Consider the following 113,363-nt stretch of genomic DNA (forward strand, 5'->3'; position numbering starts at 1 on the left):
GTCGTACTCGTTCCAGGGGCCGTACTCCCGGACGGCGTCGGGGAACCGAAGAGGGGTCTGCTGGTCGGTGACCGCCCGGACCGCGAGCCAGGGGTGGATCTGCCGGAGGCCGAGCAGGGTGTCGATGGCGTACAGGTCGTGGTCGCTGCGGGCGCCGTAGAACACCTCGACCGGCCGCCGCACCCCGTGCTCGACGACATCCTCGACCAGGGCCTTGATGGGCGCGATGCCGGTGCCGCCGCCCAGGCAGAGCAGTCCGCTGTCGGTCGTGTGGTCGACGGTCATCGAGCCGACCGGGGCGCCGAGCCGTACGACGTCTCCGGGCCGGGCGCGGTGCACCAGCGCGTTGGAGACCCAGCCGGCCGGTACGGCCTTCACATGAAACGTCAGCAGTCCGTCCGAACGGGGCGCCGAGGCGAAGGAGTAGTGCCGCCATACTCGCGGCCACCAGGGTGTTTCCACGCTCGTGTACTGGCCGGCCAGGAAGGGGTAGGGCTGGTCGGGGCGGACGGTGAGGACCGCGACGTCGGCGGTCCTGAGCTCGTGCGAGACCACCTCGGCGTGCCACCAGGCCGGGGCCCGCAGCTCGTCCATCGCGGCCGCGTCGATCATGGCCTGGGACATCTTCGTGTACGCCCGTACCCAGGCGGCCTCGGTCTCGGGGGTCCAGACGGCGGCGGCGTACGCGCTCAGCGCGCCGAGGAGGCATTCCCCCAGGGCCGGATAGTGCTCCGCGCGCGTCCCGTACTTACGGTGGCCCCGGCCCAGGTTCCGCAGGTAGTCGGTGAGGACTTCGGTGTCGTCCACGTGCTCGGCCACCTTGAGCAGGGACTTCAGCAGGCGTTCCCGCTGGACGTCCATCGCGGCCGGGAACAGCTCACGGAGCTCGGGGTGGCGGACGAAGAGCAGAGCGTAGAAGTAGGACGTGACCTGGTCGGCGATCGGGGCTATCTCGGCCATCGTGCGACGGATGAGCAGGGCGTCCGGGGAACCCTGCCCGGCCGTCGGTCCCGACCGCTGCACCGGCACCCGCTCGACGTCCGTCGACGGCCAGGCGAGCGCGTCCGCGGCCGGCGCGGCCGGCATGTCCGATGCCGGCCCGGCAAGTGGCACGGCGGCTCGCCCGTCCGGTGCCTCGGCGGAGCGTCTGGGAAGGCCGTGCCCGGTGCTGCCGTCGGCGGCCAACGCTCGGGCATCGTCCGGCGGTGGAGCCGAGGGCACCTTGCGCGGCGTGAACCAGCCGTCCCCGTCCGACGTGCCGTTCTCCCCCGGCGTGGTGGTCGGAGCGTCCATGGTGTGCCCTCGCCTCGAACGTCTTGCGGTCGGTCTGCGCACCTCCCCTGGGAAGATGCATGTTCCCCCGGCGGGCGGCCAGCCGTAGCACCCGCCCCGACCCTACCGGCCGTCGTCCCGCATACAAATCCCCCCCGCCGCCCACGCGCACCAGGCAGGACGGCAGAGCCGCCCGGTCCGACAACTACCGCTCGGCGGCCACCAGTTCATAGGCGTCCCACAGATCCCGCCCCGTGTAGCGGTGCGTCGCGAGGCCGGCCAGGCGGGCGTCCGCGTTGACCGCCACGGAGACCGGCACGGCGGCGAACAGGTCCCAGTCCGAGGACGAGTCGCCGTATGCCACGCAGTCCGCCCGCGCCACCCCGAACTCCGCACAGAGCCGGTCGGCGACAGTGACCTTGGCCGCTGCGCTGAGCACCCCGGCCGGGTCGACCGGCTCGGTGAACGGCACGGCCGGGAAACGCGATCCATGAGCCGCGTGAGCGCCCCAGTCGAGCAGGCGCTCCACGAAGAAGGACGGCGAGAGGGACACCACCGCGCAGTACTCGCCCGCGTTTCGGATCTCCTCCCAGACTTCACGGATCCGGGCCAGCCAGGGCGCCGCCCGGAACGCGACATCGACGTGCGCGTCGGTCAGATCACCCCACAGCTCGTACACCCGCGCCGCATACTCCGGCGGACCGATCCGCCCCTCGGCGATCGCCCGGTCCAGCGCCACTGTCTCCACCTCCCGCCCCAGCTGGCGGGAAATCTCCACCGGGGCGGTCGTGCCGTGCAGCAACGTGCCGTCAAGATCGAAGAGATGCAGTCTCGCCATGGCCCGAGGCTAACGGGCTGCCGATGTTTCACGTGAAACACTCTCAGGCCGCCCGCCGGCGCCACGCGGGCCCATGCATGGCCAAAAGCACGTACGTCTCCGTCGAAACGGGTGGACGCCAGGGGTGCCCGTCGGACAGCCTGACCTGCGTGCCGACTCCTTCCCTCGCCGCTCTACCCATCCGCCGTCTGACGCTTCGCGATCTCACCGCCTGCGCCGACTTGTCCGAAGACCGGGGGTGGCCACGCGAGGAACACAAGTGGGGCTTTCTCCTCACGGCCGGAAACGGCTTCGGCATCGACGACCCGCAGGGTGGTCTCGTCGCCGCGTGCGTCGTCACGCAGTACGGGTCGTGGGGGCTTCCGGATCTCGGCGCCATCGGCATGGTCCTGGTCGCCGAACGGCATGCCCGCCAGGGCGTCGGGCGCCGCTTGATGCGCCATGTCGTGTCGACCATGGGAGCCACTCCGCTGACCCTGCACGCCACGGAGAACGGCCGCCCCCTGTACGAGGAACTGGGTTTCAAGGTGACGGGCCGGGCCGAGATGCTCAGCGGCCACTTCACTCGCGGTGGACCGGAGTCCGGGGTCCTCACCCGCGCTGCCACCGCGGAGGACCTTCCCTCGATCCTGCGGCTCGACGAGGAGGTGTTCGGCAGCGACCGCACCCCTCTCCTCGTGCGGCTGCCCGCCTTCGCCGACCAGCTCCGGGTGGCCGAGGAGGACGGCACACTCACCGGTTACACAGCCGCGTGGCCGAACATGGACACGCATGTCGTCGGCCCGCTGATCGCCCGCGACACCGAGACCGCCAAAGCCCTCATCTCCTCACTGGCGGACCGTACCGACCGTCCGCTGCGCACCGACATCGACGTACGCCACGAGGAGTTGCTGGCCTGGGCGAAGACGCGCGGGCTGGCCTCCGTGGCGTTCAACTCCGTGATGACGTACGGCATCCCGGACCTCCCGGGTGACTGGACCCGGCGGTTCGCCCCGCTGACGGTCGCGGCGGGTTGAGACGCGTACGCCGGACGGACCTGAGGTTCGGTTGTGGAGTACGCCGACATACGACGGACGCCGGCCCCGCCGGTGATGTGGCGGGGCCGGCGTCCGTCCGTCGGGGGGGTGCGTGCGGGCCGTGATCAGGCGAGGGTCCGCGCAGCCTCCGTGGCGAAGCCGTGGTCCTGCTCCGGGGTACCGCCGCCGACACCGATGGCACCGATCAGCCGGCCGTCCCGGTGCACGGGCACGCCGCCCGCGATGAACAGCAGGGGCCGGTCGAGAGCGGTGGGCAGGGTGTGGAAGAGGCCGCCCGGCTGGACGGCGTCGACCAGGTCGGCGGTGGGCGCGTTCAGTTGAAGCGCGGTGTAGGCCTTGCGAGTGCTGGTCTCACCGGAGATCAGCACCGCCCGGTCGTCCCGGCGGAAGGCGAGCAGGTGCCCGCCCGCGTCCAGGACGGTCACGCTGACGGTGACTCCGGCCGCCTCGGCCGCACGACGGGCCGTGGCAACGAGCAGCTCGGCGTCCTCGATGGACAGCGGGGCGACGGAGGTGGTGCTCATGGGTGTTCTCCTTGGGTGGTGCCGAGACCTCGGGACGTGCTGAGGTCCTGGACGTGGCTGGGGTTCTTGGTGGTCATGGGTCCGGCCGCCAGTGAGGCCCGGCGGGCGGGGCCGCGGTCCGGGGTGCTCAGTGATGGACGGGCGTCTGCTGCCCGACTGGCGTTCCGGTGGCGATCACGGTGCTCCGCGGTCCGCCGCGGCGCTCCAGGGCCGACGAGAGGACGGCGAGGACCAGGGCGGCCGCGGCGAGGGTGGCACCGACCCAGTTCGGGGCCGCGTAGCCGAAGCCGGCCGCGATCACGATGCCGCCGAGCCAGGCGGACAGGGCGTTGCCCAGATTGAAGGCGCCGATGTTCACGGCCGACGCGAGGGTCGGGGCACCATGGGCCTGGTCGAGGACGCGCTTCTGGAGCGGCGGGACGGTCGCGAAGCCGAGGGCTCCGATCAGGGCGATGGTCACGGCCGCCGCGATCTTGTTGTGCGCAGTGAGCGTGAAGAGCGCCAGGACGACGGCCAGGGCGCCGAGGGAGACGTACAGCATCGGCATCAGGGCGCGGTCGGCGAACTTGCCGCCGATGAGGTTGCCCCCGACCATGCCGAGGCCGAACAGGACCAGCAGCCAGGTGACCGAGCCGTCGGCGAAGCCCGCGATGTGGGTCATCATCGGCGCGATGTAGGTGATGGCCGCGAAGACACCGCCGAAACCGAGGACCGTCATCGCCATGGCGAGGAGGACCTGGGCGTTCTTGAAGGCGGCCAGTTCGTGCCTCAGGTGCACACCCTCCGGCTTCGGCAGCTCGGGCACCAGCTTCGCGATGCCCGCGAGGCCGACGACACCGAGAGCGGCGACGACGCCGAAGGTGACGCGCCAGCCGACGTGCTGGCCGATGAGGGTGCCGAGCGGGACGCCGACGACATTGGCGACGGTCAGGCCGGTGAACATCATGGCGATGGCTCCGGCCTTCTTGTGGGGCGCCACCAGCTCGGCCGCGACGACGGAGCCGATACCGAAGAAGGCGCCGTGGGCGAGCGAGGCGATCACCCGTCCGATCACCATGACGGCGAAGACGGGGGCCACCGCGGAGACCAGGTTCCCGACGATGAAGAGGCCCATCAGCAACATCAGCATCCGCTTGCGGGGGACCTTGGTGCCGAGCACGGTCATCAGCGGAGCGCCGATGACCACGCCCAGCGCGTAGCCGGTCACGAGCAGGCCTGCCGTGGGGATGGAGACCCCGAAGTCACCTGCGACCTCAGGCAGCAGTCCCATGATCACGAACTCGGTCGTTCCGATTCCGAAGGCCCCGATCGCGAGGGCCAGAAGCGCGAGAGGCATGAGGGGTGAACCTTCCCATACGGTTGCAGGAGCGCTTTGCGTGCGTCCACAATAGTTGCAGACGCTGGCTAATGGCAATCGCGCACTATTGCGAGGCTGCTCTATCCTTGATACAGCCGCTCCGGGACGGAGGAAAACGCCAATGACAGCGACGGACCCCGCGCTCACCGCCCTCGCCCAGGGCTGGTGCGCCCTCTCTGCCCTGCACGGCAGGATCGAGGCGCACATCGAGCGCGCCCTCCAGGCACAGCACGATCTGAGCGTGCGCGAGTACTCCCTGCTGGACGTACTCAGCCGACAGCACGACGGCGAGGGCGGCCATCTCCAGATGAAGCAGGTCGCCGACGCGGTCGTCCTCAGTCAGAGCGCCACCACCCGTCTGGTGACCCGCCTGGAGGACCGCGGGCTCCTGGAGCGCTACCTGTGCCCCACCGACCGGCGTGGCATCTACACCAACGTCACCGAGGCGGGCCTGCGTCTGCTGGAGGAGGCCCGGCCCACCAACGACGCCGCCCTGCGCGAGGCCCTGGACGATGCCTCCAAGAACCCCGAACTGACCCCGCTGGTCCGAGTCGTGGAGTCCCTGAACGTGCCCGCATAGGGTGCGGACATGGGAGATCTTGAGATACGCCACGCGACCGCCGACGACCTTCCGGCGATCGTCGCGATGCTCGCCGACGACCCGCTGGGTGCCCAGCGCGAATCACCGGACGACCTGACCCCTTATCTGGCCGCGCTGGAACGCCTCACGGCCGATCCGAACCAGCACCTGGTCGTCGCCGTGCGTGAGGACCGCGTGATCGGCACGCTCCAGCTCACGATCATCCCCGGGCTCTCCCACAAGGGGTCGACCCGCGCGCTCATCGAAGCCGTCCGCATCCACGTCGACGACCGGGGCAGCGGGCTGGGCACGGTTTTGATCCAGTGGGCGATCGACACCTCCCGGCAGTTCGGGTGCGCGATGGTGCAGCTGACGTCCGACAAGAGCCGCACCGACGCCCACCGCTTCTACGCGCGGCTGGGCTTCAGCGCCTCACACGAAGGCTTCAAGCTGAAGCTCTGACGGCTGAGGACGACCAGACGGGCCCGGGGGTGTGTTTCACGTGAAACACACCCCCGGCCGTTCGTTCACCTAGCCGATGCCCCGCCAGCCATCAGGGTCCACTCCGCCCGGCACTGGCGCCTCCGTGTCATACGGCTGCCGCGTGAAGACGAACGATCCGAGGTCCAGGTGGCTGACGGATCCATCCGGGCGTCGCACGGGCCGCAACAGCTCTCCGGCGAAATAGCCCTCCAGGCCCGTCCAGGTGCCGTCACCGTTGGACCGAAAGCGGGCTCGCCGCCCGTTGCCGGTCAGCGGGCCCAGGGCGAGCCGGTCGTCGGCGGTCACCCGCAGGCCGTAGGCGTAGGTCCCCCAGTACCACTGCCCCGCAAGGTCCAGCAGCGCCGGATCGACCTCGCGCAGCGGCCGCCAGGGCTCGGGGATCCGCGGTTCCGCCTCGGCGACGATACGGACGAGATCGGCGCCCACCGCTCCCAGCAGCGGCCCACTGGTGCAGTTTGCCAGCACCACCGCTGCCACATCGTCCTCCACGCCGATGGTGAGGTTCGCCAAGAAGCCCGGGAGCGAGCCCGAGTGGCCGACGAGGAGCCGACCGTCTCGGGACTGGAGCTGCATCCCGAGGCCGTAGGTGACCCCGTCCAGCACGTCCGACACCTCGGCGGGTGCCGCGGGGGTCCGCATCTCGCGGACCGACTCCGCGCTCAGGACCCGATCGTCTCCTACGGCCAGAAACGCGGCGAACCGTGCGAGGTCCCCCGTGGTCGACCACAGCTGCCCGGCCGGCGCCATCCGGCCCAGGTCCTCCAGTGGTTCGGGCAGCAGCGCGTCCGCCCACGGATGTACCGCCCATCCACCCGCGTGCGGAGGCTGCGGCTGCGCGGACGTGCGGTGCAGGCCGAGCGGCTCAAGGATCTCGCCGCGCAGCACCTCCTCCCACGGAGCACCGCGCAACTCCTCCACCAGTGCACCGAGCAGGGTGTAGCCGGGGTTGGAGTAGTGGTGCCGACGGCCCACAGGGTGCAGCAGCGGGCGCTCGCCCAGCACATCGCTCAGCTCGGGGCGCAGCGAGCCGGGGGTCCGCTCCCACCAGGGCGCGGGTGACTCGGCAGCCAACCCAGCACTGTGAGCGAGCAGTTCGGCGATCGTCGCCTCACCCACCCCGGTACCCGGCAGATGCTTCTCCAGCGGGTCACCGAGATCGAGCAGGCCCTCGTCGCGCAGTCGCATCACCAGGACTGCGGTGAAGGTCTTAGTGATGGACCCGATCCGGTACTGCACGGTCTCGTCCGGGGCATGTCCGTCCACCGAGGTCCGCGCCCCGTGCCACACGGTCCGCCCACCCCGTACGAGGGCCGCGACCAGCGACGGCGCCCGCCCTTCCGCCTGTGCGACGGCGATCCGGTGCAGCAGAGCTCGCCGGGTGGCAGGGAGCAGGTCTTCCTGAGCTGTCGTCATGGGGCCAGTCCATCTGGTCCGGTGGCCGGCGTCGAATCCATTTCCCCGGTCACCACGCACACGGTCGCATACCCGGCCGACGGCCTCACGGTGATCGGGCACCTCGCGCTCCCGCCGGGGTCGGCCACCGGTCGCCAGTCCTGACCGGGCCCGAGGGGCCCGACCGGAACGACTTCCAGCGCCGCCGGACCGACGCCCTCGCCGAACTGGGGTACGTGGTGCCGGACTTCGACCTCCGCGGCGGGCGCTGGTCACCGACCCACAGAAGATGCTGGCGCGCGTGACTCCCTTGCGCGCCGACCCCGACCGGATCGCCGCTGTCGGCTACGGCACCGGGGGCGCAATCGTGCTGGAACTCGGACGCGACGGGGTCAACCTGCACGCGATCGGGACGGTCGACGCACTGACCACAGGCCGCCGAGAAGCAGGCCGCGGGCGTCGAGCGGCGCCTCGTGGTCTACGGCGGAGCCCAGCACGCCTTTCACCACCCGCACCACGCACAGCGAGCCTGGCACGACATCGTCGACCTGCTCGCCGAGTGCTTGCCCCCTGACGGAGCGAGCCGGGCCACGATGCTGTGCACCGCAGGATCGAGGTCGGCGAACTGCGGCCGTGCGCGCTCACGACGCGCTCCCGTCCGGAGATGGGCCGACCCCGGGTTGGTTGACCCCTGCGCACATCAGGGTCAGGTCTGGGCCATGTCCACGAAGCGGGAGTAGTGACCCTGGAAAGCGACCGTGATCGTGGCCGTCGGGCCGTTTCGGTGCTTGGCCACGATCAGGTCGGCCTCGCCCGCGCGCGGGGACTCCTTCTCGTAGGCGTCCTCGCGGTGGAGCAGGATGACCATGTCGGCGTCCTGCTCGATGGAGCCGGACTCACGCAGGTCGGAGACCATCGGCTTCTTGTCGGTGCGCTGCTCGGGACCACGGTTCAGCTGTGACAGCGCGATGACCGGGATCTCCAGCTCCTTGGCGAGCAGCTTGAGGTTACGGGACATGTCCGAGACCTCCTGCTGACGGCTCTCGGCGCGCTTGGAGCCGCCGGACTGCATCAGCTGGAGGTAGTCGATGACGACCAGTCTGATGTCGTTGCGCTGTTTGAGACGGCGGCACTTGGCGCGGATCTCCATCATCGACAGATTCGGCGAGTCGTCGATGAACAGCGGCGCGGCCGAGACGTCCGGCATACGGCGGGCGAGCCGGGTCCAGTCCTCGTCGGTCATCGTGCCCGAGCGCATGTGGTGCAGCGCGACCCGGGCCTCGGCGGACAGCAGACGCATCGCGATCTCGTTGCGGCCCATTTCGAGGGAGAAGATGACGCTCGGCAGATTGTGCTTGATCGAGGCGGCCCGCGCGAAGTCCAGCGCGAGCGTCGACTTACCCATGGCGGGGCGAGCCGCGATGACGATCATCTGGCCCGGGTGCAGGCCGTTCGTCAGCGAGTCGAAGTCGGTGAACCCGGTCGGCACACCGGTCATCTCGCCACTGCGCGAGCCGATCGCCTCGATCTCGTCGAGGGCACCCTCCATGATGTCGCCGAGCGGCAGGTAGTCCTCACTGGTGCGCTGCTCGGTGACGGCGTAGATCTCGGCCTGGGCGCGGTTGACGATCTCGTCGACGTCGTCGTCGGCCGCGTATCCCATTTGCGTGATACGGGTGCCGGCCTCGACCAGGCGGCGCAGGACCGCGCGCTCGTGGACGATCTCCGCGTAGTACTCGGCGTTCGCCGCCGTCGGTACCGTCTGGACGAGCGTGTGCAGATACGACGCCCCACCGACCTTGTTGATCTCGCCACGCTTGGTGAGCTCGGCGGCGATGGTGATCGGGTCGGCCGGCTCGCCCTTGGCATAGATGTCGAGGATCGCCTGGTAGATCGTCTCGTGCGCGGGCTTGTAGAAGTCATGGCCCTTGAGGATCTCGACGACGTCGGCGATGGCGTCCTTGGACAGCAGCATGCCGCCCAGCACCGACTGCTCGGCGTCCAGATCCTGCGGCGGCACCCGCTCGAAGGATGAACCGCCGCCGTCCCAGTCGTTGTTCTCCCGGCCCCGGTCGTGTTGTTCGCCACGACCCCGGCCTCCGTCGCCGCGTCGACGCGAGGCGGGCAGACGATCACTGGGGCCGCTGTCGGCCCATGGATCGTCCAAGGGCTCGGAAATGCTCACCGAGCCACCTCCTCCCGTCCGCAGGGCGGACCTCGCCGTGTCCTCTTTTGTACGGCACGACACTGACAAATGAGAGGCCCAACTCCGGTTCTGACGCGTCGGGTTTGTGACGATTCCAGGACCGCGGGAAAGACGCTTCCCCCGGCCGAGAGAAGGAGCGGGCGCCGGACCACGGTAGGCCCCTCGGCACCGTCAGCCAATCTGGTTATCCACAGGTCATGTGGACGACAGCCCCGATGCTGTGGAGAACTCCCGGAAACCTGTGCACGACCCGGTGGACAGCTCTGTGAAAAAGCCCTCTAGCCCCTCCAACAGGGGGCTGTGACCTGCGCATTTAGCATCCACTGGCTGTGCAGAAGAAAAACTTTCCCAGTCGGACCAAGTTCGCTTCGAACACCGCGCGAAAGGACACGCCTCACCAGGATGAGTAAGGGTCATAAACGGGTTGCATCTCTTACCTGTGGACGATTAGATTGGTGCTCATGACACAGGCTCCCGCGATACCCCGGGCCACCCGCCGCCGGCACGACCGAGAGATCGTCGCGCTGGCAGTCCCGGCCTTCGGCGCACTCGTCGCCGAGCCTCTGTTCGTCATGGCGGACAGCGCGATCGTCGGCCACCTCGGCACCGCCCAGCTCGCCGGTCTCGGCGTCGCCTCCGCCCTCCTCACCACCGCCGTGAGCGTCTTCGTCTTCCTCGCCTATGCCACCACGGCCGCCGTGTCCCGGCGCGTCGGATCGGGCGATCTGCCGGCGGCCATCCGGCAAGGCATGGACGGCATCTGGCTGGCACTGCTGCTCGGCATCGGCGTCATCGCCGTCGTCCTTCCTCTGGCACCCGGCATCGTGGACCTCTTCGGCGCTTCCGCGACAGCGGCCCCGTACGCCACGACGTATCTGCGTATCTCCGCTCTGGGTATCCCGGCCATGCTCATCGTCCTCGCCGCCACGGGTGTGCTCCGCGGACTCCAGGACACCAGGACACCGCTCTACGTCGCCGTCGGCGGCTTCGTCGTCAACGGCGCCCTCAACGCGGGGCTCGTGTACGGCGCCGGACTCGGCATCGCCGGTTCGGCCTGGGGAACCGTCATCGCCCAGTGCGGAATGGCGGCCGTCTACCTGACCGTCGTCGTACGCGGGGCCCGTCGGCACGGCGCCTCCCTCCGCCCGGACACCGCCGGCATCCGGGCCTCGGCCCAGGCCGGCCTTCCCCTCCTGGTCCGCACGCTCTCCCTGCGAGCGATCCTCATGATCGCCACGGCCGTCGCTGCGCGTCTGGGCGACGCCGACATCGCCGCGCACCAGATCGTTCTGTCCTTGTGGAGCCTGCTCGCCTTCGCTCTCGACGCGATAGCGATCGCGGGGCAGGCGATCATCGGCCGCTATCTCGGCGCGGACGATGCTCAGGGCGCGCGAGAGGCCTGCCGCCGCATGGTGCAGTGGGGCATCGCGACCGGTGTCGTGCTCGGTGCTCTCGTGGTGGCCGCCCGTCCACTCTTCCTCCCGCTGTTCACCGGCGACTCCGTGGTGAAGGGCGCGGCGCTGCCCGCCCTGTTGTTGGTGGCGCTCTCGCAGCCAATCTGCGGGATCGTGTTCGTCCTGGACGGTGTCCTGATGGGTGCCGGTGACGGGCCGTATCTGGCCGGGGCCATGGTCGTCACCCTCACCGTGTTCGCTCCGGTGGCCCTGCTGGTCCCGGTGTTCGGCGGCGGTCTCACCGCGCTGTGGACGGCGATGACGCTGATGATGACGATCCGCCTGCTGACCCTGTGGCTGCGCTCCCGTTCGGGCCGCTGGATCGTGACGGGCGCGACCCGCTGACCTGGGGCCGCCGATCTCGGAGCGGCCTCGGTTTCACGTGAAACATGGCCCGGTTACCATTCCGGGCAACGGAAAGGGGCCGCACCCCCGCAAGGGTGCGGCCCCTTTCACCGGCTCGAACGAGCGCGGCGATCACTCGGCGATCAGGCCGAGACGACCTCGATGTTGACCTTGGCGGCAACCTCGGGGTGCAGACGCACGGACGTCTCGTGGGCGCCCAGGGTCTTGATCGGAGAGGTCAGCTCGATACGACGCTTGTCGACCTCGGGGCCACCGGACGCCTTGATCGCGGAAGCGATGTCGGCCGGGGTGACGGAACCGAAGAGACGACCGGAGTCGCCGGAGCGGACGGCCAGGCGGACCTTGACGCCCTCGAGCTGGCCCTTGACCTGGTTGGCCTGCTCGATGGTCTGGATCTCGTGGATCTTGCGGGCGCGGCGGATCTGCTCAACGTCCTTCTCGCCACCCTTGGTCCAGCGGATCGCGAAGTTCCGCGGGATCAGGTAGTTGCGAGCGTAACCGTCCTTGACGTCAACGACGTCGCCGGCAGCACCGAGGCCAGAGACCTCATGGGTGAGGATGATCTTCATGTGTCGGTCACCCTTCCCTTAGCGCGCGGTGGACGTGTAGGGCAGCAGCGCCATCTCACGGCTGTTCTTCACGGCCGTGGCGACGTCACGCTGGTGCTGGGTGCAGTTGCCGGTCACGCGGCGGGCACGGATCTTGCCGCGGTCGGAAATGAACTTCCGCAGCATGTTCGTGTCCTTGTAGTCCACGTACGTGACCTTGTCCTTGCAGAAAGCGCAGACCTTCTTCTTCGGCTTGCGCACAGGCGGCTTCGCCATGGTGTTTCTCCTGTGTGATCAAGAAGTGTGGATACGAGCCCTTAGAAGGGGGGCTCGTCCGAGTAGCCGCCACCGCCGCCGGAGCCGGAGCCGGAGCCACCGCCCCAGCCGCCGCCACCCTGCTGGTTGCCACCAGCGGGAGCGCCGGACGCCCACGGGTCGTCGGCCGGAGCGCCGCCGCCCTGCTGACCGCCACCGGAGCCACCGCCCCAGCCGCCGCCCTGCTGGCCGCCACCGCCGCCGTAACCACCCTGGCCACCGCGCCCGCCACCGCCGGAGGTCTTGGTGACCTTGGCCGTCGCGTTGCGCAGGCTGGGGCCGACTTCCTCGACGTCCAGCTCGTAGACCGTGCGCTTGACGCCGTCCCGGTCCTCGTAGGACCGCTGCTTCAGCCGGCCCTGCACGAGCACGCGCATGCCTCGCTGGAGCGACTCGGCGACGTTCTCCGCCGCCTGACGCCAGACCGAGCAAGTCAGGAAGAGGCTCTCGCCGTCCTTCCACTCGTTCGTCTGGCGGTCGAAGGTGCGGGGAGTGGACGCGACGCGGAACTTCGCGACCGCCGCACCGGACGGGGTGAAGCGCAGCTCGGGGTCGTCGACAAGATTGCCGATGACCGTGATGACGGTCTCGCCTGCCATGGGGGAACCTCTCGGCGGGTTTGCTGCTCTGGCTGCTTGCTTGCTACTCGGATCCCGAGATCAGCTGAGCGGGAGGGCTCAGTGGGTCTCGGGGCGGAGGACCTTGGTCCGGAGGACCGACTCGTTCAGGTTCATCTGGCGGTCGAGCTCCTTGACGACCGCAGGCTCGGCCTGAAGGTCGATGACCGAGTAGATGCCCTCGGGCTTCTTCTTGATCTCGTACGAGAGACGACGACGGCCCCAGGTGTCGACCTTCTCCACCTTGCCGTTGCCCTCACGGACGACGGAGAGGAAGTTCTCGATCAGGGGGGCGACAGCGCGCTCCTCCAGATCGGGGTCGAGGATGACCATCACCTCGTAGTGACGCATGTGGAACCCACCTCCTTTGGACTCAGCGGCCACGGTCGTTCCGTGGCAGGAGGGTTGTGATGCGTACGCAACGGTATCCGCGACCACTGACAATCGGGGGCGCTGAGGCTCCCGCGGTCTTACCTGAGCAGGCAGTGGGCAGACACCGGTGCAGACGGTACAGACTACCCGCACACCCGCTTCCGGTTGAAATCCGGGCGTGGAGGCGGTCACTCTGTACACGTCGGGTGTGTACGGCGCTACTATGCGCCGCCTTCCGCAGGAGGTGCCCATGGCACAGGTAATGCATCCCAACGTCGCCGGTTCCCTCTTCGCCACGGACGGCAAGGCCCGTCCGCTCCAGGACACACTGGCGGCGATCACGCTCGCCCTGGGTCTGCTGTCCTTCATCACGTCCTTCTTCCACGGCCTCCATCTGCTGACGTCATGGGCGGGTCTCGTGGGCCTGCTCGTCGGCATCTACGGACAGTGGATCTCCGTGACCACGCGTGAGCGCTTCGCCCTGATCCTGGGGCTCGGCGCCTCCGGGATCGGTTTCCTGATCGGCATGGCACACGGCGGTCTCTTCGGCGGACTCATCGGCGGCTGAGGCGGCCCGCCGGGATTTAGGGCCGTACGCCCAGTCGGGGCGCTCGCACGGCGCAGTAGGCTTCGGCGCGAGAGCCGGAGCCCCTGTACCCATGGGGACACACCAGCCCGAGGAGCGCCCCGAATGAGCCTGACCCTGAGGACCATCAGCCGCGAGCAGCATCTGGCCTACATCCAGAGCCTGCCGGCGGCGAGCCACATGCAGGTCCCGGCCTGGGCCGACGTCAAGGCGGAGTGGCGCTCGGAGAACCTCGGCTGGTTCGACGAGCGCACGGGCGAAATGGTCGGCGCGGGCCTGGTCCTCTACCGGCAGCTGCCCAAGATCAAGCGCTACCTGGCCTACCTGCCCGAGGGCCCGGTCATCAACTGGTTCGCGCCGAACCTGGACGACTGGATCCAGCCGATGCTGGCGCACCTGAAGCAGCAGGGCGCGTTCTCCGTGAAGATGGGCCCACCGGTGATCATCCGTCGCTGGCACGCGGAGACCATCAAGAAGGGCATCCAGGACCAGGACGTCAAGCGGCTGCGCGACATGGAGGCCGACTTCATCGAGCCGCGCGCCTTCGAGGTGGCCGACAAGCTGCGCCGTATGGGCTGGCAGCAGGGCGAGGACGGCGGCGCCGGCTTCGGTGACGTCCAGCCCCGCTACGTCTTCCAGGTGCCGCTGGCGAATCGTTCCCTGGAAGAGGTCCACAAGAACTTCAACCAGTTGTGGCGCCGCAACATCAAGAAGGCCGAGAAGGCCGGTGTCGAGGTGGTCCAGGGCGGCTACCAGGACCTGGCCGAGTGGCAGCGGCTGTACGAGATCACGGCCGTGCGCGACCACTTCCGGCCGCGCCCGCTGTCGTACTTCCAGCGCATGTGGTCGGCCCTCAACACCGAGGACCCGAACCGGATGCGGCTGTACTTCGCCCGGCACAACGGCGTGAACCTCTCCGCCGCGACGATGCTGATCGTCGGCGGCCACGTCTGGTACTCCTACGGCGCCTCCGACAACATCGGCCGTGAGGTCCGGCCCTCGAACGCGATGCAGTGGACGATGCTGCGCGACGCCTACGCCCTCGGTGCCACCGTCTACGACCTGCGCGGCATCTCGGACTCGCTCGACGAGACGGACCACCTGTTCGGCCTGATCCAGTTCAAGGTCGGCACGGGCGGGCAGGCCGCCGAGTACCTCGGCGAGTGGGACTTCCCGCTGAACAAGCTGCTCCACAAGGCGCTCGACATCTACATGTCGCGCCGTTGAGCCGCGGCCGTCTGATTCCATAGCCTTCACAGCTCAGACACCTCTGATCCACCGCAGCCACGAGAAAGGTCCCGGGTCCGGCCATGGCGCTCACGCTCTACGTCGACACCGCGCGCTGGCGGGCGCACCACAAGCACGTGCAGGAGCAGTTCCCGGGACTCGTCCCGGTCTGCAAGGGCAACGGCTACGGCTTCGGGCACGAGCGGCTGTCCGAGGAGGCCACACGGCTGGGCTCCGACCTGCTCGCGGTCGGCACGACCTACGAGGCCGCACGCATCAAGGACTTCTTCGGCGGGGACCTGCTGGTGCTGACGCCGTACCGGCGCGGCGAGGAGCCGGTGCCGCTGCCCGACCGGGTGGTGCGCTCGGTGTCGTCGATCGACGGCGTGTACGGCCTCGTGGGCGCCCGTGTCGTCATCGAGGTGATGTCCTCGATGAAGCGGCACGGCATCAGCGAGCAGGACCTGCCGCAGCTGCACCAGGCCATAGAGAACGTCCGGCTGGAGGGCTTCGCCATCCATCTGCCGCTGGACCGCACCGACGGCTCGGACGCCGTCGAGGAGGTCATCGGCTGGATGGACCGGCTGCGCGCGGCCCGGCTGCCGTTGCACACGATGTTCGTCAGCCACCTCAAGGCCGACGAACTCGTCCGGCTCCAGCAGCAGTTCCCGCAGACCCGGTTCCGCGCCCGCATCGGCACGCGGCTGTGGCTGGGGGACCACGAGGCCACCGAGTACCGCGGTGCCGTCCTGGACGTGACGCGCGTGGCCAAGGGCGACCGGTTCGGCTACCGCCAGCAGAAGGCGGCCTCGGACGGCTTCCTGGTGGTCGTGGCGGGCGGTACGTCGCACGGGGTGGGTCTGGAGGCCCCGAAGGCACTGCACGGCGTCATGCCGCGTGCCAAGGGCGTCGCGCGGGCCGGCCTCGCCACCGTCAACCGGAACCTTTCTCCATTCGTCTGGGGCGGCAAGCAGCGCTGGTTCGCCGAGCCGCCGCACATGCAGGTGTCGATCCTGTTCGTGCCCTCGGACGCCCCGGAGCCGAAGGTCGGGGACGAGCTGGTGGCCCATCTGCGGCACACCACGACCCAGTTCGACCGCATCATGGACCGCTGAGCCGGCACCCAGGACACCGAGTCCCTTTCAGGACAGCGAGAAGGCCGTACCCGGAGCACCCGGGTACGGCCTTCTGCGTCAGCCCCTGAAGGGTTGTTCGCTCAGAGCGAACGGTTCTCGGGGGAGGGCGGCACCGGCCTGCCCCAGTCCACCTGAGGCCCCTCGAAGTGAGCGGCGTGACGCGGCTCGTAGGCCGCCGCTCCAAGCACGAAGACGTCTTCCGCTCCGTCGAGCACCCCGCCCGAGGGGTCGTCGTCGCCGGACCGGCGCACCACGTCCCGCTCCGGCATGAGGATGTCCCGTACGACGACGGCGCACAGGTACAGCGTGCCCGCCAGGTGCAGCACGATCGCCCAGTGGTAACCCAGCGTCGGCAGCCCCTTGTGGGCGTCTCCGCTGGTCGTGTACGCGAGGTACATCCAGATGCCCAGGAAGTACGCCATCTCGCACGCCTGCCAGATCAGGAAGTCGCGCCACTTGGGCCGGGCGAGAGCCGCCAACGGCACCAGCCACAGGACGTACTGCGGGGAGTAGACCTTGTTGGTGACGATGAACACCGCGACCACCAGGAAGGCCAGTTGCGCGAAGCGCGGCCGGCGCGGGGCGGTGAACGTCAGCACGGCGATACCGAGGCAGCACAGCACCACCAGCACGGTGGCGGCGGCGTTCACGAAACCCGTCGAGGGCGGGTTGCTGGAGTTCTGCGCCCAGATCAGCCAGAAGGAACCGAAGTCGACGCCCCGTTCCTGGCTGAACGTGTAGAACTTCGACCAGCCTTCGAATGCGAACAGCATCACCGGCAGGTTCACCACGAACCAGGCGAGCACCGTACTGATCGTGGCCTGGACGAACTCCCGCCACTTGCCGGCCCGCCAGCACAGCACGAACAGGGGACCGAGCAGGAACACCGGATAGAGCTTGGCGGCCGTGGCGAGGCCCAGGAGGACACCGAAGGCGACGGGCCGGCTGCGGGACCACATCAGCATCGCGGCGGCCGTGAGCGCCACCGCCAGCAGGTCCCAGTTGACCGTGGCGGTCAGCAGGACGGCGGGCGCCAGGGCGACCAGGAGGCCATCCCAGGGGCGCCGACGGTGGGTGCGGGCCACGCAGACGGCGATGACGACCGCGCACACCAGCAGCATCCCGGCGTTGACGAACCAGTACCACTGCTCCTGGTACTGGATGGTGCCGCTGTGCGGGGTGAGCCAGGAGGCCACCTCCATGAACACGCCGGTCAGCACCGGGTACTCGAGATAGCCCATGCCGCCGGACATGTCGTCCGGGAGCTTGTCGAAGTACGGCACGAGATGGTCGGCGAACCCGCGCCCCTGGTAGAGGTGCGGGATGTCCGAATAGCAGGCCTTCGTGTACTGGCTGCTCGCGCCGAAGAACCAGGCACTGTGATAGCAGGGGGCCTTCTGGACCAGGCCGAGGGCGAACATGCCGATCGCCACGAGCGCGATGACTCGTACGGGCGTCCACCAGGACGTGCCGAGCAGGGCTCGCCGTCCGAGGGGACCTCCGATCAGCTCGCTGCCGGCCGCGGCGACCTCGTCCTCCCTGGTCGGCGGCGCCGGTTCTGCCGTGGCGGGCCGCACGGGCTCGGGCTCGTGCACGCCCGCAGGCGTCATCTCTGCACTGGGCATGGGGCACATCCTGCCGTACGTGCCCAGGAAAAAGCGGAGGGCCGCCGCACCTCGTGGGTGCGGCGGCCCATGTTTCACGTGAAACACCCGCAGCGGACGAAATGGTCGCCAACCGGTCCGGGTCGGCGGCTAGCCATTGGCGCCAGCGAAGATGCCTCCGCTGCCATTGCCTCGCGTGTTGCCGTTGCCGGTCGTATCGGTGGGCGTGGGTGACGGAGAGGTTCCTCCGGTGGTGCCACCCGTGTCTGTACCGCCGGTGCCGTTGCCATTGCCGTTACAGGGGTTGCCCCAGTTCCACTGGCAGGTGTCGCTCGCCGACGGGGACGGGGAGGTGTTCGTCGCGCTCGGCGTCGGGCTCGGCGACTGGGACGCGCTCGGGCTCGGTGTGATGGTCGGGGTCGGCGTCGGAGTCGGAGCGCCCGCCTCGTCCTGGACCTTGCCGATCTCGGTGGCGGCCGGGAAGCCGTTGTCGTTGGCGTTCTTCAGCGCGCCCTTCATGTACTCGGTCCACACCGAGGTCGGGATGTCACCACCGTGGATCGACTCGACCCCGGCCGTGCCGTTCATGGACAGCAGCTCATGGTCCTTCGGGTTCTCACGGAACATCGCCACCGAGGTGGACAGCTGCTGGGTGTAGCCGACGAACCAGGCCGACTTGTTGCTGTCGGTGGTACCGGTCTTGCCTGCCGCCGTCCGGCCCAGGGCCTTGGCGTTCACACCCGTACCGTTCTGGATCACGTTCTGGAGGACGTCCGTGACGTTGTTCGCCACGTTCTCGGGAATCGCCGTGCTGACCTTCGGCTTGGTGAAGCCCGGCAGCTCCTGGCCGTCCTTCTTCACGGCGGTCACCGAGTACGGGTCAGTGTGCTGACCCGACGCGGCGAACGTCGCGTACGCGTCGGCCATGCGGATCGCGCTCGGGGTCGAGGTACCGATGGAGAAGGACGGGTTGAGCGTCGAGAAGCTGTCCCTCAGGATGCCGGACGCCTGCGCGACGTCCCGGACATGCGTCAGCCCCACATCCATACCGAGTTGGACGAACGGTGTGTTGACGGACTGCTCCATCGCCTTGCGCAGCGAGATGTAGCCCCACTTGTAGTCACTCTCGTTGCGCTGGTAGAAGACCGAGTTGTCCTTCGTCAGCACCGGGCTGCCGTCGTTGTTCAGCACCTTGAGATGGTCGTTGCCGTTGTACTTGCTCAGCGGCGAGAGACCCTCCCCACCGGTCCGGTACGTGCCGTACTCCATCGCCGCGGCGAGCACGAACGGCTTCCACGTCGATCCGACCGGGACGCCGGAGGTGTCGGCGTTGTTCGTGAAGTGGCCGTTCTCGTAACCGTCACCGCCGTACAGAGCGACGATCGCGCCGTCCTTGGGCTTCACCGACGCCGCACCGAACTGGACGTACTTGTCCAGATCACGCTTCTTCGGGTCGATGCGGTCCTTCTGGACCTTCTTCACGGCCGCTGCCAGCTGGTTGACCTTGTCCTTCTCGAAGGTCGTCTGGATCTGGTAGCCGCCCTGGTCGAACTGCGTCTCGGTGATGTCGGAGTGCGCGAGGACGTACTTCTTCGCCGTGTCCACCAGGTAGCTGATCTGGCCGGTCATGCCCTTGGTCGCCTTGCGGCCGTCGGGCACGGGGTACTGCTTGGTGGCCTGCTGGAACTGCACGTCGGTGAGGTGGTGGTCATTGTGCATCTGCTCGAGGATCCACCCCCAGCGGTCCTTCGAGCGCTGCGTGTTCGCCTGCTGGGTCGCCGACGGGTCGAGGTCCGCGTTGCCGGCCGGGTCGAAGTACGTCGGGCCCTTCAGCAGCGCAGCGAGCACCGCGCACTCGCTCGGCGTGAGATCCTTCGCGTCCTTGCCGTAGTAAGTCTGCGCCGCCGCCTGGATGCCGTAGGCGCCGCGGCCGAAGTACGAGGTGTTCAGGTAGCCCTGAAGGATCTGCGACTTGGAGAGCTTCGTCCCCACCTTGATAGAGATGAACATCTCCTTGAACTTGCGGGTGAGGGTCTGCTGCTGGCTCAGGTAGGTGTTCTTCACGAACTGCTGGGTGATCGTTGAGCCGCCCTGGGTCTGGCCGCCCCGCGCCATGTTGACCACGGCGCGCAGGAGTCCCTGGGGGTCGACACCCGAGTCCTGGTAGAAGCTCTTGTTCTCGGCCGAGATCACGGCCCACTGCATCGCTTCGGGAATCTGGGCGATGTTCACGTTCTGCCGGTTGACGCCGGTGCCCGTGGCCACCATCTGCGTGCCGTCGGCCCAGTAGTAGACGTTGTTCTGGGACTTGGCCGCCGCGTTCTCGTCGGGCACGGAGACCATCGCGTACCCGACGCCGACCAGCGCGACCAGGCTGCCGACGAAGCCGATGAACATCCCGGTGACAAGTTTCCAGGAGGGCATCCAGCGGCGCCATCCGTACTTGCCGGACCGGGGGTAGTCGATGAACCTCTTCCTGCCGGGCGCGGTCGACGCGCGGCCTCTGCCGCGCCCGGGACCGCTGGGACCGCCCGGGCCGCCTCCCCGGCCGCCCGGACCTGTGTTGTCGGCGCCTCTGCGGCGGCTGCCTCTCTGCGCCGCGCGGCGGGCTTCGGCCCGGCCGCCGTAGGAACGCTCCTCGCCACCCGGGCCGCTGTCCGACCCATAGGAACTGGACTCATAGGAGTCGGCAGGAGACCCGGTGGCGCCACGCGGTGCCGCACGGCGGCCGGAGGACGAGCCGGACTGACCACGTCGGGCCGCGGCACGTCCGCCTCCCTGCGGCTGCGGCGGTTTGCGACGGTGCTCGCTCATCGAACGATTACTCCTCGGGCAGGCGCACCCGTGCGCGCCTGGAACGGCGGCTGGTTTCCGGTCCCCCCGGAGTACGGATGTGGTCGGTCCTGCATTCACCCGTACCGCACCGGGGACGACGACGCTCCCCAGACGTCGCTTGGTTCCCGGCGATGTGCATGCCGCACAGACTACGCACCGCCAAAACCCGCTGAGCCCTGAAGTTCACCCCAAAACAGGCAACCTGCACCGTATGAATCGGTGATGTGATCCCGTTCACCGTCGCCCCTCTTGTCGCCTGCCGACGGCCGTTCTATCGTCATGATGTATCGAGTCGATACATCAGCACGAGATAAAGAAGCTGAGAGGCACTGCGAGACCCGCGGGAGAGAGCTGCGGGACCGAGAGGAGGCGACGATGAGCCGACGTTCCGGCATCCTCGAGTTCGCCGTGCTCGGTCTGCTGCGCGAGTCCCCGATGCACGGCTACGAGCTGCGCAAACGCCTCAACACGTCCCTGGGGGTGTTCCGTGCGTTCAGCTACGGGACCCTGTATCCCTGCCTCAAGACGCTGGTCGCGAGCGGCTGGTTGATCGAGGAACCGGGCAACACCCATGAGGACGCCCTCGCCGCTCCGCTCGCCGGACGCCGCGCCAAGATCGTCTACCGGCTGACGGCGGAGGGGAAGGAGCACTTCGAGGAGCTGCTCTCGCAGACCGGCCCCGACGCCTACGAGGACGAGCACTTCGCCGCACGGTTCGCCTTCTTCGGGCAGACGTCGCGCGATGTGCGGATGCGCGTACTGGAGGGGCGGCGCAGCCGCCTGGAGGAGCGCCTGGAGAAGATGCGCGCCTCCCTGGCGCGCACGCGGGAGCGCCTCGACGACTACACACTTGAGCTCCAGCGCCACGGGATGGAGTCCGTGGAGCGCGAAGTGCGCTGGCTGAACGAGCTCATCGAGAGCGAGCGGGCGGGGCGGGACCTGAAGGGTTCCACGTCCCGGGGGGCCGCTCCGCAGGACACCACCACTGGATCGACGGGCGGCCTGCCCCGTGCCGGGGACACCCCCCGGACGGATACGCCCGGCGACACCGCCACGTGAGTCCCAGTCAGGGCCTCACTCGTACACACAGGGAGCAACCGGAATGGGTTCGGTTCGCGTAGCCGTCGTCGGCGTGGGCAACTGCGCCGCGTCGCTGGTGCAGGGAGTCGAGTACTACAAGGACGCCGACGCGGCGTCCAAGGCCCCCGGCCTGATGCACGTGCAGTTCGGTGACTACCACGTGCGTGACATCGAGTTCGTCGCCGCGTTCGACGTCGATGCCAAGAAGGTCGGCCTCGACCTCGCGGACGCGATCGGCGCCTCCGAGAACAACACCATCAAGATCTGCGACGTGCCCACGTCCGGTGTCACCGTCCAGCGCGGCCACACCCTCGACGGCCTCGGCAAGTACTACCGCCAGACCATCGAGGAGTCCGAGGCCGAGCCGGTCGACGTCGTCCAGGTCCTGAAGGACGAGCAGGTCGACGTCCTGGTCTGCTACCTGCCCGTGGGCTCCGAGGACGCGGCGAAGTTCTACGCCCAGTGCGCCATCGACGCCAAGGTCGCCTTCGTCAACGCCCTCCCGGTCTTCATCGCCGGCACCAAGGAGTGGGCGGACAAGTTCACCGAGGCCGGTGTGCCGATCGTCGGTGACGACATCAAGTCCCAGGTCGGCGCCACCATCACGCACCGCGTCATGGCGAAGCTGTTCGAGGACCGCGGTGTCATCCTGGACCGCACCATGCAGCTGAACGTCGGCGGCAACATGGACTTCAAGAACATGCTCGAGCGCGAGCGCCTGGAGTCCAAGAAGATCTCCAAGACGCAGGCCGTCACCTCCCAGATCCCCGACCGGGACCTCGGCGAGAAGAACGTCCACATCGGCCCGTCCGACTACGTGGCCTGGCTGGACGACCGCAAGTGGGCCTACGTCCGTCTCGAGGGCCGCGCCTTCGGTGACGTCCCGCTGAACCTGGAGTACAAGCTCGAGGTCTGGGACTCCCCGAACTCCGCGGGTGTCATCATCGACGCCCTGCGCGCCGCAAAGATCGCCAAGGACCGCGGCATCGGCGGTCCGATCCTGTCGGCGTCCTCGTACTTCATGAAGTCCCCGCCGGTCCAGTACTTCGACGACGAGGCCCGCGAGAACGTCGAGAAGTTCATCCGCGGCGAGGTCGAGCGCTAAAAGCGCCGGCGCGACCGCTCGCACGCAAACGCTCCTGCCAGGGCTGTGAAGGTCCCCGGGTTTCCCGACCCGGGGACCTTCCGCATATGTGAGGCTGGGCGGCATGCCCGTCGTGCGTGACCTGCGCGTCCTGCTGCGTCTTCGGTACTTCCGACGCCTGCTGTACGTCCGCCTGCTCTCCCAGGGCGCCGACGGCGTCTACCAGGTGGCGCTCGCCGCGTACGTCGTCTTCTCGCCGGAGAAACAGACCTCGGCCACGGCGATCGCCTCGGCGATGGCCGTGCTGCTGCTCCCCTATTCCCTGGTCGGCCCGTTCGCGGGTGTCCTGCTGGACCGCTGGCGACGCCGACAGGTCTTCGTGTACGGCAATCTGCTGCGCGCCCTGCTGGCAGCGGTCACCGCCGTGCTGATGCTCGGCCATGTCCCGAACTGGCTCTTCTACGTCTCCGCGCTGTGCGTCACGGCCGTCAACCGCTTCGTCCTCGCCGGGCTGTCCGCGTCCCTGCCCCGCGTGGTGGACGCCGAGCGCCTGGTGCTGGCCAACTCCCTGTCCCCGACGGCCGGCACGCTCGCCGCGACGGCAGGCGCCGGCCTGGCCTTCGCCGTACGGCTCGTGGCGGCGGACTCCGACGCCGCGGTGGTCCTGTTGGGCGCACTCCTCTATCTCTGTGCGGGCCTGACCTCCCTGAGCCTGCCCCGGGCGCTTCTCGGGCCCGACCGGCATCCGGCGCGGCCACGGCTGCGCAGCGCGCTGGCCGACACGGCACGGGATCTGGTGGCGGCCGTCCGGCACCTCGCCGCGCCCCGGCGCAGAGAAGCCGCCTGGGCACTGGCCGCGATGACGCTGATGCGCTTCTGCTACGGCGCCCTGCTGGTCCTGCTGCTCATGCTCTGCCGGTACGCCCTCTCCAGCAGCCCCGAGGAGGGGCTCCGGCTGCTCGGGCTGGTGCTCGCGGCCTCAGGGGCGGGATTCTTCGCGGCGGCCGCGGTCACCCCCGTGGCGGCGGGACGGCTCGGCCCCGCTCGCTGGATCGTGGCGTGCTCCGCCGCGGCCGCGGTCCTGGTACCCGCTCTCGGCCTCCCCTTCGCCATCGAGCCGCTCCTGGTCGCCGCCTTCGTGCTGGGCCTCATCACCCAGGGCGCGAAAATCGCGACCGACACGGTCGTGCAGTCCTCGGTGGACGACGGCTTCCGCGGGCGCGTGTTCTCCGTGTACGACGTGCTGTTCAACGTGGCATTCGTCGGGGCGGCCGGAGTGGCCGCCCTGATGCTGCCCCCGGACGGCCGCTCGGCGACGCTGGTCGTCACCGTCTCTCTCCTCTACGGAGCGGTTGCTGTCGCTATGGGCCGCTTTGAACGCCGGTGAGTGTCACATCAGAGCCACAGAGTTCCCCCGGGCTACAGGAGTGTCAGTGCGGCCCGGTAGCTTACGTGCGTCTTACGCGCCACTTATGTGCGCTGCTCACCCATCTCTTTCTTCATAGGGGGACCCACACGTGACGACTCCGCCCCAGGGCCAGAACCCATTCGCGCAGGGCCAGCAGGTGTACGGTCAGCCTCAGGCGCCGTACCCCCCGCAGGGCGGCCAGCCTCAGGCTCCCTACCCTCCGCAGGGTGGCTACCCGCAGCAGCCGGGCCAGCCCGGGTTCCCCCAGCAGGGCATGGCGCCGTACGCACCGGTGCCTCCTCAGCGGCCGAAGCGCGGCGTCCGGCAGTACATCCGCATCATCGGCGCCGTCGTCGGCCTCATCGTCATCGTCGGCGGCTGGTACTTCAACAAGGCCGACGACACTCAGAAGCTGGCCGTCGGTGACTGCCTGACGAACAAGGGAAGCGACAAGGACCCGCAGATCCAGAAGCTGGGCTGCAGCGACCCGAAGGCGGACTACAAGGTGCTCAAGAAGGACGGCAGCACCAGTCTGGCCATGCTCGCCTGCCAGTCGGTCCAGGGAACGACCGCTGCCATCGAGTGGAAGGAAGGCAGCGACTCCTTCGTTCTCTGCCTGGGGAGCAACAAGTAACACTCGAATGTGCGGTGGGGCGGTGTTTCACGTGAAACACCGCCCCACACCGTTCCCCGAAGGCCGTGCGGGGTCATGTTTCACGTGAAACATGACCCCGCTCTGCTCCCTCAGCTCTGCTCGGTCCACCACTCCTTGAGCGCCGCCACCGCCGCGTCGTGCTCCATCGGGCCGTTGTCCAGGCGCAACTCCAGCAGGTACTTGTACGCCTTGCCGATGGCCGGGCCGGGGCCGACGCCCAGGATCTCCATGATCTGGTTGCCGTCCAGGTCGGGGCGGATCGCGTCCAGCTCCTCCTGCTTCTGGAGCTGGGCAATGCGCTCCTCCAGACCGTCGTAGGCCCGGGACAGGGTGGCCGCCTTCCGCTTGTTGCGGGTGGTGCAGTCCGAGCGGGTCAGCTTGTGCAGACGGTCCAGCAGCGGCCCCGCGTCACGGACATAGCGGCGGACCGCGGAGTCCGTCCATTCACCGGTGCCGTAGCCGTGGAAGCGCAGGTGCAGTTCGACCAGCCGCGAGACGTCCTTCACCAGCTCATTGGAGTACTTCAGCGCGGTCATGCGCTTCTTGGTCATCTTGGCGCCGACGACCTCGTGGTGATGGAACGAGACCCGGCCGTCCTTCTCGAAGCGACGGGTGCGCGGCTTGCCGATGTCGTGCAACAGCGCGGCGAGCCGGAGCGTGAGATCGGGGCCCTCCTGCTCCAGCGCGATCGCCTGTTCCAGGACGATCAGCGTGTGCTCGTAGACGTCCTTGTGCCGGTGGTGCTCGTCCCGCTCCAGGCGCAGCGCCGGCAGCTCGGGCAGCACATGGTCGGCCAGCCCGGTCTCGACGAGCAGGGCCAGGCCCTCGCGGGGGTGCGTGGAGAGGATCAGCTTGTTCAGCTCGTCCCGGACCCGCTCGGCCGAGACGATCTCGATACGCCTGGCCATGTCCGTCATCGCGGCGACGACCTCGGGGGCGACGGTGAAGTCCAGCTGGGCCGCGAACCGGGCGGCCCGCATCATCCGCAGCGGATCGTCCGAGAACGACTCCTCGGGCGTGCCCGGTGTCCGCAGCACCCGCGCGGCCAGGTCCTCCAGGCCGCCATGCGGGTCGATGAACTCCTTCTGCGGCAGCGCCACGGCCATCGCGTTGACCGTGAAGTCCCGGCGAACGAGGTCCTCCTCGATGGAGTCGCCGTACGACACCTCGGGCTTGCGCGAGGTACGGTCGTACGCCTCCGACCGGTAGGTGGTCACCTCGATCTGGTAGCCGTCCTTCTGCGCACCGACCGTGCCGAAGGCGATGCCCACCTCCCAGACGGCGTCCGCCCAGGGCCGGACGATCTTCAGTACGTCCTCGGGGCGGGCGTCGGTGGTGAAGTCCAGGTCGTTGCCGAGCCGGCCGAGCAGCGCGTCGCGCACCGATCCGCCGACCAGGGCGAGGGAGAACCCCGCCTCCTGGAATCGGCGGGCGAGATCGTCGGCGACGGGGGCCACCCGCAGCAGTTCGGCGACCGCGCGCTGCTGCGCCTGGCTCAGGGCGGAGGGAGTGTCTTCGTTGGGGTTCGGCACAACAGAAGAGGGTACGTGCCCCGGCGACCAGGGTGTCCTCGATTTCATCCAGGGGCGGCCCGGTGAAGATCACGGGACCGCCCGGTGAAAGCGGGCCCGAACAGCTTCCGGCATACCCGTGTAAGAGCCGCTCTTGCGGCGTTGGGAAGCTCTCCACTCGATACTGGATATAGAGGACAGGTCGCCGGAGTTCTTCGATCTTGTGACGGGCACCGCGGCACTTCCGCTCTCCGCGCCTCGTTACCATGCGTGGACGCACATTCCGACGACCACTGACGACGAGGGACGGGCGAGCGTGGCCGAGGCGGCTGACTTCCAGGCAACCAGTGCCTCCCCTGCCCGCCGCTGGGTGCGGCGCGCCGGAGCGCTGCTCGCCGGAGCGCCACTGCTGGCCGGTCTGCTCCAGTTGCCCGCTGCTGTGCCCGCCCAGGCCGCTTCCTCGGGCACGGTGTCCGTCGCCCTGGACACGCTCACCCCGAGCGCCCCCACCGACGGCGACACGCTGACCGTGTCCGGCACGGTCATCAACAACGGCAAGCAGCCCGTCACCAGCGCCCACGTAGGCCTGCGGGTGGGCCCCATGGTGACCACCCGCTCGGAGATCGACAGCATCGCCCAGCACTCCGACGACCCGCAGAGTGCCGCCGGGTCCGAGGTCGGCGGGAAGTACGTGGAGAAGTTCGCCAAGCTGGACCCGGGCGTCGCCGAGCACTTCAGCATCTCCGTTCCGGTGGACAAGCTCGACCTCGGCGCGGACGGTGTCTACGAATTCGGCGTCTCCCTGTCCGGCCAGACCTCCGCCCAGGCCTGGGACCAGGTGCTCGGCGTCCAGCAGACGTTCCTGCCGTGGCAGCCGTCCGACGCCGGCACCAAGACGAAGACGACGTTCCTGTGGCCGCTGATCTCCACGGTCCACATGACGGCCAAGACGGGCGCCGGCGAGCTGCAGACGCCGGTGTTCCTCAACGCCGACCTGGCCAAGGAGCTGGCTCCGGGCGGCCGGCTGGCCCAGATGGTGGATCTCGGCAAGGACCTCGACGTCACCTGGGTGATCGACCCGGACCTGCTGGCCTCCGTGGACGCGATGGCGACCGGCAACTACCGGCTCCCCGGTGACAACGGCACGACCACACCCGGCCCGAAGGCGCACCAGGCGGTCGCCAAGCAGTGGCTGGCGGACCTCCAGAACGCGGTGGCGGGCAAGGAGGTCGTCGCGCTGCCGTTCGGCGACCCGGACCTGGCGTCCCTCGCGCACAACGGCACCGGCGTCACCGGCTCGCTCAGCCACCTCAAGGACGCCACCGACGTCGCCGCCGTCACCGTCAAAACCGTGCTACATGTCACACCGACCACGGACTTCGCCTGGCCGGTGGAGGGTGCCGTGGACCCGTCGATCATGAAGGTCGCGACGTCCGCGGGAGCCGACCGGGTGATCGCCCGCAGCGACAGCCTCCAGGAGACCGCTGGGCTGTCGTACACGCCCTCCGCCGCCCGCCCGGTCGGCGGAGGCACCACGGCGGTGGTCTCCGACGCCCGGCTGTCCACGGCCTTCGAGGGCGACCTGACCAAGGCCGACACCTCGACGCTGGCCGTGCAGCAGTTCCTGGCCCAGAGCCTTGAGGTGAACGCCCAGACCGACGAGCAGCGCAGCATCGTCGTCGCCCCGCAGCGGATGCCCACGGCGAGCCAGGCCCAGTCGATGGCGGCAGCACTGAAGGCGCTCGACGGTGCGAACTGGTCACAGTCCCAGGACCTCACCTCGGCGGCCAAGGACAAGCCGGACCCGAACGCCACCACGCAGATCCCCTCGACGCAGTACTACCCGTCCTCGCTGCGCAAGCAGGAACTGCCCGTGTCGGCGTTCCAGCAGATCGCGCGCACCCAGGACAAGCTCGACAACTTTCAGGTGATCCTCACCGACCGCTCTCGCGTCGTCACGCCGTTCGGGCGGGCCATAAACCGTGAGATGTCCACGTCGTGGCGCGGCAGGAGTGGGGACGCAGGCAGCTTCCGCGACGGTGTGGAGGGGTGGCTCGACGATCTGGCCGCCCAGGTCAAGCTGATCGACAAGTCGGAGACCAAGCTCTCCGGCCGCAGCGCCACGATCCCGGTGACCGTCCAGAACAATCTCGTCCAGCCCGTCGGCCACCTGATCCTGCGCCTCACCTCGTCCAACCCGACGCGTCTGAAGATCGGCGGGAAGGCCTACTCCGAGCAGCCGGTGGAGATCTCCGGCGGGCACAGCCAGTCCGTGAAGTTCGCCACCGCGGCCAACGCCAACGGCCGGGTCACGGTCGTCGCCCAGCTGTACACCGAGGACGGCCAGGAGTACGGCGACGCCGTCAGCTTCGACGTGAAGGTCACCGAGGTGACGCCCACCGTGATGCTGGTCATCGGCGGCGGTGTGCTGCTCCTCGTCCTCGCGGGATTCCGGATGTACACCCAGCGCAAGCGCGCGGCCGCCCGGCAGGCCGACGAGGACGGTCCGGACGCGGCAGGGGAGGCCGGTGACAAGCCCGGGAACCCCGACGCACCCTCGGATCGTCTCCCGCAGGAACCCGGTGATTCCGGCCTCAGCACAGGGGCAGACGACCCGGAGCAGCCGAGTGACCCTGCGCCGGACACCGCTGCGGAAAACGCCGACCCGTCCGGGACGGGTGAGAGAGTGGACCGTTGAGCGATGTCGTGGCCGGTGGGCCCGGGACGATGAGGTGGGGTAAGCATGAACGCGCCGTACGACGGTGATCGCGGCCAGGGCGCGGCCGGCTCGGGCTACCCCGAGACGCCGCCGGAGCCCGGCCAGGTACCGCCGCAGCACGCGGCGGACATGTACCTCCAGGACGCCTACGACCAGGACCCCTACCGGGCGCAGGACCTGGCCGCCCAGGACCCGGTCGCCGAGGCGCTCTACGACCGCGCCGCGCACCCGCCGCCCCCGCCGGGCAGCTACGGTCAGCAGCAGATGTACGCCTCGCCCGACCAGTCGCCGCACGCCCCCGACCCCCGGGTGTGGGCGCAGACCCCGGCGCCGGAGCCGGAGGGCGCGGGCCCGTACCTGCCCTACGGCGACAACCCGCGCACGACCCGGTTCGTGGGAGTGGACGACCTGGTCACGCACTCCGGCGAGCAGCACCACGAGCCGGACGCCTTCGCGCATCTCTTCAAGGACCAGCAGCAGGGCGGCGGCCACGTGCCCGCCGATCCCTCGCCCTACCCCGGGCCGGCCGCGGCGCAGGGCGCCGGGTACGGCCAGGCCGGCCAGTACCCGCAGGGATACGGGCAGAGCCCGCAGCAGGGCGACCCGTACGCCGCAACCGCCTACCCGGCCGTGCCCGGCAACCCCGCGCAGCCCCCGGTACCCACCCCTGCCGCGGCACCGGCGCCTGCCGGGCCGCACGGCGGCGGGGAGCCGGAGGCCTCCGCCTCCACCATGGCCCTGACCGCCGTCCCCGACTCCGAGGCGCCCGCCGCGTCCGCGAAGAAGGGCGGCAAGGCGGCCAACCTGATGAAGTCCAGTGCCGTGATGGCGGCGGGCACGATGGTCTCCCGCCTGACCGGCTTCGTCCGCTCCGCGCTGATCGTCTCGGCGCTCGGCCTCGGCTTCCTCGGCGACTCCTTCCAGGTCGCCTACCAGCTGCCGACGATGATCTACATCCTCACCGTCGGCGGCGGCCTCAACTCCGTCTTCGTGCCGCAGCTGGTGCGGGCGATGAAGGAGGACGAGGACGGCGGCGAGGCGTTCGCCAACCGGCTGCTGACGCTGGTGATGGTGGCGCTGGCCGCGCTGACCGGTCTCGCGATGTTCGCGGCGCCTCTGCTGGTGCGCATGCTGTCCAACCCGGTCGCCACCAACCCTGCGGCCAACGACGTCGCGGTCACCTTCACCCGCTACTTCCTGCCCTCGATCTTCTTCATGGGCATCCACGTGGTGATGGGGCAGATCCTCAACGCGCGCGGGAAGTTCGGCGCGATGATGTGGACCCCGGTACTGAACAACATCGTCATCATCGTGACGCTCGGCGCGTTCATCTGGGTCTACGGCAGCGCAGCCCACTCCCACATGAAGGTCACGAACATCCCGGCGGAGGGCCAGCGCCTGCTCGGCGTCGGTGTACTGCTCGGTCTGGTCGTCCAGGCGCTGGCGATGATCCCGTATCTGCGCGAGACGGGCTTCCGGATCCGGCTGCGGTTCGACTGGAAGGGCCACGGCCTCGGCAAGGCCGCCATGCTCGCCAAGTGGACGATCCTGTTCGTGCTGGCCAACCAGGCCGGCGCGATGATCGTCACGCAGTTGTCCACGGCGGCCGGCAAGGACTCCGGCATCGCCGGCACCGGCTTCGCCGCGTATGCCAACGCCCAGCTGATCTGGGGTCTGCCGCAGGCCATCATCACGGTGTCCCTGATGGCCGCCCTGCTGCCGCGCATCTCGCGCTCGGCCGCCGAGGGCGACGAGAGCGCGGTCCGTGACGACATCTCACAGGGCCTGCGCACCACCGCCGTCGCCATCGTCCCGGTCGCCTTCGGCTTCCTCGCCCTCGGCATCCCGATGTGCACGCTGATCTTCGGCTCCTCGGGCACCGGCGAGGCCACCAACATGGGCTACATGCTGATGGCCTTCGCCCTCGGCCTGATCCCGTACTCCGTGCAGTACGTCGTCCTGCGCGCCTTCTACGCCTATGAAGACACCCGCACCCCCTTCTACAACACGGTCATCGTCGCCGTCGTCAACGCGGGTGCCTCGGCGCTGTGCTTCTTCGTGCTGCCCGCCCGCTGGGCGGTCGCCGGCATGGCCGCCTCGTACGGCCTGGCCTACGCGATCGGGGTGGGCGTCGCCTGGCGGCGGCTGCGCAAGCGGCTCGGCGGCGACCTGGACGGCTCCCGGGTGCTGCGGACGTACGCGCGGCTGTGCATCGCCTCCGTACCAGCGGCCCTGCTCAGCGGGGCCGCCTGCTACGGCATCGGCCACAGCCTCGGCCAGGGCGTCGTCGGCTCCTTCGCCGCGCTGCTCGTCGGCGGTGCCATCCTGCTCGGTGTCTTCTTCGTCGCCGCCCGGCGCATGCGCATCGAGGAACTCAACTCGCTCGTGGGCATGGTCCGCGGACGTCTGGGCCGCTGAAGCGGGGGTAGGCGCACAACCATCGTCCGCCGCCGCGTGTCGTGCATAGCGGCAGACTGTGGGCACAATTGGTTTCGGCGTCGGACAGCGTGCAACGGATGGGGAGGCAGGGACGACGGTGGCGGAACGGAGCACGGCTGCCGTCGACGTGGCAGACAACAGCGGCGAGCAGCCGCTGACCGCCAAGGCGGACCAGTCCACGGCCGACGGGGTGGCCAAGAACCCGGAGCGGGACAAGGGCAGCGACAAGGCGCAGGGGAGCAGCGGAATCGACGGTCCTGGAGAGAAGACGTCGTCTCCCGAACTGCACAGCGGTCACAAGCTCGCCAGACGCTACCGACTGGAGGAGTGCGTCACCCGTCTGGACGGATTCAGCAGTTGGCGTGCGGTCGACGAGAAACTCCGCCGTGCCGTCGGCGTCCACATCCTGCCCGCGGAGCACACCCGGGCCCGTTCCGTCCTGGCTGCCGCCCGCTCCTCCGCCCTGCTGGGCGACCCGCGTTTCGTCCAGGTCCTGGACGCTGTCGAGGAGAACGACCTCGTCTACGTCGTGCACGAGTGGCTGCCCGACGCCACCGAGCTGACCGCGCTGCTCGCGGCGGCACCGCTGGAGCCGCACGACGCCTACCAGATGGTCAGTCAGATCGCCTCCGCCATGGCTGCCGCGCACCGTGAGGGTCTCGCCCATCTGCGGCTGAACCCGAACGCCGTGCTGCGTGCCTCGACCGGGCAGTGGCGTATCCGCGGCCTCGCGGTGAACGCCGCGCTGCGCGGCATCAGCTCCGACACCCCGCAGCGCACGGACACCGAGGCGATCGGCGCCCTGCTGTACGCGGCGCTGACCCAGCGCTGGCCGTACGAGAGCGACGCGTACGGCCTGTCCGGGCTGCCCAAGGGCGTCGGCCTCATCGCGCCCGACCAGGTGCGCGCCGGTGTCCACCGGGGCCTCTCGGAGCTGGCCATGCGCGCGCTCGCCAACGACGGGGCCACCGCGTCCCGGCACGAGGCCGCATGCACCACGCCGGAGGAACTGGTGAAGGCCATCGGCGAGATGCCTCGCATCCGCCCGCCGGAGCCGGCGTTCGCCGCCCCGCCGGAGTACCAGCGCACGACCTACCAGCAGGGCACGTACGGCCGCCCGGCGCCGCACGCCGGCGCCACGCAGCCGATCGCGGCTCCGCCGCCCCCGCTCCAGAGCCGCACCGGCAAGGCCCTGAAGTGGGCGGTGTCGGCACTGCTCATCGCGGCCCTCGGCCTGGGCAGCTGGCAGCTGGCGGACGCGCTGATGGACCAGGGCGGCAAGTCCGACGACACCAACAAGAGCCAGCAGACGAACGACGGCGACAAGGGCACCACGAAGACGAAGCCGACGCCGATAAAGATCCAGGGCGGCCAGGAGTTCGTCGCCAAGGGCGACCCCCAGCACCCCGGCGACGTCCCCAAGACTTACGACGGCGACAAGAACACGTACTGGAGGACCAGGACCTTCAACTCGGGTCCGGTCATCGCCCCCTACAAGCCGGGCGTCGGCATCGTCTACGACCTGGGTTCGGCCAAGCAGCTCAGCACGGCCACGATCGATCTGCGCTACGGCGGTGACCACACGACGGTCGAGCTGTACGTGGCCGACTCGCTGGCGCCGGCATCGCTGGACTCGATGACCCAGATCGGCAAGGTCACGACGACGGACAACACCGCTACGGTGAAGGTGACCAAGTCAGTGAAGACGCAGTACGTCCTCGTCTGGCTGACAGCCGTACCGAACTCGGGGTACGACCCCACTCTGTACTCCGGTGCCGGCTTCAAGCAGGCCATCGGCGAAGTGCAGTTCGCGGGCTGACGTCTCACCCGGACCGGAGGGGGCAGATGGCGGAGGGCGCCGGATACGACGGGGTGAGCGACAAGGACCTGCTCGCCCGCCACGTGGAGGGCGATCCCGAGGCGTTCGGTGAGCTCGTGCGGCGGCATCGGGACCGGCTCTGGGCGGTGGCGCTGCGGACGCTCGGGGACCGTGAGGAGGCCGCCGACGCGGTCCAGGACGCCCTGGTGTCGGCATACCGGGCCGCCCATACCTTTCGGGGGCAGTCGGCTGTCACGACGTGGCTGCACCGGATCACGGTGAACGCCTGCGTGGACCGTACCCGCAAGGCCGCCTCCCGGAAGACGTCACCGGTCGACGACACCGAGCGGCTGGAGCAGCTACTGGAGCCGCATGAGTCGGCCTCGGCACCGGCTGAACGCAACGACGTGCAACGCCAGCTGTTCGAGGCGCTTGGCACGCTTCCGCAGGAGCAGCGGGCGGCGCTCGTCCTGGTCGACATGCAGGGCTACCCCGTGGCCGAGGCCGCGCGGATTCTCGACGTGCCCACGGGGACCGTGAAGAGCCGCTGCGCCCGAGGCAGAGCGAGACTCCTGCCGTTGCTCACCCATCTACGGCCCGAAAGCGGCGGAGGCGGAAAAGAACCCGGGCAGGGACGGAACCGGGTGCAGGGGACATCCGTCCCACCGGCAACGGGGTCTGCCAACGAGAGCCCCACGGACACGGGACCGAGCGATTCAGCCGTAGTGAAGGGCGGAGGTGGGCGAGCGTGACTTCCACGACTGACACGGCCGGACACCCGGACGTCGAGGAAATCTCCGACCTCACCGAAGGCCTGCTCCCTCCGGACCGCAGCACGGACATACGACGGCACCTGGACACGTGCGAGCCGTGTGCGGATGTCCACGCCTCGCTGGAGGAGATCCGCGGACTGCTGGTGTCCGTGCCGGACGTCGACCCCATGCCGGCCGACGTGGCCGCCCGGATCGATGCCGCCCTCGCCGTCGAAGCGCTCCTCGCCTTCTCCGGCGACGGCACCGAGTCCTCCGTCAACGAGACCGGCACTTCCGGTGACGACATCGACGCGCATGTTTCACGTGAAACATCGGTCGCCATCGAGCGCCCGGCCGACCGCCCCGCTGGACGCCCCCAAGCGGCGACGGGCCCCGGACGGAAAAAGAGCGGCCGCGCCCGGCGCCGTAGGGCCCTCGTGCTGGGCACGGTCCTCACCGCCGCCGTGCTGGGAGCCGGGACCCTGGTGATCCAATCGTTCACCGGCGGCAGCTCCACCATGACGGCACACGGCACGCCGAGCCCGTCCATCAGCGTGTTCTCCGGCGCCAGCGTCCAGAACCAGGTGCACGACCTGCTCGCCGCAAAGAGGCCGGAGCAGCCGGGCTACAAGAGCCAGCACCCACGGTCCGGGGTCACGGAGAACCAGAGCACGCCGACCGGCACCGAGAGCGCCAACACCCTGCTGCAGACGGAGATCCCCATCCCTGACTGTGTGCGGCGGGCGATCCCGCGCAGTGATCAGGCCCTGGCGGCGAAGACCGGCACCTACGGTGGGAAGAGCGCCTATCTGGTCGTTCTGCCGGAGCCCGGTGACAGCACCCGTGTCACGGCCTACGTCGTCGACGCGGCCTGTATTCGCCAGCAGTCCGGCACCGCCGGGACCGTGCTTCTGAAAGACTCCTTCGCCCGGTCCTGAGTCTGCCGGTGCGGTCCATCGGTCACCCCCACCCGGTATGCGTGTGCCCCGACACACTGGGAATGCGCGCCCCGTAGGATCCGTTGGGTGGGGTGAGAGTTCTGAAAGGGGCTCCCACCGGTCGACTGAGACAGACCAGAGACGAGGAATCAAGCCGTGAGCGACGTCCGTAACGTGATCATCATCGGCTCCGGGCCCGCGGGGTACACGGCGGCGCTCTACACCGCGCGCGCATCGCTGAAGCCCCTGGTGTTCGAGGGCGCCGTCACCGCCGGTGGCGCCCTGATGAACACCACCGAGGTGGAGAACTTCCCCGGCTTCCAGGACGGGATCATGGGCCCCGAGCTCATGGACAACATGCGTGCGCAGGCCGAACGCTTCGGTGCCGAGCTGATCCCCGACGACATCGTCTCCGTCGATCTGACCGGTGAGATCAAGACCGTCACCGACACCGCGGGCACGGTCCACCAGGCGAAGGCCGTCATCGTCGCCACCGGCTCTCAGCATCGCAAGCTCGGCCTGCCGAACGAGGACGCCCTCTCCGGCCGCGGTGTCTCCTGGTGCGCCACCTGTGACGGGTTCTTCTTCAAGGACCAGGACATCGCCGTGATCGGCGGCGGCGACACCGCGATGGAGGAGGCCACCTTCCTCTCGCGCTTCGCCAAGTCCGTGACGATCGTCCACCGCCGGGACAGCCTGCGCGCCTCCAAGGCCATGCAGGAGCGCGCCTTCAACGACCCGAAGATCAAGTTCGTCTGGGACAGCGAGGTCGCCGAGGTACAGGGCGAGCAGAAGCTCTCCGGTCTGAAGCTGCGCAACGTCAAGACCGGCGAGCTGTCCGACCTGGCCGTGACGGGTCTGTTCATCGCGATCGGCCACGACCCGCGCACCGAGCTGTTCAAGGGCCAGCTGGACCTTGACGAGGAGGGCTACCTGAAGGTGGCGTCGCCCTCCACCCGCACCAATGTCACCGGTGTCTTCGCCGCCGGTGACGTGGTCGACCACACCTACCGCCAGGCGATCACCGCGGCCGGCACCGGCTGTTCCTCCGCCCTGGATGCCGAGCGCTTCCTGTCCGCCCTTGCGGACGAGGACTCGACGGAGTCCGAGACCGCCGCCGTCTGACCTTCCCCTTCCCCCGCCCCACCCCACGAACGAGTTAAGGAGCCCGCCGTGGCCGGCACCCTGAAGAACGTGACCGACGCTTCCTTCGAGCAGGACGTCCTCAAGAGCGACAAGCCCGTACTGGTGGACTTCTGGGCCGCCTGGTGCGGTCCGTGCCGCCAGATCGCCCCGTCCCTCGAGGCAATCGCCGCCGAGCACGGCGACAAGATCGAGGTCGTCAAGCTCAACATCGACGAGAACCCGGCCACGGCCGCCAAGTACGGCGTCATGTCGATCCCGACCCTGAACGTCTACCAGGGCGGCGAGGTCGCCAAGACCATCGTCGGCGCCAAGCCGAAGGCCGCGATCGTTCGCGACCTTGAGGACTTCATCGCCGAGTGATGTTTCACGTGAAACACGAATGGGCCGCCCCTCCCGAGGGGCGGCCCATTCGCTTATGTCTCGCCGCTGGCGCAGCCGACTAGAGCGGCCTGAGTGCCGGCTCCTTCTGGACCGCCCCCAGCAGCCGATCGAGCGCCATCTCCACGTCTTCCTTCCAAGAGAGCGTCGAGCGCAGCTCCAGCCGCAGCCGGGGGTGCGTCGGATGCTGCCGTACCGTCTTGAACCCCACGGCCAGCAGATGCTCCGCCGGCAGCAGACAGGCGGGCTCCTTCCAGCGGGCGTCCCCGAAAGCCTCTATCGCCCTGAAACCCCGGCGTAGCAGATCCTTGGCAACCGCCTGCACCAGCACCCGGCCCAGCCCCTGCCCCTGGTAACCGGGCAGGACGAAGGCCGTCATCAGCTGGACGGCGTCGGATGAGACCGGGCTCGTGGGAAAGGCCGTCGAGCGCGGGACATAGGCGGGAGGTGCGTAGAGCACGAACCCCACCGGCAGGTCGTCCACGTACACCACGCGGCCGCACGACCCCCAGTCCAGCAGGACGGCGGAGATCCAGGACTCCTTCTCCAGCGCGGAGGTGCCCGCCTTTACCGCCGCTTCTCCGCTGACGGGGTCCAGTTCCCAGAAGACACAGGAGCGGCAACGTGGGGGAAGGTCCTGAAGGTTGTCCAGTGTGAGCGGCACGAGCCGACGCCCCATGAAGGCTGATCCTCGCTTCCTTCGCCCGCCGCATCACGCGCGGCTGTCAGAGCGCTGCGTTCCCTGAGCAGGCCGACGACGAATCCGCCGACCACTCCGAGACTCAGACCCACGCTCACCAGTCCGGTGCGGCTCATCGATCGCATGGCCCTTGTCTCCCCACTCAGAGATGCATGTGCTGTCCGGTGGATGCGCCATACCATTTCGCATCGTATCCACGAAGCGATTCACTCGATACCGCCTCAAAGCAAAAGAGCGGGCCGTGTTCCGGTACACACCGGACACGGCCCGTTTCCCACACGACCCAGAGGACTGGACGGGGGTCAGTCGTCCTGGTCCTCCGCCGCGCTCTCCTGGAGCTCGTGCTGGAGCACCGGCCCCTCGTCCGGAGCGAGAGTGCTCAGGATCCTCTGGAGATCATCCACGGAGGCGAACTCGACCGTGATCTTGCCCTTCTTCTGACCGAGGTCCACCTTCACCCGGGTCTCGAAGCGGTCCGACAGCCGCGTCGCCAGCTCGTCCAGCGCCGGTGAGAGCCGGGAGCCGGCACGCGGACCCTTGGGACGTTGGGGCTTCTGGGGACGCGAGCCCATGAGGGTCACGATCTCCTCGACGGCACGCACCGACAGCCCCTCGGCGACGATGCGGTGCGCCAACCGGTCCTGCTCCTCAGGATCCGTCACCGACAGCAGCGCCCGGGCATGACCGGCGGAGAGCACTCCGGCGGCGACCCGCTTCTGGACCGTCGGCGAAAGCTTCAGCAGCCGCAGCGTGTTGGAGACCTGGGGGCGGGACCGCCCGATCCGGTCGGCCAGCTGGTCGTGCGTGCAGTTGAAGTCCTTGAGCAACTGGTCGTAGGCGGCTGCCTCTTCCAGCGGGTTCAGCTGCGCACGGTGCAGGTTCTCCAGCAGGGCATCGAGAAGGAGCTTCTCGTCTTCGGTGGCCCGGACGATCGCCGGGATGGCTTCCAGGCCGGCTTCACGGCAGGCCCGCCAACGGCGCTCACCCATGATCAGCTCATAGCGGGCGGGCCCCAACTGCCGTACCACGACGGGCTGGAGGAGACCGACTTCCTGGATGGAGGTGACCAGTTCCTGGAGAGCGTCCTCGTCGAAGACATCACGCGGCTGACGCGGGTTGGGCGAAATGGCGTCGATGGGGATCTCGGCGAAGTGGGCACCCATCGGGGCAGCCGGCAGCTCCGAGACCGGGGGCTCCACGACGGTCTCCTGTGCGACGGGTGGCAGCGTGGCCACCTTCGCCGCGGCCACCCCGCGGTCGGTCGTCAGTACCGGAACGGCCGTCGGAGAGGCAGAGGCTCCGCCTCCCAGCGCGGCCGGGGACGGCGTCTTCTCGGTCGGGGCAGCGGGGATCAGTGCGCCAAGACCACGACCCAACCCCCTCCGTCGTTCACTCACTGGATCCCCTCCACCATGCTCGGGTCGTTCTGAGCGCCGAGATGGGCCTGGCTCGCGTCGTAGCTGATACCGATGCCCTTCAGCGCGATTTCTCGGGCCGCCTCAAGATAGGACAGGGCGCCACTCGATCCGGGATCGTAGGTCAGCACCGTCTGTCCGTAACTCGGCGCCTCGGAGATACGGACCGAGCGGGGAATGCTCGTCCGCAGCACCTCGTCGCCGAAGTGGGTGCGCACCTCTTCCGCGACCTGGGAGGCAAGACGCGTCCGGCCGTCGTACATGGTGAGCAGGATGGTCGACACGTGCAGTGTGGGGTTGAGGTGCCCCCGCACCAGGTCGACGTTGCGGAGCAACTGGCCCAGGCCCTCCAGCGCGTAGTACTCGCACTGGATCGGGATGAGGACCTCCTGGCCCGCAACCAGTGCGTTGACCGTCAGCAGACCGAGTGAGGGCGGGCAGTCGATGAGGATGTAGTCCAGCGGCTGCTCGTAGGCCTGGATCGCCCGCTGCAGCCGGCTTTCCCGGGCCACGAGGGAGACCAACTCGATCTCCGCACCCGCGAGATCGATGGTGGCGGGAGCACAGAAGAGACCCTCGACGTCCGGGACGGGCTGGACGACTTCGGCGAGCGGCTTGCTCTCCACCAACACGTCGTAGATGGAAGGAACTTCGGCGTGGTGGTCGATCCCGAGAGCGGTGGACGCGTTGCCCTGGGGGTCAAGATCGATCACCAGGACGCGCCCGCCGTGGAGCGCCAGGGAAGCGGCAAGGTTGACGGTCGTCGTCGTCTTGCCGACGCCGCCCTTCTGGTTGGCGACCACGATGACTCGGGTCTGCTCCGGTCTGGGCAGACCTTCGCCGGCGCGGCCCAGCGCCTCCACCGCCAGTTGGGCCGCACGACCGATCGGGGTGTCGTCCATCGGAGGCGGTGTTTCACGTGAAACATCCGCCCCCATCGACTCGGTACGGGGACCGGGGACCGGATCGGTCATCGGTCCCGCGATGTTGGCGTCGGACCGCAAGGATTCACTCTCCTCGACTTCAGGCTCGCAATGAACAGAGCCTCCCATGCCTTCGGGGTCGCGAACCAGTGAGGCCTGGTGTTCTGTGGAGAAATCCACCTCTGTGGACAACTCCGCTGCCCCTCCGAGTGAGCCGAGAGGCTTGCGGTCGCGCGGTTCGGCCGCGGCGCGGCCACGACTGATGATGCCGTGCAGCAGTGAGCGACGTTTCACGTGAAACACGATGCACAGCGGCTGCGACCGGACCTCTGCGACACTCCGGCTTGCGTAGCTCGGGCAGCTTGTGTGGAGTACGTCTCGTCGTCAGGACGGACGAGACGTCACCACGGACGAGACGCGACCACAGCGACCTCGTTCGACTGTTCAGCGACGACGCCGCGCCCGGCCGGCCCGGGCCGCCTTTGCTCGCTTCGCCGCGAACCGCACACCGCCCGGGCTCTCGCCGACCTCCACCCGGACCACCGTCGACATCGGGTCCACGATGCCCTCGCCCACATGCAGGATGGACGTCTCCACTGCACCGAGCTTGCTGAGGGCCGTGGCCGACGCCTTCAGTTCCTCCTCCGCGGTGTCCCCCTTGAGGGCGAGCATCTCGCCGTAGGGACGCAGCAGCGGAATGCCCCAGGTGGCCAGCCGGTCCAGCGGGGCCACGGCCCGGGCGGTCACCACGTGGACCGGGGACAGCTTGCCCAGGACCTCCTCGGCACGGCCGCGCACGACCGTGACGTGGTCCAGGCCGAGCAGCTCGACGACCTCGGTGAGGAAGTTGGTGCGCCGGAGCAGGGGCTCCAACAGGGTGATGTTCAGATCCTCCCGGACCAGGGCCAGGGGAATGCCGGGCAGCCCTGCGCCGGAGCCGACGTCGCAGACCGTCACGCCCTCGGGAACGGCCTCCGAGAGCACCGCACAGTTGAGGATGTGCCGCTCCCACAGACGGGGCACTTCGCGCGGGCCGATCAGGCCGCGCTGCACGCCCGCCTCGGCGAGCAGCTCCGCGTAGCGGACCGCATCGGCGAAGCGATCACCAAACACTTCCCGCGCCTGTTCGGGCGCGGGGGGAAGCTCCGCTGCCTCCGTCACGGGGACCGTCCTTCCGTACAGCGCCGGTGCTTCGCACACCGGCCACCAGAACTACCAGGCTGACAAAGTTCGGCCCCGTCTGCTCAACAGACGGGGCCGGAAAACGCGGGGGACCGATCAGGCGGGCAGCACGACGACGAACCGCTGCGGTTCCTCGCCCTCGGACTCGCTGCGCAGTCCCGCGGTCTTGACCGCGTCGTGCACGACCTTGCGCTCGAACGGGGTCATCGGCTTGAGCTTGACGGGCTCGCCGGTGCTCTTCACCTCGGCGGCGGCCTTGGCCCCCAGCTCGGACAGCTCGGCGCGCTTCTTGGCGCGGTAGCCCGCGATGTCCAGCATGAGCCGACTGCGGTCACCGGTCTCCCGGTGCACGGCCAGACGCGTCAGCTCCTGAAGCGCCTCCAGCACCTCGCCGTCCCGGCCGACCAACTTCTGAAGGTCGCGGCTGCCGCTGTCGCTGATGATCGACACGGAGGCGCGATCGGCCTCGACGTCCATGTCGATGTCACCGTCGAGGTCGGCGATGTCGAGCAGACCCTCCAGGTAGTCCGCCGCGATCTCGCCCTCCTGCTCCAGGCGGGTCAGGGTGTCTGCACCCTCGGCAGCGGCGGAGGTGGTGCCTTCCGTCACGGGATGGGCTCCTTCTTACTTCTTGGACGGGGACTTGGGCCGCTGCGGGCCACCCTTGCGCTGGCCGGACTGGGCCCTGCTACGGGTGCCGCCGGGCTTGGAGGACTGCTGGGCAGCGGAGGACTTGGCGTCCTCCGGCTCGTCGGCCTTCTCCAGCGACGTGGTGGACTCGCCGGCCGGCTTCGGCCCGCCGGACTGGCGCTGAGACTTGGACTGGCGCTTGGGCTGCTGGCGCTTGCCGGCGGCCGCGGTACCGGTCGCGGTGACCGTCGCGCCGTCCTCGGTCTGCGCCGCGGCCTGGGCAGTGCTCTGCACCACGGTGCCGTCGGCCTGGGCGGCGAGGCCGGCCTTGTTCAGCCCGTTGATGAACTTGCGCTCGAACTCGTTGCGCTCGCGGCCCTTGGCGACGATCGCCTTGACGATGGTCTTCTCGCTGCGGCGGCTGACCTTGCCGTGGTGCGTGACGTGCTTGGTCAGACGCTCCAGGTAGGCGGCCTGGGCCTTGGAACCCGGCGTCGGGTTGTTGCGGATGACGTACATCTGCTGACCCATGGTCCACACGTTGGTGGTCAGCCAGTAGACGAGGACACCGACCGGGAAGTTGATGCCGAAGACGGCGAACATGACCGGGAAGACGTACATCAGCATCTTCTGCTGCTGCATGAACGGCGTCTTCACCGTCGTGTCGACGTTCTTCGTCATCAGCTGGCGCTGCGTGTAGAACTGCGAGAACGACATCAGGACGATCATGACCGCGGTCACGACCCGGACGTCGGTCAGCGTGGCGCCCAGCGCCGCGACCTTGTCCGAGCTGTCCATGAACTTCGCAGCGAGCGGGGCCCCGAAGATGTGCGCCTTACGGGCGCTGGCGAGCAGCGGCTCGTTGATGACGCCGATGGTCGAGCCCGTCGCGATGCCGTTGAGCACGTGATACAGGGCGAAGAAGAACGGGGACTGCGCCAGGATGGGAAGGCACGAGGAGAGCGGGTTGGTACCCGTCTCCTTGTACAGCTTCATCATCTCTTCGGACTGACGCTGCTTGTCGTTCTTGTAGCGCTCCTGGATCTTCTTCATCTCCGGCTGGAGCGTCTGCATCGCGCGCGTCGACTTGATCTGCTTCACGAAGAGCGGGATCAGGCAGATGCGGATCAGAATCACCAGGGACACGATGGACAGGCCCCAGGCCCACCCGCTGTCGGCACCGAAGATCGCGCCGTACATCTTGTGGAACTGGACGATGACCCAGGAAACGGGCCAGGTGATGAAACTGAAGAGGCTTGCAATCGTGTCCACTAATCATGCTCCTTGGGCATGGGACGAGGTCTCTGCGGCCGGGCTCGGAGGAAGCTCGGAAGACGGGCTCCCGGGCTCCGCTTCGGTGGCCGGTTCGGCGGCGGAGGTCCCGCCCTTGCGTGCGCGCCAAGCGTTGCGCAGCAGTTCGTGCCACCGCGGACGCTTACGCGGCGGAACATGGTCCACACCGCCCAGCGACCACGGATTGCACCGGAGGATGCGCCAGGCGGTGAGTGCCGTTCCCTTGATCGCACCGTGCCGGTCGATGGCCGTGTAGCCGTAGTGGGAGCACGACGGGTAGTACTTGCACACCGGCCCCAGCAATGGACTGATCGTCCACTGGTACAGCTTGATCAGGGCCAGTAGTGGGTACTTCATCGCGCGCCCCCTCCCAGCAACCGCTGAACTGCGGCATCGAGGTCTCGGGCCAGCTGTGCATGGTCTGCGTCGCCCGATCCGGGCAGCGCTCGTACGACTACCAGGCTACCGGGGGGAAAAAGGGCGACTCGGCCACGCATCAGATGGCGCAGTCTGCGCTTCACTTTGTTGCGCACAACCGCGCCACCCACGGCTTTGCTCACGACGAAACCCGCACGCGTCGGGGGAGCGCTCTCCCCAGGCGCGTGCGGGTCCGTGGCACCGCTACGAAGGTGGACGACGAGGGTCGGGCGTCCTGCCCGGCGTCCTCGTCGTACCGCGGTCGCGAAGTCCTCGCGCCGCCTCAGCCGGTTCTCGGTGGGCAGCACGACGTCATGACCTGATCGGGATCAGGCGGACAGGCTGGCGCGACCCTTGGCACGACGGTTCGCGAGAATCGCGCGGCCGGCACGGGTACGCATCCGCAGGCGGAAGCCGTGGGTCTTCGCGCGACGACGGTTGTTCGGCTGGAAGGTGCGCTTGCTCACTCGGGGGCTCCAGAAATCAAATCGGTGTGGCGGGTGCCGTCCTGGCTGTCACCGTGCGCCCACGAGTAGCTCGCGTCACGCCCGAGTGCACCGCTTCCCGATCACCTGGAGTGATCTGTGCCCATCGGAGGCAGGCGGCAGCAGCCATCGACAACTCGACCTGGTTACGGTACGCGGGGCTACGCCATCCGGTCAAACCGAGGGTCACGGAGAGACACTATCCACAGGCTGGGGACAACAACTTGAACCGTAGCCGCCGCGCTGACTACCGTGGCTGAACTCCCATTCGTTCTTTTGTCCCCCGCCCCGGCGGGTTTGCCCCACCGAACACCCGAAGTACACCCCGACCCGTCCCGCGTCACACGTTCGTGGGACCTGTGAGAGAGCGTGCCCTGTGGCTGACGTACCTGCCGATCTTGCCGCAGTGTGGCCGCGAGTACTCGAGCAGCTCCTCGGGGAGGGGCGCGGACAGGGTGTCGAGGTCAAGGACGAGCACTGGATCCGGCGCTGCCAGCCGCTCGCGCTGGTCGCGGACACCGCCCTGCTCGCCGTGCCGAACGAATTCGCGAAGAACGTGCTGGAGGGCCGTCTCGCGCCGATCGTCAGCGAGACGCTGAGCCGCGAGTGCGGCCGCCCCATCCGCATCGCGATCACCGTGGACGACTCAGCGGGCGAGCCGCCGGCCCCCGCGCCCGTGCAGCAGCCGCCCGGTCCGCGCTACGAGGAGCCGGAGCTGCCCTCCGGCCCGTCGTCGTACGAGGAACGGCCGTACGAGGGCTACGGCCGCCACCGCGCCGCGGACCAGCCCCCGGCCGACGGGCCGCACTCCCGAGGGGACCGTGGTGACCGCGGTGACCGCGGTGACCGCGGTGACCGCGGTGACCAGCTCCCCGTCGTCCGCCCGGCCTACCCCTCCGAGTTCCAGCGGCGCGAGCCGGGCGCCTGGCCGCGGCCCGCGCAGGACGAGTACAGCTGGCAGCAGCCGCGCCTCGGCTTTCCCGAGCGCGACCCCTACGCCTCGCCGTCGTCCCAGGACGCCTACGGCTCCGGACCGGACGGGTACGGCCCGCCGTCCCAGGACTACCGCCCGCAGGGCATGGACCGGCCGAAGTACGAGCAGCAGCGCGGCGAGTACGGCGACTACGACGCCCCGCGCGGGGACCGTGGCGACCGAGGGGACCGTGGTGACTACGAACCGTCCCGCCCGGACTACGACGCCCCGCGCTCCGAGTACGACTCGGGACGCGGCGAGTACGACTCGGGGCGCCCGGAGTACGACTCCTCCCGGGCCGAGTACGACCAGCGCGACCCCGTCCGCCGGGAGCTGCCCGAGCAGCCGGCCGGCGGCGGCCCGGCGCACCGGGGCGGCCACGGGCGCCCGGACATGCCCACGTCCGGCGGACCGGGTCCGCTGGCCGCGAAGCCGGCGCCGGCGGGCGGTCCGGCTGAGCCGACGGCGCGGCTGAACCCGAAGTACCTCTTCGACACGTTCGTCATCGGCGCCTCCAACCGGTTCGCGCACGCGGCCGCGGTGGCGGTCGCCGAGGCGCCGGCGAAGGCGTACAACCCCTTGTTCATCTACGGGGAGTCGGGGCTCGGCAAGACGCATCTGCTGCACGCGATCGGGCACTACGCGCGCAGCCTCTACCCGGGCACGCGCGTGCGGTACGTGAGCTCGGAGGAGTTCACCAACGAGTTCATCAACTCCATCCGCGACGGCAAGGGCGACAGCTTCCGCAAGCGCTACCGCGAGATGGACATCCTGCTCGTCGACGACATCCAGTTCCTCGCGGACAAGGAGTCGACGCAGGAGGAGTTCTTCCACACCTTCAACACGCTCCACAACGCGAACAAGCAGATCGTGCTGTCCAGCGACCGGCCGCCCAAGCAGCTAGTCACGCTGGAGGACCGGCTGCGGAACCGTTTCGAGTGGGGACTGATCACCGACGTCCAGCCGCCGGAGCTGGAGACGCGGATCGCGATCCTGCGCAAGAAGGCCGTGCAGGAGCAGCTGAACGCCCCGCCGGAGGTGCTGGAGTTCATCGCCTCGCGGATCTCGCGGAACATCCGTGAGCTGGAGGGCGCGCTGATCCGCGTGACGGCGTTCGCCTCGCTCAACCGGCAGCCGGTGGACCTGGGCCTGACCGAGATCGTCCTGAAGGACCTGATCCCCGGCGGCGAGGACTCGGCCCCGGAGATCACGGCGACGGCGATCATGGGGGCCACCGCGGACTACTTCGGGCTGACCGTGGAGGACCTGTGCGGCACCTCGCGCGGGCGGGCGCTGGTCACGGCCCGGCAGATCGCGATGTACCTGTGCCGTGAGCTGACGGACCTGTCGCTGCCGAAGATCGGCGCGCAGTTCGGCGGGCGGGACCACACCACCGTCATGCACGCCGACCGGAAGATCCGTGCGCTGATGGCCGAGCGGCGGTCCATCTACAACCAGGTCACCGAGCTGACCAACCGCATCAAGAACGGCTGAGAGCGGCTGCCGGCGGCTGCGCCGGGCTTGAGCCGGAGTTCGAGGGCGCCCTTCGGGATCCACATCCTGGGGGCGCCCTTCTGTGTTCCCGTCGGCTGTTGCCCGCCCGATGCGGGGCCCGGTGGCGGGGCTCGTTGCCGGGTCCCGGTGGCGGACGCGAGAGCTTTGGCGGGCTGGGGGCGTTGCCCGATTGGCACCTGGTGTTCGATTACGTGCCGGGTTACGGCCACTCTCCACAGATTCGCTGAGTTTCTTCCGTCCACACACTGGGGACGGTGGAGTTGTCCCGAACGGCATCCACAGGGAGCCTGTCTCCTGGGGATTCGCCCAGCTCAAGACCCTGTGGAATCGTGGACGAACGATCTCCACAGGCTGTGGAGGAAAAGAAGATCCACAGGCTGTGGACGAGGTTTTCCACTGACGACCCACAGGCTGGGCGCGGTTGTCCCCAGTGATCGTCGGCTTCTCCACATGGCTGTCCACTGTTCGGCAACGCGACGCACCCTGTCACCGCGTCGAGTGAAAGGCGTCACACGAAGGTGCCGGATTCGGGTGTGGGAAACGTGGGTAAACCTGGGGACGCAGCTGGGGAGAACTGCCTCCGGGCTGTGGGCGGTGTGTGCAGAACTTTCTGTTCTCCACAGAGACACCAGGTTGTCCACCGCCTCCGCCCACAGGGCCAGTGGACAAAATTTCGCCTCTGAGCTGGGCAAACGTGGTTATCCACGGTATCCACAGGCCCTACTACTACTCCCGACTAGAGAGAGCTCGGCAATCGTTTTGAAGCGGGTCCTGTGCACAACTCGCTGTCTCGAGCCCGGCTGCCTCTCGGAGCGACTTGACCCCGACGGGCACCTACTGTCAGTGCGGTGCGTCAGACTGGTCCCCGGTGTCCTGCCCTCCGCAGTGGGCGGTGACACCGAGTCGGAGGACTCAGAAGCAACAGCAGCAGGAGGCGGCTTACGGTGAAGATCCGGGTGGAACGCGACGTACTCGCGGAGGCAGTGGCGTGGGCGGCACGCAGCCTCCCGGCCCGTCCGCCGGCGCCTGTCCTCGCCGGCCTTCTCCTCAAGGCCGAGGACGGCCAGCTGAGCCTGTCGAGCTTCGACTACGAGGTCTCCGCTCGCGTGAGCGTCGAGTCCGAGGTCGAGGAGGAGGGCACGGTCCTCGTCTCCGGCCGCCTGCTCGCCGACATCTCGCGCGCGCTGCCCAACCGCCCGGTGGAGATTTCCACAGACGGTGTACGGGCGACCGTGGTCTGTGGATCCTCCCGGTTCACCCTGCACACCCTGCCGGTGGAGGAGTACCCGGCGCTGCCGCAGATGCCGAACGCCACCGGCACCGTCCCCGGTGAGGTCTTCGCGGCCGCCGCCTCCCAGGTGGCCATCGCCGCCGGCCGGGACGACACGCTGCCCGTCCTCACCGGTGTGCGCATCGAGATCGAGGGCGACACGGTCACCCTGGCCTCCACCGACCGCTACCGCTTCGCGGTCCGCGAGTTCCTGTGGAAGCCGGAGAACCCCGAGGCCTCGGCGGTCGCCCTGGTCCCGGCCAAGACGCTGCTGGACACCGCCAAGTCGCTCGGTGCCGGTGACACCGTCACGCTGGCGCTGTCCGGTTCGGGCGCGGGCGAGGGCCTGATCGGTTTCGAGGGCGCGGGGCGGCGTACGACCACGCGTCTGCTCGAAGGCGACCTGCCGAAGTACCGCACGCTGTTCCCGACCGAGTTCAACTCCGTCGCCGTGATCGAGACCGCGCCCTTCGTGGAGGCCGTCAAGCGTGTGGCGCTGGTGGCCGAGCGGAACACCCCGGTGCGGCTGAGCTTCGAGCAGGGCGTGCTGATCCTGGAGGCGGGCTCCAGCGACGACGCACAGGCTGTGGAAAGGGTCGACGCGCAGCTGGAGGGCGACGACATCTCGATCGCCTTCAACCCGACCTTCCTGCTGGACGGTCTGAGCGCGATCGACTCCCCGGTGGCCCAGCTGTCGTTCACGACGTCCACGAAGCCGGCGCTGCTCAGCGGCAAGCCGGCGCTGGACGCCGAGGCGGACGACGCGTACAAGTACCTGATCATGCCGGTGCGGCTCAGCGGCTGACCGTCATCCACAGCGCCGGGTGCCCCTGTGGGTACCCGGCGTTTGTGACCGGCGAGGACAGTGGCCGGGGTTTCCGCAGGTGAGCGCGTATGCCCACAGCTGTGCACGAGGGGCCGGGACTAGGCTCGGACCGGGTACGCAGGTGCCCCTCACGCCACACAGCAACCTAAGGAACCAACTGATGGAGCTCGGTCTCGTCGGCCTCGGCAAGATGGGCGGCAACATGCGCGAGCGGATTCGCCGCGCGGGCCACACCGTCATCGGATACGACCGCAACGCGGACCTCGCGGACGTCCACAGCCTGGAAGAGCTTGTGGGCAAGCTCAGCGGCCCGCGCGTGGTCTGGGTGATGGTGCCGGCCGGCGAGCCGACCCAGTCGACCGTCGACCAGCTCGCCGAACTGCTGGAGCCGGGCGACGTGGTCGTGGACGGCGGCAACTCCCGCTGGACCGACGACGAGAAGCACGCCGAGGAGCTGGCGGCCAAGGGCATAGGCTTCGTCGACTGCGGCGTCTCCGGCGGCGTCTGGGGCCTGGAGAACGGCTACGCGCTGATGTACGGCGGCGACGCCGAGCACGTCGCGAAGGTGCAGCCGGTCTTCGACGCGCTCAAGCCCGAGGGCGACTTCGGCTCGGTGCACGCCGGCAAGGTCGGCGCGGGCCATTTCGCGAAGATGGTCCACAACGGCATCGAGTACGCGATGATGCAGGCCTACGCCGAGGGCTGGGAGCTGCTGGAGAAGGTCGACTCCGTCACGGACGTCCGTGAGGTCTTCCGCTCCTGGCAGGAGGGCACGGTCATCCGCTCCTGGCTGCTCGACCTCGCCGTGAACGCGCTCGACGAGGACGAGCACCTTCAGGGCCTGCGCGGTTATGCACAGGACTCCGGTGAGGGACGCTGGACTGTGGAAGCCGCGATCGACAACGCGGTGCCGCTGCCCGCGATCACCGCGTCGCTGTTCGCGCGGTTCGCCTCCCGCCAGGAGGACTCGCCGCAGATGAAGATGATCGCCGCGCTGCGCAACCAGTTCGGCGGTCACGCCGTAGAGAAGAAGTAGTTCAGGGATCCAGGGATCGGGAAGGCCGGCGGAACGATCATGCACGTCACGCATCTTTCGCTGGCCGACTTCCGCTCGTACGCCCGGGCCGAGGTTCCGCTCGACCCGGGCGTCACCGCCTTCGTCGGCCCCAACGGCCAGGGCAAGACGAACCTGGTCGAGGCCGTCGGGTATCTGGCGACGCTGGGCAGCCACCGGGTCGCCTCCGACGCGCCCCTGGTCCGCATGGGGGCCGAGCGGGCCGTCGTACGGGCGCAGGTCCGCCAGGGCGAGCGGCGGCAACTGGTCGAGCTGGAGCTGAACCCCGGCAAGGCCAACCGCGCCCGCATCAACCGGTCCTCGCAGGTCAGGCCCCGCGACATCCTCGGCATCGTCCGCACGGTCCTGTTCGCGCCCGAGGACCTCGCCCTCGTCAAGGGCGACCCGGGCGAGCGGCGGCGCTTCCTCGACGAGCTGATCACCGCGCGGTCGCCGCGGATGGCGGGTGTGCGGTCCGACTACGAGCGGGTGCTCAAGCAGCGCAACACGCTGCTGAAGAGCGCCGCCCTCGCGCGGCGGCACGGCGGGCGGTCCATGGACTTGTCCACGCTGGACGTGTGGGACCAGCATCTCGCGCGCGCGGGTGCCGAGCTGCTGGCCCGGCGGCTGGACCTGATCGCCGCGCTCCAGCCGCTCGCGGACAAGGCGTACGAGCAGCTGGCCCCCGGCGGCGGGCCGCTCGCGCTGGAGTACCGGCCGTCGGCGCCCGGTGAGGCGCACACGCGCGAGGAGCTGTACGCCCAGCTGACGGCGGCGCTGGCCGACGCCCGCAAGCAGGAGATCGAGCGCGGGGTGACCCTGGTGGGGCCCCACCGCGACGACCTCGTCCTCAAGCTCGGCGAGCTGCCCGCGAAGGGGTACGCCTCGCACGGCGAGTCCTGGTCGTACGCGCTCGCCCTGCGGCTGGCCTCCTACGACCTGCTGCGCGCCGAGGGCAACGAGCCGGTGCTGGTGCTGGACGACGTCTTCGCGGAGCTGGACGCGCGCCGGCGGGAGCGGCTGGCCGAACTGGTCGCGCCGGGCGAGCAGGTGCTGGTGACGGCGGCCGTGGACGACGACGTACCGGATGTCCTGGTGGGGGCGCGGTACGTGGTGTCCGGCGGGACGGTGGAGCGCGTATGAGCACCGGGGAGCTCGGCCCGAAGGCGCCGAAGAAGAGCGCGGAGGAACCCTCCGGCGTCGACCTCGCGCGCGTGGCGTTGCGCGCGGCGAAGGAGCAGGCACGCGCGCGGGGGGACGCCGCCCGGCAGAAGAAGCAGGCCCGGCGGGGCGGCGGGCTGCGCTCCGGCGCGCGTGCCGACGGCCGGGACCCGATGGCGCTGGGTGCCGCGATCAACCGGCTGCTGACCGAGCGCGGCTGGGAGACCCCGGCGGCGGTGGGCGGGGTGATGGGCCGCTGGCCGCAGATCGTCGGCGAGGACCTGGCCAAGCACTGTGTGCCGCAGCGTTACGACGAGGACGAGCGTGTGCTGGTCGTGGCCTGTGACTCGACCGCCTGGGCGACCCAGCTGCGCCATCTCGCGCCCGCGCTGGTCGCGCGGCTCAACGAGGATCTGGGACACGGCACCGTACGGATGATCAAAGTGCTCAATCCGGGCGGTCCGGCCCGCCGCTACGGGCCGCTGAGGGCTCCGGGGAGCACCGGACCCGGCGATACGTACGGGTGACGTACCTCACGTCTTGAGGTCCCGCGGCGGGGCGGTCGCACCCCTGCCGCGCCCCGTGTCGTGCCTCCACGCGCGCGTGTCCCACGCCTACTGACCCCCCGGTAGCCAAGGGTTGACGGCCCGAAGCGCTGAGTGCCGCTGTGAGCCGCTTGGAGCCCCCATCCGTATATCGGGACCCGGCCGAGGATGGTTCAGGGCGGCACATGGGGACTCAGGTACCGGCAAACCCCCATCGATGTCAGCGCTACCGGTAGACTGGAAGCCAATCCCGCCCCAATGTGGGGACCGCCCGGGAAAAGCTGAGCAACGCTGATCAAGGCTTACCAACGCAACATGCCGCAGCCGCTCCGGCAACCCGCCGACGAGCTTGGCTCGTGCTGTGCCAGAAAGGGCGCTTCGTGGCCGATTCCGGCAACCCCAACGAGAACATCCCGTCCACCGACGCCGGCGTGCACGGCGAGGCCACCGAGGCCCCTGTGAGCGGCGAGGCCACCGACTCCGGCGCGGCCTCCGCCTCCTACGACGCCAGCGCCATCACCGTGCTCGAAGGGCTGGACGCGGTCCGCAAGCGACCCGGTATGTACATCGGCTCGACCGGCGAGCGCGGTCTGCACCACCTGGTGTACGAGGTCGTCGACAACTCCGTCGACGAGGCGCTGGCGGGCTACGCGGACACCATCGACGTCACGATCCTGCCCGACGGCGGCGTGCGCGTCGTCGACAACGGCCGTGGCATCCCGGTCGGCATCGTGGCCTCCGAGGGCAAGCCGGCCGTCGAGGTCGTGCTGACCGTGCTGCACGCGGGCGGCAAGTTCGGCGGCGGCGGCTACGCGGTCTCCGGCGGTCTGCACGGCGTCGGTGTCTCCGTCGTGAACGCCCTGTCGACCAAGGTCTCCGTCGAGATCAAGACCGACGGGCACCGCTGGACGCAGGACTACAAGCTCGGCGTCCCGACGGCCCCCCTCGACCGGCACGAGGCCACGGACGAGACCGGCACCTCGGTCACCTTCTGGGCCGACCCGGACATCTTCGAGACCACGGAGTACTCCTTCGAGACGCTGTCCCGGCGCTTCCAGGAGATGGCCTTCCTCAACAAGGGCCTGACGCTCCGGCTCACCGACGAGCGCGAGTCGGCGAAGGCCACGTCCGGCGCGGACGAGGCGGGCGCGGACGAGAAGGCCGAGGTCAAGGCGGTCACGTACCACTACGAAGGCGGCATCGTCGACTTCGTGAAGTACCTCAACTCCCGCAAGGGAGAGGCGGTGCACAACACCGTCATCGACCTGGAGGCCGAGGACAAGGACAAGAGCCTGTCCCTCGAGGTCGCGATGCAGTGGAACAGCGGCTACAGCGAGGGCGTGTACTCGTTCGCCAACATCATCCACACCCACGAGGGCGGTACGCACGAGGAGGGCTTCCGCGCGGCCCTCACCAGCCTCATCAACAAGTACGCGCGCGACAAGAAGCTGCTGCGCGAGAAGGACGACAACCTCACCGGTGACGACATCCGCGAGGGTCTGACCGCGATCATCTCGGTCAAGCTGAGCGAGCCGCAGTTCGAGGGCCAGACGAAGACCAAGCTGGGCAACACGGAGGCCAAGACCTTCGTACAGAAGGCGGTCTACGAGCACCTCAACGACTGGCTGGACCGCAACCCGGTCGAGGCCGCGGACATCGTGCGCAAGGGCATCCAGGCGGCCACCGCGCGCGTGGCGGCCCGCAAGGCCCGCGACCTGACCCGCCGCAAGGGCCTGCTGGAGTCGGCGTCCCTGCCCGGCAAGCTGTCCGACTGCCAGTCGAACGACCCCACCAAGTGCGAGATCTTCATCGTCGAGGGTGACTCCGCCGGCGGCTCGGCCAAGTCCGGCCGCAACCCGCAGTACCAGGCGATCCTCCCGATCCGCGGCAAGATCCTCAACGTGGAGAAGGCCAGGATCGACAAGATCCTGCAGAACCAGGAGATCCAGGCGCTGATCTCGGCCTTCGGCACGGGTGTGCACGAGGACTTCGACATCGAGAAGCTCCGCTATCACAAGATCATCCTGATGGCGGACGCCGACGTCGACGGCCAGCACATCAACACCCTGCTGCTGACCTTCCTGTTCCGCTTCATGCGACCGCTGGTCGAGGCCGGGCACGTGTTCCTCTCCCGCCCTCCCCTCTACAAGATCAAGTGGGGCCGGGACGAGGTCGAGTACGCCTACTCGGACCGCGAGCGCGACGCGCTGCTGGAGATGGGCCGCCAGCGCGGAAAGCGCGTCAAGGAGGACTCGATCCAGCGCTTCAAGGGTCTCGGCGAGATGAACGCCGAGGAGCTGCGCGTGACCACCATGGACCAGGAGCACCGGGTCCTCGGCCAGGTCACCCTCGACGACGCCGCCCAGGCCGACGACCTGTTCTCGGTCCTGATGGGCGAGGACGTCGAGGCCCGGCGCCAGTTCATCCAGCGCAACGCCAAGGACGTCCGCTTCCTCGACATCTGAGTCGGTCTCAGCTGACCGCACCAGGAAGGATCTTCACCAGCAATGGCCGACGAGAACACCCCGCAGACTCCCGAGACCGAGGCCGGCGACGCCGTACTGCGCGTCGAGCCCGTCGGGCTCGAGACGGAGATGCAGCGCTCGTACCTGGACTACGCGATGTCCGTCATCGTGTCCCGCGCGCTGCCCGACGTCCGGGACGGCCTCAAGCCCGTCCACCGGCGCGTGCTGTACGCGATGTACGACGGCGGCTACCGCCCCGAGCGCGGCTTCTACAAGTGCGCGCGCGTGGTCGGCGACGTCATGGGCAACTACCACCCGCACGGCGACAGTTCGATCTACGACGCCCTGGTGCGCCTCGCCCAGCCGTGGTCGATGCGGATGCCGCTGGTGGACTCCAACGGCAACTTCGGCTCCCCGGGTAACGACCCGGCGGCCGCCATGCGCTACACCGAGTGCAAGATGGCGCCGCTGTCGATGGAGATGGTCCGCGACATCGACGAGGGGACCGTCGACTTCACGGACAACTACGACGGCCGTTCCCAGGAGCCGACCGTCCTGCCCTCCCGGTTCCCGAACCTGCTGATCAACGGCTCGGCAGGCATCGCGGTCGGCATGGCGACCAACATCCCGCCGCACAACCTGCGCGAGGTCGCGGCCGGTGCCCAGTGGTACCTGGAGAACCCGGAGGCCTCGCACGAGGAGCTGCTCGACGCCCTCATCGAGCGCATCAAGGGCCCGGACTTCCCGACCGGCGCGCTGGTGGTGGGCCGCAAGGGCATCGAGGAGGCGTACCGCACCGGGCGCGGTTCGATCACGATGCGCGCGGTGGTCGAGGTCGAGGAGATCCAGGGCCGTCAGTGCCTGGTCGTCACCGAACTGCCGTACCAGGTCAACCCGGACAACCTGGCGCAGAAGATCGCCGACCTGGTGAAGGACGGCAAGATCGGCGGCATCGCGGACGTCCGTGACGAGACCTCGTCGCGCACGGGCCAGCGGCTCGTCATCGTCCTCAAGCGGGACGCGGTCGCCAAGGTCGTCCTGAACAACCTGTACAAGCACACCGACCTCCAGACGAACTTCGGCGCGAACATGCTGGCGCTGGTCGACGGCGTCCCGCGCACCCTCTCGCTGGACGCGTTCATCCGGCACTGGGTGACGCACCAGATCGAGGTCATCGTCCGCCGCACCCGCTTCCGGCTGCGCAAGGCCGAGGAGCGCGCGCACATCCTGCGCGGTCTGCTGAAGGCGCTGGACGCGATCGACGAGGTCATCGCGCTGATCCGGCGCAGCGAGACCGTCGAGGTCGCGCGCACGGGCCTGATGGGCCTGCTGGAGATCGACGAGATCCAGGCCAACGCGATCCTGGAGATGCAGCTGCGGCGCCTCGCGGCCCTGGAGCGGCAGAAGATCGTCCAGGAGCACGACGAACTCCAGGCGAAGATCACCGAGTACAACGAGATCCTGGCCTCGCCGGTCCGCCAGCGCGGGATCGTCAGCGAGGAACTGGCCGCGATCGTCGAGAAGTACGGCGACGACCGCAAGACCATGCTGGTGCCCTACGACGGCGACATGTCCATCGAGGACCTGATCGCCGAGGAGGACATCGTCGTCACCGTCTCGCGCGGCGGCTACGTCAAGCGCACGAAGACGGACGACTACCGGGCGCAGAAGCGCGGCGGCAAGGGCGTGCGCGGCACGAAGCTGAAGGAAGACGACATCGTCGACCACTTCTTCGTCTCCACCACGCACCACTGGCTGCTGTTCTTCACCAACAAGGGCCGGGTGTACCGGGCGAAGGCGTACGAGCTGCCCGAGGCCGGCCGGGACGCGCGCGGCCAGCACGTGGCCAACCTGCTCGCCTTCCAGCCGGACGAGGCGATCGCCGAGATCCTGGCCATCCGGGACTACGAGGCGACGCCGTACCTGGTGCTCGCCACCAAGTCCGGTCTGGTCAAGAAGACGCCTCTGAAGGATTACGATTCGCCCCGCTCCGGCGGCGTGATCGCGATCAATCTGCGCGAGCGCGAGGACGGCAGCGACGACGAACTGATCGGCGCCGAGCTGGTCTCGGCCGACGACGATCTGCTTCTGATCAGCAAGAAGGCACAGTCGATCCGCTTCACCGCCACCGACGACTCGCTGCGCCCGATGGGCCGCGCCACCTCCGGTGTCAAGGGTATGAGTTTCCGCGAGGGCGATGAACTTCTGTCGATGAATGTGGTGCGACCCGGTACGTTCGTGTTCACTGCCACCGACGGCGGGTACGCGAAGCGGACCGCCGTCGACGAGTACCGCGTCCAGGGCCGCGGCGGCCTCGGCATCAAGGCCGCCAAGATCGTGGAGGACCGTGGCTCGCTCGTCGGGGCGCTGGTCGTCGAGGAGAGCGACGAGATCCTCGCGATCACGCTCTCCGGCGGTGTGATTCGTACGCGAGTCAGCGAGGTCAGGGAGACGGGCCGTGACACCATGGGCGTCCAACTGATCAACCTGGGCAAGCGCGATGCCGTGGTCGGTATCGCACGTAACGCCGAGGCCGGACGCGAGGCGGAGGAGGTCGACGGCGAGGACGTCGTCGACGAGACCGCCGAGGGTGCCGAGGCCACCGGCACGGACGAGGGTGAGGTGCCCTCGGCCGAGTAGGCACGAGGAGTGAGTCATCGTGAGCGGAGCCACGGGCGCCGGATCGGCCGGTACCTCCACGGGTACGGAATCGGACGGCGGCGGCCGTGGCTCCGTCGCGCGTGGCGGGAGCGCGAGCGACCCGCACACGACCAACCTGAAGCCGGTGAAGGACTCCGGGACTCCGGGCAGGGCTTCTTCCGGCACGTCGGCACCCCAGGGGGGAACTGTGACGGACACCCGAGGCCCGGCCCCGGTCGGCGAGCCGCAGCCCGCGTCGCCGCTCCCCCACGAGCGCACCCCGGAGCAGCCCTCGGGGCCGTACCACCCGCCGCAGGCCTACCCGGCGCAGGCGCCCGCCGGTGCGGTGCGCCGGCCGCGCACCGGAGTGCGGACGACGCCGCGCACCCGCAAGGCGCGGCTGCGGGTCGCCAAGGCCGACCCGTGGTCGGTGATGAAGGTCAGCTTCCTGCTCTCCATCGCGCTCGGCATCTGCACGATCGTCGCCTCGGCGGTGCTGTGGATGGTCATGGACGCGATGGGCGTGTTCTCGACGGTCGGCGGCACGATCTCGGAGGCGACCGGGTCGAACGAGGCGAACGGCTTCGACCTGCAGTCGTTCCTGTCCCTCCCGCACGTCCTGACGTTCACGACGATCATCGCGGTCATCGACGTGGTGCTGGCCACGGCGCTCGCGACGCTCGGCGCGTTCATCTACAACCTCTCCGCGGGCTTCGTGGGCGGCATCGAGCTGACCCTCGCCGAGGACGAGTGACCCGCCCGGCAGCACGCTTGTGACGGTCCCCCGACAACCGATTTTGGGACTGCCGTGGTCGTGCGCTAATCTTCAGGAGTCAGCGCGCGGGACACACACCGCAAAGCGCGGCGGGGCTATAGCTCAGTTGGTTAGAGCGCATCCCTGATAAGGATGAGGCCACAGGTTCAAATCCTGTTAGCCCCACCAGCATGAAGGCCCCCGGTCCAGTGGACCGGGGGCCTTCGGCGTTCCCGGGTGCGGTGGGGGCGGCCCGCGTGAGCGAAGGCGAACGAACGCGAACGAAAAAGACCCGACCGCTGGCGACGGGGGATGCACCAGCGATCGGGTTATGGCCAAGGGTAACAAGGTTGGGCGGATTACGGGGCCAAGTCGGCCGGGAATCAGGCAGGTTGGCCGATCAGCGACCGCACGGGGGGTCGTAGGAGAGGCGGGGGAGGTACTCGTGCCACTTCTGCGGGGTCAGGACGCCCCGGGTGACCGCGCAGATGTGGCTGATCGCCGCGGCGTCGTCCAGGCTCCACAGGCGGAGCGTGTCGGTGCCGCTGGAGAGCCCGAGGGCGTTGCCCCGGGCGCTGAACGACAGGAACGTGCCCGATCGGGCGTTGGGGCTCATCGACTGGCCGATGGGGGTCGCCGAGGCGGGGTGGGTGACGTTCCACAGCCGGACCGTGTTGTCGTTGCCGCCGCTGATCAGCGCATGCCCGTTCGGGCTGAACGCCAGCAGCTTGACCGCCTCGGTGTGGCCGGTGAGCGGCGCGCCCAGTTCGGTCGCCGAGGCCGGGTCGGTGACGTTCCACAGGCGGACCGTGTCGTCGTCACTGCCGCTGGCCAGAACGTGCCCGTCCGGGCTGAAGGCGATCGCGTTGACCGGACCGGAGTGCTGCGTGAGCAGGCCGAGCGCGGTGGGTCGGGCCCGGTCGGTGACGTTCCACAGGCGGACCGTGTCGTCCGCGCTGCCGGAGGCGAGGGTGCGGCCGTCGGGGCTGAAGGAGATCGCGTTGACGAAGCCGCGGTGGCCGGTCAGCGGTTCGCCGAGCGCGGTGGGGTGCGCGGGGTCGGTGATGTTCCACAGCCGGATGGTGGTGTCGTTGTAGGCGCTGGCCAGGGTGTGGCCGTCGGGGCTGAAGGAGAGCGTGAGGGGGCCCGCGAAGCGCGTCCGCAGGGCGATGGGCGGTCCGGCGGCGACGGGGTGGGACGGGTCGGTGACGTTCCACAGGTGCACGGAGTGGTCGTTGGTCAGGACGGCGAGGATGCGGCCGTCGGGGGAGAACCGCATCGCGCGATGGCCGCCGTCCTCCTGCATGAACGGTGCGCTCAGGCGCACGGGCCGGCTGGGCCGCGTCACGTTCCACAGCCGGAGCCTGCCGTCCCGCGCCGCCGTGACCAGTACCCGTCCGTCCGGCCGGAACGCGCCGGTGCGGCCGATGACGTCCGAGGTCGGCAGCGACCACAGACGCACCGTGCTGTCGCCGCTGCCGGTGGCGAGGGTCCGTCCGTCGGGGCTGAACCCCAGGGCGTACATCTCGCCGCTGCTGCCCGCGAGCGGCTCCCCGACCTGGGACGGGGACGCCGGATCGGTCACGTTCCACAGGCTGGCCGTGCTGTCCGCGCTCGCGGCGGCGAGCCGGCTGCCGTCCGGGCTGAAGGCGACCGACCAGATCGGGCCGGTGTGCCCGGTCAGCGGCGCGCCGAGCGAGGAGGGGCGGGCGGGGTCGGTGACGTTCCACAGGCGGACCGTGTCGTCCGCGCTGCCGGAGGCGAGGGTGCGGCCGTCGGGGCTGAACGCCACCGAGTGCACGAGGTCGGTGTGGCCTTCGAGGGCCGTGCCGTACTGCCGCGCGTGGCGCGGGTCGGTCACGTCCCACAGCAGGATCCTGTCGTCGTCACCGCCCGCCGCCAGGGTCTTGCCGTCGGGGCTCCAGGCCACGCCGCGCACGGCGGCGGTGTGCCCGCGCAGGACGTCGGTCTGCCGCGCGTGGCGCGGGTCGGCCACGTCCCACAGCCGTACGGTGTGGTCCTCGCTCGCGCTGGCCAGCGTGCGGCCGTCCGGGCTGAAGGCGATCAGGTAGATCGTGCCCTTGTGGCCGGTCAGCGGCGTGCCCAGCGACACCGGGTGGGCCGGGTCGGCGACGTTCCACAGCCGGATCGTGCCGTCGTCGCCGGCGCTGGCCAGGGTCTTGCCGTCGGGGCTGAAGACCGCGCTGCTCACCCAGCTGGTGTGGCCGGTCAGCGGTTTGCCCAGCGGCTTCGGGCGGTTCGGGTCGGCGACGTTCCACAGCCGGACCGTCCGGTCGTAGCTGGCCGTGGCCAGGGTGTGGCCGTCGGGGCTGTAGGTGGTGAGGTAGACGGCGCCGGTGTGGCCGGTCAGCGGGGTGGCCAGCGGGGCGTTCACGATCGAGATCAGCCTGCTGTACGTCCCCTCGTCGTCCGGGCGCAGCCGGTGCGCGACCAGGTCGAGCTGGGCGGACAGGGAGGGATCGGTGTGCTGGACCCGGTCGGCCTCGGCGAGGATCTGCTCGAAGACGGCGTCGTCCCGCTGCTGCCGGGCGATGACCGCCGACCCGCCGGCCACCAGGGCCAGCACGACCAGCGCGGCCACCGCGGCCCGGCTCAGCCACACCGAGCGCCGGCGCAGCCGGACCGAGGCGGCCAGGAACTCCACCGCGCTGCGGGTGAGGACGGTGTCACCGGCGGATCCGGCCCAGGCGCGGGCCTGCTCCAGCCGGGAGCCCCGGTAGAGCAGCGAGCTGTCCCGGCCCGAGTCCTCCCAGGACCGGCCGTCCTCCTCCAGCCGCTGGCGCAGCAGATGGTCGTTGCGGTTGTCGTCGATCCAGTGCCGCAGCCGGGGCCAGGCGTGCAGCAGCGCCTCGTGGGTGATCTCCACGGTGTCCGCGTCCAGCGTCACCAGCCGGGCCCGCACCAGGGCCTCCAGCGACTCCTCCGTCTTGCCGGGGTCGGCCGACTCCGCCGCGAGCTGGCGCCGGGTGCCGCGCCGGCGCGTGGCCTGGGTGTCCTCGCCGAGCCGGACCAGGCGCAGCAGGAGCAGCCGGGCCGCCGTACGGGCCGCGGGGTCGAGCCCGGACCAGGCGCGCTCGGCGGTCGCCGCGACCGCGCCCTGGATCCCGCCGGCCGCCCGGTAGCCGGCCAGGGTCAGCCGTCCGGCCTTGCGGCGCTGCCAGGTGGCGAGCAGGGCGTGCGAGAGCAGCGGGAGCACGCCCGCGTCATGCGCTCCGCGCGGGCCGTCGGCGCTCACCTCGCGCACGATCAGCTCGGCGAGCCCAGGCTCCAGCTCCAGGCCGACCGCCTTGGCCGGGCCGGTCACCGCGTCGCGCAGCTCGCCGCTGGTCAGCGGGCCGAGCACCATGTGCCGGTGCTGGAGGGCGTCGGCGAGCTCCGGATAGCCGAGGCACTGCTCGTAGAAGTCGGCCCGTATGCCGAGTACGACGACGACCGGGGCGGGGCCGTCCGCCCCGGCGGGCGAGGTGCAGACGGCGTGCAGCAACTGGATGAAGGTACGGCGGTCCGCCTCGTCGGGGCAGAGGGTGAAGGCCTCCTCGAACTGGTCGATGATGACGACCGGGCGGGGGCCCGGGGCCGGAGCGCTCGCGGGCTCGCCGTCGGGCAGCCCCTCGGTGGGCGCCTCTTCGTGCGTCTCCCGGCGTGCCCAGGCCGCGGCCGCCTCGCGTGCCGCCCGGGCGATCCGGGGCGTGTCGCAGCCGGGGGCGGCGGGGTTGCGCGTCGCCTCCCGCTCGGCCTCGCGCGCGGCCGCGGCGACCTGGCCCAGCTCGGGGACGCGGTCGACCAGCGCGCCCAGCGGATCGGCGCCCGGGACCAGCTGGAGCACGGTGCCCTCCCCCGGACCTCGTCCGGGGGAGCCCCCGTCCCGCTGCGCTCGTCCGGGCCGGCCCGCCACCGGGGCGCCGTCCCGCAGCGCGGGCACCAGACCGGCGTTGAGCAGCGACGACTTGCCCGCCCCCGAGGCACCCACGAGCATCACGAGGCCGCCGGTGCGCTCGGCGGCGTTCAGCTGCTCGACGAGCGCGCCCGTGCTGCGCTCCCGGCCGAAGAACCAGCGGGCGTCCTCCTGCCGGTACGGGGCCAGCCCTCGGTAGGGGCAGACGCCGCCGGTGACGGGCGGGGCCTGGGCCGGTGGCCGCTGGTCCTCCTCGGCGGGCGGTGCGGGCCGGTCGCCGACCGGGTCGGCCAGCGCGCGCTCCCACAGGCGCTGCCAGTGCGTGAGGTCGTACAGGCCGGTGGAGACCGGTGCGGGCCGCAGTCGGCGGGCCTCCGGGATCAGGATGTGGAGCACGGCCGCGAGGGCGGTGAACTGGGCCGGTACGTTCCTGGCCCGGCGCCAGTCGCTGATCCGCTGCGCGGACACGCGCACGGGCCGGCCGCGCTCGTCGACCCGCTGGAGCCGTACGACCGCCTCGGCGACGCTCTTGAGGGGAGGGTTTCCGGCCTCCTTGTACAGCAGCGCGAGGCGCTCGGCGAAAGCTGTGCGTGTCCCTGAGTCGGAACTCAAGGTCCCTCCCCTTTTCTTTCCCCCCGCATCTGGATGTCCGGACCGGAAAACTCACCCTATACGCCTGACCTGCGCGGAAGCACTGCACCGGACGCCGCAGCCTCCTCCCGGGGGACAACAGATGGCAGGATCCGGACCGGGTAGCGGAGCCGTCACACACCGTCCGGACAGGCCATCGGGCTGATATCCGGAGATACGGATCGGGTCGCCGAAGGATCTCGGCCAACTTCCACCGAGAGCGGGCGAGCGGGCTCCGCAGTAGGCAGGGAGCGGCTGTGGAGCGTCGCGTGTTCCCGCGACCAGTGCGGCAACCGGCTTCCCTTCCACGGCCCGTGGCGAGCCGACGCGCCACGGGCCGTCAGCCCCGCACCGCTCGGTACCGGTCCCCACGAGGGGAGGGACCGGTGCCGAGCGGGCGGCGGACTCATACCGGACTCACACGGTTCGCCGTTGCGCGGACATGCTCACAGATCACCCGAATCGGGCCTGTACGTGTCGCCCGGGTCGGGACCGCCGCGTGCGCGCGCTCCGGACGGGCATGGATGTCTGACGCTCCGTCAGATAACCTGCGCTCCGCCGACTGTTCCCGAAGGGGTGAGAGTCATGGAGAAACGTCCCCCGTGCCCGCCCGGTGCTCCGCGCTGGGTCGCGATGTTCCGCCCGTCCGCACAGGACTCCTGGACCGTGGGGGCCGAGTCCCCGGACCGGGGGCCCGTGCTCTACGCCGTCGCAGACATGACACGGACCGTACGGGCGCGCGGCGAGGAGGTGACGGTCGCGCTGTGGGGGCCGGAGAACGGCGCCTGGCGCCTCTTCGACGCCCCGGCCGGCCGGGCGCCCGCCGCCCCCGCCGACGGGCCCGCGCCCGGCGCCGCCGCACCGGCCGTGCTCGCGGAACGCATGACGGACCGCCGTCACCAGGTCCTGATGGCCGGCCTGGGCAAGGCGGGCCTGCACGATCTGAGCGCCGAGGACGGCGAGGCGGTCCGGGTACTGGCCGACCTGCTCGACGAGCCGACGGTGCGCCGGGTGGCCCACTGGCTCTCGGTCGCGGCCGGCCGGCCGTAGGGGGTGTCGTTCGGATCGTCCCGGCGTCGCGGGGCGCCGACTCGCTCCTCCGCCTCGCAGCTGCACGCTCCCCACACTCGGCTTCTCCCCCACGCTCGGCTTCGCTCGATCGGGAGGGGCCCCTAGGGCTTGTCGTCACCTTCCCGCCTGCCGCGCGACGCCTGGCACGCGCTCCCCAGAGGAGGCACCCCCAGCCGCGTTGTCGTCGGTCGCCGACTCCCCCGCGCTCGGCTTCGCTCGCGCGGGAGGGGCCTCACGCGTCGACTCCCTCCTCCGCCGTGCAGCCGCACGCACCGGACGCCGCGCGGCCCGCCCTTCGGGCGGACGACGGGAAGGTGACGACAGGCCCCGGCGCGGGAGGGGCCCCACGACCCCGCTCGGGTCGGCCGGGTTCAGGGCGCGGTCCGCGGGGCAGGGACGTCCTGGAAGCCAGCTGACGCCTGGAGGACGCATGAAGGTCTCCGTCGACCGCTCCCTGTGCTACGGCTCCGCCGAGTGCGCGTACCGGGCGCCGGACGTGTTCGCGTTCGAGGACGGGTACGGAGCCGTACGGCCCGGCCGCGCGGAGGTCGCGGACGCCCCCGAGGTCCGGGAGGCGGCCGAGCGGTGCCCCTCGCAGGCGATCAGGCTCCAGGAAGGGGCGTGACGGCGGGACTCACCGCGCGGGCGGATAGGTCCAGCCGAGGTCCGCGAGTGCGCGGGCCCTGGCCTCCACCACCGCCGTCCGGGCCGCGCGCTCGGCGGGGTCGACGTGGGACGCCTGGCCCGTCATCTGGCCCTCCCACTTGCGGTACAGCAGGCCGACCTGCGCCGAGAACCAGCCGCGGCCGACCGCGTTCAGCGCGAGTAGCAGACCGGTGTCCTCGGACGCCGGCAGGGCCATCCAGCCGCCCAGGGCGGTCAGCAGGTCCCGGCGGACGCAGAGGGTCGCCGGGTGGACGGGCGGTCGGAAGCCGCCCCGCTTCCAGTGGTCGAGCACGACACCGCGTTCGAGCGGGCCCTCGGCCGGATCGCCGGGAAAACCGGCCGTGGAGCCGTCGGGCAGCAGGTCGAGGACCCGGGAGGTGGTCCAGGCGACGGTGCGGTCGGCCTCCAGCACGGCCAGGTCGCGGGCGAGCGCTCCCGGGGTGAGCCGGTCGTCGGCGTCCAGCACCTTCACGTACTCGCCCTCGGCGCGTGCCAGCGCGATCGTCCGGGCCGTACCGGGCCCGCCGGGACGGCCCTGACGGAAGCTCACGCGCGCGTCGTCCGGGATGTGGGGGCGGACCTCGTCCGTCGTCCCGTCCTCCTGGACCAGCCACTCCCACTCCCAGCCGGCGGGGAGCTTCTGTGCGCTCAGGGACGCGTAGGCGTCCGGCAGGAACCGGGCGGACGGGCCGTGGACAGCGGTGACAACGGTGACGCGCCGGGTCACGGCAGCACTCACCCCTTTACCTCTTCGGGAGCGTTGCCGGTCATCCTCGCAGGCGGCGCGGATGACGACAGCGCGAGACCCCCGGCCTGCCCGGCCGGGGGTTCTTCCGTCTCGACTGACTGCTTGGGGTACGCAAGTCGCCCTTGTGTCGTCGAGACGGCTGCGGTGCTGGTGCGCCGCGTCGAGCGGCGGGAGAACGGCGGGTCAGCAGTCGAGGGACGCCGACGAGGGATGGTCGGGGGCCGCGGCCGCGTTCTCCGCTTCCGTCGTGTCGAGGGGCCGGTGCCGGCAAGCCGGGGTCTTGCCGTGGGCCTCGGCCCGGATCCGCTGCTTCATCGTGGGGGGCAGTGCCCTGCCGTAGGACCAGGCCCAGTGGCTTTGCGCCGGGATCGTCGGGACGTTCTGTTCCGCGCTGTCCTTGCTCGGGGTCTCGGTGCGGGGAGCGGCCGCCGCGGTCGTGGCGGTGGCGGTGGTGACGAGTCCGAGCGCCGTGCACAGCGCGAGGAAGGCGGTGACGAAGGCGGTCCACAGCTTCATGACCTTGTTCTGGGTCATGGCCCCTCACTTTCGGGTTGGGCGATTTGCGTACTTTCCTCATGATGTGTATGAGCGACGCGAAGTGGTGGACCTCCGCCCGTGGCGCGTCGATGTTCCGATGAACACCACCCGGATGGCGGCAAGAGGGTCGGAAACTCCCAAAGGCCGGTGAGGGCGACCGAAGAGGGAGTGAAGTAACGGACCGTGGAGGTGTGATCACCCTCCGATCGCATCGGTCTCGGACCTGGTCTATTGCGGCTCCGGGAGCGGCAGTTGAGCTCCTGCGCAGGTCACCGATCGATATCGGCCGGTGTGTATAGTCGGGCGCCAGAGGTCCCCTACGTCAAGGAAAGACGAGGTCGCGCGGTGAAGAAGCTGCTCCTGGTCGCACTGGCCGCCATCGGCGGGCTCCTCGTGTACCGCCAGATCCAGGCGGATCGCGCCGAGCAGGACCTGTGGACGGAGGCGACTGACTCCGTGCCCACGGGTTCGTGAGTGCCGAAACCAGAATCTGGACAGACCCCGGTCGCCGAAGCGGCCGGGGTTCTGCGTTTGCGGGGTCGCGCGGGGTGCGGTAGGCGTTCCGTGCACCCCGTCGTCTCGGCGCACGCCGCCCGCCGGGCGATGCGGGGCGTTTCGGACGGCCGTACGCGTTCCCCGGATGGCGTGGGGCCGCGCGGGGCAGGATGTGCCACGGTCCGGTCCGGCTCGGGGCGGGCCGTGGTCCGGTACGGCTAGCGACGACTGGGGAGGCCGGTACGTGCGGGGGCGAAGGCGGCGGACGGTGGGGCGGGCGGCGCTGCTGCCGGGGCTGAGCGTCGTGCTCGTCTCGTTCGCCCTGTTCGCGCCGCCCGGTGTGCCGGCGGCCGCCGCCGCGGGCGACGTGTCGTACGGCTTCGCGCCCGGCGCGCGTACGGTCGCGGGCGGCCAGGGCGGTGCGGACGCCGGCCGGCTGGAGCCCGGCGGGGTCTACCGCAGCTCCCTGCCGGTCGCCGGCAGGCTCTCCTACCGGATCCGGCTGACGGCCGGCGACACGGCGTACGTCCCCGTCACCGCCGTACCCCCGGCGGACGCCACCGTCTCCAGCACCGACGGCATCAGCGTGACGGTCCAGGACGCGGGGGGCACGCAGTGCTCCTTCGCCTCCGCCCGCTTCGGCGCCGCGCTCAGCCCGCACCCGGTCACGGCACTGGGGGAGCGCGAGACGGGCAGGTCGCTGTGCCAGGGCGGCGGCACGTACTACGTGATCGTCCAGCGCCTCGGCACCGGCGGCTCCGGTACGACGACCGGTGCACCAGCCGGTACGACGGCCGGTACGACGCCGGGGGCCGGTCCGGACCGGCCGTGGGACCTGGAGATCGCGCCCGCGACGGAACCGCGCACGGCGCGTGCCGAGGCCACCACCGCCCCGCGGACCTGGGACTCCGCCACCCCCGAGCCGCTCGCCGGCACACCGCGGGAGCGGTCCGGCGGCACGGGCTTCGCCTCCGCCCCTGCGCTCGGCCAAGGCGTCTGGCGCACCGAACTGGTGCCGGGCGAGACCCGCTTCTACAAGGTGCCGCTCGACTGGGGCCGGCAACTGCACGCCTCCGCCGAACTGGGCGCCGCCGCGGGCCAGGGCTATGTCGGCGGCGCCCTGGACCTCTCCCTCCACAACCCGGTGCGCGGCACCGTCGAGGACACCGCCCTCGGCTACACCGGCACCGCCCGGCCCGCCGTCCTCGCCCCGGTCCCGCCCGTGGAGTACGCCAACCGCTACGCCGTCCCGGCCGCGGTGACCTCCGTCCGCTTCGCCGGGGACTATTACCTGGTGCTGCACCTCAGCGAGCGGCTGACCGGCACCTTCGGGCGGGGGCCGTTCGCCGTGACCCTGCGGGTCCAGGTGTCCGGTCGGGCGCACGCGGGCCCGCAGTACGCCGGCCGGCCCGTGCCGGGGGACGTCTTCACGGTCACGGGACAGGACCGGGCGGCCGCGCTCACCGGGGCCACCGGGGCCACCGGGGCCACCGGGGGCGCGGGCGGCGGGGGCGGCGATCCCGTGCTGAAGCTGGTCGCGGCCGGTGGGATCGGCACGGGGACCCTGCTGCTCGCGGTGCTCGGCGGGTGGACGCTGGCGGCCCGCCGCACTCAGACGCGGGCCAGCGCCCAGAAACCCACCGCGTAACAGGCCAGCGCCAGCAGCAGGATCGGTACCGCCACCCTGGCCGACGGCCTGGGCCGCGGCCGGCTGCGCCGCGCCCGGCGCCCACGACGACCGTGCGCGGGGGCGGAGGCGGGGGCGAGCACCGGGGGAGCCGGGTTCCGGGTGGTGTACGACGCGGTGACCGACGGATCGATGGCGTACGGCTCCGGGTCCGGGGCCGGGTTCCCGTACGGGTAGGCGGGCGAGTACGGCTGGGGGGTGGGGGACTCGGGCCGGGCCCGCGCAGGAAGGGGCGGGGGCGGTGCTGCCGGAGTGTGCGGGGAAGTGGCGTACGGCTCGGGGGCCGGGGTGTACGGCTGGGGAGCCGGGGTCTTCGGGGTTTCCGGGATCTCAGGGGCCTCAGGGGTTTCGCGGGTCTCCTGGGGCGGCGGCAGCCGGAAGCTCCCGGTGTCCGACAGTGAGCCGGTGTCCGCGGACGGGCCGGCGGCGCCGACGCCGGTGTCGGTGTCCTGGGCCGGTTCGACGGCCACTCCGGAGGCCCTGGTGAGGGGGCCGTCGGGGCCGAACCCGGGGGGCAGCGGGCCGAGTTGGTCGAAGATCTCGATCAACTCGTCGTCGAGGTCCGGCTCCGGCAGGAGTTCGGTGGCCGAGGCGAGCGCCTTGCGGGCCCCCGTGGCGGTGCGGAAGCGCGTGGCCGGGTCAGGCTGGAGCAGGCCCGCGACGACCTGCCAGAGCGGTTCGGGTACGCCCTTGGGGGGTCCCGGCGTCCCGTGCTCGGTGAAGTACCGCACGAGCGCCTTGGCGTCCGGCTTGGCGCCTTCGAGGAGGTACAGGGCGACCAGACCCACGGCGAACAGGTCGGCCGGGAAGTCGGGATCGGCGCCGAGCAGCTGCTCGGGCGCGAGGTAACCGGGCGTGCCCACCACGAGGTTGGTCTCCGTCAGGCGGGGTTCGCCGAGCCGCATGGCGATGCCGAAGTCGGACAGCCGCAGCCGGGGCCGACCGGTGCCGGTGGCTTCGAGGAGGAGGTTGGCGGGCTTGATGTCCCGGTGGACGACGCCTTCGTCGTGGACGGCGGCGAGACCGGACAGCAACTGGTCGAGCAGGGTGCACACATAGCCCGGCGGCAGGGGGCCGTAGTCGCCGACCAGGTGGACCAGGGAGCCGCCGGCGACCAGATCCATGGTGAACAGGACCTTGTCGTCGTCGGCGGCCCAGCTGGCCGGGGCGAGGACATGGGGATGGTCGATCCGTAAGGCCTGCTCGCGCACGAAGCGCAGCAGGGAGTGGGCGTCGCGCTGCTGGAGCACCTTGGCCGCCACATAACGCCGTCGGCGGTGGTCCCATGCACGCCAGACGGCGCCCACGCCGCCGCGGCCGATCGGGTCGGCCAGCTCGTACCGGCCGGCGAAGACCTCACCCATGGCAGCCCGCCGCTCCTCCCCCTGGCTCCGCGATGTCCCCCGCCCGGTGTCCCCCACCCGGTGTTACGCCCCCACTACCCCCCTGTCGCTCCCGCTATCCCCCGCCCCGCCCGTCTCTGTGCCCGCGGCTCAGTTCTGGTGGGACTGGTAGTGGGCGACGGCGTCGGAGGTGCGGCCGGCGCCGTAGACACGGAGGAACTCGGCGAGTTCGGGGTGGGCCGGGGCGAGGCTGTCCGCGGCGTCGATGATGTCGCCGGCGGCGGCCACCGAGCGCAGCAGCGACTGGATCTCGCGGACCACCCGCTTGACCGTCGGCGCACCCGAACCGCTCGTGGTCTGGGCGGTGTTGCTGAGCACGGAGCCCCCCTGCGACTTCTTGATCTCTTCCATGCGGTCGGTCGCCTCGGCGGCGCTGACGCTGCCGTCGGCGACCTGGGCCGCCAGGTCCTGCAACATCTGCACCCGCTGGACCACAGCAGGATTGCCGATCTTGGCCCGCTGGCCGCTCATCAGCTGCGACAGCATCGGAGCGGACAGGCCGAGGACCGCCGCGAGACGGGCCTGGTTGAGGCCGAGATCGTCGATGAGCTTACGGAAGAGCGCCCCCAACGGCTCTCCGTACCAGTTCCGCTGGAGCTCCCGCGCTCTCGCGGTGGCTTCCTGCTGTGCGGCGTCCATTGCGTCTCCCCATCGCTTCCCCTGAATACCGCGGTTCGCTGTAGCGAACCACGCCGAGCATCTTACGGAGCGTGGTCATGCGCGGGGACCCCCAATCTTTTTGCGGGAACCCGGGGGTGACCCGGTACTCTGGTCTGCGGCACCCGCCGGGCAGCACTGCTCCGGCCGGTCGCTGCTTTCCGGGGCCTTAGCTCAGTTGGTAGAGCGCCGTCTTTGCATGGCGGATGTCAGGGGTTCGACTCCCCTAGGCTCCACTCGGTAAGTGCCCTCTGATCTGCGGAAACGCGGTTTCAGGGGGCATTTTTCGTCCCCCGCGGCAGTCGTCCGGTGCCGTGTCGTCAGTGGCCCGGGCGATGCGGCCGCTGCCTACCCGCGAGCCACAGGCCGGGCACCCGGCGGCCGGCACCCGTCGACCGGTGAGCCGGTGGCTGCCGCGCGGAGTCGGACAGGGGAGGCCGATGCCGGAGAGCAGGTGCCGCCCCCAGCGCGGTCCCGCGGTGCTCACGGTGGCGCCGCTCCTCCTGGTGATGCTGTTGGTCTCCTTGCGGCTGTCCGCCGAGCGCCCGTTCGCCGTCGGCATCCCGTTCGTGGTCGTCGCCTAAGCCGGTGCGAACTCCCGCTGCCGGTCGCCTTGTTCCGCCGGCGCCGGGTGTCTCCCGCCGTGGTTTCACGTGAAACGGGCCGTGGGACGGCGAGCGTACGGCTCACCCGTCGCACGGCCCGCTACGGCGGGGGCGGGCTAGTCGTGGTCCTCCCCGTTCCCCTTGTCCTCGTCGGCCTGCTTGGCGCGGACCTCGGGGTCCAGGGCGGAACCGTCGTTGTCCACCGAGGTGAGGTGGACCGGTTCGGGGACCTCCGTCGCGGCCGGCGGTTCGACCAGCCAGTCCGGGTTCGCCTGCTTGTCCCACCACTTCCACGCCGCGAAGGCGCCACCGGCCAGCAGGGCCAGCACGGCCAGCCCCTTGAGGGCACGGGCACCCCGGCAGCGGCGCGCGTTCCTGCGGGCCAGCTTGTGGATGTCCTCGGCCGAGACCTGCCCGCGCAGCGCGGCCAAGGCGGCGGCGCCCCGGGCAGCGGCCTCGTCGTACACCGGGCCGGCCGCGGCCACGGCCTGCTCGATCCTCGGGCGCGAGTACTCGGCGGCCTGCCGGGCGGCCTTGCGGGTGCGGACGGCGGCCTCCTGCGCGGCCAGGTCCACCTTCGGCGGCACATGCGCACGGGCCTGCTCCAGACGCGGGGCGAGCCGGGCGTCGTACTGGACACGGGCCTGTTCGGCGGCCTGCGACATCACTGGCGCCAGCCGTACGCGCGCCTCATGGGCGTAGAGCGCGGCACGCTCCTTGGCCGTGTCGGCGTAGGGCGCCACCACTTCCGCGGCGTGCAGCACGCTGTCCTTCGCCGAGCCGGTCGCGGCGCGCACGCTGTCGATGCGGGTCACGGGATCCTCCTCCATCGGTGGCGTACGGTATTTCGACTTTCCACCCTTTTACGGATCATGCCTGCCAACGGCCTGCCCGGCATGCGAGGGCGGGCATATGGGTGCCCACCGCAGGGTCGTGCGAGGATCTGGGGGTCACACGAAGACAACGGAAGGCAGATCGTGGCTGAGCAGCTGTACGCCACCCTGAAGACCAATCGCGGCGACATCGAGGTCCAGCTTTTCCCGAACCACGCCCCCGCGACGGTCCGCAACTTCGTCGAGCTGGCCAAGGGTGAGCGCGAGTGGAAGCACCCCAAGACCGGGGAGAAGAGCACCAAGCCGCTCTACGACGGCACGATCTTCCACCGCGTCATCAGCGGTTTCATGATCCAGGGCGGTGACCCGCTGGGCAGCGGCATAGGCGGCCCCGGCTACCAGTTCGCGGACGAGTTCCACCCGGACCTGTCCTTCGACCGGCCGTTCCTGCTGGCCATGGCCAACGCCGGCCCGGGCACCAACGGCTCGCAGTTCTTCATCACCGTCTCCCCGACGGCATGGCTGACTCGCAAGCACACCATCTTCGGTGAGGTCACGGACAAGGCCAGCCAGGCCGTCGTCCAGGCCATCGCGGACGTCAAGACCGGTCGCAACGACCGTCCGGCCGACGACGTCGTCATCGAGTCCGTCGTCATCGAGACGCGCGAAGCCTGATCAAGGCCGTCCCCTCGTGGGGAACCAAACGCCCCGCTCGTCCGTACCAAGGGTGAGCGGGGCGGGGCATTGCCGGGCGCAGGCCTACGACGAGCAAGGGGAACCGATGGACCAGGCCGAAGGCAGCACGCAGGGCGCCGACCACGGCGTGCCCGTGTGCTACCGGCACCCGGACCGCGAGACCGGCGTGCGCTGCACCCGCTGCGACCGACCCATCTGCCCCGAGTGCATGATCAGCGCCTCGGTCGGCTTCCAGTGCCCCGAATGCGTGCGCGGCGGCTCCGGCACCGGGCACGCTCCGCAAGCGTCCGCCCCGCGCACCATCGCCGGCGGCACGATGACGGCCGACCCCCGGCTGCTCACCAAGCTGCTGATCGGCATCAACGTCGCCGTCTTCCTGGCACAGCAGGCCATCGGCGACACGGTCACCGAGCACTTCGAGCTGATCGGCCGGGCCCAGTACTTCCAGTTCGGCCCCATGGAGGGCGTCGCCGAGGGGCAGTACTACCGCCTGCTCACCGCGATGTTCCTGCACTCGCCGACCAACTTCACCCACATCCTGTTCAACATGCTCAGCCTGTGGTGGATCGGCGGCCCCCTCGAAGCGGCCCTGGGCCGAGCCCGCTACATCTCCCTGTACCTGGTCTCGGGCCTGGCCGGCAGCGCGCTCACCTATCTGCTCGCCGCGCCCAACGCGCCCTCGCTGGGCGCCTCCGGGGCGATCTTCGGCCTCTTCGGCGCGACCGGCGTACTGATGCGCCGCCTCAACTACGACCTGCGCCCGCTCGTCGCCCTGCTGGTGATCAACCTGGTCATCACCTTCACCCCGGGCTTCAACATCGCCTGGCAGGCCCACATCGGCGGTCTGGTCGCCGGTGTCGCCGTCGGCTACGCCATGGTCCACGCCCCGCGCGAGAAGCGGACCCTGATCCAGTACGGCGCCTGTGCGGTCGTCCTCGTCGCCGTGGTGGTGCTCACCCTGATCAGGACCGCTCAGCTCACCTGATCCGGACCTGCCGGCGAACCTGATACCGAACCGTTGTCCACAGCGTGTGCCGGATCTTGTGCACCGCGTGCGGGCACAGCTGTGCCCCCTGTCGCTCGGATGGGTTTCCGCAGGTCGGACAGGGGGCGAACTGGTGTATGGGAGTCGCCGGGGCAGTCATACCGGCGTCAACGCTCGATGGGTTATCCACAGATCGTCGTTCTTTTCCCCATGTGGACAACGCCTGTGGATAACTCAGTGGACAGCCCTGGGGAGAGCTACGGGAGCGTTACTTCCACTGCGTGGAGACACCGAAGCCGGCGGCGATGAAGCCGAAGCCGACCACGATGTTCCAGTTGCCCAGGGCGTTGATGGGCAGCGAGCCGTCGGTCACGTAGAAGACGACGATCCAGGCCAGGCCGATCACGAACATGGCCAGCATGACCGGGGCGACCCAGCCTCGGCTGCCCAGCTTGATCGCCTGTGCCTGCTTCGCCGGCGGCGGCGTGAAGTCGGCCTTCTTGCGGATACGTGACTTCGGCACGAGGGTCTCTCCTGTCGATGCGCTGCGTGGCCGCGCAGGTAACTGGGTCGGGCGCGTCCGTTAGCGTAGTGCTTCCGTGGCGCCGAAAGAGACAAGGGTACGTTGAGCAATTCTGCCGACTCCCCCGGGACGGGATCAACGGGTTCGGGCACGGGACGCCGACCGCGTCCGGTGCGCGTGCTCACGGCCGCTGTCTTCGCTCTCGCGGGGCTCATCTTCTTCACCAGCTTCGACACGGCCAAGGGCACCGACATCCGCCAGGACGGTTCCCTGCTGAAGCTGTCCGACCTGATCCAGCAGCGCAGCCGCAAGAACAAGGGCCTGGACGAGTCCAACGCGACCCTGCGCGAGAGCGTCGAGTCCCTCGCCAAGAGCGACGGCGGCACCAGCAGGGCCCAGGACCGCGAGCTCAGCGGCCTGGAGTCGAGCGCCGGGACCCAGCCGCTCACCGGCCACGGTCTCTCCGTCACCCTCAACGACGCCCCGCCCAACGCCACCGCCAAGCTTCCCGGCTACCCCGCGCCCCAGCCCGACTACCTGGTCATCCACCAGCAGGACCTCCAGGCCGTGGTGAACGCCCTGTGGCAGGGCGGTGCGACCGGCATCAAGGTCATGGACCAGCGGCTGATCTCCACCAGCGCCGTGCGCTGTGTCGGCAACACCCTGATCCTCCAGGGCCGCGTCTACTCACCGCCGTACAAGATCACGGCCGTCGGGGACCCGGGCAGGCTCCAGCAGGCGCTCGCCGCGAGCAAGGCGATCCAGACCTACATGGTGTACGTCAACGTCTACGGCCTCGGCTGGAAAGTCACCGACGACGGGACGGTGACTCTTCCCGGCTACTCGGGCACAGTGGATCTGCACTACGCGAAGCCCGTGCAGTAGCGGTAGCACCAGCACGGGCAGCAGCCGTCCGTCAGCCGCCCGTCCCGGAGGCGCCGGTGCGTGTGATCGTCAGGACCTTCAGCGAACTGTGCATCACCGTGGGCGCCCTGATCGTCCTCTTCGTCGCCTACATCCTGTTCTGGACGGGCGTGCGGGCCGACGGCGCCATGAGCGACCAGATCGACCAGTTGCACCGGCAGTGGTCGAAGGGGAGTGTGCAGCCGGCGGTGCACACCTCGGGTGACGGCACGACGACCACGACGACGGTGACCGTGTCGGACCCGGCGCCGCACCACTACGGCGAGCCGTTCGCGATCATGTACATCCCGCGGTTCGGTTTCACGTGGAACAAGCCCGTGGCGGAGGGCACCGGCCGGGACGTGCTGGCCAAGGGGCTCGCCCACTACCGGGGCACCGCTCAGCTCGGCCAGGAGGGCAACTTCGCGGTGGCCGGCCACCGGCGCACCTACGGCGACCCGTTCCTGGACTTTCCGAAGCTGCGGCCGGGCGACGCGGTGGTGCTCACGGACGGGACGACCTGGTTCACGTATCGGATCGACAAAGGGCCCTACAAAACCGTGCCGACGGACGTCGAGGTGATCGACCCTGTGCCACGTACGTCGGGTTACACGCGTCCGGGCCGGTATCTGACGCTGACCACCTGTGATCCGGAATGGGGGCACAGCCACCGGCTGATCGTCTGGGCGCACCTGGATTCCACGCAGTCCGTGGAGGCGGGCGAACCGGCGGCCCTGCGCCGGTAGTCGCCGTTAGTCTGGTGGCGTTACGGCGTGCGTCAGGTGCCGTAGGGACTCGGAAGGGACGGCAAGGAACGGCATGTACGGCTGGATCTGGCGGCATCTGCCGGGGAACGCGTGGATGAAGGCGCTCGTCTCGCTCGTACTGGTTCTGGCCGTGGTCTACGTCCTCTTCCAGTACGTCTTCCCCTGGGCCGAACCGCTGCTGCCTTTCAACGATGTGACGGTGAACAACCAGTGAGTGCGCGGATTCTCGTCGTCGACAACTACGACAGCTTCGTCTTCAACCTCGTCCAGTACCTGTACCAGCTGGGTGCCGAGTGCGAGGTGCTGCGCAACGACGAGGTGTCGACCTCGCACGCCCAGGACGGTTTCGACGGCGTGCTGCTCTCGCCCGGCCCGGGCACGCCGGAGCAGGCCGGGGTGTGCGTCGACATGGTCCGCCACTGCGCGGCCACCGGTGTGCCCGTCTTCGGCGTCTGCCTCGGCATGCAGTCGATGCAGGTGGCCTACGGCGGTGTCGTGGACCGGGCGCCCGAGCTGCTGCACGGCAAGACCTCGCTGGTCGAGCACGGGGGCAAGGGCGTCTTCGCGGGCCTGCCCTCCCCCTTCACGGCGACCCGGTACCACTCGCTGGCCGCCGAGCCGGACACGGTCCCGGCCGAGCTGGAGGTGACCGCCCGCACCCACGACGGCATCATCATGGGCCTGCGCCACCGTGAACTCCCGGTCGAGGGCGTGCAGTTCCATCCCGAGTCGGTGCTCACCGAGCACGGGCACCGGATGCTGGCCAACTGGCTGGTGGAGTGCGGCGACCAGGGTGCCGTGGCGAGGTCGGCGGGGCTCGCCCCGGTGGTGGGCAGGGCCACGGCGTGACCGCCCTGCGCCCGGAGCGCGAGACCGATGCCTCGTACGGGGATCAGTCGTACGAGGCTTCCGGTGCGCTCGGGTCGTGGGCTGGGCAGGTGGCGCAGGAGCCCTACGGGGAGCCGTACCGCGACCCCCTCGACGACGAGACGATGGCGCTGCGGGTACCCGATCCGGCCCTCGATCCGCTGTCGGGCCGGCAGGGCGGGCCTGTACGCGGCTCTGCGGCCTCTTCAGCCCCTGCCGTGTCCGCAGTCGCGGCCGGAGGGCGTGCGGCCCGCAGGAAGGCCGCCAAGCGCCGTGGCGGGGGGCGTGGCGGCGGCCGGCACGGGGGCGGGCGGGAGAGCGCGTCCGCCACGGCGCCGCCGGAGGAGCCGGACCGGCCGCTGTCCCGGGTGGAGGCCCGGCGGCAGGCGCGGCTGCGCAAGCCGTCCCCGGGCGTGATCGCGAGCCGGGCGATCGGCGAGGTGTTCATCACCACCGGTGTGCTGATGCTGCTGTTCGTCACCTACCAGCTGTGGTGGACCAACGTCCGCGCGCACGCGCAGGCCGGCAGCGAGGCGCACCAGCTCCAGGACGACTGGGCGAGCGGCAAGCGCAACCCGGGCGTCTTCGCGCCGGGCCAGGGCTTCGCCATCCTGCACATTCCCAAGCTGGACGTGGTGGCGCCGATCGCGGAGGGCGTCAGCAACGCGAAGGTGCTCGACAAGGGCATGGTCGGACACTACGGCGAGGCGCCGCTGAAGACGGCGATGCCCGACGCCAAGACGGGCAACTTCGGGCTCGCGGCGCATCGCAACACCCATGGCGAACCGTTCCGGTACATCAACAGGCTCGTGGCCGGCGACGCGGTCGTGGTCGAGACGCAGGACACGTACTACGTGTACAAGGTGACGTCGACGCTTCCGGTGACCTCGCCGTCCAACACCAGTGTGCTGGACCCGATCCCGAGGGGCTCCGGTTTCACGCGGCCCGGCCGCTACATCACCCTCACCACCTGCACGCCGGAGTTCACCAGCAAGTACCGGCTGATCGTCTGGGGCAAGATGGTCCAGGAACGCCCGCGCAGCGAGGGCAAGCCGGACGCGCTCATCGAGTAGGGCTCATCGAGCAGGGTTCATCACACAGGGGCAGAGGGAACAGTGGCAGCGACCGCCGACGAGACCGAAGAACACACGGACGCGTCCGAGCCGGAGCCCGCCGCGCGCCGCCGGCGTCCCGGACGGATCGCGACGGCGGTCAGCGTCTTCGGTGAACTCCTCATCACCGCGGGGCTGTTGCTCGCCCTGTTCGTCGTCTACTCCCTGTGGTGGACGAACGTGATAGCGGACCGCAAAGCGGAGAAACAGGCCGACAAGGTACGTCAGCACTGGGCGCAGTCCCAGGGGGCGAAGGACTCCGGCCCCGGCGCGCTGGACACCAAGGACGGCATCGGCTTCCTGCATGTGCCCGCGATGAAGAACGGCGAGGTGCTGGTCGAGAAGGGCACCGGCACCGATGTCCTCAACGACGGCGTGGCCGGCTACTACACCGACCCGGTCAAGGCCGCGCTGCCCATGACCGGCAAGGACGGCAACCTCACCCTCGCCGCGCACCGGGACGGCCACGGCGCGAAGTTCCACAACATCGACAAGCTGAAGAAGGGCGACCCGATCGTCTTCGAGACCCGGGACGACTGGTACGTCTACAAGGTCTACTCGATCCTCCCCGAGACCTCGAAGTACAACGTCAAGGTCATCTCCCAGATCCCGAAGGAGTCCGGCAAGACCGGGCCGGGCCACTACATCACCCTGACGACCTGCACCCCCGTGTACACCTCGGAGTACCGGTACGTGGTGTGGGGCGAACTGGTCCGGGTGCAGAAGGTGGACAGCGAGCGGACGCCGCCGGCGGAACTGCGGGGCTGAGCGCGACGAAGGCCCCGCAGCTCCTCGGAGAGCTGCGGGGCCTTCGCGGTGAGCGCGGCGGTGCCGGTCAGCCGTTGTTGCCGCCGAAGATGCCGCCGTTGCCGTTGCCGCCGCCGACGTCGATGGTGGTCAGCACGATCTGGGTGTTGGTCGGAGCCTGGGTGCCCTGGGCCGGCGACTGGCCGAGGACCCGGGCGTTGTCGTCGTTGGCGCCGTTGACCTGGATGTCCGTGAAGCCGCTCTGCTGGAGGATCTTCCTCGCGTCCGACAGCTTCTGACCGGTGACGTTCGGCACCTGTCCCTGCTGCTGACCCTGGAACTTGCCGACGTTGATCACCACGCCGGTGTTCTTGACGACCTGTGTGCCCGCCGCCGGGTTGGTCGAGAGGACCTTGCCGTCCTGGGTCTGGTCGGTGGTCGGGCTGTCGTTGCAGCTCGGTGCCAGGCCCAGCTGGGTCAGCTCGCTCTTCGCGTCGTCACAGGACTTGCCGACCAGGTCGCCCGGGATGGCCACCTTCTCCTCCGCCTTGGCGACGGTGAGGGTGATCGTGGAGCCCTTCTGGACCTCGTTGCCGAGCGTCGGGTCCTGGTCCAGGACCGTACCCGGCTGCTCCGACGAGACCCGGTCCTTCCGCTCGACGTTGAACTTGTACTGGTCGCCCTCCAGGAGCGACTTGGCGTCCTCGAAGGTCTTGCCGAGGACGCTGGGCACCGCCACCTTCGGCGCCCCCGTCGACACCACCAGTGTGATCGTGTCGCCCTTCTTCACCTGGGAGCCCGCCGTCGGGTCCTGGGAGCAGACCGAGTTCTTCGGCTGGTTGTCGCAGGGCTTGCGGGTGGGCGGGCCCAGTTTCAGGTCGGAGTTGACCGCCATCTTCTGGGCGTCGGCGTAGGTGGAGCCGACGAAGTTCGGGGCGTCGAAGGTGTCGGCGGACTTCCCGCTGAACGCCCACTTGCCGATCAAAATCGCGCCGACCAGGACGAGCACGCCCGCGACGACCAGGAGGACCGTGGAGGTGTGGGACTTCTTCGGCTGCTGGCGCCGCCGGCCCGGGGAGTCGTCGTAGCCGTAGCCGCCGTCGTCCGGGCTCATCGGCGGGAGCATGGTCGTCGCCCCCGCGGGCCCGCCGGCGTCCGGGCGCAGGGCAGTGGTCGCCTGGTCGTCGCCGTAGCCGCCGTAGCCCACCGCGCCCAGTGCGGCCGTCGCTCCGACCGGCTGGCCGTCGAGGCACGCCTCGATGTCGACGCGCATTTCGTCGGCCGACTGGTAGCGGTAGTTCGGGTCCTTGACCAGCGCCTTCAGGACGATCGCGTCCATCTCGGGCGTGATCTCGGGGTCGAAGACCGACGGCGACTGCGGCTCCTCGCGCACATGCTGGTAGGCCACGGCCACCGGGGAGTCGCCGACGAACGGCGGCCGTACCGTCAGCAGCTCGTAGAGGAGACAACCGGTCGAATAGAGGTCCGAGCGGGCGTCGACCTGCTCGCCCTTCGCCTGCTCCGGCGAGAGGTACTGGGCCGTGCCGATGACCGCCGCCGTCTGCGTCATCGTCATTCCGGAGTCGCCCATGGCGCGGGCGATGCCGAAGTCCATCACCTTGACCTGGCCGTTGCGCGTCAGCATGACGTTCGCCGGCTTGATGTCACGGTGCACGATGCCGTTGCGGTGGGCGTACTCCAGGCCCTGGAGGATGCCGACGGTCATCTCCATCGCCCGCTCCGGCAGGAGCTTGCGGCCGGAGTGAAGAAGCTCACGGAGCGTGGAGCCGTCGACGTACTCCATCACGATGTACGGGATCGAGACCCCGTCGATGTAGTCCTCGCCCGTGTCGTAGACCGCGACGATCGCGGGATGGTTGAGCGAGGCGGCCGACTGGGCCTCCCGGCGGAACCGGGCCTGGAAGGAAGGGTCGCGTGCCAGGTCGGCGCGCAAGGTCTTCACTGCCACGGTGCGGCCGAGGCGGGTGTCATGCGCGAGGTAGACCTCCGCCATGCCACCACGACCGAGCACCTGGCCCAGTTCGTACCGGCCGCCGAGGCGACGCGGCTCTTCCATAGCTACCTACCAGCCCTCTCCGTCGGTCCCGGCCGCGCACGTCCGTGCGCCGCCGGAGGCTGCCGTCCGGGCCTACCGTACCCGGCTCGCTTTGTGTGACCTGGCCAAGCCCGGAACCCGATACAGGACCGGTATCGCAACGTGCAACGTTGTGAAGAAGACGTGATGGGGGTCACTTCTTCGACTGGATGACCGCCTGCATGACGTTCTTGGCGATCGGCGCGGCCAGACCGCCGCCGGAGATGTCGTCGCGGTTGGCGCTGTTGTCCTCGATGACCACGGCCACCGCCACCGGCGAGCTGCCGTCGGGCATCTTGGCGAAGGAGATGAACCACGCGTACGGGTTGGCGCTGTTCGCCACACCGTGCTGCGCGGTACCGGTCTTGCCGCCGACCGTGATGCCGTTGATCTTCGCGTTCGTACCGGTGCCCTGCTCGACCACCGTCTTCATCATGTCCTGGAGAATCTGCGCGTTCTTCGAGGACAGCGGCTGGCTCAGCTCCTGCGGCTGGGTCTGCGAGAGCGTGTCCAGGTTGGACGACTGGAGCTTGTCCACCATGTACGGCTTCATCAGCTTGCCGTCGTTGGCGACCGCCGAGGCGACCATCGCCATCTGCAGCGGGGTCGCCGCGGTGTTGAACTGGCCGATGGAGGACAGCGCCGTCTGCGACGAGTTCATCTTGTCGGAGAACACCGAGGGGTAGGCGCGGACCGGCGTGTCCTGCGGGGAGTCGAAGCCGAACTTCTTCGCCTCCTCCAGCATCTTGGCGTTGCCGAGGTCGGCACCGATCTTGCCGAAGACCGAGTTGCACGAGTACTGCAGGGCGGCCCGCAACGTGGCGTTCTTGCAGGGGATGTTGCCCTCGTTCTTCAGCGGCGTCGTCGTGCCCGGCATGATCCACGGCAGCGGCGAGTTCGTCGCGGTGTCGGCCGAGGTGTACAGCCCGTTCTCCAGCGCGGCCGCCGCCGTGACCACCTTGAAGGTGGAGCCCGGCGGGTACGTCTCGCGCAGCGCCCGGTTCAGCATCGGGTCGGCCGGGTCGTTGCTCTTCTGGAGCTTGGTCCAGTTCTTGGAGTCGACGTCCGTGCTGTTGCCCGCGAAGGACGACGGGTCGTACGACGGGTAGGAGGCCAGCGCCAGGATCTTGCCGGTGGACGGCTCCAGCGCGACGACCGCGCCCTTGCCGCCCTGCGCCTTCAGACCGTCGAACGCGGCCTTCTGCGCGGCCTGGTTCAGCGTGGTGACGACGTTGCCGCCCTGCTTCTGCTTGCCCGTGATCATGTCCAGGGTGTTGCGGAAGAAGAGCCGGTCGTCGGTGCCGCTGAGGATGCCGTCGTCGATGCTCTCCAGCTGGGTGCTGCCGAAGGCCTGCGAGGAGTAGCCGGTGACCGGGGCCCACATGGGCCCGTCCTTGTAGGTCCGCTTGTACTTGAAGTCGCCGTGCTTGGCCTCGGCGGAGCCCGTTATGGGGTTGCCGTCGACGACGATGTCGCCGCGCGGGGAGGCGTACCGCTCGATGGCGACACGGCGGTTGTTCGTGTTGGTGCGCAGGGAGTCGGCCTGGACGTACTGGAGCCAGTTGTCGCGGAGCAGCAGGGCCATCACGAGGATGCCGCAGAAGATCGCGATCCGGCGCAGGGGCTTGTTCATGACGGGCGGACCACCTGGGTCATCTCGGCGTCGGGGTTGGCGGCGGGGGCGGGCGCCGGGCGGCGCGCGGTGTCGCTGATCCGGATCAGGACGCCGATCAGCGCCCAGTTCGCGATCACGGAGGAACCACCGTAGGCGAGGAACGGCATCGTCATACCGGTCAGCGGGATGAGACCCATCACACCGCCGGCCACGACGAAGACCTGGAGCGCGAAGCCGCCGGACAGGCCGACGGCGAGCAGCTTGCCGAACGGGTCGCGGGCGGCCAGGGCGGTACGGATGCCACGCTCGGCGATCAGACCGTAGACCAGCAGGAGCGCCATGATGCCCGCGAGCCCCAGCTCCTCGCCGAAGGTGGCGAGGATGAAGTCCGAGTTGGCGGCGAACCGGATCAGCTCCGAGTGGCCCTGGCCCCAGCCGGTGCCCAGGGTGCCGCCCGAGCCGAACGCCCACAGCGCCTGCTGCAGCTGGTCGGAGTGGACACCGGTGACGCCCGGGGTGCGGCTGAGCACGTACTCGTGCATCGGGTCCAGCCAGGCCTGCACACGCACCTTGATGTGCGGCTCGAAGCTCGCCACGCCGACGGCGCCGACCGCCGACATCAGCAGACCGAAGACGATCCAGCTGGTCCGCTCGGTGGCGACGTACAGCATGATCACGAACATGCCGAAGAACAGCAGCGACGTACCGAGGTCGGTCTCGAAGACCAGGATGAGGATCGAGATCGCCCAGACGACGAGGATTGGCCCGAGGTCACGGCCGCGCGGCAGGTACATCCCCATGAAACGGCGGCTCGCCAGCGCCAGTGCGTCCCGCTTCACCATCAGATAGCCGGCGAAGAACACCGCCAGCACGAGCTTGGCGAACTCACCGGGCTGGATGGTGAAACTGCCGACCGAGATCCAGATCTTGGCACCGTAGACGTCCGCGCCCAGACCCGGCACCAGCGGCAGCAGCAGCAGGATCAGCGCGCCCACCATCGAGATGTAGGTGTAGCGCTGCAGCGCCCGGTGGTCCTTGAGGAAGATCAGCACCACGACGAACAGCGCGATGCCCATCGCCGTGTACAGCAGCTGGTTGGTGGCCTTGCCGCCCGCGACATGGATCTGCTGGAGCAGCTTGGACTGGTCCAGCCGCCAGATGCACACCAGGCCGAGCCCGTTGAGCAGGGTGGCCAGCGGCAGCAGCAGCGGGTCGGCGTACGGCGCGAACTTCCGTACGACGAGGTGGGCGACACCGGCCAGCAGACCGAGGCCGAGGCCGTAGGCCAGCAGCCCGGCGGGCACCTTGCCGTCGATGGCCAGACCCACGTTGGCGTAGGCGAACACCGGGATGACCACGGCGAAGACCAGCAGGGCCAGCTCGGTGTTGCGGCGGCTCGGCGCGCCGATCGCGCCGATCGTGGACGTGTGATGCGTCGGCGGGTTAGTCGTACTGCTCATCGTGTGACAGGGCCTCTCGCGGCGGGGTTACTGCTTGCCGCACTGATCGACGACCTTCTGCTCATCCTCGGAGAGGCTCGGGCCGGGGTTGGGAGTGGCGGACGCGGTCGGCGGCTTCGAAGGGTTCTTCGAAGCCGACGTCGAACCGGATGGGTGCGGCGTCGGTGTCGCCTTGGACGCGAGGGAGGTACGGGTGGTTCCCGTGGTTCCCCCGGCCTGGCCCTGGCCCGTCCTCGCGTTCTTCTGCGACTCCGCGGCCGTGCGCTCCGCCTGCTTCCTGCACGCGGAGGCCTGCACCGACAGCGCCTCGATCTTCGTCTCGGCCTGCTGGAGACCGCCCGCCGCGATCGTGTTCTTGACCTGCTTCTGCTGGTACGGCGGCAGGTACTTGAGTTCGATCTCGGGGTGGTCCTTCTCCACCTTCGACAGCGACACCCAGGCCAGATCCTGGCTGATGCCGCGGTACAGCGCCACGTGCTCGTCCTTGGTGCCGACGTAGTACTGCGTCTGCGTCCAGCGGTAGCCGCCGTAGAGGCCGCCGCCGATCACGGCGAGCGCGAGGGCGCCGTACAGCGTCCCCTTCAGCCAGCCGCGCCGGCGCGGCTTGGTGAAGTCGCCGTCGGCGTAGTCGGCGAAGCCGCCCGACGGGACGTACCCGTCGGTGTCGCCGGAGCCGGGCGGACCGAACTCGCCGCCGCCGTGCCCCTGGCGGCCCAGGTGGGAGGCGCGGCCGGCCGGGGTCTGCATGATGCCGTTGTCGTGCAGATGGTGCTGGTTCTCGGCGACCGCGCCGACCACGACCGGCTGGTCGGACAGCTGCCCGGCGAGGGTGTCGCCGGTGTCCAGGTCCAGCACGTCCGCGATGATGACCGTGATGTTGTCGGGGCCGCCGCCGCGCAGCGCGAGCTGGATCAGCTCCTGCACGGTCTCCTGCGGGCCCTGGTAGCTGGCGAGGGTCTCCTCCATCGTCTGGTGGGAGACGACGCCGGAGAGCCCGTCGGAACAGATCAGGTAGCGGTCGCCGGCCCGGACCTCGCGGATCGACAGGTCGGGCTCGACGTGCTCGGCGCTGCCGAGGGCGCGCATCAGCAGCGAGCGCTGCGGATGCGTGGTCGCCTCCTCCTCGGTGATCCGGCCCTCGTCCACGAGCCGCTGCACCCAGGTGTGGTCCTGCGTGATCTGGGTCAGCACCCCGTCGCGCAGCAGATAGGCGCGGGAGTCGCCGACGTGCACCAGGCCGAGCCGCTGCCCGGTCCACAGGAGCGCGGTCAGCGTCGTCCCCATGCCCTCCAGCTGGGGGTCCTCCTCGACCATGGCGCGCAGCTGGTCGTTGGCGCGCTGCACGGCGACGCCGAGCGAGGTGAGGATGTCGGAGCCGGGCACGTCGTCGTCGAGCGAGACCAGGGTGGAGATGACCTCCGAGGAGGCGACCTCACCGGCCGCCTGGCCGCCCATGCCGTCGGCGATCGCGAGCAGCCGGGGCCCCGCGTAACCGGAGTCCTCGTTGCCCTCCCGGATCATGCCCTTGTGCGATCCGGCGGCAAAGCGCAGTGACAGACTCATGCCCACCTCGCCCGTCGGTTCCGGGTACAGCCGGTCGTGTCGAGCCACACTGCCCACCCTCCGGTCGGGAGCGCGCCGGCGGCCGGGTGGCGGCCTGCCGCTGCGTGCTCGCTCCGCTCGCGCTCACTCATGACGTAGCACTACTTCCGCAGCTCGATGACGGTCTTGCCGATGCGGATCGGCGCGCCCAGCGGGATCGGTGTGGGGCTCGTCAGCCGGGACCGGTCCAGATAGGTGCCGTTGGTGGAGCCGAGATCCTCGACGATCCACTGGCCGTCGCGGTCCGGGTAGATCCTGGCATGACGGCTGGAGGCGTAGTCGTCGTCCAGCACGATCGTGGAGTCGTGCGCCCGGCCCAGAGTGATCGTCTGGCCCTGCAGCGCGACCGTGGTGCCGGTCAGTGTGCCTTCCGTCACGACCAGCTTGGTGGGGGCGCCGCGCCCGCGCCTGCCGCCGCTCTGCTGGCCGCGCTGCGGCGGGGGCGGCGCGGCCTGCTGCCGGGGCGCCTGCTGCTGGCGCCCGGCCTCCCTACGCGATCCGCGCTGGGTGACGCGCGTACCGAACAGGTCGCTGCGGATGACCTGCACGGCCACGATCACGAACAGCCACAGAACGGCCAGGAAACCCAGCCGCATGACCGTGAGGGTCAGCTCTGACATTGCCCCCGCTTCACCCTTCGGCTTGCCTATAGATAACGGTGGTGCTGCCCACGACGATCCGCGAGCCGTCGCGGAGCGTAGCGCGGGTGGTGTGCTGCCCGTCCACCACGATGCCGTTGGTGGAGCCGAGATCCTGGATCGTCGAGGGCGTTCCGGTCCGGATCTCGCAGTGCCGGCGGGAGACGCCGGGATCGTCGATCCGCACGTCGGCGTCGGTGCTGCGACCCAGCACCAGCGTCGGGCGGGAGATCTGGTGACGGGTGCCGTTGATCTCGATCCAGTAGCGGGTGCGCCCGCCGCTCGCGGGAGCGGCCGCCGGCCGCTGTCCGGCGGGCTGCGGGTAGCCGTAACCGCCGGGGCGGGCACCGCCGGGCGGCGGCGACGACGGCATCGGGGGCGCGCTGGCCGGCATGGCCGGCTGCCCTCCGTGGCCACCGGCGCCCGGTGCCGCCTGCGGGGCCTGCGGGGCCGCCTGGCTGCTGGAGGAGGCGAGGGTGCGGCTGCGCACCCGGTACAGACCCGTGTCGAGGTCCTCGGCCTTCTCCAGATTGACCTTGATCGGTCCCATGAAGGTGTAGCGCTGCTGCTTGGCGTAGTCGCGCACCATCCCGGCCAGCTCATCGCCGAGCTGCCCGGAGTAGGGGCTGAGCCGCTCGTAGTCCGGCGCGCTCAGCTCCACGATGAAGTCGTTCGGTACGACGGTCCGGTCGCGGTTCCAGATCGTGGCGTTGTTGTCGCACTCACGCTGGAGCGCGCCCGCGATCTCCACGGGCTGGACCTCGGACTTGAAGACCTTGGCGAAGGTGCCGTTCACCAGGCCTTCGAGACGCTGCTCGAACTTCTTCAGGACTCCCATGGGGCACCTCCTCCGTCCCTGCCGTTTCCTTGCCGTGCTCTGTACTACTGCGCTCTGCTCACTGATCGTATCTACGCGCCCGGCGATCAGCCGGTTCCTGCCATGGATCGTAGAGGCGCGCGCAGACCAGTGTCCCGCACCCGGCTGTGGACCCGGCCCGCCTCCTGGGCGGACGGCGGGTACCGGTACGAGGTTGATACGTGAACCGGGTCTCGCTGATACGTGCGACGACGCGCGGGGCGCAAGGGGTCCGCACGGGGCGCGGACGGCGCGCGTACGGGGCGTGGACGGGACGCCGACGCGGGCAGGAACCGGTGGTCAGGGGCGTGGGCCGGGCCCGCGGGAAGGGATGTGAACCCGCCCCGTACGACGTGCTAATGTTCTGGGTGTCGGAAGGGGCCGACCCGAAAGGGAAGGAACCGGAAGACACACCCAATGCGCGGGTGGCGGAATAGGCAGACGCGCTGGATTCAGGTTCCAGTGCCCGCAAGGGCGTGGGGGTTCAACTCCCCCCTCGCGCACACAGAGGCCACGGGCCCATCGTGAAAACGATGGGCCCGTAGTCGTATGTACGGCTGTTGTACGGCTGCCTGATTTTGTGTGCGTCGTGTGAGGAAGCTCTCTTCTCGGAGTGCTCCACGGCGCGCGCTCCACGGCGCGGTTGTCCACAGGGAGTTATCCACAGGGTCTGACGCGTGATGGCCACCGGCTGTACGGTCTGCACGAGTTGATGTTCGTGCGGAGGATCGTTCGGCGCCCAGTGCTCGCTCTGCGGTCCGGGCGTGATGTTCGGTGTTCGGGGGAGGCGGTCGCGTTGACCGGTGTGGAAGTGATGGCGGACGCGGGCACGGAGACGGACGGTCACGCGGGTGTGAGCGCGGAGGCGGAGACGGGCGGTCACGCGGTGGCGCGGGGGAGCCGTCGGCTGCCCCGGGTGCGCGGCTTCGCCGCATGGCCACGGCAGGGTTCGCCCAAGGACGAGGGCAAGGCACTGCGGACGAGCGTGCCGCGGGACGCACACCGCACCCTCGACCTGGACCCCGCCCGCCCCGACGCGGTCACCGCGGTCGTCGAGTCCAACGCCGGCCGCATCCCGGAGCTGACCCCGCTCCGCGTCGGACGCATGGCCGCCACCCCGTTCGCCTTCCTGCGCGGCTCGGCCGGACTCATGGCCCACGACCTCGCCCGCACACCGATGACCCGGATCGGCACGCAGATATGCGGCGACGCGCACGCGGCCAACTTCGGCCTGTACGGCGACCCCCGCGGCGACCTCGTCATCGACCTCAACGACTTCGACGAGACCGTGCACGGCCCCTGGGAGTGGGACCTGAAACGGCTCGCCGCCTCCCTCGTGCTCGCCGGACGCGAAGCCGGCGCCGACGAGGACACCTGCCGCTCCGCGGCACGCGACACGGTCGGCGCCTACCGGCGCACCATGCGCCTCCTCGCCAAACTGCCGGTGCTGGACGCCTGGAACGCCATCGCCGACGAGGAGTTGGTCTCCCACACCGACGCCCACGATCTGCTCGGCACCCTCCAGCGCGTCTCGCACAAGGCCCGGGCCAACACCAGCGGCCGGTTCGCCGCCAAGTCGACCCAGGTGGCCGAGGACGGCGGACGCCGCTTCATCGACGCCGCACCGGTACTGCGCCGGATCCCCGACGCCGAGGCCGCCGCGGTCGCCGCCTCCCTGGAGCACTACGTCCACACCCTCAGCGAGGACCGGCACCCGCTGCTCGCCCGGCACGCCGTGCACGACGTGGCCTTCCGGGTCGTCGGCACCGGCAGCGTCGGCACCCGGTCCTACGTCGTCCTGCTCCTCGACCACCGCGAACAGCCACTGGTGCTCCAGGTGAAGGAGGCCCGCCCGTCCGCCCTGGTCCCGCACCTCGCCACCGCCGGCTTCGAGACCCCACCGGCGGAGCACGAGGGACGCCGGGTGGTCCTCGGCCAGAAACACATGCAGGTGGTCAGCGACATCCTGCTCGGCTGGACGACCGTCGACGGCCGCCCCTTCCAGGTCCGCCAGTTCCGCAACCGCAAGGGCAGCGTCGACCCCGCCGCCCTCGCCCCCGACCAGATCGACGACTACGGCCGCATGACCGGCGCCCTCCTGGCCCGCGCCCACTCCCACAGCGCCGACCCGCGGCTGATCGCCGGCTACTGCGGCAAGAACACAGAACTGGACGAGGCGATCGCCGCGTTCGCCGTCACCTACGCCGACCGCACCGAGGCGGACCACGCGGCACTGGTGACAGCGGTCCGCGCGGGGCGGATCGCAGCCGAGTCGGGGGTGTGAACAGAGACGGTGTGACCGCGCCCCAAGGGACGCCCGGCTGTACGGATGTGCGGTGGCGGTCGTCGAGAGGCGTGGGGCGTGGGGCTGTGTGGGTGTGCGGTGGCCGCCGTCGACGGGCATACGGCTGTGTCGATATGCGGCAGCGCCCGCAAGGGGCGTGCGTCCGTGCCGGCTGAGGCTGCGCCGCGCGGGCGTGGGGTCCCCCACGAACCCGCAGCAGGCGCATGATCCTCAGCCCTAGGGCGGGATGCCGCATCCTCACCACCTACTCTGGTCGGATGACGACCCCGGAAGCCGAAGAGGCGCCCCGGCCCGAGGAACGGCTTGAGCGGGCCGTACGGGCCGCCGAGCAGGCGTTGATCGAGTACGAGATCGCCGTGGAGACCTTCCGCGTCGAGGTCGAGAACTTCTCCCGGCTGCACGAGCAGCGCCTCGGCCCCCTCTACGCCCGCATCGAGGAGCTGGACGCCGAGATCGCCGAGGCCAAGGCGGCCCGCACCGGCGACCCGGAGGACATCCGCCGCGCCGAGGAGGCTCGCGCCCGCGTCCTGCCGATCCCCGGCGTGGAGGAGCTGCTGCACGGCTGGATGGACGGCCACGGCCTGTTCCCTGAGGCCACCGCCATGCTCACCGACCAGGCCGTACGCCCCCCGGAGCGGGTGCGGCCCAGCGAGGAGGCCCGCAAGCTCTACCGCGAGCTGGCCCGCAAGGCACATCCCGACCTCGCCCAGGAGGAAGAGGAGCAGAAGCGGCGTGAGGAATTCCTCACCCGCGTCAACGCCGCGTACGCCCGCGGCGACGAGGCGCTGCTGCGGGAACTGGCCGAGGAGTGGGCGGCCGGCCCCGTGCCGCCCGAACGCCTGCCGAGCGCCGCCGAGGAGCTGTACGCCCGCCTCGACTGGCTCTCCCGGCGCAAGGAGCTGCTCACCCACGTCGCCCGTGAACTGGAGGAGAGTGCGATCGCCGGCATGCTGCGGCTGGCCCCGGACGACCCCGACGCCCTGCTTGAGGAGATCGCCGGCCGGCTGCGCGCGGACATCGCCCAACGGGAGAGCGAACTGGCCGCCCTGCTGGGCCAGGCCTGAGCCGCCACCGGACCGGAGCCGCCACCGGGCGCGGTCGTAGCCGCGCAGGTGCCCCGGTTGGCACCGGGGAGCTTCGGGTAGCGTCGGGGACATGAGTTTCGGAGCTGGTGTGCCCACGGTCGAGGTCGCGGACCTCAAGGACGGCGACTTCCTGCTGGACGTCCGCGAGGACGACGAGTGGCAGGCGGGCCACGCCGAGGGGGCGCTGCACATCCCCATGAGCGACTTCGTGGCCCGCTACGGCGAGCTGACCGAAGCCGCCCCGCAGGACGGCCGCGTCCACGTCATCTGCCGCTCCGGCGGCCGCTCGGCCCAGGTCACCATGTACCTGGTCCAGCAGGGCATCGACGCGGTCAACGTCGACGGCGGCATGCAGATCTGGCAGGCCGCAGGCCGCCCGGTGCTCACGGACGAGGGCAAGCCCGGCCAGGTCCTGTAGCTTTCCCCGCGGTCTCTGCCCGGGCTTCATCTCTGCCGGGACGACTCCTCCGCGGGCCACGCGACCGACCCGCGGGCGCTCGGCCTCTACACCCTTGGCCCCCACGTCGTCGGCCTATGTGAGCCCGGCCCGCCTGCGCTCGGCCCGTGTCCGCTCGGCCCGTGCAAGCTTTGGTTCGTGCCTGCTCGCCCCGTGCCCGCTCGGCCGACGTGAGCCGGGCCGGCGCGGTCAGCCCAGTGGATGGGCCGCCAGCAGATCCCCGAGCCGCTCCTCGTACGCCGCCGCCGGGCCGAGCGCCAGCTCCAGGTGCTTGGCCCAGGCGTGATAGCGGTGCAGCGGACAGTCGGTGTCGGCGCCGAACCCGCCGTGCAGATGCTGTGCCGTCTGCACCACCCGGCGCACGCCCTCGGCCGCCCAGATCTTCGCCACCGCGACGTCCCCGGCGGCGGGCAGCGCACCCGGAGCCCCCGAGGCGATCCGCCACGCGGCCTGCCAGAGGGTGGCCTCCATGGCGCGCAGATCGATGTACCGGTCCGCGGCCTGCACGGCCACCGCCTGGAACGTCGCGATCGGATACCCGAACTGCTCGCGCTGTCCGGTGTACTCGGCCGTCATCCTCAGCACCCGCTCGCCCAACCCGAGCGCCAGCGCACAGGTACCGGTGGCCAGCAGCGCGTGCAGCCATTCCCACGCCCCGTCCGCCTCGACGACCTCGTCCGCCTCGACCCGGACCGCCGTCAGCCGCACCTCGGCCAGCCGCTCCCCGCTGGTGGACACCTGCTCGGCGAGTACCACCCCGTCCCGCTCGCGCGGCACCAGCGCGAGCACGGTCCGCTCGGCCGCCGTCCCCTCGACGTGCGCCGGCACGACGACGAGGTCCGCGTCGTACGCCCACGGCACCGCCGTCTGCACCCCGTCCAGCACCCACGCCGCCCCGGCCCGCCGCGCGCCCACGGCCAGTTCGGCCGGATCGTGGCCGCTGCGGCCGTGCGCCGCGACGGTCAGCACCAGCTCACCCCGCCCCGCCCGCGTGAGCAGCCGCTCCGCCAACTCTGGCCCGCCATAGGTCTGTACGGCCGCTGCCGCCGCGCTGTGTTCCAACAGCGGTACCCGCGCCAGCACATGGGCGGACTCGCGCAGCACCAGGCACAGTGCGATCGCGTCCAGACCGGAGCCGCCGTGCGCCTCGTCGAGCAGCAGACTCAGCAGGTCCGCCTCGGCGAGCCGGGCCCACAGCTCCCGGTCGAAGCCCTCGGCCACGGCGCCGGTGGTGAGCGCCGGACTCGGTACCGCGTCCGGCGCGACGCCCGCGAACACTCCGCGCGCCGCCTCTGCCGCCGCCCGCTGCTCCTCGGTGAAGGTGAAGTCCACGGCCTGTCCCTCCGGCGGGTCCGGGTGATCTGACGGTGCGTCAAGATAGAACAGGTTCTAGGAGAAGGGAATGGGGGTGGAGGGGGGAGGGGTGGAGAGGCGTTGGTTCTCGGTGTGTTGGGGGCCCTCCCCCTCCCCCTCCCCCCCTCCCTCCCCACCCCCCGATTCGGCCCGGGCAGCCCTCAGCGGTCGAAGTCCAGCTCCACCTGCTCCGTCAGCGGATGCGACTGGCAGGCCAGCACATACCCGGCTCCCGTCTCCTCCGACTCCAGGGCGAAGTTGCGGTCCATGCGGACCTCGCCGGAGACCAGGAAGGCGCGGCAGGTACCGCACACTCCGCCCTTGCAGGCGTAGGGCGCGTCGGGCCGGTTGCGCAGGACCGTCTCCAGCAGCGTCTCGCCGTCGCGCACCGGCCAGGTGCCGCCGCGTCCGTCCAGCCGGGCGGTGACCGTGCTGTGCGCGGGGGACTGGGCGGAAGCGGCCGGGGGCGAGCCCGCGTCCACGTGGAAGATCTCCTGGTGGATCCGGGAGCGGTCCACGGACAGCTTGCGCAGCGCCTGCTCCGCGCCCTGCACCAGCCCGTACGGCCCGCACAGGAACCACCCCGCGACCTGCTCGACCGGCAGCAGCACGGGAAGCAGTGCGGTCAGCCGCTCCCGGTCGAGCCGGCCGGACGGCAGGCCCGCCTGCTGCTCCTCCCGGGAGAGCACGGTCACCAGCTGGAACCGCTCGGGATAGCGGTCCTTCAGGTCGGCGACCTCCTCCAGGAACATCGTCGAAGCGGCCGTACGGTCACCGCGTATCAGACAGAACCGGGCCTCCGGCTCGCGTGCCAGCAGTGTGGTGACGATGGACAGCACCGGGGTGATGCCGCTGCCGCCGACGATCGCCGCGTACAGTCCCGGCGCCGGGTCCAGGGTGAAGCGGCCGGCCGGGGTCATCACGTCCAGCTCGTCGCCGGCGTTGATCTCCTTCAGCGCGTAGGCGGAGAAGGCGCCGCCCTCCACGAGCCGTACGCCGACCCGCAGCGTGTCCGGGCCCGGGCCGGCCGGGTCGGGGGCGGGGGAGCAGATGGAGTAGGTGCGCCGGATCTCCGTGCCGTCGACTCTGCGGCGCAGCGCCAGGTGCTGGCCGGGTGCGTGCCGGAACTCCGCGCGCAGGGCGGGCGGGACGGTGAGGGTGAGGGCGACGGCGTCGTCGGTGATCCGGTCGACCGCGGCCACCTGGAGCGGGTGGAAGCGCGCCATCACAACTCCTTGAAGTGGTCGAACGGTTCACGGCATGCCAGGCAGCGGCGCAGCGCCTTGCAGGCCGTGGAGGAGAACCTGCTCAGCATCTCCGTGTCGGCCGAGCCGCAGTGCGGGCAGCGGACGGGGTCCGGGTCGGCCGCGGCGTGCGTCGCGCTCGTGCGGGTCGGGCCGAGGGGCAGGGGCACCGGGCCGGAGCCGTCGCGTACGCGGGGAGGAGCTATGCCGAACTCCCGGAGTTTGCGGCGGCCCTCAGGGGTGATGTCGTCGGTGGACCAGGCGGGTGCGAGGACCGTGCGGACGGTGACCTCGCGCATGCCGTGGGCGCGCAGGACCCGTTCGATGTCGAGGGACATCGCCTCGATGGCGGGGCAGCCGGTGTAGGTGGGGGTCAGGTCGACGTCGACCGTGTCGGTGCCCTGGACGTGCACCGCGCGCAGGACGCCCAGTTCCCGCAGGGTGAGCACGGGAAGTTCGGGGTCGGGCACCGCGCCGGCCAGCTCCAGCAGTTCCGCCTCCAGGGCGGTGGCGGTCACCATGTCGCCCCCGGGTGGCTGCGGTGCAGGTGTTGCATCTCGGCGAGCATCCGGCCGAACAGCTCGGTGTGCAGGCCCTGCCGGCCGGCGCCCGCCGACCAGGCGCCGGAGCGCGGTCCCTCGGGGACGGACAGGGTGGCACGGCGGAGGACGTCCTCGACGGACTCCCGCCAGTGCTCGTCCAGGCGGGTCCAGTCTGCGTCGAGGCCCTCCACCGGCTGGAACATCTCCCCGGTGAACTTCCACAGCGCCTCGCAGGCGTCGTGCATCCGCCTGTGGCTCTCCTCGGTGCCGTCGCCGAGGCGCAGGGTCCACTGCTCGGCGTGGTCGCGGTGGTAGGCGACCTCCTTCACCGCCTTCGCGGCCAGGGGGGCGAAGGGGCCGTCGGCTGCGGCCAGTTCGGCGTAGAGCAGATGCTGGTAGGTGGAGAAGTACAGCTGGCGGGCGATGGTGTGGGCGAAGTCGCCGCCCGGCTGCTCCACCAGCTGGAGGTTACGGAAGGAGCGTTCCTCGCGCAGGTAGGCCAGTTCGTCCTCGTCGCCGGCCAGCGAGAGCAGCACCCGGGCCTGGCCGAGCAGGTCCAGGGCGATGTTGGCGAGGGCGACCTCCTCCTCCAGGGCGGGGGCGTGGCCGGCCCACTCCCCCAGGCGGTGGGAGAGCACCAGGGCGTCGTCGCCGAGGGCGAGCGCGGCGGTCACGGGGACGGTGGCGGGGCCGGTGGCGGTCACAGGTGCTTCACCCCGTCCGGGATGTCGTAGAAGGTCGGGTGGCGGTAGGGCTTGTCGGCGGCCGGCTCGAAGAACGGGTCCTTCTCGTCCGGGGAGGAGGCGGTGATCGCGGCGGCCGGGACGACCCAGATCGAGACTCCTTCACCGCGCCGGGTGTACAGGTCGCGGGCGTTGCGCAGGGCCAGCTCGGCGTCGGGCGCGTGCAGGCTGCCGGCGTGGGTGTGGGAGAGGCCGCGCCGGGAGCGCACGAAGACCTCCCACAGGGGCCAGTCGGTGGTGCTCATGCTCGCTCCGCTTCTGTCTCGTGAGCCGTCTCTCGAGCCGTCTCGTGACCTGTCCGGTGTCCGGCCGTCTGGGGTCCGGTGGTTCGGGTGCTGTCGGTGTGGCCGGTGTGGCCGGTGTGCTTGGCGGCGTAGGCCGCGGCTGCTTCCCTGACCCACGCTCCCTCGTCGTGGGCGCGGCGGCGCTGGGTGATGCGCTGTTCGTTGCAGGGGCCGTTGCCCTTGAGGACCTCCCAGAACTCCGTCCAGTCGATCGGGCCGAAGTCGTAGTGCCCCCGCTCCTCGTTCCAGCGCAGGTCCGGGTCGGGGAGGGTGAGGTCCAGGGACTCGGCCTGGGGGACGCAGATGTCGACGAAGCGCTGGCGCAGCTCGTCGTTGGAGTGGCGCTTGATCTTCCATTCCATCGACTGAGCGGAGTGCTGCGAGGCGTCGTCGGGCGGGCCGAACATCATGAGTGAGGGCCACCACCAGCGGTTCACCGCGTCCTGGGCCATCGTGTGCTGCTCCGGGGTGCCCTTGCTGAGGGCCAGCAGCAGTTCGTAGCCCTGGCGCTGGTGGAAGGACTCCTCCTTGCAGATCCGCACCATGGCGCGGGCGTAGGGGCCGTAGGAGCAGCGGCACAGCGGGACCTGGTTGGTGATCGCGGCGCCGTCCACCAGCCAGCCGATCGCGCCGACGTCGGCCCAGGTCAGGGTCGGGTAGTTGAAGATCGAGGAGTACTTCTGGCGGCCGCTGTGGAGTTTGTCGAGCAGTTCTTCGCGGCTGGTGCCGAGGGTTTCGGCCGCGCTGTACAGGTAGAGCCCGTGGCCGGCCTCGTCCTGGACCTTGGCCATGAGGATCGCCTTGCGGCGCAGGCTGGGGGCGCGGGTGATCCAGTTCGCCTCCGGCTGCATGCCGATGATCTCGGAGTGCGCGTGCTGGGCGATCTGCCGGACCAGGGTCGCGCGGTAGGCGTCGGGCATCCAGTCGCGTGGTTCGACGCGCTCGTCGGCGGCCACGGCCGCGTCGAAAGCGCGCTGGTAGGCCGTCGTGTCGACGGTGTCCGGCGTGCCGTCCGGCTCCGTGCGGGCCGTGCGCTGCGCGGCTGGTGTGGCCATTGCGGTCCCCCTGACCTCGGGTTCTGCGGCGGAGACTGTCCCGACCGATCGTTCGGTCCGTGTGATGTCAATGGTGTGCCGGGGCGCTGTGGAGTGTCAACCGCTGTGGAAAACTCCGGTGGGCGGCCTGTGGACAACCGGAGCGGAGGCGGGTACGGCCGGGGTCCGGTGCTGTACGGCGTGGCGAGGACCACGGGGCCGGGCCCGTACCCGGGGCTGCGCTCGGCGGCCGGGTCTGAGTACCGTTCCGTGCGGACGTCGCACCGTGGTGTGCGGGAACCGTGGGGCACCCGGGACGGGCGCCGCACACCTGAGCCGACCGCGGGGCCGGCCGACTGAACCGAGATGACCGAGCCGAGACGGGGGACGGGACGGAATGGACGCGTACGACGAGGACCCGGGGGCCGAGCCAGGCCCCGACGGGTCGACCGGGGCGCGTCTCCCGGCCGAACCTCCGGCCGGCACCGGCACCTGCATCGACACCGCGGCCGTAGATGCCAGAGGGACTGGCCCCGGCGGCAGTGAGCCGGGACGTGGCGCCTCGGGATCCGGCGACTCCAGCCCCGATGACGCGGGCCACAGCGACGCAGGACGTGGCGAGACGGGCCGGGCGGCTGGTCCTGGCTGGGCGGCCCGGCCTGGTCGGGCAGACGGGCCGGGCCCGTCGAGCGGGTCCGGCCGGGCGGAGGAGGCGGGCCCGGTGGCCGAGCCGGGAGCCGAGACCGAGGAGGCCGAGGCGGGGCCGGCCGCTGGGGTCGGCGTTGCCGCCGTGCCGCCCGCCGCGCCCGGTACCGGTGTGGCCGCTCTCTCCCCCCGCTACCAGATCGCCGCGGCACTCGCCCTCGCCGCGGTCGCCGTGGCCGCCGGTGTGCATGTGCTGATGGTGTTCCTCAGCCTCGCCCCCGCGAACACCGTGACGAAGCAGCACGGCAAGGCCGTCGAGGAGTGGGTGTACCCCGAGTTCGAGCAGAACTGGAAGCTGTTCGCCCCGAACCCGTTGCAGCAGAACATCGCCGTCCAGGTGCGTGCCGAGGTGCGGACGAAGGGCGGTGAGCTGCGGACCACCGGGTGGACCGATCTGTCCGCCGAGGACGGCGCTGCCATCGACGGCAACCTGGCGCCCAGCCACACCGAGCAGAACGAGCTGCGCCGGGCGTGGGACTTCTTCACGGCCACGCACGGCACCGACAACCGGCCCGTCGGCATGCGCGGCTCCCTCTCCGAGGAGTACCTGCGCCGGATCGTGGTGATGCGCCTGTACCGGAACGAGCCGCCCGACCGGCTGGGCGTCATCCAGCAGGTGCAGATCCGTTCCCGCACCACCAATGTGCAGCCGCCGAAGTGGAGCCCCGAGCGCGTGTCCGACCAGCCCGTCTACCGTCTGCTGCCCTGGTGGACCGTGACCGCAGACGAGGCCGCCGGGGGTGTGCGGTGAACGGTTCTTCCTCCCTGACCCGTCTCTCCCTGACCCTTTCGCGCGGGATCGCCCGGGTGACCGGGGCGGCGCTCGGGCCGTACCAGAGCGCCGTGATCCGGATAGGGTTCGCGGGGACCTGGCTGCTGTTCCTGCTGCGGGAGTTCCCGCACCGCCAGGAGCTGTACGGCCCGGCCGGACCGTGGAGCTGGAGCCTCGCCAAGGAGCTGACGGCCGACAACCGCGCCTTCACCGCCCTGATGTGGACCGATGGGCAGCTCTGGTTCGAGTGCTTCTACGTGCTGGCGGTCCTCGCGAGCGTCGCGCTGCTGCTCGGCTGGCGCACCCGGACGGCGTCCGTGCTGTTCATGGTGGGCGTGCTGTCGCTCCAGAACCGCAGTGTCTTCGTCGGCGACGGCGGGGACAACGTCCTGCACCTGATGTCGATCTACCTGGTGTTCACGCGCTGCGGACAGGTGTGGTCGCTGGACGCGCGGCGGGCGGAGCGCGCCGAGGCGGCACGCGCGCGTGGGGAGCGGCTTCCCGCCGACCGGCTGGGGCCGGCCCTGTGGGCCGTGCTCGGCCTGGCGCTCGTCCTCGTGACGGTCACCGGCCGGTTCGACAACGGCTGGCTGATCCCCGCCCTGCTGTGGACGGTCCTGGCAGGGCTCGGCCTGTGGTGGGCCGTCGGTCGCTGGGCGACGGCCCGGGACCCGAAGATCCTGCTGGACGTCGTCGCCAACATCCTGCACAACGGCGCTCTTGCCGTGATCATGGCGGAGGCGTGCCTGATCTACGCGACGGCCGGCTGGTACAAGATCCAGGGCTCGCGCTGGCAGGACGGCACCGCCGTCTACTACCCGCTCCACCTGGACTACTTCTCGCCCTGGCCGGGCCTCGCCAACCTGATGTCCTCCAGCGGCACGATCATGATGATCGCCGCCTACGGGACGGTCATGGTGCAGGTCGCCTTCCCGTTCACCCTGTTCAACCGGCGGGTCAAGAACGTCCTGCTGGTCGCGATGATGGTCGAGCACGCGGTGATCGCGGTCGTCCTCGGCCTGCCGTTCTTCTCGCTGGCGATGATCACCGCCGACGCGGTCTTCCTGCCGACGTCCTTCCTGCGCCGGCTGGGCGCACTGGTGGCACGCGTGCGTGCGCGGATCGCCGGGCGCGGGGAGCGTACGGTGCCCGCACCGCGCTCTTCGCCGGGGCAGGAGCAGCCGGAGGGGGCGGAGCAGGACGCTCCGGGCGCGGTGGGCGCCGCGTAGGGTTCACGGCATGACCGACCCGCTGACCCGCTGGCGCGCGCACGCCGGCAGCGCCGTGCTGCTCGACGGCTTCCACGCCCTGAAGCACGCGGTGCGCTTCGGGGCGGAGGTGCCGGTGGCGGTCACCACCGACCGGGCGGCCGCGCTCGCCCTGGCCGAGGAACTGGCCGGGGACGTGCGGGCCGCGCTGGACGCCCTGCTCACCGAGGTGCCGGCGCCGACGTACGCCTCGCTCGTGCCGCGGCCCCACCCGACCGGGGTGGCCGCGCTGGCCGTACGGCCGTCCCGTGAGGCCAATCTGCGGGCGCTCGCCCGCACCCCGCGCACCGCGCCGGTCGTGGTCCTGGACAACCCGAGGAACCTGGGCAACGCCGGGGCCGTGATCCGGCTCGCCGCCGGTTTCGGGGCGACCGGGGTGGTCACCACGGGCACGCTCGACCCGTGGCACCCCACCGTCGTGCGCGGCGGCGCAGGGCTGCACTTCGCGACCGCCGTGGAGCGCCTCGGGGTCGAGGAGCTGCCCGCCGGGCCGCTGTTCGCCCTCGACCCCGAGGGCGAGGACATCCGGGGCACCACGCTGCCCGACGACGCCGTGCTGGCGTTCGGCTCGGAGCGCAGCGGGCTGTCGGCCGAGCTGCGCGCGCGTGCCGACCACCTGCTGGCGCTGCCGATGCGCCCCCAGGTCTCCAGCTACAACCTGGCCACCAGCGTGGCGATGACGCTGTACCACTGGAGCGTCACCGGGGGCGCGCCCTCGGCTTCTCAGGCCGCTGTCCGGGCCCCTTCCTAGGCCTCCCGGCGCACCTCGACGACCCGGAACCGGTTCGCCACGAACGCTCCGTCGCACAGCGCGGCGTTGGCCGCCGGGTTGCCGCCCGAGCCGTGGAAGTCGGAGAAGGCGGCCGTCTGGTTCACGTAGACCCCGCCGGTCAGGTTGAGCGACAGCTGGGCCGCCTCCTCCAGGCAGACCTCCTCGACGGCCCGCTCGGCCTCGGAGTCGGTGGTGTAGGCGCCGACGGTCATCGCGCCCTTCTCACGGACCGTGCGGCGCAGCAGCTCCACCGCGTCGGCCGTCGAGTCGACCGCGACGGCGAAGGAGACGGGGCCGAAGCACTCGCTCATGTAGGCGGCCTGGTCGTCCGCCCCCTCCCAGTACTTCCGCGCGCCGTCCAGCTTGACGATGACAGGGGTGCGCACGACCGCGTCCGGGAAGTCCGGGTGGGTGATCTCCCGGGAGGCGAGGACGACTTCGCCGAGGCCGGCCGCGGCTTCCAGGCGGGCCTTGACGTCCGGGTTGACGATCGCGCCGAGCAGGGCGTTCGCGCGCGCGTCGTCGCCGAGGAGGCCGTCGACCGCGCGGGCGAGGTCCGCGGTGACCTCGTCGAAGGTCTTGGAGCCCTGGTCGGTTCGGATGCCGTCCCGGGGAACGAGCAGGTTCTGCGGGGTGGTGCACATCTGGCCGCTGTACAGGGACAGCGAGAACGCCAGGTTGGACAGCATGCCCTTGTAGTCGTCCGTGGAGTGCACCAGCACCGTGTTGACGCCGGCCTTCTCCGTGTAGACCTGCGCCTGGCGGGCGTTGGCCTCCAGCCAGTCGCCGAAGGCCGTCGACCCGGTGTAGTCGATGATCCGGATCTCGGGGCGGGTGGCCAAGGGCTTGGCGATGCCCTCGCCGGGGCGCTCGGCGGCCAGCGCCACCAGGTTCGGGTCGAAGCCGGCCTCGGTGAGGACCTGGCGCGCGACCTGCACGGTCAGCGCGAGCGGCAGCACCGCGCGCGGGTGGGGCTTGACCAGGACCGCGTTGCCGGTGGCGAGGGAGGCGAACAGGCCCGGGTAGCCGTTCCAGGTCGGGAAGGTGTTGCAGCCGATGAGCAGGGCGATGCCGCGCGGGACCGGGGTGAACTGCTTGGTGAGGGTCAGCGGGTCGCGCTTGCCCTGGGGCTTGGTCCACTCGGCCGTCTCCGGCGTGCGGACCTGCTCCGCGTAGGCGTACGCCACCGCCTCCAGGCCGCGGTCCTGGGCGTGCGGGCCGCCCGCCTGGAACGCCATCATGAAGGCCTGGCCGCTGGTGTGCATGACGGCGTGCGCGAACTCGTGGGTCCGGTCACTGATGCGCTTGAGGATCTCCAGGCAGACCACCGCGCGCGTCTCCGCGCCCGCGTCCCGCCAGGCGCGCTGCCCGGCCTTCATCGCGGGCAGCAGCACGTCCACGTCCGCGTGCGGGTACTCCACGCCCAGCTCGATGCCGTAGGGGGACACCTCGCCGCCCGTCCAGTCGTCCGTGCCGGGCTGGCCGAGGTCCAGGCGGGTGTTCAGCACGGCGTCGAAGGCGGCCTTGCCCGCCTCCGCGTCCAGGCTGCCGTTCGCGCCGTAGGCCTTGGGGTGCTCGGGGTGCGGGGACCAGTACGCGCGCGTACGGATCGCTTCCAGCGCCTGGTCCAGGGTGGGCCGGTGCTTCGCGATCAGCTCGGGCGCGGTCAGTTCGGCGGCCATGCGGGACCAACTCCTCGTCTGGGGAACTCTCCGTCGAGTTCACGGCCTGGCAGAAAGAGCAGCGGGATGGGATCGTCAGAGCTAGAGTAACCGAACGATCGGTCGGGACAAGGGGGACCGCCGCATCTGTGGAAAACCCCGTGCGGGAGGATCGCGCACATGACAGCACTCGACCTCAGCAGCCCCGTGGCCGTCGTCGGCACCGGCACCATGGGCCAGGGCATCGCCCAGGTCGCGTTGGTCGCCGGCCACCCCGTGCGGCTGTACGACGCCGTCGCCGGACGGGCCCGGGACGCGGCCGAAGCGATCGGCGCCCGGCTCGACCGGCTCGTGGAGAAGGGCAGGCTCGGCGCCGCCGACCGGGACGCGGCCCGCGGCCGGCTGAAGCCGGTGGACGACCTCGCCGGGCTGGCCGACTGCGGACTGGTCGTCGAGGCCGTCCTGGAGCGGCTGGACGTCAAACAGCAGCTCTTCGGCGAGCTGGAGGACATCGTCGCCGAGGACTGCCTGCTCGCCACCAACACCTCCTCGCTGTCGGTGACGGCGATCGGCGGCGCCCTGTGCCATCCCGGCCGCTTCGTGGGCCTGCACTTCTTCAACCCGGCCCCGCTGCTGCCCCTGGTCGAGGTCGTCTCCGGGTTCGCCACCGACGTCACGTCGGCCACGCGCGCGTACGAGACCGCCCGCGCCTGGGGCAAGACCCCGGTGGCCTGCGCGGACACCCCGGGCTTCATCGTCAACCGGATCGCCCGGCCGTTCTACGCCGAGGCGTTCGCCGTCTACGAGGCCCAGGCGGCCGACCCGGCCACCATCGACGCGGTGCTGCGCGGCTCCGGCGGCTTCAAGATGGGCGCCTTCGAGCTGACCGACCTGATCGGGCAGGACGTCAACGAGTCAGTGACGCACTCGGTCTGGCAGGCCTTCTTCCAGGACGTGCGCTTCACGCCCTCCCTGGCGCAGCGCCGGCTGGTGGAGTCCGGACGCCTGGGCCGCAAGAGCGGGCACGGCTGGTACGACTACGCCGAGGACGCCGAGCCGGCCGAGCCGCACACCGCCGACGAGGAGCGGCCGCCCGCGTACGTCATCGCCGAGGGCGACCTCGGCCCCGCCGCGGGTCTGCTCGCGCTCATCCGCGAGGCGGGCATCCAGGTCCGCGAGGAGGACGAGGACAACGGCACCCGCCTGGTGCTGCCCGGCGGCGGACAGCTGGTCCTCGCCGACGGGCAGACCTCCGTGGAGTTCCGGGACGTCGTCTACTTCGACCTCGCCCTCGACTACCGCACGGCCACCCGCATCGCCCTGTCCGCCGTCCACGACACCTCGCCGCAGACCCTCGCCGAGGCCACCGGCCTGTTCCAGGCGCTCGGCAAGGACGTCAGCGTCATCGGCGACGTCCCCGGCATGATCGTCGCGCGCACGGTCGCCCGGATCATCGACCTCGCCCATGACGCGGTCGCCAAGGGCGTGGCCACCGAGGAGGACATCGACACGGCCATGCGCCTCGGGGTCAACTACCCGCTCGGCCCGTTCGCGTGGGACCGCAAGCTCGGCCGCGACTTCGCCATCGACGTCCTGGACGAGATGCACGAGCGCGACCCGTCCGGACGCTACGCGCCCTCGCTCGCGCTCTACCGCCACGCATACGCCGTCGACAAGCGGGAGGGCGCCTCGTGACCACGGCCAGACGCGACACGTACACCCCGGAGACGCTCCTGTCCGTCGCCGTGCAGGTCTTCAACGAGCGCGGCTACGACGGCACCTCCATGGAGCACCTGTCCAAGGCGGCCGGCATCTCCAAGTCGTCGATATACCACCACGTCAGCGGCAAGGAGGAACTGCTGAGCCGGGCCGTCAGCCGGGCCCTGGACGGACTGTTCGCCATCCTCGACGAGGAGCACGCGCGCGTGGGGAGGCCCGTCGAGCGTCTGGAGCACGTCGTGCGCCGCATGGTCGAGGTGCTCATCGGCGAGCTGCCGTACGTGACGCTGCTGCTGCGCGTGCGCGGCAACACCGAGACCGAGCGGTGGGCGCTGGAGCGGCGGCGCGACTTCGACCACCAGGTCGCCGAGCTGCTGAAGGCCGCGGCCGCCGACGGTGACGTCCGCGGCGACGTGGAGGTCCGGCTGGCCACCCGGCTGGTCTTCGGCATGATCAACTCGATCGTGGAGTGGTACCGGCCGGACCCGCGCGGCGCCGGCGAGCGCGAGGTGGCCGACGCTGTCGCCCGGCTCGTCTTCTCGGGCCTGCGCAGCGCCTGAGAGCCGGCCGGGCCGCTACTCCTCCGGCTCCAGGTCCTCCTCCTCGAACACCAGCAGCGTGCGCGTGCTGAGCACCTCGGGGATCGCCTGGAGCCGGGTGAGGACCAGCTCGCGCAGCGCCCGGTTGTCGGGCGTGTGCACCAGCAGCAGGACGTCGAAGTCGCCGCCCACCAGAGCGATGTGCGAGGCGCCGGGCAGTTGTCTGAGCTGCTCGCGGACCGTGCGCCAGCTGTTCTGGACGATCTTCAGGGTCACGTACGCCGAGGTGCCGTGCCCCGCCCGCTCGTGGTCCACGCGCGCGCCGAACCCGCGGATCACCCCGTCCTCGACGAGCCGGTTGATCCGCGCGTACGCGTTGGCGCGCGAGACGTGGACGCGTTCGGCGACCGCACGTATCGAGGCGCGGCCGTCACCCTGGAGGATTTTCAGGATGTCCTGATCGATGGCGTCCAGCGGTCGCGGGGGCGGCAGCGGGATGCCGTCCTGCGGTCCCTCGGCCAATTGTTCAGCTGCCATGTCCCCCCGCTCCCTCGCCGTGGACGTCCTGCGTTCATTCCAGGCTGTGGAGAACCGTTTGTCCACAGCCTGAAGGTGCCTGTAGCCAAAATGTGCCGACGACCGAACAATCGGTAGGTGGGACGGGTCACCGTCGACCCGCCTCCCGTAGCCGCTCCCACGAGGAGGTGCCGTCATGACGGTCATGGAGCAGCGAGGCCGGTACCGGCCATCGCCGCCGCCCGCCTGGCAGCCCCGTATGGACCCCGCGCCGCTGCTGCCCGACGCCGAGCCCTACCGCGTCCTCGGCACCCGGTCGGCCGCCAAGGCCGACCCCGACCTGCTGCGCCGGCTCTACGCCCAGCTGGTCCGCGGCCGCCGCTACAACACCCAGGCCACCGCACTCACCAAGCAGGGCCGACTCGCCGTCTACCCCTCCAGCACCGGTCAGGAGGCCTGCCAGGTCGCCGCCGCGCTGGCCCTCCAGGAACGCGACTGGCTCTTCCCCAGCTACCGCGACACGCTCGCCGTCGTCGCGCGGGGCGTGGACCCCGTCGAGGCGCTCACGTTGCTGCGCGGTGACTGGCACTCCGGCTACGACCCCCACGCCCACCGCGTGGCCCCCCTGTCCACCCCGCTGGCCACCCAGCTGCCGCACGCCGTCGGCCTCGCGCACGCCGCCCGCCTCAAGGGTGACGACGTCGTCGCGCTCGCCCTGGTCGGCGACGGCGGCACCAGCGAGGGCGATTTCCACGAGGCGCTGAACTTCGCCGCCGTCTGGCAGGCACCGGTCGTCTTCCTCGTGCAGAACAACGGCTTCGCCATCTCCGTCCCGCTCGCCAAGCAGACCGCCGCGCCCTCCCTGGCCCACAAGGCCGTCGGGTACGGCATGCCGGGCCGGCTGGTCGACGGCAACGACGCGGCGGCCGTCCACGAGGTCCTCAGCGACGCCGTGCAGCACGCGCGTGCGGGCGGTGGACCCACCCTGGTGGAGGCGGTGACGTACCGCATCGACGCCCACACCAACGCCGACGACGCCAGCCGCTACCGCGGCGACACCGAGGTCGAGGCCTGGCGCGCGCACGACCCGATCGAGCTGCTGGAGGCGGAGCTGACCGCGCGGGGGCTGATCGACGAGGCCGGCAAGGAGGCCGCCCGGCAGGACGCCGAGGAGATGGCCGCCGCCCTGCGCGCCCGCATGAACCGCGATCCCGAACCGGACCCCATGGCCCTCTTCGACCACGTCTACGCCGAGACCACAGCCCAACTGCGGGAACAGCGCGCCCTGTTGCAGGCCGAGCTGGACGCCGAGCAGCAGCACGGCGAGCCGGAAGGCGGCGCCCGATGACCACCGTCGCCGTCAAGCCCGCCACCATGGCGCAGGCCCTCACGCGCGCGCTGCGCGACGCGATGGCCGCCGACCCCACCGTGCACGTCATGGGCGAGGACGTCGGCGCGCTCGGCGGGGTCTTCCGGGTCACCGACGGCCTCGCCAAGGAGTTCGGCGAGGACCGCTGCACCGACACCCCGCTGGCCGAGGCCGGCATCCTCGGCACCGCCGTCGGCATGGCCATGTACGGCCTGCGCCCGGTGGTGGAGATGCAGTTCGACGCCTTCGCCTACCCGGCGTTCGAGCAGTTGATCAGCCATGTGTCCCGGATGCGCAACCGCACGCGCGGCCGGATGCCCCTGCCGATCACCGTCCGCGTCCCCTACGGCGGCGGCATCGGCGGCGTCGAGCACCACAGTGACTCCTCCGAGGCCTACTACATGGCCACCCCGGGCCTGCACGTCGTCACGCCCGCGACCGTCGCCGACGCCTACGGGCTGCTGCGCCGGGCGATCGCCTCGGACGACCCGGTGGTCTTCCTGGAGCCCAAGCGGCTGTACTGGTCGAAGGACTCCTGGAACCCCGAGCACCCGACCGACGTGGAGCCCATCGGCCGCGCGGTGGTGCGCCGGCCGGGCCGCAGCGCCACCCTCGTCACCTACGGCCCCTCCCTGCCGGTCTGCCTGGAGGCCGCGGAGGCGGCCCGGGCCGAGGGCTGGGACCTGGAAGTGGTCGACCTGCGCTCGCTGGTGCCGTTCGACGACGAGACGGTCTGCGCGGCCGTCCGGCGCACCGGACGCGTGGTCGTCGTCCACGAGTCCACCGGGTTCGGCGGACCGGGCGGCGAGATCGCGGCCCGGATCACCGAGCGCTGCTTCCACCACCTGGAGGCGCCCGTGCTGCGCGTGGCCGGCTTCGACATCCCCTACCCGCCGCCCATGCTGGAGCGGCACCACCTGCCCGGCGTCGACCGCATCCTGGACGCCGTGGCCCGGCTGCAGTGGGAGGCCGAGGGCTGATGGCACAGGTGCTGGAGTTCAAGCTCCCCGACCTCGGCGAAGGACTCACCGAGGCGGAGATCGTCCGCTGGCTGGTCCAGGTCGGTGACGTCGTCGCCGTCGACCAGCCGGTCGTCGAGGTCGAGACGGCCAAGGCCATGGTGGAGGTGCCCTGCCCCTACGGCGGCGTGGTCACCGCCCGCTTCGGCGAGGAGGGCACCGAACTGCCCGTCGGCGCCCCGCTGCTGACGGTTGCGGTCGGCGAAGCGGCGCCGCACACCGAGCCCGAGGGATCCGGCAACGTCCTGGTCGGATACGGCACGTCGGAAGCACCCGCGCGACGCCGGAGGCTGCGGCCGGCGCCGATGGCGGCCGACGGCGCGAGCGCGAGGACCGCCGGAAGCGGCACACCCGTCCCGGACGCGGCGGCGGGACGGAACGGGACCCCGGCCTCCCTCGCCGCTGCCGCCGTGCCCGTGACCGCACTGCACGCCGAGGGCCCCGTGCCCGTGATCTCCCCGCTGGTGCGCAGGCTCGCCCGTGAGGGCGGCGTGGACCTGCGGCAGCTGGCGGGCTCCGGCCCGGACGGACTGATCCTGCGCGTGGACGTCGAGGGCGCCCTGCGGACCAGGACGGCCCAGGGCAGCGGCTGGGCCGAGGCGCCGGCCCCGGCGACACCCGCCGTCCCGGCCGCGCCCGCCCCCGCCTCCCCGGCCCCGCGCGCCGCAGAGGTCCGCGTCCCCCTCAAGGGGGTCCGCGGAGCCGTCGCCGACAAGCTCTCCCGCAGCCGCCGGGAGATCCCGGACGCCACCTGCTGGGTGGACGCGGACGCGACCGAGCTCATGCGCGCGCGTGCCGCGATGAACGCCGCCGGAAGCCCGAAGATCTCCGTGCTCGCGCTCCTCGCCCGGATCTGCACCGCCGCCCTCGCCCGCTTCCCCGAGCTGAACTCCTTCGTCGACACGGACGCCCGCGAGATCGTCCGGCTCGACCACGTCCACCTCGGGTTCGCCGCGCAGACCGACCGCGGGCTGGTCGTGCCGGTCGTCCGGGACGCCCACGCGCGCGACGCCGAAGCGCTGAGCGCCGAGTTCGCCCGGCTCACCGAGGCCGCCCGCACCGGCACCCTGACGCCCGGGGAACTCACGGGCGGGACCTTCACGTTGAACAACTACGGGGTCTTCGGCGTCGACGGCTCCACCCCGATCATCAACCACCCCGAGGCGGCCATGCTCGGCGTCGGCCGCATCGTCCCCAAACCCTGGGTGCACGAGGGCGAGCTGGCGGTCCGCCAGGTCGTCCAGCTCTCGCTCACCTTCGACCACCGGGTGTGCGACGGCGGCACGGCGGGCGGCTTCCTGCGGTACGTCGCGGACTGCGTGGAACAGCCGGCGGTGCTCCTGCGCACCCTGTGACACCCGCGGGGCCCGGCACAAGGTCCCCGCGGACGGCGCACACGAGCAGGCCCGGGCGGGACATACTCGGGGGATGAGCCACAACGTCCCCGCCGCGCCCGGGACGCCCGCGCCGTACGACGCCGTCGTGCTGGCCGGCGGCGCCGCCCGGCGGCTCGGCGGGGCCGACAAACCCGGGCTGCGGGTCGGCGGCCGGGCGCTGCTCGACCGGGTGCTCACCGCCTGCGCGGGTGCCCGTACGACGGTCGTCGTGGCCGCCCGGCGGCCCACGGTGCGGCCGGTGCTGTGGACGCACGAGGAGCCGCACGGCGCCGGACCGGTCGCCGCGCTGGCGGCAGGACTGCGACTGACCACCGCCGAGCACGCCGTCGTGCTCTCCGCCGACCTGCCCTTCCTCGAACCGGCCACCCTCCAGCGCCTGTTGGCCGCCCTGCGCGAGAGCGGAGCCGACGGCGCGCTGCTCACCGACGCCGGCGGCCGCGACCAGCCGCTCGTCGCCGCCTACCGCACCGGCGCACTGCGCCGCGAACTGGGCAGCCTCGCGGCCGGATCCGACGGCCTGACCGGGCTGCCCCTGCGCCGGCTGACCGGCGCCCTCCGCCTCACCCGTGTCCCGGACCCGCTCGCGTCCTTCGACTGCGACACCTGGGACGACATCGCCGACGCCAGGGCACGCATCAGGGAGCATGGGCACGTGTTGGATGAATGGATCTCCGCAGTCAAGGACGAGCTGGGCATCGACCTCGACGTCGACACCGGCGTCCTGCTCGACCTGGCCCGGGACGCCGCGCACGGCGTCGCCCGGCCCGCCGCCCCGCTGACCACTTTCCTCGTCGGCTACGCCGCCGCCCAGGGCAAGGGAGGCCCCGAGGCCGTCGCCGAGGCCGCCCGCAAGGCCACCGCGCTGGCCTTGCGCTGGGAAGAGGAGAACGAGGCGAAGGACGGGGGCGGGGACGGCAGCGGCCCGGACACCCCGGACGCCGGATGACCGCCCCCGACACCCGGAGCGGGGCGCCCGCGCAGGACAGCGACGACCTCGACCTGGAGGTGGCCCTCGCCCTCGTGAGAGAACCCAGGGACCACGACGCGGGCCAGACGCCCGCTCCGGAGCCTGATGCAGACGGCGAACGGCACCGGGCCACCCCTTGGAACCAGGCTCGCGAGACCGCCGCCCGTGCCGCGCGCGCCCGCCCCCGCCGCGCCCCCGTCTCCGTGCCGCTCGACGACGCCCTCGGCCTGGTCCTGGCCGCCCCCCTCGACGCCCTCACCGACCTGCCCTCGTTCGACACCTCCGCGATGGACGGCTGGGCGGTCGCGGGACCCGGCCCCTGGCAGGTGCGCGAGGAAGGCGTGCTCGCCGGGCACGGCCTGCCCGAGCCGCTCACCGACGGCGAGGCCGCGCGCATCGCGACCGGCGCCCGTATCCCCGCCGACACCACCGCGGTCCTGCGCGGCGAGCACGGCCACACCGACTCACAGGGCCGGCTGCACGCCACCCGGGACCTGGTGCACGGCCAGGACATCCGCCCGCGCGGCCAGGAGTGCCGCAAGGGCGACCAGTTGCTGCCCATCGGCACCCTGGTCACCCCCGCCGTCCTCGGCCTCGCCGCCGCAGCCGGATACGACACCGTCACCGTCGTGCCCCGGCCGCGTGCCGAAGTCCTCGTCCTCGGCGACGAGTTGCTGACCGAGGGCCTGCCGCACGACGGGCTGATCCGGGACGCGCTCGGCCCGCTGCTGCCGCCCTGGCTGCGCGCGCTCGGCGCCGAGGTCGTCGCGGTGCGGCGGATCGGCGACGACGCCGAGGCCCTGCACCGTGCCGTCACCGGCTCCGACGCCGACCTGATCGTCACCACCGGCGGCACCGCCGCGGGCCCGCGCGACCACGTGCATCCGATCCTGGACCGGATCGGTGCCGAACTCCTCGTCGACGGGGTCACGGTGCGCCCCGGCCACCCCATGCTGCTGGCCCGCACCAAGGACGACCAGCATCTCGTCGGCCTCCCCGGCAATCCCCTCGCGGCAGTCTCCGGCCTGCTCACGCTCGCCGAGCCGCTGCTGCGCACCCTCGCCGCCCACCCGGCCCCCGAGCGGTACGCACTGCCGCTGACCGAGGCGGTCCAGGGACACCCGGACGACACCCGGCTCGTCCCCGTGGTGCTGCGCGGCGACCGTGCCGTACCGCTGCACTACAACGGCCCGGCCATGCTCCGCGGGGTCGCCGCCGCCGACGCGCTGGCCGTCGTACCGTCCGGCGGGGCACCGCAGAACGCGCAGACCGAGCTGCTGGATCTGCCGTGGGCGAGCGCCGGGATCGGGGTGTGTTTCACGTGAAACGTCCGGGCCATGTCGCTGTACCGGATCAGTGGCGGGGTGCCGCACGCTGAATGGTGATCAACCGGTCCCCGGCCCGGAGGGTCTCCGCTCGGGGATCGGCATGGTCCAGCATCTCCTTGCCCCGCACGACGGCGACGACAAGATCGGGGCTCTGGCGTGGAGAGTGCCCCACCTCGCCCGGGGACACCCCTCGCTCCACAAGATCCAGCCCGCTCCCGTACGTCATGAGGTCTTCCAGGACGTCCGCGCTGCGTGCACTGGACATGGCCACACCGAGCAGACGGCCGGCCGAGCTGGAACTGGTGATCACGGCGTTGGCACCGCTCTGCTTCACCAGCGGCACGTTCTCGTCCTCTCGGACGGCGACGACGATCGAGGCTCTCTTGTTGAGCTGCCGAGCGGTGAGGGTGACCAGCGTTGCGGTGTCGTCGCGCTGGGGAGCCACGATGACGTGAGCTGCCTGGTGCAGTTCGGCCCTGCTCAGAGTCTCTGCGCGGGTGGCGTCGCCGTGGACCGCGGCGAGCCCGTCACTGGTGGCGAGGTCCACCGCCTTCTTCTGCGGATCGACCACGACGATCTGATCCTTCGACGTCCCCTGTCCCAGAAGGGTCTCGACGGCATGACGGCCCTTCGTGCCGTACCCGACCACGACCACGTGATCGCGGATGCGGGCGCGCCAGCGTTCGATCCGGACCTGGTTCCGCGTGCGCTCGGTGAGCACCTCCAGCGTGGTGCCGACCAGGATGATCAGGAACAGCACACGCAGGGGTGTGACGACGAAGATGTTGGTGAGCCGGGCGCCGTGGCTGACCGGGGTGATGTCGCCGTAACCGGTGGTGGAAAGGGTGACGGTCGCGTAGTACGCCGAATCGACCAGGTCCACCGTGCCGTCTGCGCTGTCTCGATAGCCGTCACGGTCGAGCCACACGAGCAGGGCCGTGAGGGCGAGCACCAGCAGCGCCAGGGCCAGGCGCCGGAGCACCTGTTGCAGGGGCGGCACCGTCGCCCCGGCCGGCAAGCGGACCGATTGGCCGTCCTCGGTTCTGGACCAGTACCGCAGGGACCGCAGGAGTGGAAGGCGGGTTCTGTCCGAGCCGGGTCCGGGTTGCCTTGGGGCACTCATTGCGCGTTTCCTCTGCTGTACGACATCGTGACGCTGGAGATCGCTCCAGCATTGTTGCCCTTGGCTTTCCGTATGAAGCATGGGGACCACCCACTGATGATTCAGAGGCACACGTTGCGGGATCACACCGTCGTCATCGGCTTCGGCACCAAGGGACGGTCGGCGATCCGGACCGTCTGCGCGACCGGGCTGAAGACGGAACAGGTGGTCGTGGTCGACCCCAGTGCCACGGCCGTCGACGCGGCGATCGCCGAGGGCTACGCCGGAGTCATGGGCGACGCCACCCGCAGTGACGTGCTCAAGCGGGCCGAGCTGCACAAGGCCCGGCAGGTCATCGTGGCGCCGCAGCGCGACGACACCGCCGTCCTCGTCACGCTGACGGCCCGGCAGCTCAACCGGGGCGCGAAGATCGTGGCCGCCGTGCGCGAGGAGGAGAACGCCCCGCTGCTCAAGCAGTCCGGCGCCGACGCGGTCATCACCAGCGCCAGCGCGGCCGGCCGGCTGCTCGGCCTGTCCGTGCTCAGCCCCGCCGCCGGCATGGTCATGGAGGACCTGATCCAGCAGGGCAGCGGACTGGACCTCGTCGAACGGCCGGTGGTGCGCGGCGAGGTGGGAAAGCGGCCGCGGGAGACCGGCGACCTCGTGGTGAGCGTCGTACGCGGACACCGGCTGCTCGGCTACGACGACCCGGCCGTCGGCGTCCTCCAGCTCACCGACCGGCTCATCACCATCGTCCGCGTGTCCCCCGGCAACCGGGCCACCCCGCGCATCCGGCCGCGGCCGCTCGACTGAGCGCCGGGCCCGAGGGCGCACGTCTGGGGAGCCTGCCCGGGACAGGGCACCCACGGGGAGTAGCGTCACCGGCATGCATGCGATCACGATTCCCGAACCTGGTGGTCCCGAGGCGCTGGTGTGGGCGGAGGTCCCCGATCCGGTGCTCGGCGAGGGCGAGGTGCTGGTCGAGGTGGTGGCCAGCGCCGTCAACCGTGCGGACGTCCTGCAGCGGCAGGGCTTCTACAGCCCGCCGCCCGGCGCCTCCCCCTACCCCGGCCTGGAATGCTCCGGCAGGATCGCCGCGCTCGGCCCCGGCGTCTCCGGCTGGGCCGTCGGCGACCCGGTGTGCGGACTGCTCGCGGGCGGCGGATACGCCGAGAAGGTCGTCGTACCGGCCGGGCAGCTGCTGCCCGTGCCCGAGGGCATCGACCTCACGCGGGCGGCCGCGCTGCCCGAGGTGGTCTGCACCGTCTGGTCCAACGTGTTCATGATCGCCCACCTGCGGCCCGGCGAGACGCTGCTCGTGCACGGCGGCTCCAGCGGCATCGGCACCATGGCCATCCAGCTCGCCAAGGCCGTCGGTGCCAAGGTCGCGGTGACCGCCGGGACGAAGGAGAAGCTGGAGCGCTGCGCCGAGCTCGGCGCGGACATCCTGATCAACTACCGCGAGCAGGACTTCGTCGCCGAGGTCAAGCAGGCCACCGGGGGTGCCGGGGCCGATGTGATCCTCGACAACATGGGGGCGAAGTACCTGGAGCGCAACGTCGACGCGCTCGCCGTCAGCGGCCGGCTCGCCATCATCGGCATGCAGGGCGGGGTGAAGGGCGAGCTGAACATCGGCGCCCTGCTCACCAAGCGGGCCGCGATCAGCGCGACCTCGCTGCGCGCCCGGCCGCTCGGCGAGAAGGCGGCCATCGTGGCCGCCGTACGCGAGCACGTGTGGCCCCTCATCGCCTCCGGACACGTCCGTCCGGTCGTCGACCGAGAACTTCCCATGCCGGAGGCGGCCGAGGCGCACCGGGTCCTGGAGGCCAGCGGTCATGTGGGCAAGGTGTTGCTGGTGGTGCCGTAGGGAACGGTGCCCGATCGACGCGCCCGCGCGGCTGTGCACCTCGCCGCGCCGGTGCCGCCGCCCCGCCGCCGTCAGCCCCTGCGGAGTCTCAGGCCGAGGAACGCCAGGCCCAGGCCGATGAGGACCAGGCCGCTGCCCAGCGGGAGGAGCTGGAGCACCGGCTCGGCGGCGGTATCGCCCTGGGGGGCGGCGTGGCGGGCCGGGGTCCGGTCGAGACCGGCCTTGCCGGAGGCGTCCGGGGCCGTCGGCGTCACGGCGGGGAGGTCCGCGGTCTCCGGCTCCTCCGCCCGGCCCGTGCCGGGGGCCCGGGTGGGCACGGGGGCGTCGCCGCCCTCCACCTCGGCCGCGGGCCCGTCCGGCCGGCCCGGCCGCAGCCGCCCCTCGCCCGCCAGGCTGCCCGCCCGGGTCGGGTCGGCGGCCCCGGGGTGGTACGAGGCGGAGGCGGAGTCGGAGGGCATGGGGACGGGCGAGGCGGTGGCGCTGGGGGAGGCCCGGTCACCCCGGTCACCGTGATCCGGTGCCCCCGGCCGGTTCCCCGGGGCCTCCGGCCGGCCACTGACCGAACCGTTCGAGCCGCCCGAGCCGTTCGACTGAGCCGAGTGGCCGGGGTGCTTCGCGTGACTGGAGCCGGAGCCGGAGTGGTGTGGGCGGTTCTGGCCGGCCGCGGTCCCGGGGCCGGGGTCGGCCGCGCAGGCGGGCAGGGCATACGCGGTGCCGGTGCCGTACGCCGGCAGGGCCGCCGTCACGGCGAGGGCGAGCAGCAGGCGTACGGAGCGGAGGATGAGTCGCAGCCATGGAGTCACGTCGGTGACCTCCCGGAGCCCGGATGCGGTGATCGATGGATGACCGACAGAAACAAGCCTCACATTCATTGACAATCAGGGCATTTCAGAATGCTCCGTCGGGTCGAAACGGTGGATCACTCCCAGGAGGGGGCACCACGGTGGTGAGGTATACGGGTGCGAGAGAATGGCGGCATGGAGATGCCGAGGAACGAACGGTCGCCGGAGAATCCTCAGATCCTCGTCGTGGGCCAGGACGGAATGGCGCTCGGCGGCGGCAACGGGGACGAGGACTCCCGCGAGATCCCGGTGACGGAGCAGGTGGAACAGCCGGCCAAGGTCATGCGGATCGGCAGCATGATCAAGCAGCTCCTGGAGGAGGTGCGCGCGGCTCCTCTGGACGAGGCCAGCCGGGTCCGGCTGAAGGAGATCCACGCCAGCTCGGTGAAGGAGCTGGAGGACGGCCTGGCACCGGAACTGGTCGAGGAACTGGAGCGGCTCTCCCTGCCGTTCAACGACGACGCCACCCCGAGCGACGCGGAACTGCGGATCGCGCAGGCGCAGTTGGTGGGCTGGCTCGAAGGCCTCTTCCACGGGATCCAGACGACGCTCTTCGCCCAGCAGATGGCCGCGCGGGCCCAACTGGAGCAGATGCGCCGCGCGCTGCCGCCCGGTGTCACGGGCCACGAGGGCGACGACCCGCACGCAGGCGGCCGAGCGGGCGGGCCGTACCTGTGACGACCGGCCCGCATCCGTGACGACCGGCCCGCACCCGCGAGGATGCGGGCCGCACCCGTGACGATGCGGCCCATAGCGCGAACGACCGGGGCCCGGCACGGAAAGTGCCGGGCCCATCTTCGTCCGCCCAACCGTTGCCGTCGTCGAGGAGAAGCGTCAACGCCTCTCGGTTCGTGGCGATTTCAGGCGGGATTGCCGTTCGACACCTTCAGCTGGATGGTGCCCGCGTTCTTCGGGTCGACGGCCGTTCCCGCGGCGGGGAACTCGTCCAGCACCGTGCCGTCCCCCCAGGTGTTGTCGTTCACGGGCGTGACCTCGTAACTCCAGCTCGCGGCCTGCAAACACGCCTTCACCGAGTTGATGTCCTTGTACCGGAAGTCCGGCAGCTCGACCTTCTTCGTGTCGTTGTAGGCCTCGGTCGGCTCGGTGCACTTGGTCTTGTCGATGACCCGGGTGGTGTCGGGGCCGCGGTAGCCCGCCTGGTGCGAGGTGGACGCCGAGGCGCTCGCACCGCCGCCGCCCGCGTTGCCGTCGTTGCCGCCGCTGTTCAGGGTCAGCGCGACGATCAGGCCGACGACCGCGACCAGCGACACCGCGATCGAGCCGATGATCACCGGCTTGTTGCCCTTGCCGCCGCCGGCGGTGTGCGTGGCCGTCTGGGCCGTCGGCGCCGTGACCCCGTACGGCGGCGGGGTCGGCGCCTGCGCGGCCTGCGGGGCGTAGCCCGCCGGGGG

General features: G+C 70.5%; 100 protein-coding genes, 3 tRNA genes and 2 pseudogenes (2 of these 105 cut by a window edge). 59 read left to right on the forward strand and 46 right to left on the reverse strand.

What is annotated here, in order from left to right:
* Together ACZ4MF_RS04755 and ACZ4MF_RS04760 are read right to left on the reverse strand one after the other, a co-directional pair.
* On the reverse strand, positions 1–1,293 hold the 5' portion of the coding sequence (locus tag ACZ4MF_RS04755; RefSeq protein ID WP_467489797.1) for a globin domain-containing protein. The gene continues 123 nt to the left of window position 1, outside the view; only the first 1,293 of its 1,416 coding nucleotides appear in the window; its start codon is at positions 1,291–1,293; the stop codon falls past the left edge of the window.
* A gap of 184 nt (positions 1,294–1,477) precedes the next feature.
* On the reverse strand, positions 1,478–2,110 hold the full coding sequence (locus ACZ4MF_RS04760) for an HAD family hydrolase (protein WP_467489799.1): 633 nt from the start codon (positions 2,108–2,110) through the stop codon (positions 1,478–1,480).
* A 149-nt stretch (positions 2,111–2,259) separates the two neighbouring features.
* On the opposite strand from ACZ4MF_RS04760, the gene ACZ4MF_RS04765 reads away from it, so the two are divergent.
* Positions 2,260–3,126 carry a GNAT family N-acetyltransferase gene (locus tag ACZ4MF_RS04765; protein ID WP_467489801.1) on the forward strand — a complete coding sequence of 289 codons (867 nt, stop codon included), beginning with the start codon at positions 2,260–2,262 and terminating at the stop codon, positions 3,124–3,126.
* Positions 3,127–3,251: 125 nt separating this feature from the next.
* Here the strand turns inward: ACZ4MF_RS04765 and ACZ4MF_RS04770 are convergent, their stop codons facing one another.
* Both ACZ4MF_RS04770 and ACZ4MF_RS04775 read right to left on the reverse strand, forming a co-directional pair.
* Entirely contained in the window at positions 3,252–3,671 is a 420-nt protein-coding gene (locus ACZ4MF_RS04770; protein WP_467489803.1) for a GlcG/HbpS family heme-binding protein, read from the reverse strand.
* Between the two features lie 127 nt (positions 3,672–3,798).
* Positions 3,799–5,007, reverse strand: coding sequence for an MFS transporter (locus ACZ4MF_RS04775; RefSeq protein ID WP_467489805.1), 1,209 nt, complete (start codon positions 5,005–5,007; stop codon positions 3,799–3,801).
* Positions 5,008–5,149: 142 nt separating this feature from the next.
* On the opposite strand from ACZ4MF_RS04775, the gene ACZ4MF_RS04780 reads away from it, so the two are divergent.
* Entirely contained in the window at positions 5,150–5,608 is a 459-nt protein-coding gene (locus tag ACZ4MF_RS04780) for a MarR family winged helix-turn-helix transcriptional regulator (protein WP_071380569.1), read from the forward strand.
* 9 nt (positions 5,609–5,617) lie between these two features.
* Positions 5,618–6,070, forward strand: a complete 453-nt coding sequence (locus ACZ4MF_RS04785) for a GNAT family N-acetyltransferase (RefSeq protein WP_467489808.1) — start codon at positions 5,618–5,620, stop codon at positions 6,068–6,070.
* A gap of 69 nt (positions 6,071–6,139) precedes the next feature.
* Here ACZ4MF_RS04785 and ACZ4MF_RS04790 read toward each other — a convergent pair whose 3' ends face one another.
* Complete coding sequence (locus ACZ4MF_RS04790) at positions 6,140–7,525, reverse strand: serine hydrolase domain-containing protein (protein ID WP_467489810.1); 1,386 nt, start codon at positions 7,523–7,525, stop codon at positions 6,140–6,142.
* 39 nt (positions 7,526–7,564) lie between these two features.
* Between ACZ4MF_RS04790 and ACZ4MF_RS04795 the strand changes: the two are divergent.
* Positions 7,565–8,073 (forward strand): annotated as a pseudogene (locus ACZ4MF_RS04795) (dienelactone hydrolase family protein); the annotation flags it as partial.
* Positions 8,074–8,210: 137 nt separating this feature from the next.
* Here ACZ4MF_RS04795 and dnaB read toward each other — a convergent pair.
* Positions 8,211–9,689, reverse strand: coding sequence for a replicative DNA helicase (gene dnaB / locus ACZ4MF_RS04800; RefSeq protein WP_467489812.1), 1,479 nt, complete (start codon positions 9,687–9,689; stop codon positions 8,211–8,213).
* A gap of 482 nt (positions 9,690–10,171) precedes the next feature.
* On the opposite strand from dnaB, the gene ACZ4MF_RS04805 reads away from it, so the two are divergent.
* Complete coding sequence (locus ACZ4MF_RS04805) at positions 10,172–11,509, forward strand: MATE family efflux transporter (RefSeq protein ID WP_467489814.1); 1,338 nt, start codon at positions 10,172–10,174, stop codon at positions 11,507–11,509.
* 143 nt (positions 11,510–11,652) lie between these two features.
* On the opposite strand, the gene rplI is transcribed toward ACZ4MF_RS04805, so the two are convergent.
* The 4 genes from rplI to rpsF form a co-directional block, all read right to left on the reverse strand.
* Positions 11,653–12,099, reverse strand: coding sequence for a 50S ribosomal protein L9 (rplI, locus tag ACZ4MF_RS04810; RefSeq protein WP_071380565.1), 447 nt, complete (start codon positions 12,097–12,099; stop codon positions 11,653–11,655).
* Between the two features lie 18 nt (positions 12,100–12,117).
* Positions 12,118–12,354 carry a 30S ribosomal protein S18 gene (gene rpsR / locus ACZ4MF_RS04815; protein WP_003949403.1) on the reverse strand — a complete coding sequence of 79 codons (237 nt, stop codon included), beginning with the start codon at positions 12,352–12,354 and terminating at the stop codon, positions 12,118–12,120.
* Between the two features lie 41 nt (positions 12,355–12,395).
* Positions 12,396–12,992, reverse strand: coding sequence for a single-stranded DNA-binding protein (locus ACZ4MF_RS04820; protein ID WP_467489816.1), 597 nt, complete (start codon positions 12,990–12,992; stop codon positions 12,396–12,398).
* 78 nt (positions 12,993–13,070) lie between these two features.
* Positions 13,071–13,361, reverse strand: a complete 291-nt coding sequence (rpsF, locus tag ACZ4MF_RS04825) for a 30S ribosomal protein S6 (protein ID WP_005482942.1) — start codon at positions 13,359–13,361, stop codon at positions 13,071–13,073.
* A gap of 271 nt (positions 13,362–13,632) precedes the next feature.
* On the opposite strand from rpsF, the gene ACZ4MF_RS04830 reads away from it, so the two are divergent.
* The 3 genes from ACZ4MF_RS04830 (at position 13,633) to ACZ4MF_RS04840 (ending at position 16,310) form a co-directional block, all read left to right on the forward strand.
* A complete protein-coding gene (locus ACZ4MF_RS04830; protein WP_467489818.1) occupies positions 13,633–13,950 on the forward strand; it encodes a hypothetical protein in 318 nt (105 codons plus the stop codon).
* Between the two features lie 123 nt (positions 13,951–14,073).
* Positions 14,074–15,195, forward strand: coding sequence for a peptidoglycan bridge formation glycyltransferase FemX (gene femX, locus ACZ4MF_RS04835; protein WP_467489820.1), 1,122 nt, complete (start codon positions 14,074–14,076; stop codon positions 15,193–15,195).
* A gap of 83 nt (positions 15,196–15,278) precedes the next feature.
* A complete protein-coding gene (locus ACZ4MF_RS04840; protein ID WP_356032467.1) occupies positions 15,279–16,310 on the forward strand; it encodes an alanine racemase in 1,032 nt (343 codons plus the stop codon).
* 101 nt (positions 16,311–16,411) lie between these two features.
* Here ACZ4MF_RS04840 and ACZ4MF_RS04845 read toward each other — a convergent pair whose 3' ends face one another.
* Entirely contained in the window at positions 16,412–17,956 is a 1,545-nt protein-coding gene (locus ACZ4MF_RS04845; protein WP_467489822.1) for a glycosyltransferase family 87 protein, read from the reverse strand.
* Positions 17,957–18,085: 129 nt separating this feature from the next.
* The gene (locus ACZ4MF_RS04850; protein WP_467489824.1) at positions 18,086–20,359 is read right to left on the reverse strand and encodes a transglycosylase domain-containing protein; all 2,274 of its coding nucleotides are present in this window, start codon (positions 20,357–20,359) and stop codon (positions 18,086–18,088) included.
* Positions 20,360–21,145: 786 nt separating this feature from the next.
* On the opposite strand from ACZ4MF_RS04850, the gene ACZ4MF_RS04855 reads away from it, so the two are divergent.
* From ACZ4MF_RS04855 to ACZ4MF_RS04870, 4 genes are all read left to right on the forward strand, one after another.
* A complete protein-coding gene (locus tag ACZ4MF_RS04855) occupies positions 21,146–21,829 on the forward strand; it encodes a PadR family transcriptional regulator (protein ID WP_467489825.1) in 684 nt (227 codons plus the stop codon).
* 43 nt (positions 21,830–21,872) lie between these two features.
* Positions 21,873–22,955, forward strand: coding sequence for an inositol-3-phosphate synthase (locus tag ACZ4MF_RS04860; protein ID WP_467489826.1), 1,083 nt, complete (start codon positions 21,873–21,875; stop codon positions 22,953–22,955).
* Positions 22,956–23,058: 103 nt separating this feature from the next.
* The gene (locus ACZ4MF_RS04865) at positions 23,059–24,321 is read left to right on the forward strand and encodes an MFS transporter (protein WP_467489827.1); all 1,263 of its coding nucleotides are present in this window, start codon (positions 23,059–23,061) and stop codon (positions 24,319–24,321) included.
* Between the two features lie 130 nt (positions 24,322–24,451).
* Positions 24,452–24,976, forward strand: a complete 525-nt coding sequence (locus ACZ4MF_RS04870) for an LppU/SCO3897 family protein (protein WP_467489829.1) — start codon at positions 24,452–24,454, stop codon at positions 24,974–24,976.
* A gap of 110 nt (positions 24,977–25,086) precedes the next feature.
* On the opposite strand, the gene ACZ4MF_RS04875 is transcribed toward ACZ4MF_RS04870, so the two are convergent.
* A complete protein-coding gene (locus tag ACZ4MF_RS04875; protein ID WP_467489831.1) occupies positions 25,087–26,529 on the reverse strand; it encodes a CCA tRNA nucleotidyltransferase in 1,443 nt (480 codons plus the stop codon).
* A 295-nt stretch (positions 26,530–26,824) separates the two neighbouring features.
* Between ACZ4MF_RS04875 and ACZ4MF_RS04880 the strand changes: the two genes are divergently transcribed.
* The 7 genes from ACZ4MF_RS04880 to trxA all read left to right on the forward strand — a co-directional run bounded on the left by ACZ4MF_RS04880 (position 26,825) and on the right by trxA (position 36,681).
* Positions 26,825–29,206 (forward strand): DUF6049 family protein, encoded by a 2,382-nt coding sequence (locus ACZ4MF_RS04880; RefSeq protein ID WP_467489833.1) that lies wholly within the window; start codon positions 26,825–26,827, stop codon positions 29,204–29,206.
* Positions 29,207–29,251: 45 nt separating this feature from the next.
* The gene (murJ, locus tag ACZ4MF_RS04885) at positions 29,252–31,645 is read left to right on the forward strand and encodes a murein biosynthesis integral membrane protein MurJ (protein ID WP_467489835.1); all 2,394 of its coding nucleotides are present in this window, start codon (positions 29,252–29,254) and stop codon (positions 31,643–31,645) included.
* Between the two features lie 118 nt (positions 31,646–31,763).
* Entirely contained in the window at positions 31,764–33,485 is a 1,722-nt protein-coding gene (locus tag ACZ4MF_RS04890; protein WP_467489837.1) for a protein kinase family protein, read from the forward strand.
* A 26-nt stretch (positions 33,486–33,511) separates the two neighbouring features.
* A complete protein-coding gene (gene sigM, locus ACZ4MF_RS04895) occupies positions 33,512–34,237 on the forward strand; it encodes an RNA polymerase sigma factor SigM (protein WP_467489839.1) in 726 nt (241 codons plus the stop codon).
* A complete protein-coding gene (locus ACZ4MF_RS04900) occupies positions 34,234–35,175 on the forward strand; it encodes an anti-sigma factor family protein (protein ID WP_467489841.1) in 942 nt (313 codons plus the stop codon). Before sigM ends, ACZ4MF_RS04900 begins: the two co-directional genes overlap by 4 nt.
* A 156-nt stretch (positions 35,176–35,331) precedes the next feature.
* Positions 35,332–36,300, forward strand: coding sequence for a thioredoxin-disulfide reductase (gene trxB / locus ACZ4MF_RS04905; protein WP_467489843.1), 969 nt, complete (start codon positions 35,332–35,334; stop codon positions 36,298–36,300).
* Between the two features lie 48 nt (positions 36,301–36,348).
* A complete protein-coding gene (trxA, locus tag ACZ4MF_RS04910; RefSeq protein ID WP_071374914.1) occupies positions 36,349–36,681 on the forward strand; it encodes a thioredoxin in 333 nt (110 codons plus the stop codon).
* A gap of 79 nt (positions 36,682–36,760) precedes the next feature.
* Here the strand turns inward: trxA and ACZ4MF_RS04915 are convergent, their stop codons facing one another.
* From ACZ4MF_RS04915 to rpmH, 9 genes are all read right to left on the reverse strand, one after another.
* Positions 36,761–37,378 carry a GNAT family N-acetyltransferase gene (locus ACZ4MF_RS04915; protein ID WP_467489846.1) on the reverse strand — a complete coding sequence of 206 codons (618 nt, stop codon included), beginning with the start codon at positions 37,376–37,378 and terminating at the stop codon, positions 36,761–36,763.
* 323 nt (positions 37,379–37,701) lie between these two features.
* Positions 37,702–38,796, reverse strand: a complete 1,095-nt coding sequence (locus ACZ4MF_RS04920; RefSeq protein ID WP_467489848.1) for a ParB/RepB/Spo0J family partition protein — start codon at positions 38,794–38,796, stop codon at positions 37,702–37,704.
* Positions 38,793–39,866 (reverse strand): ParA family protein, encoded by a 1,074-nt coding sequence (locus ACZ4MF_RS04925; protein ID WP_356026185.1) that lies wholly within the window; start codon positions 39,864–39,866, stop codon positions 38,793–38,795. Before ACZ4MF_RS04925 ends, ACZ4MF_RS04920 begins: the two co-directional genes overlap by 4 nt.
* Before the next feature lie 315 nt (positions 39,867–40,181).
* Positions 40,182–40,898, reverse strand: a complete 717-nt coding sequence (gene rsmG, locus ACZ4MF_RS04930) for a 16S rRNA (guanine(527)-N(7))-methyltransferase RsmG (RefSeq protein WP_356025866.1) — start codon at positions 40,896–40,898, stop codon at positions 40,182–40,184.
* A gap of 117 nt (positions 40,899–41,015) precedes the next feature.
* A complete protein-coding gene (locus ACZ4MF_RS04935; RefSeq protein ID WP_467489850.1) occupies positions 41,016–41,528 on the reverse strand; it encodes a Jag family protein in 513 nt (170 codons plus the stop codon).
* 15 nt (positions 41,529–41,543) lie between these two features.
* Complete coding sequence (gene yidC / locus ACZ4MF_RS04940; protein ID WP_467489852.1) at positions 41,544–42,821, reverse strand: membrane protein insertase YidC; 1,278 nt, start codon at positions 42,819–42,821, stop codon at positions 41,544–41,546.
* A gap of 3 nt (positions 42,822–42,824) precedes the next feature.
* The gene (yidD, locus tag ACZ4MF_RS04945; RefSeq protein ID WP_358652581.1) at positions 42,825–43,199 is read right to left on the reverse strand and encodes a membrane protein insertion efficiency factor YidD; all 375 of its coding nucleotides are present in this window, start codon (positions 43,197–43,199) and stop codon (positions 42,825–42,827) included.
* The gene (rnpA, locus tag ACZ4MF_RS04950; RefSeq protein ID WP_467489854.1) at positions 43,196–43,567 is read right to left on the reverse strand and encodes a ribonuclease P protein component; all 372 of its coding nucleotides are present in this window, start codon (positions 43,565–43,567) and stop codon (positions 43,196–43,198) included. Before rnpA ends, yidD begins: the two co-directional genes overlap by 4 nt.
* A gap of 21 nt (positions 43,568–43,588) precedes the next feature.
* Complete coding sequence (rpmH, locus tag ACZ4MF_RS04955; RefSeq protein ID WP_015659252.1) at positions 43,589–43,726, reverse strand: 50S ribosomal protein L34; 138 nt, start codon at positions 43,724–43,726, stop codon at positions 43,589–43,591.
* A gap of 394 nt (positions 43,727–44,120) precedes the next feature.
* Between rpmH and dnaA the strand changes: the two genes are divergently transcribed.
* From dnaA to ACZ4MF_RS05000, 9 genes are all read left to right on the forward strand, one after another.
* Entirely contained in the window at positions 44,121–46,211 is a 2,091-nt protein-coding gene (gene dnaA / locus ACZ4MF_RS04960) for a chromosomal replication initiator protein DnaA (RefSeq protein ID WP_467489856.1), read from the forward strand.
* A 965-nt stretch (positions 46,212–47,176) separates the two neighbouring features.
* Complete coding sequence (gene dnaN / locus ACZ4MF_RS04965; protein WP_071374904.1) at positions 47,177–48,307, forward strand: DNA polymerase III subunit beta; 1,131 nt, start codon at positions 47,177–47,179, stop codon at positions 48,305–48,307.
* 181 nt (positions 48,308–48,488) lie between these two features.
* A complete protein-coding gene (gene gnd / locus ACZ4MF_RS04970) occupies positions 48,489–49,364 on the forward strand; it encodes a phosphogluconate dehydrogenase (NAD(+)-dependent, decarboxylating) (protein WP_356025881.1) in 876 nt (291 codons plus the stop codon).
* Positions 49,365–49,403: 39 nt separating this feature from the next.
* Complete coding sequence (recF, locus tag ACZ4MF_RS04975; protein ID WP_467489859.1) at positions 49,404–50,525, forward strand: DNA replication/repair protein RecF; 1,122 nt, start codon at positions 49,404–49,406, stop codon at positions 50,523–50,525.
* Positions 50,522–51,070 carry a DciA family protein gene (locus tag ACZ4MF_RS04980; RefSeq protein WP_467489861.1) on the forward strand — a complete coding sequence of 183 codons (549 nt, stop codon included), beginning with the start codon at positions 50,522–50,524 and terminating at the stop codon, positions 51,068–51,070. Before recF ends, ACZ4MF_RS04980 begins: the two co-directional genes overlap by 4 nt.
* Before the next feature lie 374 nt (positions 51,071–51,444).
* The gene (gene gyrB, locus ACZ4MF_RS04985) at positions 51,445–53,553 is read left to right on the forward strand and encodes a DNA topoisomerase (ATP-hydrolyzing) subunit B (protein WP_467489863.1); all 2,109 of its coding nucleotides are present in this window, start codon (positions 51,445–51,447) and stop codon (positions 53,551–53,553) included.
* Positions 53,554–53,595: 42 nt separating this feature from the next.
* Positions 53,596–56,193, forward strand: coding sequence for a DNA gyrase subunit A (gene gyrA / locus ACZ4MF_RS04990; RefSeq protein ID WP_467489865.1), 2,598 nt, complete (start codon positions 53,596–53,598; stop codon positions 56,191–56,193).
* Between the two features lie 19 nt (positions 56,194–56,212).
* Entirely contained in the window at positions 56,213–56,947 is a 735-nt protein-coding gene (locus tag ACZ4MF_RS04995) for a DUF3566 domain-containing protein (RefSeq protein ID WP_467489867.1), read from the forward strand.
* Between the two features lie 112 nt (positions 56,948–57,059).
* Positions 57,060–57,136 (forward strand) — tRNA-Ile (locus tag ACZ4MF_RS05000).
* Between the two features lie 211 nt (positions 57,137–57,347).
* On the opposite strand, the gene ACZ4MF_RS05005 is transcribed toward ACZ4MF_RS05000, so the two are convergent.
* Entirely contained in the window at positions 57,348–61,475 is a 4,128-nt protein-coding gene (locus ACZ4MF_RS05005) for an nSTAND1 domain-containing NTPase (protein WP_467489869.1), read from the reverse strand.
* A gap of 603 nt (positions 61,476–62,078) precedes the next feature.
* Here ACZ4MF_RS05005 and ACZ4MF_RS05010 point away from each other — a divergent pair.
* Both ACZ4MF_RS05010 and ACZ4MF_RS05015 read left to right on the forward strand, forming a co-directional pair.
* Complete coding sequence (locus ACZ4MF_RS05010) at positions 62,079–62,543, forward strand: hypothetical protein (protein ID WP_467489871.1); 465 nt, start codon at positions 62,079–62,081, stop codon at positions 62,541–62,543.
* Between the two features lie 451 nt (positions 62,544–62,994).
* Complete coding sequence (locus ACZ4MF_RS05015) at positions 62,995–63,189, forward strand: ferredoxin (protein WP_467489873.1); 195 nt, start codon at positions 62,995–62,997, stop codon at positions 63,187–63,189.
* A 9-nt stretch (positions 63,190–63,198) separates the two neighbouring features.
* Here ACZ4MF_RS05015 and ACZ4MF_RS05020 read toward each other — a convergent pair whose 3' ends face one another.
* Together ACZ4MF_RS05020 and ACZ4MF_RS05025 are read right to left on the reverse strand one after the other, a co-directional pair.
* Positions 63,199–63,969 (reverse strand): glycosyltransferase family 2 protein, encoded by a 771-nt coding sequence (locus ACZ4MF_RS05020; RefSeq protein WP_467489875.1) that lies wholly within the window; start codon positions 63,967–63,969, stop codon positions 63,199–63,201.
* A gap of 192 nt (positions 63,970–64,161) precedes the next feature.
* Complete coding sequence (locus ACZ4MF_RS05025; protein WP_356025904.1) at positions 64,162–64,512, reverse strand: DUF6344 domain-containing protein; 351 nt, start codon at positions 64,510–64,512, stop codon at positions 64,162–64,164.
* A gap of 348 nt (positions 64,513–64,860) precedes the next feature.
* Here ACZ4MF_RS05025 and ACZ4MF_RS05030 point away from each other — a divergent pair, with 348 nt between their 5' ends.
* Both ACZ4MF_RS05030 and ACZ4MF_RS05035 read left to right on the forward strand, forming a co-directional pair.
* Positions 64,861–64,989 (forward strand): DLW-39 family protein, encoded by a 129-nt coding sequence (locus ACZ4MF_RS05030; RefSeq protein ID WP_003999697.1) that lies wholly within the window; start codon positions 64,861–64,863, stop codon positions 64,987–64,989.
* 265 nt (positions 64,990–65,254) lie between these two features.
* Positions 65,255–66,658 carry a hypothetical protein gene (locus ACZ4MF_RS05035; RefSeq protein WP_467489877.1) on the forward strand — a complete coding sequence of 468 codons (1,404 nt, stop codon included), beginning with the start codon at positions 65,255–65,257 and terminating at the stop codon, positions 66,656–66,658.
* On the opposite strand, the gene ACZ4MF_RS05040 is transcribed toward ACZ4MF_RS05035, so the two are convergent.
* Both ACZ4MF_RS05040 and ACZ4MF_RS05045 read right to left on the reverse strand, forming a co-directional pair.
* Positions 66,622–68,061: a serine/threonine-protein kinase gene (locus tag ACZ4MF_RS05040; RefSeq protein WP_467489879.1), complete on the reverse strand. Its 1,440-nt coding sequence runs from the start codon at positions 68,059–68,061 to the stop codon at positions 66,622–66,624. The two genes, ACZ4MF_RS05035 and ACZ4MF_RS05040, sit on opposite strands and share 37 nt — an antisense overlap.
* 129 nt (positions 68,062–68,190) lie before the next feature.
* Complete coding sequence (locus tag ACZ4MF_RS05045; protein ID WP_467489881.1) at positions 68,191–68,739, reverse strand: helix-turn-helix domain-containing protein; 549 nt, start codon at positions 68,737–68,739, stop codon at positions 68,191–68,193.
* A 181-nt stretch (positions 68,740–68,920) separates the two neighbouring features.
* On the opposite strand from ACZ4MF_RS05045, the gene ACZ4MF_RS05050 reads away from it, so the two are divergent.
* Together ACZ4MF_RS05050 and ACZ4MF_RS05055 are read left to right on the forward strand one after the other, a co-directional pair.
* Positions 68,921–68,993: transfer RNA gene (locus ACZ4MF_RS05050), tRNA-Ala, on the forward strand.
* 204 nt (positions 68,994–69,197) lie between these two features.
* Positions 69,198–69,341: a hypothetical protein gene (locus ACZ4MF_RS05055; RefSeq protein ID WP_467489883.1), complete on the forward strand. Its 144-nt coding sequence runs from the start codon at positions 69,198–69,200 to the stop codon at positions 69,339–69,341.
* Positions 69,342–69,478: 137 nt separating this feature from the next.
* Here the strand turns inward: ACZ4MF_RS05055 and ACZ4MF_RS05060 are convergent, their stop codons facing one another.
* Complete coding sequence (locus ACZ4MF_RS05060) at positions 69,479–70,177, reverse strand: DUF5324 family protein (protein WP_467489885.1); 699 nt, start codon at positions 70,175–70,177, stop codon at positions 69,479–69,481.
* A gap of 162 nt (positions 70,178–70,339) precedes the next feature.
* Here ACZ4MF_RS05060 and ACZ4MF_RS05065 point away from each other — a divergent pair, with 162 nt between their 5' ends.
* Together ACZ4MF_RS05065 and ACZ4MF_RS05070 are read left to right on the forward strand one after the other, a co-directional pair.
* On the forward strand, positions 70,340–70,870 hold the full coding sequence (locus tag ACZ4MF_RS05065; RefSeq protein ID WP_071374883.1) for a peptidylprolyl isomerase: 531 nt from the start codon (positions 70,340–70,342) through the stop codon (positions 70,868–70,870).
* Between the two features lie 106 nt (positions 70,871–70,976).
* Entirely contained in the window at positions 70,977–71,876 is a 900-nt protein-coding gene (locus ACZ4MF_RS05070; protein ID WP_467489887.1) for a rhomboid family intramembrane serine protease, read from the forward strand.
* 268 nt (positions 71,877–72,144) lie between these two features.
* Here the strand turns inward: ACZ4MF_RS05070 and crgA are convergent, their stop codons facing one another.
* Positions 72,145–72,399 (reverse strand): cell division protein CrgA, encoded by a 255-nt coding sequence (gene crgA / locus ACZ4MF_RS05075; RefSeq protein WP_356025923.1) that lies wholly within the window; start codon positions 72,397–72,399, stop codon positions 72,145–72,147.
* Between the two features lie 102 nt (positions 72,400–72,501).
* Here crgA and ACZ4MF_RS05080 point away from each other — a divergent pair, with 102 nt between their 5' ends.
* The 6 genes from ACZ4MF_RS05080 to ACZ4MF_RS05105 all read left to right on the forward strand — a co-directional run bounded on the left by ACZ4MF_RS05080 (position 72,502) and on the right by ACZ4MF_RS05105 (position 76,816).
* Positions 72,502–73,284, forward strand: coding sequence for a DUF881 domain-containing protein (locus ACZ4MF_RS05080; protein WP_467489889.1), 783 nt, complete (start codon positions 72,502–72,504; stop codon positions 73,282–73,284).
* Between the two features lie 56 nt (positions 73,285–73,340).
* Positions 73,341–74,048 carry a class E sortase gene (locus tag ACZ4MF_RS05085; RefSeq protein WP_467489891.1) on the forward strand — a complete coding sequence of 236 codons (708 nt, stop codon included), beginning with the start codon at positions 73,341–73,343 and terminating at the stop codon, positions 74,046–74,048.
* Between the two features lie 73 nt (positions 74,049–74,121).
* A complete protein-coding gene (locus tag ACZ4MF_RS05090) occupies positions 74,122–74,283 on the forward strand; it encodes a hypothetical protein (RefSeq protein ID WP_467489893.1) in 162 nt (53 codons plus the stop codon).
* On the forward strand, positions 74,280–74,918 hold the full coding sequence (locus tag ACZ4MF_RS05095) for an aminodeoxychorismate/anthranilate synthase component II (protein WP_467489895.1): 639 nt from the start codon (positions 74,280–74,282) through the stop codon (positions 74,916–74,918). Before ACZ4MF_RS05090 ends, ACZ4MF_RS05095 begins: the two co-directional genes overlap by 4 nt.
* On the forward strand, positions 74,915–76,009 hold the full coding sequence (locus ACZ4MF_RS05100) for a class E sortase (protein ID WP_467489897.1): 1,095 nt from the start codon (positions 74,915–74,917) through the stop codon (positions 76,007–76,009). The genes ACZ4MF_RS05095 and ACZ4MF_RS05100 overlap by 4 nt, the downstream gene beginning before the upstream one ends.
* A gap of 42 nt (positions 76,010–76,051) precedes the next feature.
* Positions 76,052–76,816 (forward strand): class E sortase, encoded by a 765-nt coding sequence (locus tag ACZ4MF_RS05105; protein WP_467489899.1) that lies wholly within the window; start codon positions 76,052–76,054, stop codon positions 76,814–76,816.
* Positions 76,817–76,883: 67 nt separating this feature from the next.
* On the opposite strand, the gene pknB is transcribed toward ACZ4MF_RS05105, so the two are convergent.
* From pknB to ACZ4MF_RS05135, 6 genes are all read right to left on the reverse strand, one after another.
* Positions 76,884–78,872, reverse strand: a complete 1,989-nt coding sequence (pknB, locus tag ACZ4MF_RS05110; RefSeq protein ID WP_467489901.1) for a Stk1 family PASTA domain-containing Ser/Thr kinase — start codon at positions 78,870–78,872, stop codon at positions 76,884–76,886.
* Positions 78,873–79,044: 172 nt separating this feature from the next.
* Positions 79,045–80,523: a peptidoglycan D,D-transpeptidase FtsI family protein gene (locus ACZ4MF_RS05115; protein WP_467489903.1), complete on the reverse strand. Its 1,479-nt coding sequence runs from the start codon at positions 80,521–80,523 to the stop codon at positions 79,045–79,047.
* Positions 80,520–81,965: an FtsW/RodA/SpoVE family cell cycle protein gene (locus ACZ4MF_RS05120; RefSeq protein WP_467489905.1), complete on the reverse strand. Its 1,446-nt coding sequence runs from the start codon at positions 81,963–81,965 to the stop codon at positions 80,520–80,522. Before ACZ4MF_RS05120 ends, ACZ4MF_RS05115 begins: the two co-directional genes overlap by 4 nt.
* A 27-nt stretch (positions 81,966–81,992) precedes the next feature.
* Positions 81,993–83,528: a Stp1/IreP family PP2C-type Ser/Thr phosphatase gene (locus tag ACZ4MF_RS05125; RefSeq protein ID WP_467489907.1), complete on the reverse strand. Its 1,536-nt coding sequence runs from the start codon at positions 83,526–83,528 to the stop codon at positions 81,993–81,995.
* Between the two features lie 140 nt (positions 83,529–83,668).
* Positions 83,669–84,187, reverse strand: coding sequence for an FHA domain-containing protein FhaB/FipA (locus ACZ4MF_RS05130; RefSeq protein ID WP_467489909.1), 519 nt, complete (start codon positions 84,185–84,187; stop codon positions 83,669–83,671).
* Between the two features lie 10 nt (positions 84,188–84,197).
* Complete coding sequence (locus ACZ4MF_RS05135; RefSeq protein ID WP_467489911.1) at positions 84,198–85,043, reverse strand: FhaA domain-containing protein; 846 nt, start codon at positions 85,041–85,043, stop codon at positions 84,198–84,200.
* A 437-nt stretch (positions 85,044–85,480) separates the two neighbouring features.
* On the opposite strand from ACZ4MF_RS05135, the gene ACZ4MF_RS05140 reads away from it, so the two are divergent.
* From ACZ4MF_RS05140 to ACZ4MF_RS05155, 4 genes are all read left to right on the forward strand, one after another.
* Positions 85,481–85,564 (forward strand) — tRNA-Leu (locus tag ACZ4MF_RS05140).
* A 311-nt stretch (positions 85,565–85,875) separates the two neighbouring features.
* Positions 85,876–87,345 (forward strand): DUF2252 domain-containing protein, encoded by a 1,470-nt coding sequence (locus ACZ4MF_RS05145; RefSeq protein WP_467490650.1) that lies wholly within the window; start codon positions 85,876–85,878, stop codon positions 87,343–87,345.
* A gap of 278 nt (positions 87,346–87,623) precedes the next feature.
* Complete coding sequence (locus ACZ4MF_RS05150; RefSeq protein ID WP_356025951.1) at positions 87,624–88,430, forward strand: hypothetical protein; 807 nt, start codon at positions 87,624–87,626, stop codon at positions 88,428–88,430.
* 109 nt (positions 88,431–88,539) lie between these two features.
* Positions 88,540–88,869, forward strand: a complete 330-nt coding sequence (locus ACZ4MF_RS05155; RefSeq protein WP_071380514.1) for a rhodanese-like domain-containing protein — start codon at positions 88,540–88,542, stop codon at positions 88,867–88,869.
* A gap of 228 nt (positions 88,870–89,097) precedes the next feature.
* Here the strand turns inward: ACZ4MF_RS05155 and ACZ4MF_RS05160 are convergent, their stop codons facing one another.
* The 6 genes from ACZ4MF_RS05160 to paaA form a co-directional block, all read right to left on the reverse strand.
* Entirely contained in the window at positions 89,098–90,240 is a 1,143-nt protein-coding gene (locus ACZ4MF_RS05160) for an acyl-CoA dehydrogenase family protein (RefSeq protein ID WP_467489913.1), read from the reverse strand.
* Between the two features lie 182 nt (positions 90,241–90,422).
* Positions 90,423–91,487, reverse strand: coding sequence for a 2Fe-2S iron-sulfur cluster-binding protein (locus ACZ4MF_RS05165; RefSeq protein ID WP_467489915.1), 1,065 nt, complete (start codon positions 91,485–91,487; stop codon positions 90,423–90,425).
* Positions 91,487–92,026 carry a 1,2-phenylacetyl-CoA epoxidase subunit PaaD gene (paaD, locus tag ACZ4MF_RS05170; RefSeq protein ID WP_467489917.1) on the reverse strand — a complete coding sequence of 180 codons (540 nt, stop codon included), beginning with the start codon at positions 92,024–92,026 and terminating at the stop codon, positions 91,487–91,489. The genes ACZ4MF_RS05165 and paaD overlap by 1 nt, the downstream gene beginning before the upstream one ends.
* Positions 92,020–92,751: a 1,2-phenylacetyl-CoA epoxidase subunit PaaC gene (gene paaC, locus ACZ4MF_RS05175; protein WP_467489919.1), complete on the reverse strand. Its 732-nt coding sequence runs from the start codon at positions 92,749–92,751 to the stop codon at positions 92,020–92,022. The genes paaD and paaC overlap by 7 nt, the downstream gene beginning before the upstream one ends.
* Positions 92,748–93,035 (reverse strand): 1,2-phenylacetyl-CoA epoxidase subunit PaaB, encoded by a 288-nt coding sequence (gene paaB / locus ACZ4MF_RS05180; protein ID WP_467489921.1) that lies wholly within the window; start codon positions 93,033–93,035, stop codon positions 92,748–92,750. Before paaB ends, paaC begins: the two co-directional genes overlap by 4 nt.
* Positions 93,032–94,129 (reverse strand): 1,2-phenylacetyl-CoA epoxidase subunit PaaA, encoded by a 1,098-nt coding sequence (gene paaA, locus ACZ4MF_RS05185; protein WP_467489923.1) that lies wholly within the window; start codon positions 94,127–94,129, stop codon positions 93,032–93,034. Before paaA ends, paaB begins: the two co-directional genes overlap by 4 nt.
* Before the next feature lie 700 nt (positions 94,130–94,829).
* Between paaA and ACZ4MF_RS05190 the strand changes: the two genes are divergently transcribed.
* The 3 genes from ACZ4MF_RS05190 to ACZ4MF_RS05200 are packed head-to-tail and all read left to right on the forward strand — an operon-like array spanning position 94,830 to position 97,604.
* Complete coding sequence (locus tag ACZ4MF_RS05190; protein ID WP_467489925.1) at positions 94,830–95,564, forward strand: DUF5819 family protein; 735 nt, start codon at positions 94,830–94,832, stop codon at positions 95,562–95,564.
* 14 nt (positions 95,565–95,578) lie between these two features.
* The gene (locus tag ACZ4MF_RS05195; RefSeq protein ID WP_467490653.1) at positions 95,579–96,814 is read left to right on the forward strand and encodes an HTTM domain-containing protein; all 1,236 of its coding nucleotides are present in this window, start codon (positions 95,579–95,581) and stop codon (positions 96,812–96,814) included.
* Positions 96,815–96,824: 10 nt separating this feature from the next.
* Positions 96,825–97,604 carry a TrmH family RNA methyltransferase gene (locus tag ACZ4MF_RS05200; protein WP_467489927.1) on the forward strand — a complete coding sequence of 260 codons (780 nt, stop codon included), beginning with the start codon at positions 96,825–96,827 and terminating at the stop codon, positions 97,602–97,604.
* On the opposite strand, the gene paaN is transcribed toward ACZ4MF_RS05200, so the two are convergent.
* A complete protein-coding gene (gene paaN / locus ACZ4MF_RS05205; RefSeq protein ID WP_467489929.1) occupies positions 97,601–99,307 on the reverse strand; it encodes a phenylacetic acid degradation protein PaaN in 1,707 nt (568 codons plus the stop codon). The two genes, ACZ4MF_RS05200 and paaN, sit on opposite strands and share 4 nt — an antisense overlap.
* Before the next feature lie 159 nt (positions 99,308–99,466).
* On the opposite strand from paaN, the gene ACZ4MF_RS05210 reads away from it, so the two are divergent.
* Positions 99,467–100,981, forward strand: a complete 1,515-nt coding sequence (locus ACZ4MF_RS05210) for a 3-hydroxyacyl-CoA dehydrogenase (protein ID WP_467489931.1) — start codon at positions 99,467–99,469, stop codon at positions 100,979–100,981.
* Positions 100,978–101,565 carry a TetR/AcrR family transcriptional regulator gene (locus ACZ4MF_RS05215; RefSeq protein ID WP_467489933.1) on the forward strand — a complete coding sequence of 196 codons (588 nt, stop codon included), beginning with the start codon at positions 100,978–100,980 and terminating at the stop codon, positions 101,563–101,565. The genes ACZ4MF_RS05210 and ACZ4MF_RS05215 overlap by 4 nt, the downstream gene beginning before the upstream one ends.
* A gap of 15 nt (positions 101,566–101,580) precedes the next feature.
* Here the strand turns inward: ACZ4MF_RS05215 and ACZ4MF_RS05220 are convergent, their stop codons facing one another.
* Positions 101,581–102,081, reverse strand: a complete 501-nt coding sequence (locus tag ACZ4MF_RS05220; protein WP_467489935.1) for an Lrp/AsnC family transcriptional regulator — start codon at positions 102,079–102,081, stop codon at positions 101,581–101,583.
* A 175-nt stretch (positions 102,082–102,256) separates the two neighbouring features.
* Between ACZ4MF_RS05220 and pdhA the strand changes: the two genes are divergently transcribed.
* From pdhA to ACZ4MF_RS05245, 5 genes are all read left to right on the forward strand, one after another.
* A complete protein-coding gene (gene pdhA / locus ACZ4MF_RS05225) occupies positions 102,257–103,408 on the forward strand; it encodes a pyruvate dehydrogenase (acetyl-transferring) E1 component subunit alpha (RefSeq protein ID WP_467489937.1) in 1,152 nt (383 codons plus the stop codon).
* Positions 103,405–104,409 carry an alpha-ketoacid dehydrogenase subunit beta gene (locus ACZ4MF_RS05230; protein ID WP_356025983.1) on the forward strand — a complete coding sequence of 335 codons (1,005 nt, stop codon included), beginning with the start codon at positions 103,405–103,407 and terminating at the stop codon, positions 104,407–104,409. The genes pdhA and ACZ4MF_RS05230 overlap by 4 nt, the downstream gene beginning before the upstream one ends.
* Positions 104,409–105,803, forward strand: coding sequence for a dihydrolipoamide acetyltransferase family protein (locus ACZ4MF_RS05235; protein ID WP_467489939.1), 1,395 nt, complete (start codon positions 104,409–104,411; stop codon positions 105,801–105,803). Before ACZ4MF_RS05230 ends, ACZ4MF_RS05235 begins: the two co-directional genes overlap by 1 nt.
* Positions 105,804–105,876: 73 nt before the next feature.
* The gene (locus ACZ4MF_RS05240; RefSeq protein ID WP_467489941.1) at positions 105,877–106,791 is read left to right on the forward strand and encodes an NTP transferase domain-containing protein; all 915 of its coding nucleotides are present in this window, start codon (positions 105,877–105,879) and stop codon (positions 106,789–106,791) included.
* Entirely contained in the window at positions 106,788–108,137 is a 1,350-nt protein-coding gene (locus ACZ4MF_RS05245; protein ID WP_467489943.1) for a molybdopterin molybdotransferase MoeA, read from the forward strand. The genes ACZ4MF_RS05240 and ACZ4MF_RS05245 overlap by 4 nt, the downstream gene beginning before the upstream one ends.
* 28 nt (positions 108,138–108,165) lie before the next feature.
* On the opposite strand, the gene ACZ4MF_RS05250 is transcribed toward ACZ4MF_RS05245, so the two are convergent.
* Entirely contained in the window at positions 108,166–109,263 is a 1,098-nt protein-coding gene (locus ACZ4MF_RS05250; protein ID WP_467489945.1) for a potassium channel family protein, read from the reverse strand.
* 105 nt (positions 109,264–109,368) lie between these two features.
* Here ACZ4MF_RS05250 and ACZ4MF_RS05255 point away from each other — a divergent pair.
* Both ACZ4MF_RS05255 and ACZ4MF_RS05260 read left to right on the forward strand, forming a co-directional pair.
* Positions 109,369–110,055: pseudogene (locus tag ACZ4MF_RS05255) on the forward strand (potassium channel family protein); the annotation flags it as partial.
* Between the two features lie 73 nt (positions 110,056–110,128).
* A complete protein-coding gene (locus ACZ4MF_RS05260; RefSeq protein WP_467489947.1) occupies positions 110,129–111,109 on the forward strand; it encodes an NAD(P)H-quinone oxidoreductase in 981 nt (326 codons plus the stop codon).
* Between the two features lie 71 nt (positions 111,110–111,180).
* Here the strand turns inward: ACZ4MF_RS05260 and ACZ4MF_RS05265 are convergent, their stop codons facing one another.
* Positions 111,181–111,912: a hypothetical protein gene (locus ACZ4MF_RS05265; RefSeq protein WP_467489949.1), complete on the reverse strand. Its 732-nt coding sequence runs from the start codon at positions 111,910–111,912 to the stop codon at positions 111,181–111,183.
* 174 nt (positions 111,913–112,086) lie between these two features.
* Here ACZ4MF_RS05265 and ACZ4MF_RS05270 point away from each other — a divergent pair, with 174 nt between their 5' ends.
* The gene (locus ACZ4MF_RS05270; RefSeq protein WP_356025999.1) at positions 112,087–112,629 is read left to right on the forward strand and encodes a bacterial proteasome activator family protein; all 543 of its coding nucleotides are present in this window, start codon (positions 112,087–112,089) and stop codon (positions 112,627–112,629) included.
* A 182-nt stretch (positions 112,630–112,811) separates the two neighbouring features.
* Here ACZ4MF_RS05270 and ACZ4MF_RS05275 read toward each other — a convergent pair whose 3' ends face one another.
* Positions 112,812–113,363 carry the 3' end of a protein kinase domain-containing protein gene (locus ACZ4MF_RS05275; RefSeq protein WP_467489951.1) on the reverse strand. 1,089 nt of this gene lie beyond the right edge of the window, so the window shows 552 of its 1,641 coding nt (coding positions 1,090–1,641); its start codon lies off the right edge, out of view; it ends in the stop codon at positions 112,812–112,814.

This window comes from Streptomyces sp. NPDC025793 (assembly GCF_055558375.1).

What these genes read in the sequence shown, in the direction of transcription:
- ACZ4MF_RS04760 (WP_467489799.1), bottom strand. Translation starts at nt 2,110, where the DNA reads ATGGCGAGACTGCATCTCTTCGATCTTGACGGCACGTTGCTGCACGGC.
- ACZ4MF_RS04770 (WP_467489803.1), bottom strand. Translation starts at nt 3,671, where the DNA reads ATGAGCACCACCTCCGTCGCCCCGCTGTCCATCGAGGACGCCGAGCTG.
- ACZ4MF_RS04775 (WP_467489805.1), bottom strand. Translation starts at nt 5,007, where the DNA reads ATGCCTCTCGCGCTTCTGGCCCTCGCGATCGGGGCCTTCGGAATCGGA.
- ACZ4MF_RS04780 (WP_071380569.1), top strand. Translation starts at nt 5,150, where the DNA reads ATGACAGCGACGGACCCCGCGCTCACCGCCCTCGCCCAGGGCTGGTGC.
- ACZ4MF_RS04785 (WP_467489808.1), top strand. Translation starts at nt 5,618, where the DNA reads ATGGGAGATCTTGAGATACGCCACGCGACCGCCGACGACCTTCCGGCG.
- ACZ4MF_RS04790 (WP_467489810.1), bottom strand. Translation starts at nt 7,525, where the DNA reads ATGACGACAGCTCAGGAAGACCTGCTCCCTGCCACCCGGCGAGCTCTG.
- ACZ4MF_RS04805 (WP_467489814.1), top strand. Translation starts at nt 10,172, where the DNA reads ATGACACAGGCTCCCGCGATACCCCGGGCCACCCGCCGCCGGCACGAC.
- rplI (WP_071380565.1), bottom strand. Translation starts at nt 12,099, where the DNA reads ATGAAGATCATCCTCACCCATGAGGTCTCTGGCCTCGGTGCTGCCGGC.
- rpsR (WP_003949403.1), bottom strand. Translation starts at nt 12,354, where the DNA reads ATGGCGAAGCCGCCTGTGCGCAAGCCGAAGAAGAAGGTCTGCGCTTTC.
- ACZ4MF_RS04820 (WP_467489816.1), bottom strand. Translation starts at nt 12,992, where the DNA reads ATGGCAGGCGAGACCGTCATCACGGTCATCGGCAATCTTGTCGACGAC.
- rpsF (WP_005482942.1), bottom strand. Translation starts at nt 13,361, where the DNA reads ATGCGTCACTACGAGGTGATGGTCATCCTCGACCCCGATCTGGAGGAG.
- ACZ4MF_RS04830 (WP_467489818.1), top strand. Translation starts at nt 13,633, where the DNA reads ATGGCACAGGTAATGCATCCCAACGTCGCCGGTTCCCTCTTCGCCACG.
- femX (WP_467489820.1), top strand. Translation starts at nt 14,074, where the DNA reads ATGAGCCTGACCCTGAGGACCATCAGCCGCGAGCAGCATCTGGCCTAC.
- ACZ4MF_RS04840 (WP_356032467.1), top strand. Translation starts at nt 15,279, where the DNA reads ATGGCGCTCACGCTCTACGTCGACACCGCGCGCTGGCGGGCGCACCAC.
- ACZ4MF_RS04845 (WP_467489822.1), bottom strand. Translation starts at nt 17,956, where the DNA reads ATGCCCAGTGCAGAGATGACGCCTGCGGGCGTGCACGAGCCCGAGCCC.
- ACZ4MF_RS04850 (WP_467489824.1), bottom strand. Translation starts at nt 20,359, where the DNA reads ATGCCCTCCTGGAAACTTGTCACCGGGATGTTCATCGGCTTCGTCGGC.
- ACZ4MF_RS04855 (WP_467489825.1), top strand. Translation starts at nt 21,146, where the DNA reads ATGAGCCGACGTTCCGGCATCCTCGAGTTCGCCGTGCTCGGTCTGCTG.
- ACZ4MF_RS04860 (WP_467489826.1), top strand. Translation starts at nt 21,873, where the DNA reads ATGGGTTCGGTTCGCGTAGCCGTCGTCGGCGTGGGCAACTGCGCCGCG.
- ACZ4MF_RS04865 (WP_467489827.1), top strand. Translation starts at nt 23,059, where the DNA reads ATGCCCGTCGTGCGTGACCTGCGCGTCCTGCTGCGTCTTCGGTACTTC.
- murJ (WP_467489835.1), top strand. Translation starts at nt 29,252, where the DNA reads ATGAACGCGCCGTACGACGGTGATCGCGGCCAGGGCGCGGCCGGCTCG.
- sigM (WP_467489839.1), top strand. Translation starts at nt 33,512, where the DNA reads ATGGCGGAGGGCGCCGGATACGACGGGGTGAGCGACAAGGACCTGCTC.
- ACZ4MF_RS04915 (WP_467489846.1), bottom strand. Translation starts at nt 37,378, where the DNA reads ATGGGGCGTCGGCTCGTGCCGCTCACACTGGACAACCTTCAGGACCTT.
- ACZ4MF_RS04925 (WP_356026185.1), bottom strand. Translation starts at nt 39,866, where the DNA reads ATGGGAGGCTCTGTTCATTGCGAGCCTGAAGTCGAGGAGAGTGAATCC.
- yidD (WP_358652581.1), bottom strand. Translation starts at nt 43,199, where the DNA reads ATGAAGTACCCACTACTGGCCCTGATCAAGCTGTACCAGTGGACGATC.
- gnd (WP_356025881.1), top strand. Translation starts at nt 48,489, where the DNA reads ATGGAGCTCGGTCTCGTCGGCCTCGGCAAGATGGGCGGCAACATGCGC.
- recF (WP_467489859.1), top strand. Translation starts at nt 49,404, where the DNA reads ATGCACGTCACGCATCTTTCGCTGGCCGACTTCCGCTCGTACGCCCGG.
- ACZ4MF_RS04980 (WP_467489861.1), top strand. Translation starts at nt 50,522, where the DNA reads ATGAGCACCGGGGAGCTCGGCCCGAAGGCGCCGAAGAAGAGCGCGGAG.
- gyrA (WP_467489865.1), top strand. Translation starts at nt 53,596, where the DNA reads ATGGCCGACGAGAACACCCCGCAGACTCCCGAGACCGAGGCCGGCGAC.
- ACZ4MF_RS05010 (WP_467489871.1), top strand. Translation starts at nt 62,079, where the DNA reads ATGGAGAAACGTCCCCCGTGCCCGCCCGGTGCTCCGCGCTGGGTCGCG.
- ACZ4MF_RS05015 (WP_467489873.1), top strand. Translation starts at nt 62,995, where the DNA reads ATGAAGGTCTCCGTCGACCGCTCCCTGTGCTACGGCTCCGCCGAGTGC.
- ACZ4MF_RS05025 (WP_356025904.1), bottom strand. Translation starts at nt 64,512, where the DNA reads ATGACCCAGAACAAGGTCATGAAGCTGTGGACCGCCTTCGTCACCGCC.
- ACZ4MF_RS05040 (WP_467489879.1), bottom strand. Translation starts at nt 68,061, where the DNA reads ATGGGTGAGGTCTTCGCCGGCCGGTACGAGCTGGCCGACCCGATCGGC.
- ACZ4MF_RS05045 (WP_467489881.1), bottom strand. Translation starts at nt 68,739, where the DNA reads ATGGACGCCGCACAGCAGGAAGCCACCGCGAGAGCGCGGGAGCTCCAG.
- ACZ4MF_RS05055 (WP_467489883.1), top strand. Translation starts at nt 69,198, where the DNA reads ATGCCGGAGAGCAGGTGCCGCCCCCAGCGCGGTCCCGCGGTGCTCACG.
- ACZ4MF_RS05070 (WP_467489887.1), top strand. Translation starts at nt 70,977, where the DNA reads ATGGACCAGGCCGAAGGCAGCACGCAGGGCGCCGACCACGGCGTGCCC.
- ACZ4MF_RS05090 (WP_467489893.1), top strand. Translation starts at nt 74,122, where the DNA reads ATGTACGGCTGGATCTGGCGGCATCTGCCGGGGAACGCGTGGATGAAG.
- pknB (WP_467489901.1), bottom strand. Translation starts at nt 78,872, where the DNA reads ATGGAAGAGCCGCGTCGCCTCGGCGGCCGGTACGAACTGGGCCAGGTG.
- ACZ4MF_RS05115 (WP_467489903.1), bottom strand. Translation starts at nt 80,523, where the DNA reads ATGAACAAGCCCCTGCGCCGGATCGCGATCTTCTGCGGCATCCTCGTG.
- ACZ4MF_RS05120 (WP_467489905.1), bottom strand. Translation starts at nt 81,965, where the DNA reads ATGAGCAGTACGACTAACCCGCCGACGCATCACACGTCCACGATCGGC.
- ACZ4MF_RS05125 (WP_467489907.1), bottom strand. Translation starts at nt 83,528, where the DNA reads ATGAGTCTGTCACTGCGCTTTGCCGCCGGATCGCACAAGGGCATGATC.
- ACZ4MF_RS05130 (WP_467489909.1), bottom strand. Translation starts at nt 84,187, where the DNA reads ATGTCAGAGCTGACCCTCACGGTCATGCGGCTGGGTTTCCTGGCCGTT.
- ACZ4MF_RS05135 (WP_467489911.1), bottom strand. Translation starts at nt 85,043, where the DNA reads ATGGGAGTCCTGAAGAAGTTCGAGCAGCGTCTCGAAGGCCTGGTGAAC.
- ACZ4MF_RS05145 (WP_467490650.1), top strand. Translation starts at nt 85,876, where the DNA reads ATGGCGGACGCGGGCACGGAGACGGACGGTCACGCGGGTGTGAGCGCG.
- ACZ4MF_RS05150 (WP_356025951.1), top strand. Translation starts at nt 87,624, where the DNA reads ATGACGACCCCGGAAGCCGAAGAGGCGCCCCGGCCCGAGGAACGGCTT.
- ACZ4MF_RS05165 (WP_467489915.1), bottom strand. Translation starts at nt 91,487, where the DNA reads ATGGCGCGCTTCCACCCGCTCCAGGTGGCCGCGGTCGACCGGATCACC.
- paaD (WP_467489917.1), bottom strand. Translation starts at nt 92,026, where the DNA reads ATGGTGACCGCCACCGCCCTGGAGGCGGAACTGCTGGAGCTGGCCGGC.
- paaB (WP_467489921.1), bottom strand. Translation starts at nt 93,035, where the DNA reads ATGAGCACCACCGACTGGCCCCTGTGGGAGGTCTTCGTGCGCTCCCGG.
- paaA (WP_467489923.1), bottom strand. Translation starts at nt 94,129, where the DNA reads ATGGCCACACCAGCCGCGCAGCGCACGGCCCGCACGGAGCCGGACGGC.
- ACZ4MF_RS05200 (WP_467489927.1), top strand. Translation starts at nt 96,825, where the DNA reads ATGACCGACCCGCTGACCCGCTGGCGCGCGCACGCCGGCAGCGCCGTG.
- paaN (WP_467489929.1), bottom strand. Translation starts at nt 99,307, where the DNA reads ATGGCCGCCGAACTGACCGCGCCCGAGCTGATCGCGAAGCACCGGCCC.
- ACZ4MF_RS05210 (WP_467489931.1), top strand. Translation starts at nt 99,467, where the DNA reads ATGACAGCACTCGACCTCAGCAGCCCCGTGGCCGTCGTCGGCACCGGC.
- ACZ4MF_RS05220 (WP_467489935.1), bottom strand. Translation starts at nt 102,081, where the DNA reads ATGGCAGCTGAACAATTGGCCGAGGGACCGCAGGACGGCATCCCGCTG.
- pdhA (WP_467489937.1), top strand. Translation starts at nt 102,257, where the DNA reads ATGACGGTCATGGAGCAGCGAGGCCGGTACCGGCCATCGCCGCCGCCC.
- ACZ4MF_RS05230 (WP_356025983.1), top strand. Translation starts at nt 103,405, where the DNA reads ATGACCACCGTCGCCGTCAAGCCCGCCACCATGGCGCAGGCCCTCACG.
- ACZ4MF_RS05235 (WP_467489939.1), top strand. Translation starts at nt 104,409, where the DNA reads ATGGCACAGGTGCTGGAGTTCAAGCTCCCCGACCTCGGCGAAGGACTC.
- ACZ4MF_RS05240 (WP_467489941.1), top strand. Translation starts at nt 105,877, where the DNA reads ATGAGCCACAACGTCCCCGCCGCGCCCGGGACGCCCGCGCCGTACGAC.
- ACZ4MF_RS05245 (WP_467489943.1), top strand. Translation starts at nt 106,788, where the DNA reads ATGACCGCCCCCGACACCCGGAGCGGGGCGCCCGCGCAGGACAGCGAC.
- ACZ4MF_RS05250 (WP_467489945.1), bottom strand. Translation starts at nt 109,263, where the DNA reads ATGAGTGCCCCAAGGCAACCCGGACCCGGCTCGGACAGAACCCGCCTT.
- ACZ4MF_RS05260 (WP_467489947.1), top strand. Translation starts at nt 110,129, where the DNA reads ATGCATGCGATCACGATTCCCGAACCTGGTGGTCCCGAGGCGCTGGTG.
- ACZ4MF_RS05270 (WP_356025999.1), top strand. Translation starts at nt 112,087, where the DNA reads ATGGAGATGCCGAGGAACGAACGGTCGCCGGAGAATCCTCAGATCCTC.